Genomic DNA, 115343 nt, shown 5'->3' on the forward strand with positions numbered 1-115343 from the left:
TTGTGGATTGTTTCAAAAGCTATTAAACGTCCCAACGAGTGTGCCAAATCTTTTCCACTCTGACCTGCCCCCTCCATAGTTTCTCCGCGACGATGCGGAGTCCGCAACGGGGTGAATGCGGTTCAGGCGACGTGTTCGTCGTCAAACACATATCGCGGGTCGAAATGGATGTGGTGTTTGTCGAGAAAAGCCAAGTACTCGTCCTGGAACGTTTGCTGGCGATGGTGTTCTTCCTGGTTCTCGATGTAGCGTTTCACCGTGTCGGACATGGACTCACTAACTGAGAACGCCCCATACCCACGCTGCCACTCAAATTTGGCAGGGACCATTTGGTGGGAGTTGATCCATTTGGAAGAATTCCCTTTCAAAAGCTTGACCGTATCTGCGATTGCCTTGGAAGGATGAATTTTCAACAACAAATGAATGTGATCTTCGATTCCTCCAGCACGCAGCAAAGTCGCTCGGTGTTCCGACGCGATCCCGCCAATGTACGAATGCAGGTCCGTTCGCCAGACCGGACTCAAAAGCTTGAAGCGTTGCTTGGTGCTGAAAACAACGTGGATGAGCAATCCGTGATGCGTTGATGGCATGAGGGAGTCGTCCTGAAAAGCGGAGGAACGTCGACCTCCATCGTATCAGTCGCTCAGGATGGCGTGGTCGAGGCATCGCCAATAACCGCGGAGCGGTGACAGATCGTTCCGAACTCGTCGCCAGCTGTCGTCGCTCCGCGACTGTTCGCTCGAGACGTCGCCCAACCAACCGCGGAGCGGTGACATTCGATAGCGTCGGGTTTCAACCCGACGTTCCGGACGCCCCACCCCATCCCAAAGCCGCGGAGCGGCGACATTTGGCAGGCACGGGTTTCACCCCGAGGGTTTGGCTCATAGCATCACTTGGCGTCTTCCCCCTCCACATCGATTTTTCTCATGAAACCTGACGACAATCTGTGCCTGTGCTTCCACGTCTCGCGACGAAAAGTCGAGCAGTTCATTCGGGTGGAACAGCCACGACGTGCCAGTGAACTGTCGCAGTGCTTTGGGGCTGGCACAGGATGCGGTTGGTGTCGTCCGTTTCTCCAACGTTTGTTCGATTCCAGCCAACCGGATTCCGAATCGTTGCCGGAACCCGAACGATACCAAAGCGACCGCCAGGACTACCGTCAGCAACAATCCGGCGAACGCTGAACGATCACAATTGCACCGCCGGTAAGCAGATCGGCAGGAATGATCGGGCATCACCATGTGAGCCGTTTGGGCGTTCGCCCCGGTCGGACGTGGAAACAACCACGCTTGCCGCGATATTTCAAATGCCGAAAGACTTCTGCCGACCTGCTTAGAACCCGAACAACCGTCAAAGGCATCCAGTCGCCGCAAAGAACTTTCGTGGCTGGCGGGACCAGATCCGTTCGGCAGAGGGTGGCGTTCTAGCTTTCAATGCCAGTTTGTTTTTCGCAATCTTTCATTGATCGCAGGTCTTTCCGTTGAGTCAGCCAACGCCCGTTTCAGGTTCTGCAACCGACACCATTGAGCGGATGGAATCGGAGGTCCGTGGCTACAGTCGCCTCTTCCCTCATGTCTTTCAAAGTGCGAGCGGTTCCACTCTGACCACTGCGAACGGTCAGCAACTGATCGATTTTTTCTGCGGTGCAGGATCGCTGAATTACGGACACAATCCTGCCGCGGCCAAACAAGCGTTGCTGGAGTACATCTCCCAAGACGGGATCCAGCACTCGTTGGATATGATGACCGAAGCCAAAACACGGTTCCTGGAGACGTTCGAACGAACGATCCTGCAACCGCGATCGATGAACTACAAAATTCAGTTCACCGGGCCTACCGGAACCAACGCCGTCGAAGCGGCTCTCAAGCTGGCCAAGCAACATCGCAAGCGATCGCACATCGTCACGTTCACCAACGCTTACCACGGGCACTCCCTGGGTTCGCTTGCCGTGACCGGCAATCAGTACTACCACAGCGAGCACTACGGATCGCACAACAACGTCAGCTTCCTTCCGTACGATGGGTACCTCGACGACTTCGACACGACCATCCTGCTTGAAAAGATGCTGTCGGATACCAGCAGCGGCATGCCACTGCCAGCAGCAATCGTTCTGGAGACCATCCAAGGGGAAGGCGGCATTCACGTGGCCAGTGACGCCTGGCTGCAACGGGTTCAATCGCTGTGCCGCCAACACGATGTGCTGTTGATCGTGGATGACATCCAAGTGGGCAATGGTCGATCAGGCGACTTCTTCAGCTTTGAAAAAGCGGGCCTGAACCCCGACATGGTTTGTCTGTCCAAATCCATCGGCGGCGGATTGCCATTGTCGCTGCTGTTGATTCGACCTGAGTGCGATGTCTGGCAACCGGGCCAGCACACCGGCACGTTCCGAGGAAACAACCTCGCCTTTGTAGCCGCCAACGCAGTGCTGAACCATTGGAACGACGCTTCGTTCGTGAACGGAATTTGGGACCGTAGCAAAACACTGCGTGAATCCCTCTCGTCGATCGTGCAGGAACACTCCCATGAAAACTGGGAGCTTCGAGGCCGTGGCATGATCTGGGGACTCGATGTGCGTGACGGCAGACGGGCTCGCAAAGTCATCGACCGTGCGTTCCAAAATGGATTGATGCTCGAATCATCCGGCAGCGACGACGAAGTCTTGAAATTCATGCCGGCCTTGAACATCCCCGATCACCAACTCCATCAAGGCCTGCAGCTGTTTCGTGAAAGCCTGAACGCGGTGATGTGCAAGTCAAAAAATTCGACATCGCTCAACGTTCCCTGGCCACAGAACCTCACGACCTCGCCCGTTTCTTCGATGGTGATCTCGTGATCTCAAATTCAGCGACTCCTTCACCAGAGCCCACCCAGACGCTCCCCGCTTTCATTGATCTCTTTTGGCGACAATGCGAAGCCACACCGGATCGGGTCGCGGTGATCCATGAAGAGACATCGTGGACTTATCGAGATCTGCTTGATCAATCGTGTTACATCGCTCAGGCACTGGTGCGAGAAGGGGTGCTTCCTGGTGACCGCGTGGGCATGTGCCTGGACCGCACTCCGATCGCGATTGCCTCCATGCTGGGAATTCACTTGGCCGGCGCGGCGTTCGTGCCTCTGGATCCCGATTATCCCGCGGATCGATTGCGTTACATGCTCGAAGACGCCCGGATCAACATCTTGATCGGGCACGGCCAATACCGAGGGCTGTTCGAAAACCCAAAGCACACCGACCACGAATCCACTGACTTCGCTTCCAATCTCAACTGGATCGAAGCATCTGATTTGATTCAGGACCAATCCGCGACGTTCTCCGTGGCACGTGAAAACCATCCCGCACTGCAGGGCGATCAGCTTGCCTACGTGATGTACACCTCCGGGTCGACCGGAAACCCCAAAGGGGTGCTGATCAATCACACCGCCCTGACGACATACTGCCAAGCGGACCGGGACGTCTACCGATTGCATCCCGACGACCGGACGTTGCAATTTTCAACGCTGACCTTTGACATCGCCATCGAAGAGATCTTCCCACCGTTGTTGTGCGGAAGTTGTGTGGTCATCCGTCCGTTGGAACACGCCGATTCGATCAATGAACTGTCTCATTTGATCGAGACCCAAGGCATCACCGCCGTCCACCTGGCAACAGCCTACTGGCATCAGTGGGTGGACCTGATGTTGGCCACCGGATCGCGAGTGCCATCGAGCCTCCGCCTGATGGTTGTGACAGGAGAAAAGGTGAGCGTGGACCACTTCCATCGCTGGCAAACCATTTGCGACCACGACGTGCTGTGGTGCAACGCGTATGGCCCGACCGAAGCCACCGTCACTGCAACCGTTTTCTTCCCAGCAGCAAACTTCTCGGACGACAACATGCCAATCGGCAAACCGTTGCCCGGTTACTCCGCTCTGATCCTGGATGCTGATTTGAATGAAGTCCCGGTTGGCGAAACCGGACAATTGTTTCTCGGCGGAACGGCCCTCGCGGACGGTTACCTGAATCAACCCGAATTGACCGCGGCCGCTTTCATCGACCGCGAGAATGCTGATGGCGAAGTGCAGCGTTGGTACCGAACGGGAGACATTTCGCGTTGGCTGGAGGATGGCAACATCGATTTCGGCGGTCGAGTCGACCACCAAATCAAACTGGGATCGTACCGCATCGAACCGGGGGAAATCGAAGCTGCACTGACGTCGATCGCGGATGTTCGCGAAGCGATGGTGGCAGCAGAAACAGTGGACGGCCAAACCACACTGCTCGCGCACATCGGGCTCGGTCCGAACACGCTCTCCAGTGAGTGCACCGGCTCAACGTCCAAGCAGAATCTGTCGGCAACCGCTTCCCGACTCGCCCAGCAACTTCGCGAAAAACTGCCGCCTTACATGGTGCCGACTCGGTATGTGTTTGCGGAAGTCTTTCCCAAAACGATCAACGGCAAGATCGATCGAACCGAATTACCGAACAGCGATCACGCGGTGGTGGCTCGCGACGAGCATGTCGTTGAACCTCAAACCGAATTGCAACAACAGCTTTGCGACATCTGGAGTTCCGTGCTCCAGATCCCTCAACTTGGCATCGCGGACGACTTCTTCTTGCTCGGCGGCAGTTCATTGTTGGTCACACAGGTGGTGGCTCGGCTAAAAGACCAACTGGGCCTGGAACTTCCCGTTCGCGATTTCTTTGCGAACCCAACCATTGAACTGATGTCGCGTCACATCGAAGCGATGCTGGGCAAACAACAGGTTCTCTCGTCCGAGACCACGGCGGTCGTTCAATCCCAGCGGGAACGTCTGCCGGAAATGGAGGCGTTCTTTTTGCCCAGCGGTTCTCACGATCTGTTTGCCGTTCACTACGCTCCGCCCAAGCAACAGGCTCGCAAAAACCGAGGGTTGGTTCTGTGCCACGCGTATGGCCATGAATACGCGCGCAGCTACCGCAACCTGCAACAACTCGCCGTGCACTTGGCGCAACAAGGATTGGATGTCCTGCGATTCGATTACGCCGGAACCGGCAACTCGCATGGCAACGCGTTGGAAGCCACGCCGCATGTGATGATGAAAAACATTCGGGACGCTTCGCGTTGGATGCGTCAGCGACACGACGTCAATTCGATTTCGTTGATCGGGATTCGCTTGGGAGCGACGCTGGCCGCCTGCTCAGGAACGACCAACGTGGAGCAATTGTTGCTATGGGATCCGGTCACCAGCGGAGACGAGTTTCTTCAACACCTCGATCGTTTGCACTCGATGACGCTGTCCAATGGCACCCGGTTTTCGAAACCACGTCCCCCCAGTTCGATCGACCAGGCCTACGGCGCGCGGCTCAACCACGTCGTCCGTCAACAGCTGAGTCAACTGAAGTGGAATCCAAATGACTTGCCAAGCGATTCAGCGACAACGTTGCTGTGCAGTCGGGATTACCAAGCGAACCAACCGATCGATCTGCCACCCGACTCGGATGTCACGATCGTTGAGTTGGACGACGAAATCGGCTGGGACCGCCCTGAATGGACCGAGTCCGCGTTCTCGTCCCCCGGAGCCATCCAGCAGATCACGCGACTCTTGCAAAACAAATCGAACATCCACCATGCCATCGAGGTGAAGTCATGAGCCATCCCACCATGCCCAGCGTCCCGTTCGCTGCCTCAGCTGTGACTGCCCCGATTGTGACACCGCATGAGGTTGTCAAAAAAGACAAAACAGTTGATCGACCCACGAGTGAACAAGCCGTGGTGTTTGGAAGCCATCAACATTTAGTCGGTGTGTTTCACCCCACCTCTCGGCCCGTCGCCCAGAAGACCGCGGCGATTTTCATCACCCCCGGAATGCTGCACAGCGCCGGCCCCTTTCGTTTGCACGTCGACCTCGCCAGCACACTGGGCAGTCGCGGCGTCGCTTCCTTGCGGTTTGATCTCTCAGGGATCGGTGAAAGCTTGCCCGTTGGCGCAGCCGGGCGTTCGCTCGATCGAGCAAGTGCTGAGATCAGCCAAGCGATCGATTGGTTGCAAGAGCAGCACAGCATCCAGCAAGTGATCCTGTTTGGATTGTGCTCCGGGGCCGATGACTCCCTTCATGCCGCACAGCAAGACCCACGGGTGTGCGGCATCGTGGCGATGGATGCCTGCGGGTACCCGACCGCTCGTTTTCGCTGGAACCGTGTGTTCCAGCACTACCTTCCACGCTTGGCATCGATCCACGCCTGGGAACGTTTGACTCGGCGAGTGCTCAACAAAACTCGGTTGACCAGATGGCTGCTTCGAGTTTTCCCCAAGTCCACGGCACCGGAATACTCGACCATGCCAATGGGCACGGATTTGCGTGAGTATCCCTCTCGTGAAATTGCCAAGCAAGAGTTCCAGCGACTGGTGGATCAGGGTTGTCGTTTACACCTGATCTACACCGGCGGCGTTTCGGACACCTACAACTACGCGGAGCAATTCTTTGACATGCTGCGCGGCGTCCGCTGGAAAAACCTTGCCACCGTGGATCACTTCCCTCAGATGGACCATGTCGCGATTCTTTGCGAAGACCGCCAGAAGATCGTCGATCGAGTGGCCGAGCGAATTGTCGATTTCGCCCGTCCCAACTGACTGGTGAGAAGATGGGCAATCTGATCCCCTTGCTTTTTAAGTCGTCATGACGAACGATGAACGAGGCGGAAGCGATCCAGCTTCCGAAATCGTTGGTCAAGGAATGGTTGGATGTCTCGCTTTTTGTTTGGAATGTTGACCGGTGCCGTGCTGATGTACGGTTCGATGCATTACCACTTGGTTCGTGGTGCAGAAGGATTCTTCTTGGTCCCGAAGATCAGCAACAACCTGCAAGACGTCTACGTCGACATCCGTGATTACACCTTGGATGATTGGAAAGAGCACAAACCATTGGCCGCCGCGATCATGAAGAGCAATCAGTCGGAGTTGCTGTCTGATTCGACGCTGACGGGATTTCGCGAAAACGTTCACACGTTGGTCGACGGCCTGTTTTCCAAGCAATGAGCCGGAAAGAAGTGATGCAACCGTCACGACCGATGCATTGAATTCGCTTGTTTCATTCCGGCCATCCACGACAACGCGACTCTGATCCAGAACGCTTGAGCCCGACGGCTCGCTGAGTCGATGATTTCCAGCAGCGCTCAATTCAGAGCGTAGGCTTCACGCGTGATGGGAATGATCGCAATGGACATGAATCGTAATCGGTACTTCATGATCGGAGTCCTGCTGATTTTGCTGGGCGTCCAATTTCGAATGGTTGACTCGTTTGTTCTCAACGAGACCACAACGCGATCGATGGCAAAGATGTCAAAGAAGTCCAATGTGGTCGCCCAAGACTCATTCAGCAATTTCCTGATGCAGGTGCACCCCAAACCGACCAAACGCGTGCACCCGCCACGCTGGCTGGGACTGGCGATGATCGCGGTGGGAACCGTGGTCAGCTTGCACGCGGTCGCCATGCCTCGCGAGTGAGTGTTCTTGGCCGAACCAACCACTTGCGGTTCCTGTTTCCCTGACGTTTGCCTCGAACCACTCGCGAAACGACGGATTCATGCATCCCAATCAGCTCAGGCGGCGCCGCCAGTTCTCACGCGTGATGCTCTTGGCAGCGTGTTCACTTTGCGTGGGTGACACATCCCTGTCAGCAGCCGATCCCAAAGGTGCTGGGGCCAGAACCTTTGGACATCAGGGGATCCCTTCCATGGCCAGTGGGACAGGCAACGCGGCCGTTCGAATGCCGTCCGCGGGTTTGATCCTTCGTGAAGGGACCCGTGTCGGGCCGGTCACAGGCAGGTTCGTGATCAGCGGCCACCGCTGGCGTTTTCTTCCCGAGCACCCCGAAACGGCTCACCAAAACAACCCGAACTCGCTGGGCCAGCATGGTTTGGCCCGCAAACCGACGCAGGAAGAGGACACGCTTCTGAGCCAGAAACAGCCCATCGGCCGAGGAATTGGAACGTTCGATTCCTCCAACCTGGAAGACCCTGACCTCCCAATCACCCCGGCAGCGATCACGGTTCCGATGACTCTGGTCACCGAAAACCTAATGCTCGACCGAATTTCGCGAGCGATCGAAGAGGACTCCAATGACGATCGCTGGACCATCACCGGCTACGTCACCGAATTCCGGGAAGAAAACCGTCTGGTGATTGAAACTTCGGTTCGGGCCCCCATGGTCCCCAATTCCCGACCGGTTCTCGGTCGACGCTGAATTCATCTGGCGACACGCGCCGGATTGCGTCAAAATCAGGCAAATTCACCAGTCACCTGCGGTGAAAATTCGTGCTCGGCAGGAAGCCCCCATCAGCCCAACCAACGTCATGCATCCGGGATGGAAACCGTGAAATCGCGACTGCATTTGATGCGTCAACGTGCTCTCGACGCAATTGCTTACGCGATGGTGCGATCGATCGTTGCGCTGATTCAAATCATGCCGCTCGACATGGGGGATCGGTTTTGCCGTGTCATCGCAACAATTCTCAGTGGCCCGCTGCCGGTTCGAAAACGCGTCATTCAGTCAACGCTGTCACAGATTTTCCCGGACTTGCCCGAACCCCAACAAAAAGAACTCACTTTCGCGATGTGGCATCACTTGATGCTGATGGTTTGCGAAGTGGCATGGGCACAGCGACGACTGCATCGCTGCAATTGGTACCGACACGTTCGCTTCCGCGGCAGCCAAACCATGTTGCGATCAATGCTGAGCGATCGATCCTCCGTTTACGTGACCGGCCACTTCGGCAACTTTGAAGTTGGCGGTTACACGATGGGTTTGATGGGCGTTCGGACATTGGCCATCGCTCGCCGATTGGACAATCGCTTCCTGCACGATTGGGTCGAGAACTTTCGCAGTGCCAAGGGCCAAGACGTGGTCGACAAAATCGGTTGTGCCCCGATTGTTGAAAAGCACCTCCAAGAAGGCGGCATGCTGTCCTTGTTGGCTGATCAGCACGCAGGAGAAAAAGGACTCTGGACCGATTTCTGTGGCGTGCCAGCCTCCTGCCACAAAGCCTTGGCCTTGTTCTCACTCACCGCCAACGCGCCGATGATGAGCGTCTACACACGCCGCATCGATGGGAAACCCATGCAGTTTGAGTCGGGGCTGCTGGGCGTCGTGGATCCTGCCACCGACTCCGAAAACGGTCAATCGGTCGGGCAGATGACCGAATGGTACAACCGGCAACTGGAGTCGATGATCGACATCGCTCCCGAGCAATACTGGTGGCTGCATCGCCGCTGGAGAACCCCGCCGGAAAAAGTGGCCCGTCGATTGGAAAAGAAACGCGAAAAAGCGTTGCTGGCATCTGCCGCCCCCACCAAGGCATCGACCTCGCAAGCCGCGTGATCGACCTCGGACGCAGAAAGGGTCAAGGACGCAGGCAAAGCATCAAGCACACCAGAGTGCCGCCACTTGGTTCTCGAAGGCGCTCACTCCGCCGGTGCCAGGAATTCCGTCGTGAAGCAATCCTCGGCTTTGACAGAGTCCGACTCGACCAGTTTCAACTCCACCATTTGGTTGACCAACGTCTGCCAGCGATCTGCACGCATCGTTCCCACTTCGTCGCGGTTTCCGGACGGCATCGCCAGCGGGATCATCTGCTCGGCGCCGAAACGCAAGGCTTCCTCCGTCATGCCATGTTGATTCGCTTGAAGAATTGCCGCATTGGCTTGCTCGGGAGTTTCAAGAAAGGTTTTCCAACCCGCAACGGTGCCCGCCACCATCTCACGAACGACTTCGGGTGATTCACGAATCATGTCGCCGGTCGTCACCAAGACGCTCGAGTACGGGTTCCACCCCAGTTCGCTGATCATCAAGGTGCGGACCTCCAACCCTTGCTGCTCGGCGATCAAGGGTTCCGCCACACTGTAAGCCTGCACCGCGATTTTTGGATCGGTCACCATCGCCGCGATGCTGTTGTGGTAGGGGACCTGACGAACATCGTTGAGATAGCCGCCTTGTTCGAGGAATGCCAGAAACGCTCGGCCGGCCTGGCGTTGGAGTGTCATCCCAGACAAATCGTCCAAGCTTTCGACGCCACTGTCGGCACGCACCAGGATGCATCGGGGGTGGTCTTGAACAGCCGCCATGACAGCGACCACGTCGGCTCCTTGAGCCCGAAACAAAACCACATCGTCTGCGTTGGTGATCGCGAATTGGCTGCGTCCCATCGCGAGTTCCGATGCCACGGGCGTGGCACGTCCGCCAGACTGAATCTCGACATTCAATCCCAACGACTCGTACGTGCCATCCACAGCCGATTGGTAAACCCCGCCGTGCTCCACTTCGGGATACCAATTCAATTGAACTGAAACATGGGTTGCCGATTCATCCGCGGCGTCGCCCGACGTGATTTCGGTTCGCTGCGAACACCCTCCGGCAAAGATCGACAACAGGCATCCGGCAGTCAACCAACCGAAGACACCGACGTTGTGCTGTCTTCTCGCCATGAACATTCCAGTGCGATCAGACTTCGCCCTCCCGTTGGAAGGATCACCCGAAGCGAGGGGAGAGGCGGGCTCGAGTTCAGCTCCCATCCGCCCCGGCCTGACACGAACCGCGGCTTGCTGAGAAGACGCAATCAAAACAGCACGGCCACCTCGGACGCTGGCAACATGGATTGGCGATCGCATCGGTGAACTCATTTCACAAGGAGGTATCGTTTCAGGAACAGTCGGCTCAGTAGATTCACTCCGCCAAAAAGAATCAAACCCAGCAGCGTCGAGACCGCCAATGCAGCCATCAAAGCATCCGTCATTGTACGAGCTTGCCAGCCCGTCATCACGGCACCCAGCCCTTCGTAGTCCGCACCGTTGCTGACGAAAAACTCCGCGACGATGGCACCAATCACCGCCAACCCGCTGCTCACACGGGCACCGAGCACCAGAAACGGAATCGCGGTGGGCAACTGCACACGGCACAGCTTCTGCCAACGTGTGGCCCCGTACATTCGAAGTAAGTCGTCATGTTCCGGGCGAACCGAAGTCAGCCCGGTGGTCACGTTGTTGACGATCGGAAACAGGCAAATGATCACGGTCGCGATGACGGCCGTCCGAAATTCATATCCTGACCAGATCACCAACAAGGGCGCGATCGCGACGATGGGCACCGTTTGCAGAAACACCACATAAGGAAACAACGCCCGCCGCAGCAATCGTGACTGGCTGAACAACACCGACACGCCGCTCCCCACGATCACGGCAACGACCAAACTGACGGTCGCCGTCCACAACGTCGTCCCACCGGACTTCAACAACACGACCCGGTGCTGCCACCCGGCTTCGGCGACTTGCCAAGGAGTGGGAAGGAGAAGCTTTGGCAAATCGAACGCCACCACGATGAGATGCCAGACCGCGATGCCCATCGCGGCGACCGCGATCACCGCGAAAATGGTCCAGGCCATCTCCCGACCACTCTCGCGTGTCGGCTGCGAAGGCCGCGAAGATGGATGGCTCATGCCCGTGATCCTTCCGACTTGGACGACGCAGCATCCTCCAGCGTGTCGCTGACCTCGCCAAAGAATTCGGCGAACGCATTGGTGCGTCTCAAATCCGCCTGCGGTTCCGACGTCGTCAACGGGTTGTCCAGTTCGCGGATGATGCGTCCCTGATGCATCACGCAGATCCGTTCGCTGAGCTGGATCGCTTCGGCAATGTTGTGGGTCACCAAGACGCTGGTGAATCGATGGTGCCGCCACAATTGCAACAACAACTGGCCGAGTTGATTTCGCAGCAAGTCATCCAGTGCCGCAAAGGGTTCATCAAGCAACAGGAATTCAGGTTGTGTCACCAGTGCCCGAGCGATCGACGCTCGCATCTTCATTCCGCCCGACAATTGGTGTGGGTAACGTGCCGCCGCATCCGCCAACTGCACCTCTTCGATGGCGGCGACAGCACGGCCTTGCATCGCTTGGGCGGACGGTCGATCACGTCGTCTTCCCAGCGTGAGAGGCAGCGTCACGTTTTGGAGCACATTGGCCCAGGGCAACAAGGCGGGTTGCTGGAACACGAACGAAGTGGCGACCGTTCGTCGATCATCGCCACGCTCGTTGCTCCGCTGGATCCCCTGATTGCTTCGCTGGGCACCCTGATTGCTTCGCTGGGCACCCTGATTGCTCCGCTGGCACTCACCATCGGTCAGGGATTGCAATCCGGCGATGACCCGAAGCAGGGTGGTCTTGCCGCATCCACTGGGTCCCACGAGGGCCAGCCTTTCTCCCTGGCGGACCGACAGATTGATGTGATCGAGGGCGCACACGCCGCCGGGATAGGTTACCGTGGCATCGCGGCAAACGACTGCGGTGCCAGCATCGAGCTTGTCGGTTAGGGCTTTCATGTCCAACAGAGTTTAATCATTTGACAATGGACTCTGACAGGACATCTGCGATCATCACTGTCATGGCATTGCCCGAGACGGCATGACCGACGACTCATCCCACCAGGACAACCGTTCCGAGACGACGAGACTGGCGAAGGCATTGGAAATTCGATGAAGACATTGGAAGTGCATTGTTTGGGCACGGCAGGTTACCACCCCAACGAATCTCGCCACACGTCGTGCTACTTTCTGCCGCAAAGCGGCGTGCTGCTGGATGCAGGAACGGGAATCTTTCGGTTGCCGGAATTGATCCAAACCGATCACCTGGACATTCTGCTCAGCCACGCTCACCTGGATCATGTCGTGGGACTGACGTTCCTCTTGGACATTCTGTATCAACGTCCGGTGAAAGAGGTCCGCGTGTGGGGGCAAGCCGAGAAGCTGGCCGCCATTCAAGAACACCTGTTCCACGAGTCGCTTTTCCCGGTGGCTCTTCCAGTGTCCTGGAATTCGATTGACGAGCAATCGGAGTGGGACCTGCATGGCACGAAGATGTCGTGGCGACTGCAAGAGCACCCGGGTGGATCAGTGGCCTTCCGGTTGGAGGCGGCACGCCCCGACTCCACCCCCTCGGATCCGCCGGCCGTCTTGGTCTACGCGACCGACACTCTCGGCGCGGAAGACCCTGAAACGCTGCAGTGGATGTCGGGGGCCGATCTGCTGATGCACGAATGCAACTTCGACGATCAAAATCAGAAGTGGGCCGAGAAGACCGGGCACTGCTACCTTCAAAAAGCATTGCAAATCGCGGTTCAAACACAGCCACAACGTTTGCTGCTCACGCACATCAATCCAATCGCTGAGCTGCAACTGGACGCTGAAGTTCCGTCATTGCAGTGCCCGATCGAAATTGCGACGGACGGATTGCGCGTCGCGTTTTAAAGTGGGCTGTGCCTCCCAGTTCACTGGGATGGAGCGTCGCACGGGATGGAGAGCCCCACGGGGTCCTCCAATTCGCTGCGTTGCAAACGCCATGATCAGGTCGCGTTCGTTTCCCGACGGGCCTCTTCCACCCGGTACATCTCACGCCATGGCAATTGGATGCCACCGTCAATCGTCAAGGTGCTGCCGGTGATGTACTCACTTTTGGGGTCGCACAAGAAAACCGCACCGCGACCGATTTCGCGAATTTGGCCCAGGCGTCCCCAGGGCAACTTGGCCCCTTCGGCACGGAGTGTTTCTTCTTGGAAGAACTTCCGTTCCCCGGGGGTGTCAATCCACCCGGGGTGAATGATGTTCACGCGAATTCGCTGGGAGGCGAGTTCCACCGCGGCCGTGCGAGCCATTTGATCGTTCGCCGCTTTGGCCATGTTGTAGGCCATCGCACCAGGCATGGGCATGTGAGCGTGCGGGCTGCTGATCACGACAATGTTGCCACCGTTGCCAGCGTCGACCAATTTCTGAGCCCCGGCGCGAACGAGATAAAACGCCCCCCACATGCTGACATCAATGGTGCGTCGAAATTCGCTCAGGTCGGATTCCAACATCAGGTGCCGGTCACTGTAAGCGGCGTTGCTGACGATGATGTCGAGCCCCCCCATCCGATCGCTCGCCGTGTCGACCAAGGTTTGAGCCTGGTCCGAATCGGAGATGTCCGCTCCGAGTGCAAACGCGGACACGCCAAGAGCCTCACACTCTTGGACGACGCCTTCGGCTTCCTCGGGGTTCGAATGATAATTTATCGTAACCGAAGCGCCGGCCTGAGCCATTTCCAACGCGATTCCGCGCCCAATCCCACGCGAAGCTCCCGAGATCAACGCCCGTTTCCCCTGCAGGGATCGCGTGGGGGCAGTGGAAGGGATCGAATCGGATGATTCAGCGGACATTCATGGAACTCCAGGGGCAGGGCAGTCGGCGGAAATGTTTCTCAACAACAATACTGAGAGAAAACGCTGCGGCAGTATAGCCAATCCAGGACTTTCCGTTGGCTGCTGGATCCCGGTCCACGGCAAAGTTTTTTGATCCGCTTGACGGCGCACACCCCCAATCGTCAATCTGCACTGATCTCATCGCTCCTCGCGATTCGCGGATCGCTGAGACGGCCACCGATACTGCACGGACGGTTTTGGTTGTTGAATGTGGCCTCTTCGGCCAGCCATTTGTGATCCTTCCCCACCAACGATGGCCCATGACAAACGATCCTAGCCGCAACCAGCCCTCGACGGAATCGTCGGGTTCAAAACTGCTTCCCACCGACCCTTTGGTGGTCATTGGTTGGCGTGAGTGGGTCGGTTTGCCAGAGTTGAAGGTCCGTCACGTCAAAGCAAAGATCGACACCGGGGCGCGGTCCAGTTCGCTGCACGCTTTCGATGTTGACACGTATTTTGACGATGACGTTGAACGCGTTCGGTTCTCCATTCATCCTTTCCAGCGACGCGATGACCTTCACATCGAAGCCGATGTGCCCATCTTGGAACGACGCCACATTCGCAGCAGCAATGGCAATGTCAGCGAGCGGATCGTGATCCGAACCCCGCTGGAAATTCTGCGGCGTCGCGTGATGGTCGATTTGACACTCGCGAATCGTGACTCGATGGGATTCCGTATGCTGGTCGGTCGCGAAGCCATTCGCAATCGATTCCTGGTCGACTCCGCCGCTTCTTTTTTAGCTGGGCGTCGAAAACGCAAACGCTCCGGTGGAATCGAACCACCAACCAAGTGATCTCATCGAACCGACTCATCTCATCCGGTCGAACACCCAACTTTGCCCTCCGCCTCAGGCTCCAGCCTGATCCGTTGCCACGACGCTTCAGACCACCCCACCCGACTCCCAGCTCTCTGAGAGAAAACCCTTGAAACTTGCCATCCTGTCCTGCTCACCCCGTTGCTACAGCACCCGACGCTTGGTGGAAGCAGCTGAACAACGCGGCATCAAAGCCAAAGTTCTCAACACGCTGAAGTTTGCGATCGACTTGGCGGAGGGTGAACCCGATCTTTACTACCGCAGCAAACAGCTCAGCGACTACGACGGCGTGCTGCCCCGAATCGGCTCATCGATCACGTACTTCGGCACCGCCGTGGTCCGCCAGTTCGAACAGATGGACGTGTTCTGTGCGAACTCCTCCGCTGGGATCAGCAATTCACGCGACAAACTTCGCAGCATGCAAATCCTTTCTCGGCATCAGATTGGAATCCCTCAAACCACGTTCGTTCGCGACCGCAAGGACATCCTCCCGGCGATTGAACGCGTTGGCGGATCGCCGGTGATCATCAAGCTGCTGGAAGGCACTCAAGGTGTCGGCGTGATCTTGGCAGAAAACGTCAAGGTCGCCGAAGCCATCATTGAGACGCTGCAGAGCACCAAGCAAAACGTGCTGGTCCAACAGTTCGTTGCCGAAAGCCGCGGCAAAGACATTCGGGCGTTTGTGATCGGCGATCGAGTCGTGGCCGCGATGCGCCGCGTCGCCGTAGGAAACGAATTCCGCAGCAACGTTCACCGGGGCGGTCAAACCGAAGCGGTGGTGTTGGACGAAACGTATGCGGAGACCGCTGTTCGCGCCGCCCAAATCATGGGATTGCGAGTGGCTGGTGTGGACATGCTGGAAGGTGCCAATGGCCCGCAAGTGATGGAGGTCAACTCGTCACCCGGCCTGGAGGGCATCGAGTCCTCCACCAAACTGGACATCGCCGGGGCGATCATCGATTACATGTCCGCCCAAGTGGACTTCCCCGAAGTGGATGTTCGTCAACGACTGACGGTCAGCCGAGGCTACGGTGTGACGGAACTCCATGTTCGCGATGGATCGGACTACGTCGGGAAGACCATCGACGAATCCGGTTTGCCGGAACTGGACATCAATGTGTTGACGCTTTACCGCGGCACAACTGTGATCCCCAACCCGCGTCTGAAACGCACGCTCGAACCCCACGACCGACTGCTGTGCTTCGGAAAACTGGAAGCGATGCGAGGCATGGTTCCCGAGAAAGTCCGCAAGCAACGCCGCCCCAAAATCAAACGCCTTCCCGATTCCGCCGCGACCATTCAGGCCGAATCTTCTCGCGACGATTGATCCTCGACGGCACCGCCCATCAAAAGCTCCAGACGCAACTGAAGTGGTTCGTCGGAGGTGCGATAGGCAAGCTCAATCGGGATGTAGCCGAGCGGGACACCGGCCACGGAATCCGTTGCCAACTTGACGGCATCTTTGTGCGTGCAGAGCAAGCGTTGAGGCGATGGATCCTTGGTTTTGAGCTTGGTGACCCACGCTCGCAGTTTTTCACGAGTGGCTCGTTCGTACGAATCATGGTCGGGCAGTCGCAAGTGATCCACGACAATCGCACCGCAGTCACGCACCGTTTGCTCGAACGCGTTGGGGTTCCCGATCGCTGACACCAACGCGACGGGTTGGTCGTTCAAGACCTCAATCGCCTCCCACTGACCAACCGAGTTCTGAATCGTCGACGGCCGGTGCTCGGTTTCTAAGATGGGACAATCCGGGGCGTACTGAGCGATGGTGGAGCGAATCGCGAGCACGTCTTCCGGATCGACTTGGTCCACGCGGGTGATCAAAATCCAATCCGCGCGAGCGACGCTGTCCAACGGTTCTCGCAGAGTTCCACGCGGCAGCACGTGCCCATAGCCGAACGGACACGTCGCGTCCACGACGACAATGTCGAGATCTCGTTGTAATCGCCGATGCTGGAACCCATCATCCATCACCAAGACTTCCGCCGCCAATTCCTCCACTGCGATACGAGCCGCTTCGACTCGGTCACGGTGCTGAACGTGCGGCACATCGGGCAAGCGTTCTTGCAATTCCATGGCCTCGTCGTTCATCCCGCCGTCGGTGGCGCCGTAGCCACGACTGATGATCGCCACGCGAAAATCCATGGCTCGCAAACGTCGGCAAAGGTCCGCGACGACGGGCGTCTTGCCCGTTCCACCGGTCGTCAAATTGCCCACGCTGAAGACGGGAACCCCGGCGTGGAAGGTCTCCTGTTTGCCGTTGTCGAATTGCCGACGGCGATGCCGTGCTGCCACGTTGTAAAAACCACTGGCACACCACAACGCTCCGCGAGCCAGGGCTGAAATCGGATTTCGAGATTGGCCACTGAGCAGTGGTCGATAGTCCCAACTCATGGTTTCATCTGTCCCTCATCCTCGGCCGATTGATCGGTCACATGTCTCAGCTCTTTGCCACCCGAATTTCGCCGACCACCGGTCAAGTCATCCGTCAACGGGGACTCCGACTGACTCAGTGTTTCATCGGTGCTTTGTGGGTCAATCTTTCGGCAGGCCTCCGTCAAAACTTCGGCGATATCATCCAGCCAATCTTCCCAGGTTTCAACGGTGGTCCCCTTGGGTGGCACGTTCGCCATTTCATCGCACAACAAAATCATCCGCAAACAGTGGCGAAATAGAATCCCCTCTTCCTTCTGAAGCTTTCTGGCGGTGACGTACTTGTTGAAATCTCCACCAAACTCCAGCAGTTCACCCACAATCCAAACCGGACGAACGCGCACATCGTCGACTTTCGGGAACTCATCGCGAAACAGTCGCAATAGTTTTTCACCGATGGTGAGTGGCCACACGCGAGGCTCTTCGAACATCACACGGCCAAAACCACGATCTTTCACCTCTTCCTCTTCTTCCTCCTGACCGCCACCAAGTTCTTCCGCCGACGCCAAACCTCGCTGCAGCAACAAGGCATCCAACCGGGTTTGAGCCAACTGGCCTGGCGGCACCATGTCGTACGAAGGCATGCGTGCAAATTTGGCAACCGAACCGGGCACCTCCAACATGCTTTCCATCGCCGCGATGCGTTCTTGATCATCGGCATCCGCCAACTGATCCGCCATGAAGACGCCGAACAACGGATTGACACTTTTGAGCTGCACCAATCGTTCGAGCCTGACAGTTGGCTTGGCCGTTTCGGGGCGGTACTCCTCCAGTTCATAGCCGCGTTTAGCAAGCGCTTCCGCGTCGTCGAGCGGCGTGTCTTCTTCGGGGGATGGCTCTGGTGAAGCCTTCGGTTCCGCCGCCCGCATCTCATCCAGCAACCCACCGAACAACCCGCCCGTTGCGGCCGGTTTCGATTCCGCAGCTTCCGCTTTGGGCTGCCCAGGCTTGGTTCCCTTGGGCGTCGGCTTGCGTTCGGGAGCGATCCGAGGCAGCGGTTCCAGTTCCACGTAACCGCCCGACCACAGGGTGATCAGCATCCGATTGAGATCCTTTTGGGCCACTTCCACTTGGGCGGGCGTCATCAACCGACGTCCCACCAATTCGCGGATCGGTTGGACGCTCGGATCCTTGGACAACAGATACGCGAGCAACCGCCACGGGACCTTGCCGCGACTGGATAGATCCGCCGATTTGGCAACCTGCAATTGTTCGAATTGCGTTTGAGTCCAATACGATTCCCCCGCTCGCCGCTTGGGCATCTTCTTCTTCAGTTGTTTTTTCGCCCGCATCAACCCGGGGTCTTTGGTGTCCTCCGGAATGGAATCGTACTTCTCACGCCAGCGATTGATTTTGACATCGTCCTCGTGGGCCAATGCAAAAACGTAGCCTCGATCATCGAACTGGGGACGTCCTGCGCGGCCAAAGATCTGCTGAGCTGAAGCAATGTCGACCAGCTTCTTTTTGTCACGGGGCCCCTTCAACAAACAAGGCAACACCACGCTCCGAGCTGGCAGATTGATTCCTGCAGCGAGTGTTTCGGTGCACACACAGATGCTGAGCAGTTTCTTCTGGAACAACTCTTCAACAATCCGGCGGTAACGTGGCAAGATACCCGCGTGGTGGACACCGACGCCTCGCATCAAAATCTGCTTCAACTTCGGCCCCACGCCGTTGGTGAAGTCGGCGGCATTGAGAATGTCCGCCAACTCCTTTTGGTGGGCTTTGTCGATCAACGATTTCCCCTTGAGCATTTCGGCATTGGTCCAGCACATCGATCGACTGAAGCAAAACAGCAACGCGGGAGTCCGGCGTTCTTCGACGCTTCCTGCGGCGATTTTTTCACAAAACTCATTCAACAAATCATCTTCGACCCACTCGTATTGCAGCGGCACTTTTCGTTCGGTGCCCTGCACCAATTGCAGGTTCCGACCGTGGGCGTTGCGGAGCCAACTGGTGAACGCCATGGAGTTCCCCACCGTCGCACTGAGCAACAGCGTGCGAACAGGTTTGGGCAGCAACCCCAGCGTCAGTTCCCAAACCACCCCGCGTTCGTAGTCGTTGAACGAGTGAAATTCATCCATCACCACACAGGTGACGTCGTCGAATACAAACGCATCGGGGTTGAGCAAGCGGTTGAGCAGGATCTCGGCGACCACCACCAGCACGGGCGCATCGGCGTTGACGCTGCGGTTGCCGGTCACCAAGCCCACTTGATCCGCCGAGAATCCCCAGCGCACCGCCGACTCTCGCAGTTCGTCGAGTTTCTGGTCGGTCAGCGCAATCAGCGGCGTGGTGTAGTACATCCGTTTGCCGGTCCGCAGCGCCTCGTAAACCGCGGCTTCGGCTATCAACGTTTTCCCGGTGCCGGTCGGGGCACAAACCAACACACCGTGCTGAGCCGCTGGCCCACCTTCGGTCGCTTGAGTGTTGCCGGTGAAGTACGCCAGCAACGCCTCCTCTTGAACCGGATAGGGCTCGTAGGGGAGCAGTTCAAAGTACTCCTCTGCCAGCGTGTCACGATCGAGATCCGGGTCGACCGTGGCAGAGCGGGGGGGAAGTGATTCGGGCGTGGAAGGCGAGTTAGCATTCATGCCGCCGTTGTATCATATGAATGACAAATGGGGGCTGGCCTGGGGCGACACATTCCATCCGCGGCCGGCATTCTGCTTGACGATGGGCCTCCGTTTCTTTGGCGGATTCTCCCGTCCGAAGCTTGGCACCGACTCCTCACCGTCAACCAAGTTCGATGACCGAAGCGGCGCCAAAATCGCCGGTGCCAAGGACGCCCAATTCCAGCAGCAGACCTTCGCAATCACAAAAGAAACACATCTCCCAAAGTAGCGGCAGGACGCAACCGCACTCCCATCGTTCGCCTCTCGCTCCTTCGCTACGAGTTGCAACCGGCACCATCCCTACGAGCAAGCGAGCCTGGCCATTCCTCCATTGATTGGCAAACCGCGAGTTCGATCTGGTCAAAAACGAAGCTAGGCTCCCCCTGAGTCATTCAATTAAAAGGGGGCAACTTTAATGAAGACCAATGGGGCAATTGCGCGAGAACGTTCACAATGGCGAGTTCTCGCACTGACCTTCGCCATCGCACTTCCAGTCACCGGGGTGCAGTCGGCCTGGGGTGTCAATCCGACATCACACGACAACGAACACCATGACGTTCAAACCCTGAAGTTCGGCATGTCGACTGCTTTGAGCGGACCGGCGGGGGAACTGGGCATCCACATGCGGCATGGAATCCTTGCCGCGTTTGCTGAAGCGACGACACAAAAGGTCTTCCCTGGCAAACGACTGGATCTGATCGCGTTGGATGATGGGTATGAACCGGCTCGCACCGCGTTGAACATGCACCAACTGACGGAAGTGCATCAGGTGTTGACTGTGATTGGCAATGTTGGAACTCCCACAGCGATCACAGCGATTCCAATTGCCCAGAAGACGCAAACCCCATTCTTTGGTGCTTTCACCGGAGCCAGTCTGCTCCGAAGAGAGCCCCTCCCCAACTGCGTCATCAACTACCGCGCCAGCTACGCAGAAGAGACGGCAGCCATCGTGGATGCATTGGTGGCGAAAGGGATCCGACCAGAAGAGATTGGCTTTTTCACCCAGAACGACAGCTTCGGAGACGACGGTTTTTTTGGAGGACTGGCCGCGATCAGGCGGCATCAAACCATCAAAATATCGAGCGTTCCGCATGGCCGCTATCGCCGAAACACATCGCAGGTCGAAGATGGACTGGCGGACCTGTTGATGCATCATCCGACGCCCAAAGCGGTCATCATGGTCGGCAGCTATGAACCCTGCTCGAAATTGATTCGCCTGGCGAGGCAGAATGATTTCAACCCGCAATTCCTTGCGATTTCGTTTGTTGGTTCCGATGCACTGCAACAATCGCTGGGCGAAATGGCCGACGGGATTGTTGCCACGCAGGTCGTGCCTCATTTCAATCGCGACCTGCCGTTGGTCTGCGAATACCGCGACGCGATGCAGACATACGATTCAGAGATTCCTCTGTCGTTTGTTTCGCTGGAGGGATACACGGTCGGTCGGATCCTGATCAAGGCGGTGGCATCCATTCGCGTCGAAATCAGCCGTCCCGCCATCCTGGAAGCGTTTGAACAACTGGGGCAATTTGACATCGGGCTGGGCAGCCCCCTGACGCTGGGACCAAACGATCATCAAGCCAGCAACCGGGTGTGGCCCGTCATGCTCAAGGCCGATGGAAGCGAATCGCTGTCATGGGAGGAGTTGCCCAGTGAGTGACCCCACCCCAACCATCGACGACGCGTCCAACCAGAAATCCAGAAACGCACATGCCGCGCAACGCCGAGTGCGTTGGCTGAGTGCCACTGGCGTCTGCAGCGGGATGCTGTTTTTCTTCATCGCGACTGCGCTCTTGGATTGGCATCGAGACAGCCGCATGCACGCCAACGCAATCGTCAAGCAGGTCGACGATGCACAATCCGGCATGGACCGCGTGACGGTGATCCGGAATCAAGAATGGACGGGACTGTTGTCCGGATCACCCTCGTCCCTCGAGGATCCAGTGAGCGACTCCCAGAACAACTGGCAACAAGAACTGGTTCCGGTTCAAAGCACCTTCGACTCTTTGAATGCCACGCTCAACCTTCAGGGCAATCAGAAACTGGGCATTGCCACCGAACCGTTGAAGAAATGGAACGATCAAGCTGCACACTGGAGTCACCGGCACTCGGAACTGAACGCAGCGGCAGAAACGCAGTTCACAGAACTCGACATTGCACTTGATCAACTGCAGCAAGACGCTGATGAACAGCGTGGCATTCATCGCCTCAAAATCGCAGTGGGCCTGCGAAGTCATTTCTCGAAGCGTCCCAAACCGATCGATGAAATCCTGAAAGACTGCTCGCGTTCGGCCCTGCTCAATCAACGCAGCGGAGACCTCAAGGAACTGCGTCTGTATCTCAACCAGTTGATCGCGAGTTTCCATGTCGACCACTTGGCGGACCTCAGCCAGAATCAAATCCGTCCGGTGCTGCTGCGACTGAAAACATCAAGTGAAGAGCTTGGAAAGTCGCAGGAGGTGCAGCAGGTCAACGACGCCATCTTCGGTCCCACGGACGACGACGGCAACCAAACCAATTTTGACCGCCCCCACGGGCTGGATCCCCGACCTGAAATCCCTCCTGGGATCCTGTCGCTCCAATTCGCCCTCGCGGAAAGTCAATCGGAGCGTCAGCGACTTGCTGAATCAGCGGCGGAGCATGCCCGCTTACTCGATGACCAACGCAACAAGCTTGCGATGGCAGGCGACCAAGTGAAGAGCCAGTGCATCGAAAAATTTGCCAACACGCTTCAAACGATCTGGCTTGCGAACCTCGCATCCGGATGCATCCTCGGAATGCTGTTCCTCTTCCTCACTCACAAAGTTTCTCAAGACATTGCGATGCAAGTCGATGCCATCGATCAGACGGCTACCGATCTGGCGAACGAACAATTGTTCCTGGAATCGGTCCTGTCCAATTTGCCGATTCCTCTGTACTGGAAAGACGAGACCGGACGCTACCAAGGTTGCAGTCGATCGTTCGCGGAATGGACGGGATTTTGCTCCGAAGAGGACATCGTTGGACACACGGATGCGGACCTGCCCTGGGACGACGCCACTCAAGAACACAAAATCGATCTTGAACGGTCGATCATGCGATACGGGATTCCAATCAAGAACCAAGAGATCCTGCAAACGCGAGCAGACGGAAAGCCGTACGTCGTGCTCGCCAGCAAGACGCCGCTGTACAACAACCAAAACGCCAGCGTGGGCCTTGTTGGCACCTACATCGACATCACTGAGCGCAAGACGGCAGAGGAGCGTCTGAATGGGTTGGCGAAAATCCAATCCGAGTGTCCCAGCGAAATCTACGTGTTCAACATGCAGACGTTTGAACTGCTGGAACTCAATCATGCCGCCTGCCAAAACCTGTTGGTGGACGAAGAGGAATACCGCGGCAAATCGATTTCAAGCTATTTGAAGGAATCAACGACCGAGAATCTGGTGGAACTCTTGCGTCCCATCGTCGACGGTGAAGCGGTCGAAGTGGAATACGAGCTGACACATTTGCGAACCGACGGGACCTGCTATCCCGTTCACGTTCGAACGCTCACGATCGAGCATGGATCGGCGCAAGCCTTCGTCGCCTGTGCAACAGACATGACGCTTTACAAAAAGCTGGAGAGCAAACTGCTGCAAGCGCAGAAACTGGAATCGATCGGGCAACTGGCAGCGGGCATCGCTCACGAAATCAACACGCCCATGCAGTGCATCTGCGGGAACATTGATTTTCTGCAAAACTACTCGGATCGCTTGCTCCAAATTGTGGATACGTTCCAAGGACTGCTGGAGAAGAGCCCGGAGTGCTGGGAGCATCGAATTGCTACGATTGCAGAACTACTGAAGAAGAATCGATTCGACTTCATTCGGTCTCAATTCCCAATGGCGATCGAAGAGACTTCGACAGCTGCCAACCGAGTGGTTGAAATCGTCCGGGCCATGCGTGTCATGTCGCATCCGGGATCTCACTCGAAGAGCCCCACGGATATCAATGCTCTGATTCGAGACGCCAGCATTCTGAGCCGAAACCGCTGGAAGTGCGCTGCCACAGTCGACCTCGTGCTTGACACCGAATTGCCAACGATCGATGCCCGCCCCGCTGAACTCAGCCAGGTGTTCCTCAATCTGATCATCAACGCCGCGGATGCGATCGGCGACACTCCGCAAAGTGGTTCAAGCGAGCTCGGTCAGATTCGAGTCGTCACAAAATACGATGACGACAACATCTACATCGAACTCAGTGACAATGGCCCGGGGATGTCGGATGAAATCAAGGCGAAGGCCTTTGAGCCCTTTTTCACGACCAAAGAAGTCGGCAAAGGCACGGGCCAAGGATTGTCGATTGCCTACGACGTGATCACCAAGCTGCATGGCGGAACGGTGGACCTCCAAAGCGACATGGGCGAGGGAACGTTGTTCACGTTGTGCCTGCCACGTCAGACTGACGAAGACGCCCCGACTTCCACGGGCATCGCGGTCGCCCCGACGACCATGCCAAACATCTCGACCCCAGCCGTCATCACGTGAATGCGTGAGCTTCGGAGGATGCATGTCGTCACGGAGGGGGAACCGGCGCTGCTGCAGTTCGCCTGGGACTATCGCCCGAACAGTTTATCGATTCGAAGCTTTTCGAAACCTTTGTTCAGGCTGTCTTCCAGCTGTTGTTGGCCGCGGCCAAGTTGTTCCTGCAAGAAGTTGGCCCCGGCCTCTTGAGCGGCACGTGTTCCCATGTCCGCCACAATCCGCTGAATCCCGGACGAATCCAACCGGGGACGATCCAAGGTTCCGTTGACTGGGATCGTGATCGTCTGCCCTGAAAGCACGCTCAGGTCGCTTCCAATCCACGAGGCGTCCAGCGGAATTTGAGCCATCAAATCCAGCTGCCCGTCCATCGTCACACGCCCACTGGTGGTGACCTTGGCCCGATCGATTTCCAACAGCAGCGCGCGGTGATCCACGACCCCGCCGGCCACATTGAATTCGATGGTCTGCGCTGGCATGGTGATCAGCGTTCGATTGCTGCGAGGCGGATTGGAACTGGATCCAATCGCCGCGAGTGATTGCAGTTGGCGAGCCCCAGCGATGACCTGATCGGCCAAGGGGCCGGCATTCATCCGAACTTGATCGACTTCCAATCGCCCGCGAATCGTCGATTGATTGGGGTTGTCGATGGAGACCGTGCCTTGCTCGAGCGTTGCACTGAAGGTGCCATCCACGCGCGCTGCATCGGCTGCAATCGGTGCGATGTATTTCAACCACTGACCGGTGATTTCTGGCGTCAGCTGGACGTTTTTCGCAATGGGGCCCGGCTTGAGTTCAATCCAAATCGCGGGCCGGTAGTGCACGTCGCCCGCCAACAAGAGCTTGCCATTTGCAACCGCCGCGTTGCTGCCCGTTTGATAAGTTGCCGGATCATTTGGGTCGTAATCCAGCGGCGCGACCTGAGGGCCGTATTGCTGAGTCACGTAACGACTGGCTCCCAACACCGGAATCGTACTGGGAGCAATCGAGACAACCGACTCCGTCATTTGAAACGGCACCTCAGCAGGCCCGAACCACATGCCCGCCGCATCGACGCTCTCCCAGCCCAAGCTGCCATCGACATTGAACGAGAACTGATCCTGGGGACCTTGCACGTACTGCAATTTGAGAGGTGTGGGGTGAACTCCCTCGGCGATGATGGGTGTTCCTGTCAACTCGGTGATCCGGCGAGCCACCTCGTCCATTTTGAAATTTGCGGGACCTTCGAGTCGAACCGATTGCTGCTCGCCTTTCCAATCGACAGTGCCCGACAGCGTGGTCGCGAACCAGTCGCCCGCAATCTGCATCCCTTTGGCCTGCAATGACGATTCGTTCAGATTCCATTCGGCTCGGCCATCGACACGAAGATTGGGTTCCGACCAGACGACTCGCTTGGTGCTGTTGAAGTTGACCGACGTCGGTGGAACCGTTTCGACCAATTCGAACTTTTGTCCGGTCAAATGCGAATCCAAGAACAACACGGCGGGATCGCCGGTCGCCACGACGCTGCCTTCCATTTTCCCTCGCAGCAACCACTCGCTGGACGCGGCGTTGTTGGCGGCTGCGTCGCTGGACGCTGTGTTTCGATAGGCGACTTGCTGAACAGATCGTGCTTGAGAGTTCGACTGCGACAACCGTGGGTCTTGCGGACGATTGGCGAGCCGTTCTCGCATGCTGGTCTGCAGCCTTTCCAGTTCCGCTTGCCAAGCGATTTCGATGTCAGTCATGCCGCCGATCCATTCTCCCTGGATCGCCGCAGAGGCCGCATCACCAGCGACTGTCAACGAGCGAATGATAACGTCCTGCTGCGGGTAGCTGGCTTTGCCATCAAAGTGCAGCTTGACCAGCTGTTGCTCCCAGATCTGATCTGACATCGGGACTTCGAGCTGAGTGATCTGGGCGTCCATGGATTCCAACAAGGCCGCGCCGGACTGACTCAGTCCCCCACGGGCATTGAAGCGAAAACCGCCCTGCAGAGATTCGTATCCGGCGGGCATCCACGGGGCCAATGTCTGCGCGATCGCATTGAGCTGCCCCTGGCCGCTCATTCGCAAAGGAATCAAACGGTCGACATCCAGAGCGGAAATCGCCTGAACCAACTCGACATCGGCTTCCAGTCCGTTGCCCAGGACATTCAGTTTTCCACTGATCAACTCCGCCAACCGCCCACCGCCACTCGCTTGCCAGCGGCCGGTGATGTCCAACTGCGACTGCAAAGACGAAGGTTGAAAACTCTGTCCAGGCGTCAACTCGATCGCCAATCCGGTCATGCGTCCATCACCACGCAGACGCCATGTCCCGTCGTTTTGAGCGTTCCACTGCAGCCCGCCTTGAACGTTCCCTTCCAAACGGCGGTCATCCAGATCGATCAAAGGGCGAAGGATGCGGGCGAGCTTGCCAAAATTGATATCCACATTGGCAGAACCGCTGCGCAAATCACCTTGACCATTGACAACCGCAAAGGGGCTGTCGAGTTCAAATTGTTCGGCGAAGAGCCGTTGGGTGTCACTGGCTACGACGGCGAGCACGTCAATGGGTGCCACACGAATCTCACCACCTTGGGATTGGGCTTGGATGATCCCGCTGCGAATCATCAAGCGGCGGCGACGTGCATTTCCACCGCCAATCGCGGATGCACCTCCACCCGCGATGGGTTCGATCCGTGCTTCGACGATTCCGTCGACCAACGTGACCCCATTTCGCAGCGGCAGCAACTCAGGAAGTGCCCGTCGCAAACGCGGTAAATCGACCTGCACGGTCACGGTCGCATCGACTTGATTCAGCCAAGCCAACGGATTCGTCGTGTTGCCAGCCAGGGAGACGGAATCGGGGAACGATCCATTCATTTGCACACTGGCGAAATCGGTCTTCGCGTTGATTTGTCGGGCGCTGACCCGTCCTCCGCGAATCTGCAAATCACCGTCGAAGGTGGCCAACTCGTTGTCCCACAGTTTTCGTCCCGTTTTTGAATCGCTCGCAACCAAATTACGAACATTCAATTGACGCAGAGAAACATTGGGCTCGCCGGTTCCTGTCAGGGTCAATTGTGTTTGCCCTGACAAATCACCGGTGATCGCCGTCGGCAGTTCACTGCCGGGGAAACGACGCTGGGCCAAGGCCAGAACCGACAGAGGCAGCGAATCAGCATCGATCTCGACCGACAACTGCTCCGCTGCAGTGGATTCAGCGGTCGCATCCATTGCCAGCTTGACGTGGCCGGCCACCGATCCATCGCCCCCTCCAGGCTGGCTCAAGACACCATCAAAGGTGACGTCCAGCCAGGAAGCGTCGAGAATCGCTTCGGCATGGGACTGACTCAGCGTCCACGTTTGGTTGGTCTCGGCATCAGTCGCCAGAACTGCCACGTCCTGCAGTTTGACGATGCCTTGCGGAACAAAGGCGGAAGGTTCGTTGGAGGGAGCAAGAAGCGTCGCCAAATCATCTTCGAGCGACGTCGTTCCATTCTCCACCGTGCATGAAAGTTGCACGCCACGAACGAGGACTTCACCGAATTGTCCCGCCTGAGGCTCACCCGACCAAAGGTCGCTCAATGAGATCGAGGTCTGCAATTCATCGACGATGATTTCGGACTGGCCGAATCGCCCCACGACGTGCAGCCCTTGAATTTGCAGTGGGGTCAGCCAGCCAATTTGCAGGGAGTCGGCACTTGCATCCAGGTCATACTTTTCCAGCGTTCGAACCAAAAAGGAACGCCCCATCGGTGAATGACTGACGAGGCTGGGAAGAGCCCCGACACCAAGAATGACAAAGGCAAGCAAGACCAGCACGAGCGTTCGTTTGCGCTGCAGTCGACCTTGTCGACGACTGCGAGTGCGAACTTCTTGCGAACGCTCCATGACGCCTAATTTGGCATCGAGGTCGTAATCCCGGGCCGCTTTGCGTCGCATTGCCGTCGATCCAATCCGTGAAAAGTAGTGCTCGCAACCCCATCCATCGTGGTGCGGCAGGGCGGAGCATACTCCTTTTCGACGCATGACCCCAAGAGACGTTTTTGAACCCCTGGTCAGACGTCTGCGATGGCGGAAGACAAGTCGTCCGACACGAGAATTCCATTGGCCCACCGATTCTGTCGGCGCATAAAAAAAGCTCCCGGAAAGTACGAGGTCCTAGGGGGGCGGAGGACAACGCGCTTCTGTTCCGGGAGCCGGTGGTCGGTTTGTTCGATCGAGTGAGCACATCCTTGTGATCACCAACCGAACGTCCGTCATCTCAAAATCCTAACAAGGGTTTCCAGGTCAATCCGTGACCATCAAAACATCTTGAAAATCTCGCAGCCAGCCTTTCAATTGAAATCAAAAGACGACCTGTGCGAGATGCGATTTCGAAACTTCGCACGTCGCAATCGGACCGGGTTGGAGGTCCGTTTGCGACGATGGGGGCAACTTAGCGGGGGCCGCTTTCGTGGGTCAAGCCGAGTTCGCAAAAAGTCTTTCAGGTTCTGGAAGCTCATGTCACTCCTGTCCATTTTGGTCCCCGAAATCGTTTAGAATCGGCCTGAAAACTTTCTCGATATTCTTTTCATCCCCGCCAAAGCCCCTTCCTTCCATGCAGTTCACTCCACGTCGTAAAACCAAGACAACGTCTTCGACTTCGACCAGCGCCCCCTCCACGACTGCGCTGCCCTCAACAGAATCGTCACCTCGCGTTTTGAATTCGTTGCTCAGCCCATCCCTCGCCAACGCTGCCTCCCCAAGAGCATCGCATGGTCAATTGCTAGCAAATCGGTTTCGCCGTCTGACTTGGCTCGCACCCATCATCGTGTTGTTGGTTTGCGTCGGCTGCCAGCCTCCGGCCAACGAGCAAGCGGACTCAGCCGACAAACCGCTCCACTTCGCAGTCATTCCCAAGGGCACCACCCATATTTTCTGGCAATCGGTCAAACTGGGGGCTGAACAAGCGGGTGACGAAATCGGTGCGAAGATCACCTTCCGAGGCCCCTCGAAAGAAAACGACCGGGATGAGCAGATCAATGTCGTCCAAGGATTTCTCAACGCTCGCGTCGATGGCATTTTGCTGGCTCCGCTGGATGCCGATGCCTTGATCCGACCGGTGAAGGAGGCCAGCCGCGCCGGTGTCCCCGTTGTGATCTTCGACAGCGGACTGAACACCGACCCGGGCGACTACGTTTCTTATGTGGCCACCGACAATTTCGAAGGCGGCAAATTGGCGGCCCAGGCGATGGCCAATGCATTGGGGGCAGACGGCGGCGATGTGATCTTGCTGCGTTACCAACAAGGCAGTGAAAGCACACACCAACGCGAAGAGGGATTCTTGGCTGCGATCGCAAAACATGAGAATATTCGCGTGATCAGCAGTGACCAGTACGCCGGAACGACGACAGAGACCGCCATCGACAAAGCCCAAGCGTTGCTGAATCGCTTCGGTGACACGGTGGATGGAATTTGCACCGTTTGCGAGCCGACAGCCGAGGGCGCACTGCGAGCACTTCGCGAACGCCAATTGGCAGGCAAAGTCAAATTGGTCACTTTTGACAGCAGTGATTCACTGCGAGAATCACTTTCAGCGGGCGAAACGCACGCGATTGTGCTGCAAGATCCCGTCGCCATGGGTTATCAAGCGGTCAAAACGATGGCAGCTCACCTCCGCGGCGAGACGACCGAAGCGTTCCTCGACACCGGTGTTTTTGTTGCTACAGCAGAGAATCAAGACGAGGAAACCATCGCTCGACTGCTCCGCCCCGCCGTCGCGGGCGAGTGAGACCGAGCGACGGATGACCGCGTGCGGGTCGGAACCCAATAAAATTGCCTTCCTGCCGCATCTGATCAGTGTTGCAAACGACAGGCAGCGGATAGACTTCCCGGAATGAACAGAATGAGAAATCAACACCAACCGCGTGCAGGACGCGGAACACGACCAGCCCGCTTCGAAGAACCGGTCGACACGATCGCTCTGCTTGAATCCGTTGGACCGGTGGAAACACCGCCGGAAATGGACTCCTTTGATGAGCTGGACTTGTCTCCGATCATGCGTGAATCGGTGAAAGCAGCTGGATTCACAGCTCCATCGCCCATCCAAGCCGCCTTGATCCCGCATGCCCTCAATGGCAGGGACGTGATTGGTCAGGCTCGCACAGGCACCGGTAAAACCGCGGCCTTCAGCATTCCAATCCTTGAGCAACTCGATTCGCTGGAAGATTGTCGCGACCCGCAAGCAATTGTGATTGTCCCGACTCGCGAATTGGCCGATCAAGTCGCCGCCGAGGCCGAAAGGCTTGCCCGCGGGGTTCCGACCGAAATTGCCGTGCTCTCCGGCGGAAAAAACATGAACCGCCAGCTTCGGCAGCTGGAAAATGGCACGCAGCTCGTCGTCGGGACTCCCGGTCGAGTGCACGATCACCTGCAACGAGGCACTCTGCGCACTGACAAAGTCTGGTGCGTGGTCCTGGATGAAGCCGACCGGATGCTGGACATCGGTTTCCGGCCTCAAATCGAGCGGATCATGCGGAAGTGCCCCCGAAATCGGCAGACCTTGCTGCTTTCGGCCACCCTTCCACCGGTCGTTCGACGACTGGCCGAAAGCTACATGCAAGAACCAATCGTGATCGATTGCTGCCGCGACGAAATGTCGGTCGACACAATCGAACAGCGATACTTCACCATCGCCCAAGACGACAAAGTCCGATTGCTGGAATCGTTGCTGAAACGCGAAAACCCTGAACAGGCGATCATCTTCTGCCGCACCAAGCGGGGCACTGACCGCCTGCACCGGAAGCTTTCGCAGGAATACGGAGGCGCTTGCGGAGCCATTCACGGCGATTTGCAACAACGGGAACGCGATCGCGTGCTTCAAAAACTTCGCGATGGAAATCTGAAGTTCCTGGTGGCGACGGATGTCGTCGGCCGCGGGATTGACATCAGCACGATCTCACACATCGTCAATTTCGATGTCCCGCAAGATTGCGACGACTATGTTCACCGCGTTGGCCGCACAGGCCGCATGGGCCGAGATGGCGTTGCGTACACCTTCGTGGTGCCAGGTGAAGGTGACATTCTGACCAGCATCGAGCAACGGATCAACAAATTGCTGATCCGAGATCAAATGGATGGCTTTGAATCGCCTGCTGAGAAAGCGGCCGCAGTTGCGGCAGCAGCGCCCGAACCAGAGAAAGAGTTGCGGCGCACCCTCAATCCTATGACACGAAAACGCCCTCGCCGGCGCTGATTCTTCCGAGGGAACTTTTTCGCAAGTCCAACGTCCAACCTGACGCAAGAATGTGTCGATTGTGACGGATGTGAGCCGCGAGACTTCTAACCCAACGTTCCCGCCCCCTCTTGTGGGTGAACCGCTCGGGTCGATTTCGCCATCAAAACCGGTGCAATTGGCGCATTTGTCCGACGAGTGAACGCTGCGGTAAGTAGCGATGCCGCAAAAATTTGCGACGTTATTTACCCCAACTATACTCGGCGGACTGATCGCGCGAGCTGCGCCTGAATTGCCAGACATTGCTGTCTGAGCGATTCCAAGCAACGCCGCGAGATCAACCTTGTCATCCACGACTGATCTCTGATTGTCCGCAATTCCGCGGCCAATTGGAGCTCCGAGATTCACATCAAGTTCGGCGGATTGGGTTGGAAATTGGCTGTTTCGGAAGCCAACCAAGACTCAATCTCTGGTCTGCCTAGAAGGTTCGGTCTATGACCTCGCGTCAGCGAAACACAGTGTCTCCGTCCACGGAAAATGCTTCCTCCCACGATCGTGCGCCAGCGGTGCCAGCTCGTCGTCGGTCCAAAACGTCCAAGCGTGGCGGCGAAAGTCGCCAACAGCGTCGACGTCATTTGGTCGAAACGCTCGAAGCTCGCCAATTGCTGGCCGGGCCGCAACTCATTGGGGTGCAACCCAACGAGGGCGACCTGATCGACGATGGCGCGGTCCGTCAAACGGCACCTCGAGTGTTGACGTTCCGTTTCGACGAAACGCAACAGATCGACCCGACAACCTTGGGCGGCATCGAAATCAGTCGCGCCGGCGGCGACGGCGACTTCAACGAGAAGGTCGTGGTCGAACCCGGCTCGATTTCCTTGGGCGATCCCAATGAAAACGAGATCGTCGTTCGCTTTGCCGAAAACCTGCCGGACGATGACTACCAAATCAAACTGTTTGGTTATGACAATCCAGACGAAGACATCGTCGGCATTCGCAACCTGAACGGGGAACTGTTTGTTCCTGACGAAGCAGGCGAACGCGTTCAGACGATCAACTTCGATCTCGACCTGGGTGCCTTGATCGAATCGGTCGTGCCTCAACCAGTCGTTCGCAACGCGGATGGCAGCCTGACGCAGAACCGCAATGAGATCGTCGTCTACTTCAACGAAGATCCCTTGTTCGTCGAGAACGACGCCAACGGAAACCCGACCACGCGATCGGCTGAGAACCCGCGTTTCTATCAGTTGCTGCTGACCCAAGACACAGTCCGCACCACCGATGATGTGGTTTACCAACCCACGAAAGTGGTTTACGACACCGAGACCTTCACCGCGCGACTGTTCTTCGACACCGATGACATCAACGACTTGGCGTTTGAACAAGCCGTTCTCACCGCACAGGATTCATCGCAACTGGCACAACTCGAGGCCGCATTGGTCGCCGGCACACCTTCGGTGGCCGAAGCCCAAGCGAACCTGGACGCTTTCAAAGAGAGCTTTGCCGTTCCTGTCGGCGGTGGCACGTTCCGCTTGCGAATCGGGACAGCCATCAGCAGTTCCGCGGAACTGCAACTGCAACCCGCCCAAGTCATTCCTCGTCCGTTCACCAGCGTCGGCCTGGACAACAGCGGCAGTGAGTTCTTGATTCGCTCGTTGCTGCTCGGCGAAGATCAACCCGAACGCGCGGTGACTTTCGTCGACTCAGCCGCCGGTGGATTGGCAATCAGTTTGGACGCCAACGGTCGCGTCGTGGTCGACTTTGGTGGATCCACACCAACTGTCAACGACTTGCGAGTTGCCGTCGCCAGCACCCCCTCAGTCGCTGGCTTGATCGAAGTCGATCCCAACAGCTTCGGTTCGCTCGCATTGCCATTGAGCTTGACCAACAAAAGCGACTTCAACCTGGTTGGCTTGGGCGGCACTCTGACCACCGCTTACAACCTCGGCGAACTCGGTTCCACCGGTGAGCTGACGAGCGTCTTGATTCAAGAATCCATTTCGCCAATGCCGTTTGACTTGGATCTTCCCGGCGGGAACGACGATCCAGGTCACCGCGAAGTCGACACGGCTTTCCAAGGTCACCTCAATCCGTTGTTTGGTGCCGACTCGGTCGATGGCATCACCGAGATTGCTTACAACTTTGAATCCCAGGTTGCCTCCACGGGCGGCACGACCTTCAGCAACCAGATCACGGATCGTCAAAAGGAACGCATTCGGGAAGTGCTCGACCTCTGGTCAGCCAAGATCGGGGTGCAGTTCCGCGAAACCGTTTCCGAAGGCATCACCTTTGCCGTGGGCGACAACGCTCGCTTGGCGACCTCGGTCAACTTCAGTGTGATCAACGCGAATGTTCGCGTGGATGAAACCTTCGCTGACCCAGCGATTGTGTTCAGCAACCAAGTCACCTTTGGCACCGCGTATGCCGAAGATTTCACCCGCAAAGCGGCTGCTGGCGTGGGTCTGTTGCTGGGCTTGGAATTCGCACCTGAATTGCCACCGGAAACGTTGCTCAGCGGATCGTTTGAATTCCTCAACGACACGATCAACCCAACCACAGAAGCGGATCTGAACGACCTGGAACCTGTCTTCCCAGGCAATGCCGACGTGTTGCATGGCCAGTACCTGTATCAACCCGACAGTGTTGATATCGACATGTACCGGTTCGAGGTCAACCTGAACGATGCCGATCGCTTGGGCACGTTGACTGTTGAAACGTTCGCCGAACGCTTGGCTCAGTCCAGCCTGCTCGACACAACGTTGACCTTGTTCCAAGAAGTCCCCGCATCAGCGATTTCGGACTTCGACATCGGCCCGACACTCAACGTTGAATTCGTGGCTGTCGCCGCAGGTGCCGAAGGCAACCAAACTCGAATCGAGTTCGTACAAAGCGACCGTGCCGCCAACGACGATGCAGTGCGAGTGCTGCGTCAAACCGGTGACGACGGACAATTGCTCGACAACGTGATTTTATTGGACGTGCCACGACGCAGCAGCGTCGGTGCCGTGCCAGTCTCATCGTTGATTGATGCGATCAACAACGATCCGTTTGCATCTTCCTTGGTCGAAGCACGCTTGGTCGAAGGCGATGCATCCACCGACATTTCGCGTCCAAATGAAGTGCTCGATTTCTCGCCGATCAGCCTCAGTGGCGGCGGCCTGGAACAACTCAGCCGGAACGACGACTACTTCAGCGAAGATTCCTACCTGACCGCGTCGCTGGGTGCGGGCACTTATTACATCGGAGTCGCAGCCAGCGGCAACGATGAGTACAACCCGTTGATTCCAGACAGTGGCTTCGGTGGCCTGACTCAGGGCGATTACGAGCTGTTGGTGAAATTTGACCCCAACGTCGATGAAGTCAACGTGCTTCGTGACATGGACCTCGATGGCACCAACGCGGGCGATCGCGTCGGAGTCCCCGGCACGCCACTTGATGGCGATGGCGATGGCACTCCGGGCGGTTTGTATCAATTCTGGTTCCAAACTCGTCCTGAAGAACGCATCCTCGAATTCGAGCTGAGCGGCAACTCGATCACGCCGAACCAAACGATTGAAATCGTCAGCGGAACCGGCGTACGCCGAGTCTACGAATTCGTGCCGATCGGTCAGAACGCAACCGTTCCTGGCAGCGTCACGGTTCAGTACAACGCGACCGTTGGGGCAGGGTCACCAGCAGCCGGTTTGGCAAATGAATTGGCGACCAGCATCAATTTGCTGACCAGCATCACCGGCGTCTCGGCCGAATTGATTGGCTCGGGTGAGTTGGTTCAATTGACCGGCGAACGCTCCGTCGACACCTCGACCGACTTCCGTGGCATGACAATCCATGGACGCACGATCTTCGTCGACAAAATGGGCGCCGCCCAAGCCGACGGCAGCATCGATTCGCCCATCAACAACATTGCCAGCGACGATGTGCTCAGTGCATTCTCGGTGGCGCGCTCGGGTGACCAAGTTCGAATCGTCGGCAACGGCGGCATCGACGGGGACATCGAAACCGAAGCTGACAACTTCAGCTACCAGTTCGGTGTCACCGAAACCGGTGGCCAGGTACTGGAAGACGGACGCAACATGGAAGTTCCGCAAGGGGTGACCGCGGTCATCGACGCGGGGGCTGCGTTGAAGTTCCGAAGTGCTCGGATTGGCGTCGGCAGCAGCAGCCTGCAAGTCGACCGCAGCGGATCGCTGTTGCAAGTCCTTGGTACACCACGGTTGGTAGAATTGTCGACCGACAATGACGTCAACGATCCAGCCTTTGATCCGATCACGACTCTGTTGACGGACCCATCGGACGCGACCGCGGCCTACGAGAACGGCAGCGTCATTTTGACCAGCATGCGAGACCGTGGCGTTGATGCTTCGGCGGCTGGAATCTCACCGGCCGCTGGCCCTGGTAATTGGGGTGGGATTGTTTTCCGCTCGGACTTCGACTCGGTCCAAGGCCGCAGCTCGCTGGAAGACGAAGGCATCTTCATGGACCGCGTCAGCCACGCGGAGATCCGTTACGGTGGCGGCAGCAATCTGCTGATTGATTCGGTTCAACAGTTGGTCAACCCGATCACGATGATCGGTCGTCGCCCAACCGTTTCGTTCAATGAAATCACCTTGAGTGCTGACGCAGCCATCAGCGCCTCGCCGGACACCTTCGAAGAGACCACTTTCCAAGGTCCTCAGTATCAAGTGGCCGGGCGTTTCATCGCGGATTACGACCGCGTGGGACCAGACATCTACTCGAACCAACTGCTCGACAACAGCATCAATGGTTTGTTCATTCGTGTCCAAACCACAACCAGCGCCCCACCTCGTGAACTGACTGTTGCTGGTCGTTTCGACGACATCGACGTGGTTCACTACTTGGCAGAAAACCTCTCGATCGTTGGCACCCCTGGCGGCAGCATCGATGACGGGATCCGTCCCGACCTGACCAGTTCAGCGGGCAACGTGCAACTGGGTGGCGATCTCGAACAAAGCACCTACAACTACAAGATGACGTTCGTCGACGTCTACGGATTTGAATCCGAAGCAAGCGACCCGAGCGGCGACTTCAGCGTGCCTTCGACGCTCAGCGGTTCGTCGATAGAGCTGCGGAACTTGCCAGCAATTGGCGGGGTCAGCAACTTCGTTTCTCGTCGTTTGTATCGCAGCATCCCAGGCACGACCGACTACGTCTTTGTCGCTCAACTGGATGCAACCAGCCAAACGTTTGTCGACAACGGCAGCCAGACCGCTGACAACAGCACGCTGCTGGACCCAGATTTGGACGGCGTCCGTGGTCGCTTGGACGCATCGCTGACGATTGATCCCGGCATGATCATCAAGCTGAACGGTGCCCGCATCGAAATGGGACATGGCACTCAGTTGCTCGCCGAAGGCACAGCTCAACGCCCGATCATCTTCACCAGCTTGCTCGACGACCGCTTTGGTGCCGGTGGCACCTTTGACACCAGCAATGATGCAGCGACGGGCACCATCTTCGATCCTGCTCGAGGCGATTGGTCCGGCATATACGCGGGTCCCAACTCGAACATCAGTCTGGATTCGGCGACCATCGCCTATGCCGGTGGAGTGAGTCTGATTCCGGGTGGTGAAAGCCGCGGCTTCGTTCCTTTGCAGTTGCAACAGGCAAACGCTCGCATCGTGAATTCGCGATTTGAATTCAACGACGATGGGCAAGACGGTGCTGGCGATGTCGGTCGTTTCGGACTGCCTGGCGTGACGCCTTCGACCATTCATGTTCGTGGCAGCCAGCCGATCATTGTTGGCAATGACTTTGTCGACAACCGTGGCAGCATCATCGACATTGACAGCAATTCGATGACCGCAGAGCGAATCGTTGACCTCGGCCGTCAAACCGGTTCGGTCGACAACTTCTCCGAACTGGATGACAACTACGGCCCGTTGATCCGGCTGAACCGCTACGAAATCGTGGCCAACAGCGCTGCTTCAGAGCGGCAACTCAGCGGTCTTGAAATTCGCGGTGGCGAACTCACCACCGAGAGCATCTGGGATGACACCGACATCGTTCACATGCTGTTTGACAGCATTGAAGTCGGCAACCTGCACTCAACCGGCGGACTGCGATTGTTCAGCCGGGCCGAAGAAAGCTTGGTCGTCAAGTTGTCGGGTGGCGGAACCGCGTTCAGCTCCACCAGCGGCACGGGCCTGACCGCCACCGGCACCGTCGGTGACATCGACGATCGCATCGGTGGCACGGTCCAAGTCATCGGCATGCCCGGATCACCGGTTGTCCTGACCAGTTTGGCGGACGACACCGTCGGTGCTGGTTTGATGCCCGACGGCACCTCCTTCTTGGACACCAATGGGGATTCCTTCGCGAGCCGTCCCGAATCGAATGATTGGCGAAGTATTCTGTTCGAAGAGAACGCGAACTACACGAACATCGAATTCATTCTGGAACAAGAGCTGCAATCCGAAGTCAGTCCCGGCTTGAATGGCTCGGTCGTGACCGCACAAGCACTCGGCACGTTGGCTCCCAACGAATTGTTCAGTGACGACGTCAATCGTCTGGGATTCGAAGTCGAAGGCTTCCTTTCGCAGGCCAACGACATCGACACCTATGCCTTCACCGGAGAAGCCGGCACGCAGATCTGGGTCGATCTGGATCACACTTCGTTCACCTTGGACACCGTCGTTGAGATCCTGGATCCAGACGGACAGGTCATCGCCCGCAGCGACAACTCGTACGACGAAGTCAATGGCGATGCAGAAGTCGCCATCTTGGACCCCAGTGCAGAAGGCTTGGCCGGTTCGTTGCAAGCGAACAGCAACTTCGACGGCTTCATGGATTACGACACCGTCAATCCACGCGATGCCGGTCTGCGAATCACGCTTCCAGGTCCGATCGGCAATTCAACGAATTACTTCATCCGAGTCCGCAGTGCAGCGGTCAATCCGGACGATACCGCTGGCGGCTTGACTCGCGGTGGCTATCGTTTCCAAGTTCGCTTGCGTGAAGAGCAAGAGTTCAGTGGCAGCATGGTTCGTTACGCGGACATTCGCTATGCCAACAACGGCATCCACGTGCGGGGTGCGATGGCGAACTCACCGCTTCTCGGTGAAGCTCAAGAGAACGAGCAAGCCGGCAACACGTCCAGCAACGACGTCGCAGTTTCGGACCTGGATTCCCCCGGCCAACGCGCTCAGTACCTCGGCAACACGCTGGAAAGCCGCAACGGCGTGTTGAGCGTCGGTGGTTCGTTGGACACCGTGGCCGACATCGATCACTATCAAATCGATGTGCTGGGATCCCAGGGCGCGGTCAGCCGTGACACCCTGATCTTTGACATTGATTACGCGGACGGCTTCAACCGTCCCGACACCATGTTGTCGATCTTCTACGATCCCGATGGCGAAACGGGTGACGCCCAACCTCGATTGGTTGCGATCGGCAACGACAGCAACATTTTGGAAGACCAATCGATCGTAGGTGACTCGGCAATCGATTTGTTGCAGCGAGGAAGCATCGATACGGGCGACGCCTACATCGGTCCACTCGCCATGCCAGGTGGAGACGGAACGTACTATGTCGCCGTCACCGGCGAAGGCACCACTCCCGATGTGCTGTCCGACCCTTTGGTCCGATTGGAACCCATCGATTCGATCCTGCGAATCGTGGACGACCAAATCGCGAACAACATTCAAACGACCGCTGACGCGCCGATTGAACCGTTCTTCATCGACACCAGCGTGTTGCCATTTGGTTGGTCGACGACGCTTGATCGTGCAACCGACGTCGGTCACAACGCCAAGCAAACCTTCAACGGTTCGCGGAACGTGAATTTGTTCCCCGACAGCGTCCAGTTTGAGTCCGAATCAAACAACTCGTTGCTGTCCGCTGACGACCTGGAAGCCAACCTCGGTTGGAGTTTGAACGACGACCCGAATATCGGCAACTCGTTCGGCACCAACACCTCGCAACAACTTCCTCACACCAAGGTGTTGGGAACGACCATCAATGAAGTCGTCGACGTCTACCAATTCGTCGTGCCAGTGGATGGTTCGCGAGTCATCCTGGATATTGACAACGGTGTCATTCCGTTTGCTTATGACACGAACCCTGGCTTCGGTGGCATCGACATCGATCCAGACATCGAAGATTTCCAAAGCGACAGTATCGACCTGAAGTTGCAGTTGCTCGATGCGTTTGGCGTTGTGATTTCGACGAGTTCCTTTTCGTCCACCAATGCTGGTGCGGAAGGCAGCATCGGCGATGCACTGAGCATCTTCACCGACGACCCCTACATCGAAACGTTCTTGCAGGCCGGCGTGTACTACATTGCCGTTTCACCGGAACCCACCGCGTACGACCCCGCCACGCAGATATTCTCTCTGGATGTCGCTGACCGTCCGCAACAAGGCACCTATGAACTGAACGTTTCGGTCGAAGACCATGTGGTCGACGGTGGTGACCCCAACAACGAATCGCTGTACTTCGATCGCTCGGAAATCCGCGGCGATCTCGACAGCGTGGCATTTGACCTATCGGGTTACAGCGATGCCGATCAACCGCATCTGTACTTCGATTACTTGCTCAGCGACATTGGCAACGACGAAGTGCGTGTGGTCGCTCGCAGCGATCAACAAGGCGAGACCGTATTGGCTGGCAACGCCGCTGGGACTGCAGGCACCACCGCGACCTTGTTGCAGCAGGACACCTTGGACAACTGGTACCAAGCCCGCTTGGACTTGGGGCAATTTGCTGGCGACACCAACGTCATCATTCGCTTCGAATACGACACCGACCTTGCCGCCGGCACCGGTCCCGTTTTCGGTGCAGAAGGACTGTACCTGGACAACTTCATCGTCGGCTTTGCTGAACGCGGTGAGATGGTGGTGGGTGCTGCTTCGGGACGCACCGGATTCATCGGTCAATCGGAAACCGTCCTCGGCGAGTACCAACTCGAGATCCGTCCGGGACAGGAATACACCACGACGACATCGGCAACGACCCAGACTCCGACGGCCACGTTCGACACCAACGAACGCCTCGCCCAAACGATGACGATTGTTGCTCCTCACCCCTCGCAACTGAACGACGGCGACACATTCTCCATGTCGGACAACGTCCGCAGTGTGACATTCGAGTTCAACAGCACCGGGTCTGTGGTCGCTGGCAATATCCCGATCAACATCATCGGAGCGCTCACTCAAATCGAGGTCGCCGAACGGATGCGCACCGCGTTCAATCTGCCCGCCGTGCAAGCCTTGGTGCCAATCCAGGCCACCGATTCATCGGGCGACACGGTTGGTGGAAACAGCGACATTCGCATCGCCTTGTCCGCGGCCGTGGTGGGCGACTTCTACAAAGTCGACAGCGTGGACGATGTGCCGGACGCAGCCGATCCGCTGGTTCCTGCTGGAACATCCTTCCGCTTGCCAGCGATTTACACCGAATACCTCGGTGACCAAAACGTTCAACGTCGACAAGACCAAGTGCTCATCGACTCGAACAAAATCAGCGATGTTCACGCGATTGGTATTTGGAGTGAACCAGGCGAACGGGGTGTTGACCCACAGGACATCAAAACGCGTTCGCAATTCGCTCTGGACCTTGGAAACTTCTTTGGCTTCAACAACGATGACTTCTTCGCTGGCGAAGAAAACCCGTACCTGCAACAACCACCGATTGGCAACACCACGCCCGGTGCAGTCCGTAATCTGCCAACACTGAACAACTCGGTGGTCGGTGGTTTGGCACCGTCGGTGAGCATCGTCAACAACACCATCGACAGCGCGGGCTACTCGGCGATCAAAGTCGACGGTGAAACCCAACCTTGGCAAATTGATTCGTTCTTCAGCGGCGACTTCCTCGGTGACATCGGCTTCGGTGACTTCATTGGCGATGGCCTCACCATGACCCTCGACGCTGCTGGCACGCGAGTCACGTTTGAATTTGAAGACATCGGTGGCGGCCCTGTGGCGGGTGGCGGCAGTGGTGTGATTGGTGGTGATGGTTATGTCGACGGTCATGTGCCGATCTACATTCGCCACACGGGCACAACGCTCTACAACCCACCCACGGTCCCTCAGGCTGCACGTCGTGGTTACGCTTCCACGCGTCATGAAGTGATGATGGCGATCTATCAGGCTGTCCAGGGCAGCATCTTGATGACCAATGACATGGTTCAATTGGTCCATCCAACGATCGGTCCGTCGATCATGTTCGGTGATGAGCTGGAAGAGAACCGCTACCTCAGCGACATGTCCTTCCCAACCGCCACGGTCTTCCTGGAAGGCGTGTCAGGGGTTTACTTCGACTCCTCCTTCTCGAAGGGCGGCAACCCGTTCATTGCCACTCCGGCAGCAGTGGCCGAAGCCCCACAACCTTTCTCGCGAATCGTGAACAACACGATTTATGGTCAAGACGGAACGGAATCGCAGTTCTCGCAAGCGGCGATCACCACCGGCGTTGATGGCGACGACCTCCTCAGCGGTGCTCGTGACACGAAGATTGGTCAATCGCACAATGGCGCGTACATCACCAATGGAACGATTGGCAATGGCGACACTCTGACCACCGCCCAGCAAGACGTCGACTTCTACGAAGTGGAATTGCTCGCCGGCGATCGTCTGAGCATCGACATTGACACGCTTGCCGCGGACATCGACATTCCCGAAGGACCTGATTTGGTCCTCCGATTGTTCGATTCCAACGGCGTGGTGGTTGCGACCAACGATTCCGGTGCAGCTCCGACTCACCTGGAAACGGCGACCGATCCGACTTTGGAAGACACCTACGTCGACCCGGGTGACGATCCAGTTGACACTGCCGACGACACTCAGCCCAACCTGCGTGCGGTTGATCCATTCTTGGATTTCACAGCCACGGTCAAAGGGACCTACTACGTCGGCGTATCCCTGCAGGGGAACGACGCGTACGATCCAAATGCTTTGTCAGGACGTGCCAAGAGCACCGACACGACCGGCGATTACACGATCGCAATCGAAGCTTACGCGGCTCGTGACTTCGTCCTCAGCATCGACGATCAAAACTTGGGACGTAACACTGGCAACCTGGGAACAACCGGTGCTGACCTGATTGGCACGTCGGTCGTGATCACTCAGATCCCCGATCGCCAAGACGGCTTTGTGGCTGCCAACACCACCAACTCGATGCGGTTCCTGTTCACCGATGGCGTCGGTGGCATCCGCACGACGGACAATGGCGAGACCGTCGTCAACGTTCCGTTGCAAGCTGACGAAGGCTTCCGCACTCCGGAGATCATGGTGGCGTTGCAAAACGCCATCAACGGAGCGGGAGTTGCGGACAACGCCACGTTGACCAGTCCTCCACTGCCCAACAATGAATTTGAGAACGGCCCCGACGACGATGACATCGGTTCTGTATCGGGACCCATCCAACGCGTCAGTGCCACCGCGCTCGGCGGACTCGCCGGCAGTGCAGCCGGGCTGGATCGATTCAACTTCTCAATCCCAATGCCTTATGGACCTGGGAGCGATTACCAGTACGGATTCGGTCACGACCGAACCAGCGAAGTGAACAGTCTCGGGTTTGCTGGAACGACGACCTCGGGTCTCGGCACGACCGAACTTTATCTGCTGATCAAAAACGCAGCCAAAATCGAGATCATTCCGCCTGAAGGTGGCACCACTCCTCTGCGAATGGACCCACAAGCCGGCGTCGAGCTCGATCAGTTGCTCCCCGAAACGGGCGTGATGTTGACCGGCGGCAGCAGCGCCACCTTGATCAACAACGTCTTAGCCAACTTGAATCAAAGTGTTGTCGTCGAAGAGACGCAACTCCGCGGTTTCAGTCACCCAACCGATCCGGATCTACATATCAAGCCAGCGGAAGTGGTTGTCACCAGCAACCTGTTCCAACATGACCAACCCGCGACCACGTTGTTCCGTCAGAACATCAACGGTATCAACAATGGCACCGGACTGACGACGGATGGTCCCACTGGGCCAAGCAACGTCAATGGGGGCACGGATGACTTCAACATCACCCTGGGCAACAACGACGTGTTGTTTGTCAATGCGGATGGTGACAACTTCATCCCCGCCTTGTTCTCACTCGCAATTGACAGCGGTGCCAGCTCGGTGGTCGAACGCGACGCGTTTGGTGGTGTCAAAGAAAGCGTGGGACTGGGAACCAGTAACATCCTGGCCCCAACCCGTGACGGAAACGGTGTGCTGCGAGCCGACAATGATTTGGCCGCTCCTCCATCCGGTGTCGGCGGAAGCTTGTTCATTGACCGCGGTGCCAACGAGCTCGCTGACTTCAACGGCCCCGTTGCCACCCTGCAGAACCCGCTCGACAACGATGCGGAAGGCCGGGACAGCGATGGCTCGGAAAGCTTCCTGCAACTGACCGGCGGAAATCAGCAGAAATTCACGATCCAACTGCGTGACACCGGTGACTCATCCAACCCATTCTCTGGCATTGGAATCGATGACGACACCGTCGTCGTGGCTTCAATCAGTGGACTGCGTCCTGAGGGTGCCAATGTCACCGTCTTCGAAAATGAGAAGATGCTGACCGAAGGCATCGATTACACCTTCGATTACGACGAGACCAGCAACCTGATCACCCTGACTCCGCTGGCCGGTGTCTGGCGTGAAGAAAACGCTTACAGCATCTCGCTGAACAACCGTGACCGCAGCGTCATTGTGGCTCCCGATCCAAGCGAAGTGCGTGATGGTGAGCAAGTCAGCATCACGGACTCCGATGGCGGAACCGTCGTCTTTGAATTCGAATCCGGTTACCAACTGTTCTTGCCAGAAACTCTGACCCTGGTCGTTCCTGAAGTCGGGATCGACGCGGGTGGACTGAGCGATGGCGACTCGTTCCGAATCAGCGATGGCGAAAACGACACCTTGGTGTTTGAGTTCGATCGTGACGGAACCGTGTTGGGCGACGCGACGCCGATCATCTTGCCCGATTCCCAAGTCGACACTCCCGAGGGCCGCCTTGAGATTCGTGAACAGATCGCTCGCGACATCGAAACGGCGATCAACACGGCTCTTGCAGCCAACCCGAACTTCGAAGTCGAAGTGGTGGTGGATAGCGACCGTGTCATCCTCGGTGCTCCTTCGGGATACACCGTCGACACCTCGGCCGGTGGCATGGAACAGGACGCTCGCACGTTGGCGTTGCAAACCCCGCGTGCCGGCACCGCGTTCGGTGGAGTTCAAGTGGGCGACACGTTCATTGTCAGCAATGGCAACGTGACTCGCACCTTCGAATTCACCGAAGACGGCACGGTGAGTGATCCATCCTTCGTCCCCGTGGTGATCACGGTGGCTCCAAACGATTTGACATCCTTGGAATTGGCTCAGGTCATCGCGGACACACTGTCCAGCTCGGCACTGGGATTGGTTCCAACCGTGACCGATGACATTGTCTACTTGAACTTGCCTTCGTCGGGCTTTGTCAACATCAGTGCCGGTCAGTTGACGGCCATCGGCCTCAGCCGACCAGTCAGCGATGGCGATATCATCCGCGTGACAGAAAGCCCCGCGACGGTATCCACCTCGATTGAACTGGGAACGGCCTATCCCGCGGGCCTCGCCGTGGCTGACTTCGGTGCCCTGCTCGACAACAGCGTCTTTGTTCTGCAAACCAGTGAAGGCGAACGCGTTCGAGTCCAAATCGATGCTTCCGAAAATGATTTGATCCCGACGCCGGGCAGCTTTGTCTTGGATGTCACGGAAACGGTCACCGATGACGTTGGAAACGAGACCCTCGTCATGGTTTCGCGTGAAGAGTTTGCTCGCCGCTTGGCAGGCTTGCTCCGCAACGCCGAGTTGACCGCTGACCCAGTGGCTCAAGACCAATACGTGTTCTTGAACTTGCCAACGGGTGTGACGGCGACATTCCAATCCGACTACGGCGGATTGGCGTTGAACGAAACGTCCGAGTTCGAAGTCCGACGCACGTTGGAATTCGACTTGGTGACGCAAGACGAGAACGGTCTGGACACGTCGGACGGTGTCGAGCCCGATCACTTCCGCATGCCATTCCGCTTGACCGACACAGCCAGCGATTTGGCCGATGCCGTTCGCGATGCCCTGAACAACTCCGCCGATCTGATCAACGGATTGGCTACCGGCTCGCGAGTGGTTGCTCCTGGTCAGGTTCAAGTCGAATCCAGCGAGACGGTCAACATCAACGGACAGGACGTCATTCCTCAACCAGCCATCATCACGGTGACTTCGGGAAGTTCGCTGGAAGTTCGTGGCGAACCCGGTGTGACGGAAAGCAGCACGGTTCAGGTCTTTGGTCCGTTGTTGCTGACGATGCCAACCTTGGGCGGCTTCAGCATCACCAACGGCAGCGTGTTGATTCTGCGAGACGATGCAGACAACGATGTGATCCTGCAATTTGTGTTGCCAACCGGATTGAACAATGTCACACGTGTCCCCGGTTCGATCTTGGTGCCTTACGACTCCAATCAAAACGGGGCGACACTCGCAACCAACCTGGCCGCGGTCATCAACGCGTCGCCTGCTGACATGACCGCCACGGTCAACGCGAACAACCAAATTTCACTGGGCCGCATTGATCGCGACCGGGTCGACAACAACGGTTTGCCAGGCTTGCTCATTCCGGGCACACCAGGCATCTCGGTGGACCGCGGGATCGTGGCCGACGGTGAAGTGCTGCGACTGCGTCAAGGCGACGTGGACATTTCGTTCGAGTTCGAACTCAGCGATGGCGGTGGCGGAGTCCGTGCCGGCAACATCCCTGTCACGTTCAATTCCAGCAGCTCGATCGGTGAGATCGCTCAAAGCTTGGCGGCGACCATCACCAACAACAGCGGTGGTCTTCGATTCGCAGTGGATCCTGCCACCGGTCAAGAGTTGACGCCGGTTGCCGATGTCGAAGCTGGCACAGTCCGCTTGAACGACTTGCCCGGAACGCAAGTTGACATTTCCGGTGCGACCACGTTGAACGTCGTCGGTGTTCCTGGTGGAGCGATCGCGATTCCGATCTCGCCAGACAACAACTCGGAAGATGTCAAACGAAGCATTTTGCAAGCCTTGCAAAGTGTGAACCAAGTTGGCCAACCCGCCACAACGACTTTGGAAGCCGAGAACCGCGGCGGTTCGACCTTGTTCGTTGAAAACGCGACGATCATTGATGGCCCGGTCAGCAATTACTACTTGCCTGCCATCAAGGATTTGGCTGGCAACCCGCTGGCACCGAACCGCGAAGATCGCTCGACTCAGTTCACGATTTTGATGCCGGGTATCGCATTGGACTTTGGCGATGCACCCGATCCGGTCGCAGGTGTTCCAGGCCGCTACCCAACGACGCTGGCCGAAGACGGGCCTCGTCACGTGATTGGTGGCGACGACAATCCTGTCCTGGGCAGTCGTGTGGATGCAGAAACGGACGCCTTGGCGGTCCGCACTGCGGACGGTGACGATCTGACCATCGACGTTTCGCCACTGACAGCCGCCGGCGATCCTCTGCCGTCGACATTGTTCTCGAACACCATTGTGGACGGCGAAGTTCACATCGCCGTGAACCCGTTGGACTTCTCTTCGCTGGATCTGTTTGATGGTGAAACCATCACGCTGACGTTGGGCGGAATCCAAGCGACATTGGAATTTGACATCGACGGTCGCTTCGACGAAGACAACTACTCGATCTCGATCGACGCCCTCGACGACAACGGCAACATCAGCAACTCGCTGATCAAGGAAGAGGACATCGCCAATGCGATTATTCGAGCCATCGATGAAAGCCCTCTTCGTCCAGCAGAACGCTCGGTCTTCCAAGAGAACGGAATTTATGTCGTCAACTTCACCGGCAACGATGAAGACGGCGTCAACTTCTCCAGCACGACCAACCCGGGCGGGATCATCAACCCAGGTGTGATCACGCCGATTGAGGTCACCGCTTCGCCTGGCAGCGTGCTGCAGGCCTGGATCGACTTCAACGCCGATGGCGACTGGGATGACGCGGGCGAATATGTGTTGCAAGACATCCAGTTCGAAAGCAACCCCGAGACTCCCGGTCAGATCACGCGGCAATTTGTGATTCAGTTCCCTGACACGTCCCCGGCACCGACCAGCGGAGTGAGCGCGACCTACGCTCGGTTCCGAGTCTCGACCGAGGGCGGTTTGTCGCCCAATGGCTTGGCTCTGTCCGGCGAAGTCGAAGATTATTTGGTGACGTTGCTGCCAGGATTGCCGCCAACCGTTGACGATGTCGCCGCCAACCGCAACTACAGCGTTGCAGAAGGTGCGACGTTGCAAGCGATTGACGCAACCGGAACGCTGACGCCGACCATTGCCAACGACAACGGCCTGCTCAGTGCCGTGACCGATCCCGATGGACAAGACGTTGCCATCTTCGCCGATGATGTCGGTTCCAAGACGATCTACGACGTCAACGACGCCACGCGTGTCGCTGGTGTGGTGAACATCGCTGCCGACGGCACCTTCACCTTCGACGCCGACGCGGACTTCTCTGGAAACGCGACCTTTGTGGTGCGTGCGACGGACGTCTCGCCAGGCAACCCTGGTGGACAACTCGTCAGCTCGCGTGCAATCACCGCGACCATCACGGTCACTCCAGTCAACGATGCACCGTCCTTGCAATCAGGCGTTCAGCCAAGCGATGTGTTGACGACGGAAACCATCCTCGAAGACAACGTGGTCAGCCAAGAAGATCAAACCTCGCTGGGACCAGTCGTCTTCTCAGCGACTGATCTGATCGATCCTTACTTCATCGCAGGACCGGGTTCCGAACCGCGTGAGCAAGAACTGTTCTTCCAGTTCGCTGGCACGGGTTCGACCGCGTTCCAAACGACGCAGGGCGGATCGCTGGCGATCACCGACAGTGGCCGAACGATCCTCTACACACCGCCGCAAGACTACAACGGTTCAACTCCCGACACGTTCATCTATCGGGTCGCGGACCGCGAAGCTCCCGGCGAGGGCGCCATCGTCAGTGCAACCGCCGCCACAGTGGGTCGTGTCAACATCGTGATCAACGCGATCAACGACAATCCTCGTTTGGTGGATGATTCGTACAGCACCGACGAAGACACGCCGCTGAACATCGATGTCGATGGTCCCAATGGAATCTTGAACAACGACACCGCGGGTCCGATTGACGAGCAAAACGATGGTCAACAGATCTCCCTTGTTCCCAACCAGTTCCAACGTGTGGTCAACGGCCAAGTCATCAACAACCGCTTCACCGAAGCCGGTGGCACGGTTCGCTTGGACGGCAACCAACTGGTCTACACGCCGCGTTCGCAGTTCAGCGGCACGGATCGCTTCACCTACCAAGTCCAAGACTCGGAAGGTGGCGTCTCAACCGCGACGGTGACAATCGATGTTGGCAGCGTCAACAACCAACCTGAATTCATTGGCGTCAATGGAGTTCCGGGCGAAACAACGATTCGTTTCGACGAACGCAAACAACCAGGCGAAGAAGTCACCTTTGACTTGAATGCTTGGTTCCGCGATCCAGACAACGAAGCGATGACCTATCAAGTCACCGCATCGGGTGGCACGTCCGTGATCAACCCGACGATCGACGGCAACGAACTGACCATTGATTTCGTCCCGTTCCAAAACGGCGACAGCATCCCTGTCCTGATCACCGCTCGCGATCCTTCGGGTTTGACGACGGATCAAACGATCTTGGTCACGGTCACCGGTTCGCCGGATGCACCGATTGTGCAGGGCAGCCTGAATCCGTTGCAGATCATCGAAGACAACGTCTCGGTCGAAGACCTGACCCAAGTCTTCTTTGATCCCGATGGTGACACGTTGACCTACACCGTCACTCGCCTGGGAACGATCGTGAACCCAACGGCCGCCCAAATCGCGGCTCATCCGTTGGTCCAGTCGATTGAGTTCTTTGGCAACTCGATGCGAATCACGCCGAAACCGAACCAGTTCGGCCAGGTGACGATTGAGCTTTCCGCTCGTGATTCACAATTCCAAGCGACCCACCAATTTGAGCTTCAGGTGTTGTCGGCAGAAGACGCACCCACCGGTGTGGAAGACGCCTACTCGGTACCACTGGGTGGACGTTTGGAGATCAACGACCCTGCGTTTGGGCTGTTGCGAAATGACTTCGATCCTGATTTGAACTCGACCTTGAGCATCGCATCGGGTTCGGTCACGCAACCGACTTACGGAACGGTTTCACTCAGCGGCAACGATGATGGGACGTTCATCTACACGTTCAATCCGGAGTCCAGCTCGCTGAACCCGTTGCCAACCGGCGACAGCTTCACCTACCGCGTGCAAGACAACACGGGTCGACTGAGCCCGCCAGTGACGGTCACGATCACCTTTGGACAATCGGCGTATCAAAACCCATCGGATCGCTTCGATGTGACCGCGGATGGTTTTGTCACGGCCATTGACGCGTTGCGAGTCATCAACTTGCTCAACCGTGATGAACTTCGTGATCCGAACGATCCAAATGCGGATTTGACGATCGACCGCATCCCGACTTCACCGCCGGACTATTACGACGTCAACGGTGACGGCCGTGTCTCGGCGTTGGATGCACTGCAGGTGATCAACGAGCTCAACGCTCGCTCGGTCGACGGCAGCAATCCAGAGGGTGAGTCGCTGCTTGGCGACAACACGACCTTTGTCTCCGGATCGTTGGATTCGACTGAGATGGGCCGTTTCGCCTCGACGCAAGCGTTGGCATCGCAGTCGGCCACCAATGCCACGGCGGCCAACGCGGTGCCGGTTTCCTCGGCCATCACCAGCGACCGAACCCCGGCCGGTGAGCTGACGGTTTCGGCTGAAACCTCGTTGGACAACCTGCTCTCGGTTGGTTTCGACATCGAGTCGGCCCAACTGCAACGCACCGAATTGTTGGCCAATGCACTGGCGGACGACTTAGAATCGTCTCAATCCGAATCCGGCATCGGTTTGGATGGGGCAATTGACTCCGCTTTGATTGATCTTTTCTCCGAAGAAATTGATCACAATTAAAATTTGCTGACCTGGGGGGTCCCAAACGGGGCCCCTCAAACAGCTCCCCCCCTTATTCTCTCCCGTTTTTGATTCATCTCTGCAAGGCTTCGGTCAACCATGACCCAACGACGAAATCTTCGCCGACGCGGCAGTTCTTCGACGCAACCTCGCCGTTTGCACCACCAAACACTCGAGCGGCGTGAATTGCTCGCAGCGGAAATTATCAGCGGGCCTCGTTTGGTCAGCGTGGCCGCGAACACGGGTTCACAGTTCGATCTGAACGACAACAACGTCCTGTCAGTGGCCCCTTCCGAATTGACGTTCCGTTTCGATGGCGGATCGGAAGTCGATGGCAGCACGCTGGACGGGATTCGCTTCGTTGCTGCGGGCGGGGACGGCACGTTTGACAGCGAAGACTTCAACTCCCCAATCCAACCGGGATTCCTGGGTTTCGAAGGCGATCAAACGAACGGCCGAGTGGTGGTGGCTCGATTCGCGGAGACGCTCGCGGATGATCGCTATCGCATTGTGATCTCGGGTTACGACGACACCACGACCGGCGTTGTCGCGTTGCGGAACGCATCCGGACAGGCGGTCACCCCCGCCCAACCGGATGATCCCCAACGTCCTGCGGTGAACATCGACTTTGAAATCGAAGTTGGCCCCAAAGTCGTCGCCGTTGTCCCGCAACCGATCACGCTCAATGGCACCTCGCGAGTTCAGGCTCGTGACCAAGTGCACGTGTACTTCAACGACGATCCGTTGTCCAACCTCAATGCGGGTGTGGTTCGATCAACCGATGCGGTGCTGCTGCCGGTGGTCAACCCTGACTTCTACAAACTGATCTTCACGAATGACACCGTCGAGAACACCGATGACCCGGTCTATGCACCGACGTTGGTGGAATACGACCCGGCGCTCAATCGTGCCACGCTGACCTTCGACTCCGACCTCTCGGAATTGCCTGATGTGGTGATCGGCGGCGACACCCTGCTCGGCCCCCAATCCAACAGCGGCAGCGGAACATTCCGCTTGCGAATCGGACGCGGCGATGCGATTCCAGCTTCTCCTTCGGACGTCACCGCCCTGGAACTGCCCGACACGTTCAGCAATGCGCAAGCACTGGGCACCAACTTCGGTGGCGGATCACAAAGCGTTCTCGTCGATGGCGGACTGATTCAATCGACCACCGATGTGATTCCGAACTGGCCCGGTGCGTTTGATGCCGCTGGCCTGCGTGAATACCGCCGTGAGTCTCAACTGACCCAGCAAATCGATACCACCACCGGTATCAACATTTACCCCTACAACTTTGCCGAACTCTACGGCACAGGTACCCAAGGGCAAAAGCTTTCCAACGCGATCACGGAAGCACAAAAGCAACGCGTGCGTGAAGTGCTGGATCTGTATTCGAAACGGATGGGCGTTCAATTCGTTGAAACGGAAGACAGCGGGTTGCAGTTCGTCACCGGTGATTTGCAAGCGGTTGTCTTGACAGCAGACACCGGTGCCGGCGAAGGCACGCTTTTCAGCCTGTACCGCGTCAACGAAAAAGACCCGTCTCGCGGGATCTTGGTCATGGATGCCGGCGAGCCATGGTTCGATGGGTACGGTTTGTCGCCAGACAATCGTCCCAGCTGGTTTGTGGAAGCCCTGCGCGGCGTCGGCAACGTCATCGGAATCGGAGACTTGTTCGAACAACCCGATGGTGTCGCGGCAGGTGGATCGAGCCCCGATGAACCCAATTCGGAATTCTTCACCGACTTCGCTGGCAACGCCTACCCCAACTTGCCGACGGAACCCGAATTCCTCAGCCAAAGCGATGTCACGCTCGGCCAAGCGTTGCATCGCCCGGAAAGCGACGACGTTGACTTTTACTCGTTCAGCGTTGCGGAAACGGGCCGCATCACCGCCGAAACGTTTGCACAGCGTCTGGAAGACAGCAGCCTGCTGGACACACTCGTCCAACTCTATCGAGTTGTTCCTGCCTCCGGTTCCAACCCGATCACGTACGAATTGGTCGCATCGAATGACGACTTCTTCAGCAACGACTCGCTGGTATCGGTCGATGTCAGCGCCGGCGATTACGTCCTTGGCGTCAGCAGCACGGGCAACGATGCCTACAACGGCGAAGTCGAAGGCAGCGCACTGGGCGGACGCACCGAAGGCACCTACCAGTTGCGGGTCACGTTCAAACCTGACAGCAACAACACCATCACCGACACCGCCGGTTCACGACTGGACGGCGATGCCGATGGCGTCGAAGGTGGTGAATTCAACTTTTGGTTCCGAACGGCTCGCGAAATTTCCGCCGCCGACGAACCTCGCGTGCTGTATGTGGTCAAAGACGCCGATGGTGACGACACCAACGACGGTAGCTTTGCCACGCCTCTGAAGACAATCAGTCGTGCCTTCGAATTGTCTGAGCCCGGTGACATCGTTCGCTTGCTCCCAAGTGCCGGTGCCGACAATCTGATCTCCACCGTCGAGGACAACCCGGCTTACGAAATCGGTCGTGGCGGCACGGGTGACCGGGCCTTGGCAGACGGCGATGTCTTTGAAGTCCCCAAGGGCGTCACCGTCATGGTCGACGCGGGTGCGATCCTGAAATTGCGGACTGCAAAGATCAGTGTCGGTAGCGAATCGGTTGACGAAGATCGCTCCCTGGCAGCCCTTCAAGTGTTGGGGACACCGGTCTTGGTTGACTCCAACGGAGTCGCTACGAACGGCGGTGAAGTCTTCTTCACCAGCTTTGACGATCCCACCATCGGCATCGACAACAACCCGTTGCCAACCGTTCCATCGACGGGGCACTGGGCGGGTGTTGAATTCCGCAACGACTTCGACTTTGCCGAAGGCCGCCCGGTTTGGGAAACCGAGGGCATCTTCTTGGACTACGTCTCCCACGCCAACATGCAATATGGTGGCGGCAAGATCGACACCAACGCGCCCGTCGTGACGCCTCTGCAAATGCACGAGAGTCGGCCGACGTTGATCTACAACACGATCATGAACAGCGCCGATGCCGCCATCAGCGCTGACCCCGATAGTTTCCGCGAAACCAACTTCCACTCGCCGCGCTATCAGTCGGTCGCTTCGTTCACCAGCGACTACGGTCGCGTCGGTCCCGAAATCGCCGGCAACACGCTCGTCAACAACACCATCAATGCGTTGTTCGTTCGCGTGGACACCCCCGCAGCAGGTCAACTGCAACCGATGACGGTCAGCGGTCGCTTCGACGACCATGACATCGTCCACGCCATCAGCGAAGTCTTGACCATCCAAGGCAACCCCGGCGGTCCATTGCTGCTGGAAGATCGTCCGGATGTGCTCAGCGTCACCGCTCAAACATCGACCGCTGGCGGTTCGCTGGCGGATGGCCTGTATGACTACGTGATGACCTATGTCACCACCGACGGAAATGAGTCGCTGGCGAGCCTGCCGACTCGTTCGGTTTCCTCGACCACAGGCGCCGTGCGTCTGAGCAATTTGCCGTCGGCCCCAGGTGAGTTTGCCGGTCGTAATCTCTATCGCCGTGATCTGTCCGCTCCTGTTGGTGTCATCCGCTATGAACTAGTGACCCAACTGGATCGTCGCGCCACGTTTTATCTTGATGACGGAACGACGCGAGGCGGAATTCTCACCAGTGAACAAAGCCCTGACCTCAGCGGCATCTCCACCAGCACCGTTCCAGGATTGGTCGGGACCAGCGAACTGGTCGAGAACCAGGCCTACGACTACCGCATGACTTATGTGGACCCATATGGTGGTGAATCCCGTGCCAGCGACGCAAGCACGATGCAGGTCGTCGCTCGCAACGATGGGATCTTCCTCAACAACTTGCCGCCGACCGCCGAAGGTTTCGTGGGCCGCAACCTGTATCGCTCGACACCCATCACAGGTGAATACGTGCTGGTCGCACGCTTGATGCTGGATGAGACCAGCTTCATGGACAACGGTCTGACAACATTCCGTGCAGACTTGCTGCTCGGAGAAACCCTTGGCAATGATGTGGATGGCGGCACCAAGTTGCTGCCTCGATACGATGCTCGATTGACAATCGATCCGGGCATCATCGTGAAATCCGAATCGGCTCGAATCGAAGCCACCTTTGGCGCTGACTTCTACGCCGAAGGGGACGACGGCAACAAAGTCATCTTCACCTCGCGATCGGACGACACCTACGGTGCCGGCGGAACGTTTGACAGCAACAACAATGGTGCCAGCACCGGCACGCCTGGTGATTGGGGCGGATTGATTTTCCGTCAAGACACCACCGCCAGCCTTGATTTCGCGGAAGTTCGTTTTGGTGGTGGCACCAGCCCTATCGAAGGTGGATTCACAGAATTCAATGCTTTGGAAATCCTGCAAGCCGACGTCCGCGTTGCCAACTCGACGTTCACTCGCAATGCCGATGGATTTGCCAGCACCAGCACACGCGAAGGCCGCGGCTTCAACGACGAATCCGTCATCTTTGTTCGGGGCAGCCAGCCTGTCATTTTGAACAACGTGATTGCGAACAACGAAGGCGCCGCGATCAGCATCAACCCCGATGCACTCAACTTCGATGACGTGTTGGACACGGGCCGCTCGACCGGCCCAAGCAGCATCATCGGGACCGATCTGGACAACCAAGGCCCGTTGATCGCGGGCAACATGTTGGATCTCAACACGCTCAATGGATTGCGTGTCCGGAGTGAAATCATCACCACCGACAGCGTGTGGGACGACACCGACATCGTTCACATCGTCGAAGGTTCCGTGGTCTCGATGACCAACCACTTCTACGGTGCGTTGCGACTCAAGAGCGATGTGGGCCAAAGCCTCGTCGTTAAATTTGGTCCGGACGGGACGCTGGTTGGCAGCGGGCGTCCGCTCGATATCACGGATCGCATCGGCGGCACACTGCAAGTCATCGGAACGCCAGGCAACCCAGTTGTCTTGACCAGTCTCAACGATGAGACGGTTGGCGCTGGCTTCACACCCGACGGTCGTGCGTTGCTGCAAACCGCCGCCAACGCCACCGATCCAGCCGCAGGAGATTGGCAAGGCCTGCAACTGGAAGCCTACGTCAACGACCGCAACGTCGCCTACGTGCTCGAGAACGAGCGTGCGTTGGCATCGGACATCACGATCAATGCCACCCCGGATGACGCGCAGGTCATTGGCGACCTCGCGGAACACGAGTACGCGGGAGACGAAAACGAACGCCTCGGCTTCAACATCCGCGGAACCTTGGCCACCCCTCAGGACCAAGACGTCTATCGGTTCACGGCAACCGGTGGCACCGAACTGTTCATCGACATCGATGAAACCTCCTTCGGCCTGGACACCGTTGTCGAACTGATCAACGTCAACGAAGACGTGGTTGCCAGCAGCAACAACAGCTTCTCAGAACTCACCGACGCATCGGTCTCCACGACCGATCAATCGAAACTGTATGCCAATCCCAATCTGCCCAATGGTGTTTCGGTCGACGACGTCCGCCCCCTCTATCAATTGGGAGTCGGCTCGGTTGAATCCCCCAACGCGTTGGACGCCGGATTCCGAGTCGTGCTGCCGGGCGATACCCAGCGTGACAACACGTACTACGTTCGTGTTCGCACCCTGAACCAAAAAACAGATGGCCAGTACCAGCTGTCTTTGCGTTTGCGTGAAACTGATGAAACAGCGGGTTCAACGGTCCAGTTGGCCGACATTCGCTACGCCACGGACGCCATTGCCGTCTCCGGCGCTCCGCTGCACTCACCATTGGTTGGTGACGTGGGTGAAGAGGTTCGCTACATCGACCCAACGCCAGCGAATCGCAACAGCGGCGATGAACAAACGCTCGAAACCGAGAACAATCGTCTCGGATTCACCACAGGAAACGCTCAAACGGTCGGCAACCTGTTGACCTCCGACCGCGGGTCGTTGGTCATCACAGGTGAAATCGGAAACATCGATTCGACCAACTTGGATGTTCGCATCGAAGACGTCGACGTCTACCGAGTGGACTTGTTCACACAACAAGTTTCCCCGGACGTTTTCGACAGCGAAAACCGATTTGTCACCACGACATTTGACATTGACTACGCCGATGCATTGGGCCGAGTCAACTCTTCCATCTCAGTCTACAACGCAGCGGGTCAATTGATCCTGCACAGCCGTGACTCCAACATCGCCGACGACCAAGGCCGTCCGCTCGAGGGAGTTGACATGGCCAACTTGGACGGCGGATCAGCCGGCGTCTTGGATGCCTACATCGGACCTGTCGAACTGCCCGAAGGAACGTACTACGTCGCCGTCTCCGGTGAAGTGGCCGTTCCGGAGGCCTTGGATCAATTCTTCAATCCCGATTCGGCCAACCCGTTGACCCGTTTGATGCCGATCAATTCGGTGCGTCGGATTGCCGAGGACACACTTGGTGGAAGCAGCACCGTCATCGACTCGGACGAGTTCCGCGAGTTTGAAACGCGGTACCTTGAGTACGCCGCCGAAGCTCCCATCGTCGAACCCATTTTTGACGATGTCTCCATCGTTCCCTATTCGTTTGACGACATTCGCTTGTTTGTTTCGCTGGACGGAGCGATTTCAGGCAACAACAACAGCGTCCTGGTCAGCGTGAATCCATTCACGGGACAAGTCGATCGACTGATCGGTCAATCTGGCCAACCAACGGGTGACATCGCGATCCGTCGCGACGGCGAGTTGTTTTCCTACAGTCTGGGTCCGCAAAGTGGAGCTGAGAACAATGGAAACGTTGGCAACTTCCTCAACATCAGCCCATTCGACGCCGCTGCCAGCAGCGCCGGCGACGACGGAATCTCTTTCCAACGTGACAACCTAGCTGGTACCGATTTGGAAGCGGACGACGGCGCCCAACTGGACATTCACGCCATGGCATTCCAGCCTGGCCCGTCCGGCACCAGCATCAACACGTCCGCGGTCAGTGACAACGAACGATTCTTCTTGGTTGGGGAACGTGACAACACCGGTCGCAGGGGCGAAATCCCGGATGAACTGACCCGCAACATTTTGTATCAGGCGGTCGCATCAAACGGTCAGATCACTTCCCTGGGTAGCACCAACGCGAACACCCACCGTGGCTTCGACGGTACGATTCCCTACCAATCGTTCTACGGCACAACATCACCCGATGTTGAGCACGGTGTGATCGACACCGGGTTCATTTATGACACCGGTGCCGACGGAGGTGACATCACTGGTTTGGCGTACACGCCATCTGGCCTCGGGATTGAAACTTTCCTGGCAACAACGGACCTCGGTGGGATCCACGGATTTGATCCCAACAACACCATTGCGGCCCCACAAGACAATCCCGAACTGGAAGCCTACAACCGCATCATTCCGACGACTTACTATGGTCGTGTGGTTGCTGACGCGAATCACTTCACGGCTCCCTTTGACTTCACCACTGGCCAACGCCACCCCGTCTTCGAGAGCATGTCGTTCGGCCCGCAAACAGTGGAAGACGGCCGACTGCAACAAATCATTTTCGCTGCCACAGAAGACGGCTGGCTCTACGCGTTGCAACTGGACGGACAAACGATCAAACCGGCGAATGTGTTCTACAACGGTCGCTCGGCGATTGAGATGCAATTCGACAGTGGATTGTCGGTTGGCGACGGCGCGCGAACTGTCAACGGGATTGCGTTCAGTAATTTGCAGATCAACCCGTGGCATACCACCAACGATCGCAACCTGGATGATGGTCAAGGCATCTACCCTGACGAAGACCAAACGCGGATTCGCACCGTCGGTGGAAGCTCGCTGTACTACGGTTTCGAAGTCACCGGCAATGCGGCCGACAACACCATCGCTCGTGCAGACGGCGATGCTCTCGGGCAAATTGCACCCGGTGGCAGTCAAGGCTCGGTTGTCTCCCGTCCATTCGATCTGAGCGAGATCAACCCCGCTGACAAACCAACGCTGTACTTCAGTTACTTCATCGATGTCGAAGCGACCGACGACTACACCCCGACTCGTTCGCAAAACGACTCCTTCCGTGTCTTTGGTGCAGGGGACGATGGCGAATGGAAGTTGTTGGCCACCAACAACAACTACCGCGAACTGGCATTCAGCGACGAGTACGACTATTTCAACGAAACGGGCATCCTTGTCCAGGAAATCTTCGACGACGGGAACGACTGGCGTCAGGCTCGAATCGATGTCTCGCCTCTCGCAGGCAACGAAAACGTTCAAATTCGTTTCGATTTCTCGACATCGGGATCCATGCGAACGCATTTCGGGTCCATCAATGTTTCCGGAACAGCGGGCAAGAATCTGGTCGACAACGAAGTCATTTCGTTCCAAGACGACCTCTTCAATACCGTTCTGTTCCAAACGATTTTGGGACGCGACGTCGTGTTCCCAACCGGAGCCGATCTCGAAAATGGCGATCAACTGACCATCACCGGTCCGAACGGTCCGACCGACATCACCTTTGTCACCGTGCCGTCGACGACACCGAAGCCACTCAACGAAGTTGTCTTCAACGTTGGCATGACCGCCAATGAAGTTGCTCAGACGGTCGTCGCCTCCATCGACAAGTCGCTTGCCCCATACTTCGAAGGCAACGGTCGCGTTAGCTTCCGCGCCGCAAGCGATGTTCTCGTTGACGCCAACATCGCTGCTGGCCAGTCCAATCCAACTCAAGTCGAGCAGTCCGCTCAGCGAATGCTGATTCCTACCGCGTTGACATTTGAGGTTGGTGAACAGATTGAAGTCGTGGGTCCTGACGGGGTAGTGACAACGCTCACGTACACCAACGTTGACAATTCGATTCCGCCGGACAGTTTCTTCCCCGGCGAGATTTATGTCGATTCATTCGACAGCAAACGTGCTATTGCTCAGAAGATTGTGCAGCAATTGCCGAACAACACGCAGGCTTATGTGGACGGATCAGGTGACGTCGTCCTCCTGAATCCTGACACGAGTGCGAGTTTCATTCCCGCGCCGACGGGGATCACCATCACGGAGGAGGTTGCCAACGAAAACCGGATCGAGATCACGATTCCAAACGGTGCTTCGATTGCCAACAACGAAGACATCACCTTCGTGGACACCGACGGTTCCGACTACGTCGTTCGCTTCTCGGACAGTGCCCTCCCGGATGTGGCGGGAGACCAAATCATCCCGTTCTCGGATGACAATGCTGGCACGGCAGGGTCCACATTGGCCGACCGAGTCCTCCGAGATCTCCCGACGCGTTTCTCCGCCATTGTCAATGGAAACGTCTTGTCAGTCGCGGCCAACAGTGTGGTCTCGAGCAACGCAACCACGTCCTTCGCATTCAATCCCGTCACCAGCACCGATGACATTTGGGACTTCGACATTCCATCGGGTGACTTGGTTCACCACGGTGAACGAATCACGCTGTTCCGAAACTTCCAGTCCACGACAATCACCTTGGTCCGGGAAGGACTGAGCGTCCCCAACGCTGGTGACATCAGTGTCTACTTCAACAGCACGACCACAGCCGAAGAAATCGGCAGCGACATCGTGTTGGCACTCAATGAGTTCGACGACAGCTTCCAGGCCTACCTCGATCAAGACGGAGACGGATTCCGCTTGGCCGGCAATGTCCTTGGAGCGACGATCAGTTCCACGACGACGGTGACGACACTTGCCGAGTCGCAGATCAACACCTACGCCGTTCCAATCACGCTTCCAAAGGGCAGCGAGATTGTTCCTGGCGAATCGTTCTCCGTGTTCCGCAAAGACGACCCGAGCGGATCGCTTCCGGAGACCTACACGTTTGTCACGACACCACCGGCAAATGCGTTTGAAATCTTCTACGATGTCAATGACACCGCCGATGTCTTGGCGGAACGTGTGGCTGAATCGATCAGCGGCGAGTTGCAGGGTGTGGTGATCAACAACCGTGAAGTTCATCTTCTCAATGCGGTGTCCGTCGAGTTGTCCAATAGCGATTCTTTGGTGGTCTCGTTCGAATCCATTGTGAATCCTGATGTCAATTTCTTCGCTGACACTCGACCGACACCGATCCAGGTGACGTTGACTCAAACGGGCAATGAAGTCACGGAGCAAATGCGGAATGCATTTGCAGAGGGCTTCGGTCGCCTTGCATCGGCAGCGACGGGATACAATCAAATTGCGTCGGCTGACCAATACCCAATCTACGGTGGCGACACGCTTCGCTTGTACAACGCCACCGCCTTGGACATTGGGTCTTATGGACTGTCGCAATCCGACTTCTTTGGCACTTCGATGCCTGGGGATGAGTTCGGCGTCGGGGCATCGTCAAGCTACGCAACCAACCAAATCAGCACCGCGGGTGCGGGTGACAATGAAGTCGAGGGTGTCTACATCGATGACATCATCATTGGCTTGGCCGAACGGGGTGAAATGGTCATCAACGCTCCGGTCAACAACACGAACTACGTGTTCGACCCATCGGTCTTGCCGGACTCACACCCGCAAGCCGTCCAGCCGGAACGGCAGAACGAAACGTTGGTGGGTCCCTATTCGTTGGAAATCCGCACCGCCGACGAATATGGCGTGCCCCAAGACTACAACCCAATCAACCTGGTACTCAACGAGGAAATCAGTGCCGGTCGCTCATTCGACTCCAACGATCGTTTGGCCGACGGAGCTGTCACTCTGATCGCGCCCGCTGGATCGACGTTGATCGATGTCGGCACCAGCTTGGACTCGACCGTCACCGCCAGCGACACGTTTGTGTTGGATGATGGCACCCGTCAGCTGACCTTTGAATTCGATAGCATCCTTGATAGCAACGGTGTCGAAACCGGAAACGTTCGCGTGCCGTTCGACCCGAGTGGCACCGATCCCGCCGACGTGGCGAGAGCGATTCGCAATGCAATCAACTCACCCCAAGTCCAAAATGTTCTCGCGATCACCGCGGCGACATCCGACAGTGCGGAACAGGGTGCCTCCAACTCGACACGAGTCGAGTTGTTCGGCCAGGCCATCACGGTCAACCCCAGCGGTGGTCGATTCATCAAGATGGATTTGGTCGCCGAAGAAACGGCTGCTGGCAATGCAACCAGCCAACGGATCGCGATCGTCGATCACGACGAAGACACCGTCGAGTACATCAACTTCCTGGATCAACTTGCTCAGTCTTCCGTTTCCGGCTTTGTCAATGGTGATGTCGACACCTTCGTTGGTGTCGGAAAAATCGGCGATGCCGTCAACTTGGGTGTCTCCCCATTCAATGTGGTCGACGATTTGATTGTCTTGGGGTCCAATCCGCTGAACGACCTTGACTCGGTTCGAATTTATCTTTCGGCGGGTCAATCGGTTGACATCGATGTGGATTCGCTTGGATTCACGAAGGCCGGCGACGCTCTCGAATTGCCGGTGATCTCGGTTTTGAAAGCGGGCGATAACTTTGACTTCAACGCGAATATCCTTGGCTTGTCCGGCTTCACCCCAACGATGGCCCCTGGTGAAACGGTTGGCGGAGCATTCTTGAACTTCACCGCAACGACGAATGGTTTCTATGACGTCGTCGTCAGCAACAGCGCTTACTTCGGGCTTGGTCCAATCAGCGGAACGGATCAGCAGTTTGGTGAATACCAACTGACCATTCGTCCGAACGCGGAATCCTCGGCACGGGTTCCTGATCGCGACGTTTTGATGGTCGACTATCAGTTCGGCATCACCGACGTGAACCGAACCGATGACCAAGGCCAGATCATCATCAGCAGCAACTTCATCTCCGACTCGGCCAACTACGGCATCTCGGCGACGCTGGGTGATCGCGGTCAAGGCAATACCACATCCGGCACAACGCAAGACACGCTTCCAGGTTCTGCTCGTTTGCTCCGCAACGAAAACCAAACCGGATTGATTCCGGGTGCGGTCATCATCAACAACGTCGTGTCCAACTCGGGCACCGGCGGCATTTTGTTCGGTGGTGGAACGTTCGATGATGGCGAAAGCCCCGCGCCGAACCTGTTCGGCCGCATCGTCAACAACACGGTCGTCAACACCGGCAGCGGAGATGGCATCACGGTCGATGGCCGTGCCAATCCAACCCTGCTCAACAATGTCATCTCTGGATTCAACGTTGGCATCCAAGTTGACACGGCAACCTCCGGAAACACCGTCGTTGGCGGCAATGCCTTCCACGAAAACGGCACCGACTCGACGCTGCCCATCGCCAGCTCATCGATCATCATTCCGGACGGGACCGCGTTGTTCCAAGACCCTTCGCGGTCGCTGTACATCCCGGTTGAGAACAGCCCGATCATTGACAGTTCGTTCGCTTCGTTGCCCGACCGCAACAGCTTCTTCAACACGGTCAAGAATCCAGTTGGCATTTCGGCCTCGCCAATCATCGCCCCCGCGTTTGACGCCTACGGTCAACCACGTGTCGATGGGCAATCCAGTGGTTCCGGCGGTGCAGGTGCCAATGTCTTCATCGACCGCGGTGCACTGGACCGTGCCGATGATGGGCGTCCCGTCGCCTTGCTGATCAATCCCTTCGACGCGGATGGCGTCGAAGCAGCGGCTCAAAACGTTACCTCGGGCGATACCGACCCCGGCAGTTCCTTCGTTCGTCTGACGAACACGGAGCAAACCGTTGAGTTCTTTGAAATTCAACTGGTCGATCCTTCGGGCACCGGCCCCGACCCTGACACCATCACGGTTGATTCGGTCCTGCTGACGGAGAACGGCCGTCGCCTGTTACCCGATCGCGACTTCACGTTCGGCTACAGCGCCAACAGCCGCACGATTCGCTTGACGCCTCTGGCGGGTCTGTGGCGTCAAGACGCGGTCTACGAAATCACGCTGAACAACCAGTCGCGAATTGCGTTTGACACGGTCAGTGGCGATCAAATTTCCGATGGTGATCAAGTCACCGTGTTGGATTCGGCCGGTCGACCAACCGTCTTCGAATTTGAAAGTGGCATTTCGGTCACCGTCCCACAAACATCCACGCTTCGAATCTTGGATGTCACCAGCGGATTCCTTGATCGCGATGTGTTCACGATCACCGCTCCGGACGGAACCAGTCAATCGTTTGAGATCAACCTCACTGGATCAACTGCCGCGGGCAACGTGGCAGTCAACCTGGCCGGTGTCGGAAACATTGCCGACATCCGCGATCAGATCCTCGCCGCCATCAACTCCGTCCACGCCGGTTCCGGTCAAACTTACGCTCAGCGTTTGGACCTGGCTCCCGTCGCGATCGGATTCGATTCGATCCAGCTCGGCACCCTTTCCGGTCACACCGTGACCTTGGGAAGTGGTGGATCCACCGTCGCAGGAATGGAACTCAACGGCACCACCGATGGTGTTGAGTCCGGTCAAAGCTTCCTGTACACGGCCAACGGAACCACCGTTGAATTCGTCTTCGACGACAGCAATTCGTTTGTTGAAACGGACACCATGCGGCAGGTTTCGATCTCACGCACCAGCACCCCAGATCAGGTTGCACAAGCAATTGTCGCAGCGGTTGGCGGCGTTTCTCTTGGACTGGATTCAGCTCAAGCCACCGGCGACGGAAGCGTGCTGCTGGGTGGATTGGCATCGGATGTCTTGGACATCACCAGCTCGCAACTTTCGCGTTCGGGCATGCCGGGCGTGACCGATTCATTGTCACTGACGGTTCCCGCAGGACAAACCGGAACCGACGTCGATGGCACGACGTTCACCTTGGACGTCGGCGGTGTTGCCACCACCTTCCGATTCACGACCGATGCCTCGCTGACCAGTCCTGATCGTTTGATTCTGGTTGGCGGTGGCGACGATGCTTCCACCTTGGCAGCGAAGACATCCGTTGTCATCAGTGCGGTCTACCCGGATGAATTGGCTCCTGTGGCCACAGCGAACTCGATCAAGCTGAACGAAGCCTCTTCGATCGTTCCTGCCGGTGAAGTTCGCACGGTCACCACGATCAGCCTTGAAACCAGCGGACTGGTCCAAAGCGGAATCAGCGGCGGTGCTGTCCCGGTTGAGTTCCTGCCTTCGGCAACATTCAGCGAAGCATCGGTTGCGGCCACGCTTCAACGAACGATCCTCAACGCCAACCTAGGGCTCGAAATCTTCGCTCCTGGTGGTGGCACGTTGTTGATCGACGGTGCCAATGCGGTCTCCGCTCAATTCACCCGCAATGGCGTCGTCGACGTCACCGGCCTGAGCATCCCTGCCGTCTCGGATTTGGCAGGCAATCCCGTCCGTGAGACGCGAGTCAATGACGAAACGCGATTCACCATCATCATGCCCGAAGTCCGCTTCGACTTTGGTGATGCTCCTGCCAGCTACGCCACGTTGCTGGAAAGCCCACTGAACAGCTCAATCCCCGGCAACGGTGCTCGTCACGCTGTCATCAGTGACGGCACTTCCGTTCGATTGGGCAACAGCATCGACACCGAAGTGGACGGCACGCCTTCCAACTCGGCAACCAACGATGTCGTCGGCGACGATGTCACGATTCCGATCTCGGCCAGCAGTGCAGCCGTGTCGGTTTCTCTGACGCCCGACACCGACATCATCGACATCGAAATCATTGCGATGCCGACCGTTCGTGAAACGATCACCTTGGTGATTGGTTCGCAATCGTTCACGTTTGAATTCCTCGACGCCGCAACCAACCCATCGCCGGGCAACATCCCGGTTCTGTTCAACGTGGGCAACACGCTCCGAGAAATCGAAATCGCGTTGCTGACGGCCATCCGTCCGCAACTGGACTTCACCGGTGGCGGCGTGGATGCATTGACTCATCCGACCAACGCGTCGGGCATTCGAGTGCGTGCCATCGACGATGAGGATGGGGTCTCGATCGTTCGCTTCGATGACGGACTGAACTTCTTCCGCGTCTTCGGCGAACCCGGGGCCGGGGGACAAGTCCTCACATCGTTGAACGCGGATCAGGTCCTCGGCTTCTTGAACCCCTTCGATGAAGCGGGCACGGACATCGCAGTGGACGTGGTGGGCGGTGGTTTGCTGAATGGCTGGATCGACTTCGACCGCAGCGGCACCTTTGACGACGACGAGCAGGTGTTGTCGAATGTTCCAGTGACCACTGGCACGAACATCGTCAACGTCACCACGCCATTGAATGTTGGCAGCTTGCCGTTTGACACCTGGGCTCGTTTCCGCGTCAACGACGCTGGCAACATCGGGCCTGATGGAGTGGCGATCGGCGGCGAAGTGGAAGATTACCTCGTCTCGGTCCTGCCAATTCCATTGCCAGAACCAGAACCACGTTCCTACACCGCGTTCGAAGACGCAACGCTCGATGTGGACGCGTCTCAGGGTTTGATCAGTGCGGCCAACCGCGCCGGTCAACTGTTGCCAGTGCGGTACTTCGTCGTGGATGAACCCACCAACGGAACGCTCGAAATCGACACCGATGCAGGTGACGATCTGAATGGCAGCTTCCGTTACGTTCCTGCCCCCGATTTCTACGGGATCGACACCTTCACCTATCGATTGTCGACCCAGCAAAACCTGGGCAACATCGACTGCGACGTTGATGCCGGCGACCCGCCCGTTTGCGGCACCGTGACCGTCAATGTGGTTCCGGAGAACGATGCTCCGGGTGCCACCGACCAATCGTTTGTGATGGTCGAAGCGACCGCCACGAACGGTGGTGCACCGTTGACGATCACCGCTGCGGAACTGATCGCAGGATCCACTCCGGACGCAGATGCCCAGTTCAACTTGGGATCCAGCACCGATGTCCAGGACGAGCCCAACCAAGCCGTCTTCGTGCATTCGATCACGGCCGGTGGGACCACGATCAATAAAGACAATCGTTTTGCAGAAGCCAGCACGCCCGAAGGTGGCAAACTGACCGCGACGTTCAATCCAACGAACGAGTGGATCACGGAGATCACCTACACGCCGGCGGTTGATTTCAACAGTGACAACGGAACCACCGTTGGCGGTCTGTCCGTCGACGCGTTCACCTTCACGTTGATCGACAACGGCATCTCCGAATTGCCTTCCGATTTGGAAGCCAACCTGAACGCTTCGCTCAGCCAAGCGGAACGTGACGTGCTTGGAATCGGCAACGGCGTCCGTGATCAGTTCGATGCGATCGGACCGATCTCGGCCCCTGCGACCGCACGGATCCGGGTCACGCCTCAGAACGATGCTCCTGTTTTGGCCTCCGATTACGTGGGCCTGACCGATGCCAATGGCAACGCGAACACGGACTACACCGGTTTCTTCACTGGTGCCGTTCCAACGCCAACGGAAGACACGGTGTTGGTCTTCCCAACGGCTTACCTGACCCGCAACGACATGGCTGGCCCAACCGGTGCCGCCGATGAAAACGCGGGCACGAACAGCAACGACGCCCCTGTGGTTGTCACTGCCGTTGCCTTGGCCGACCCAACCCAAGGCACGCTGACACTGGATCCGAACACGAACGAAATCTCGTTCTTGCCGGCTGCAAACGTGTACGGCGAAGTGGAATTCACTTACACCGCCATCGACAACGGCATCAACGAAGACACCTCCGTCGGCAACGTCAGCGACGACACCGATCGCGGCAATCGCAATCCTGCAGGGATTTCGATCACGCAGTCGGCGACGATCTTTGTCGAACCGGTCAACGACGCCCCGGTCGCTTACGATCGCTATGCCAACACAGTCGAAGACACACCACTGACCATCAGCGACGTGATGTTGCTCGACGGAGTGAACGTGACTCCTTCCGCGATCGTGGCCACGACATCGGCCGTCACCATGGTCGACGCGGATCAACTGCGTGACGGCGAGACACTGATTGTCACCGCCGGCAACGGACGCCGTGTGGTGGTGGAATTCAACACCACTGGCATCGCTTCAGTCGGCTCCAATCGAGTGGTTCAGTTCGCTGACGGTGAAACCGCGGATGTCCTGGCGACACGTCTTGAATTGACACTTCGTTCGCTTGGATTTGGCGGAACCGTCACGGATGCGACTGTCAACTTCGACGCCTCTGGTCAACTCGCTTTGGTCACCGGGCAGAACGCTGTGGTGGTCGATTCCGCTGCGGGCCGAATCACGGTTCCCGAAGGTGGCTTGATCTCCGACGGTGAGATTGTGACCGTCACGGACAACGCCGGCACACCGACTCGATTCGCGTTCACCAAAACCGGTTCGATTCTGGTCTCCGGTGCGATCCCTGTTTCGATCAGCGATTCCAGCACCGCCGAAGAAGCCGCCACCGCTTTGGCTGACGCGATGTTGCTGGCCGGCTTCGGTGCCGTCGAAACCGCTGGCACACAACAAGAATTCCGCGTCCGAATGGACAGCGTCGCATCGCTCAGCGTCAATCGTGCGGGAGCCGGCCTGGTTCCGGATGGATCTGACGTGATCGTTCCCGCGGGAACCGGCATTCAAGCCGGTGACGCCCTGATCGTCGAACTCCTCGATGGGACATTGGTTGTTGCTGAGTTCCAAACGGGCACAACCTTGATCGACCCCAATGCGGTCCTCGTTCAGTACTCGATGACTGACACACCTGCAGAAGTCTCTGCCGCATTGGAGGCTGCCTTGGTCAGCCAAAGTGTGAACGCTCAGTCGGTCACCTTGACCTCATGGCAGATCGACACCGTCGACATTGTCTCGGTGGATCCAACTGGAACCGCGATCACGTTCAACGGAACGGACATCGTGCTGCCAGTCATTGGTGATCTGGTCAGCGGCCAAACATTCTCGTTGACCGACGAAAATGGTGTGGTGCGTCGCATTGAACTCAACACCACGGGAACGCTTTCATCGGGCAACGATGCGGTCGTCCAATACGATGCAGCGGGATCCATCGACGATGTTGCAACCTCGCTGGCGGATGCCCTTCGAACTTTGGACATCGGTGCGACAGCCAATGGCAACAGCGTCACGTTGCTGACGTCCAATACGATCACTCGATCGTTGTCGCCAACCAGCGTCACCCTTAGCGGCACCAACATCCTGGTACCCGCCGGTGACCGATTGATTGACGGCGAACGATTCACGATCACCGACAACGCTGGAACCATCCACGTCGTCGAGTTCAATCTGTCCGGCCAACCAACCGCTGGTGCTGATGTCATCGTGCCGTTCACCGTCGCCGATTCTTCCGACATTGTTGCAACAACTCTGCAAGAACAATTGCGTGCCGCAGGCATCGGTGCCTTGGCCGACTCATCCGCACTGGGTGTTCCCGCGGGCCAATCACTTGTTTCGCTGCAACTTGTTTCCGCGATCCGCATGGGCGAACTGACGGATGCCAGCGGAATGTTTGACAACCGACTCGGTGCTCCGTTCAACGAGAACGAACAGAGCCTTCGAATCGTGTCCTTCTCGACACCAGGCGGAAACGCCATCGAGATCAACTCGGTCCCCGCGGGGGCAGCGACCGCGACCATCGACAGCGATGCGGGCGGAACGTACACGTTCACCGTCGACAGCGTTCAAGTCGCGGGCCAAGCTCGTCGTTACTTCAGCGGTGTGACGTTCACTCCGGCTGAAAACTACAACAGTGAACTGCCATTCGCGGCTCGTGAATTGTTGCTGTACACGGTGGAAGACGATGCCTTCACCCGCATCACGTCTCCTGCCCAAACGCGACAAGACATCAATGCGATCCGTCGCTCGGTGAATGCGGGCACGATCACGATCACCGTCGATGCAGTCAACGACGCTCCCGTCTTCAACAATGACCTGAGCACGGTCGATGTTTTGGAACGAGACGATCTGTCGACGACCACGGTGCCGGACTTCCTGACCGAAATCTTCTCGGCAACTTCGACCGCATCGGACGAGTTGCTCTCGCAGATCGTCACCGGATTCGAGGTCCGCCTGATCGCTGACCCCAATGGCGTGCTGTCCAGTCTCCCGGTTGTCAACTACGTCGGCGGTGACACAGAAGCCTCGCTGACCGTTGCACCGAACCCTGACAAAGTTGGCCAGGCGACATATGAGTTGTATCCCGTCGAAAGCGGAATCGCTCCTTCTCAAATCCCGGCGACCACGTTCACTGTCAATGTTCGTCCGGTCAACGATGCACCACGCATTCGTCCCGGGCTGACCGGCGACGCGGTGCCAAACGATCCGGATGAGGCCTACTCAATCACCGGAATCACCGACACCGATGGCGACGGCTTCGACGATCAAGCTGTGATTCAGTACACCTTGCGTGAAGACAACACCCAACCAACCGGCAGCAGCGATCCAGCCAACGCCGTCACGACGGGTAACTACTTCATCCCCCTCAGCCGTGCGATCCCAGAAGCCTTGGTCCAAGTCGGCTCGTATCAGCGAATTGGTCTGCTGGACATCTACACCGTCGGTGCAGACAACGAAGATCAATCGCTCAGCGTTGGCTTCCCAACCGGCGGTCCTCAACAACTGGAATTGTTCGACTTCCCCGACCGCACGGTCTTGGGTGGAACACTGACACCGAAATTTGAAGGCAACCTGCTGATCGGCTTGGAGTACACGCCTCCCGTGGACTTCAACAACGCAATCGATCCGAGCACGCCGTTTGACTCGTTCGAATTCGAAGTCCGTGACGACTTCCCAGGTGACGGCGAAACCTATTCCAGCGACACTGGAACACTGGTCCAAGACCGTCGTCGTTCGACATCGATCGTGCAGTTGAACCTGAACCCGGTCAACGACCGACCTCAGTTCGTCGCCAATGACTTGTCGTACGAAGTGGCAGAAGATGGGGGTCCCCAACGGATCAACAACTTCGCCGTCGGCATCGCTGCCGGTCCGCCATTGAGTGCGTTTGACGAAGTTGATTTCATCAACGGGCAAGACGTTCGGTTCACCGTGAAAACGCTGTCCTTCCTGGACAATGAGTTGCAAGACTTCTTTATCCAAGGACCTCAGATCAGCGACACCGGCGTCCTGACCTTCCAACCTCAAGAGAACGTCTACGGCACCTTCGAATTTGAAGTGGTGCTGACCGAAATCCTGCCAGGTTCAAACCAAGAGGAAAACAGCACGCGAGGTGACTTGCGATCCTCCTTGCCGGTCACGCTGACCATTGACGTTCAACCGGTCAACGACCGTCCGTTCATCAAACCGGAATTCAGCGCCCCTGGCACGAACCCACTCGACTTCTCGTTGTCAGAAGACGGCACATTCGATGTGTTGGTCAACGGCGACGGCACCTCACCTGGATTGCTGGACGTCTTCGCCGTTGGACCAGCCAACGAGTCGGCCAACACCACACCAGGTGGCAACCAATCGCTGTCCTTGACCACTCCGATTCCAGTGACCACCGCCGAAGGCGGCACGCTGCAAAGCGTGACCGAAAACGGTGTCATCACTCGATTCATCTACACTCCTCGAGCCAACTTCGTCGGAACGGATAGCTTCATCTACACCGTCACCGACGACGGAGTCACCGTCCCCGTTGGTAACAACGGCCAACCGATTGACGAACCTCGCATCGCATCGGGAACGGTCACGTTCGAAGTCTTCGCCGTCAACGATGCACCTCAATTCAGTGGTGCCGGCGATGTGACCAGCAACGAAGACCAAAATGATGGTGGCGGTCGCGGAAGTGTTGTGATCGAAAACTGGGCCACCAACGTTCAAGCCGGACCTCCCGGAGCGAACGATGAAATTGGCACCGGCACGGATGGTCAGCCACTCCGATTCGAGATCGTTCAAACGTCGAACAACCCCGAGTTGTTTGACACGCCACCTTCGGCATCGATTGACGCCGCGGGCAACGCAACCCTGTCGTACGTGACGGCGGAAGACCTCAATGGTTCCGCCACCTTCACGGTGCAATTGTTCGACGAAGGCCCCAACGATGCCGGCAACGGTGACATCAATGCCTCGACGATTCGAACGTTCACCATCACGGTGGATCCAGTCAACGATGCTCCAACGTTCACTGCCGGACCAACCGTTCGCGTGCAAGAAGACCGTGGCCCCTACACCACGCAGTGGGCAACCAACATCTCGCCCGGCCCGATCGACGAGTCCAACCAATCGGTTTCGTTCGAAGTCTCAACCGTCAACTCGGCCGACTCGGCTCTGTTCACTCAGAATGGACAACCTGCGATTTCACCAGACGGCATCCTGACCTTCACACCGGCTCTCAACGCCAACGGTGCGGTTGACTTGCAGGTCGTCGCCCGCGACAGCGAAGGCCTGGCAGGAACCCCGGTCACACTGCGAGTGAACATTCAACCTGTCAACGATTTCCCCACACCAGCACCGGACAACTTCACGACCGATGAAGACACGATCCGTGTGATCAGTGCGGCTGAACTGTTGGCGAACGATATTGATGTCGACTTGAATGACATCGATCCGGATGAATTGCAAATCGTGATGAGTTCACCACAGCTTTCACTGCGGGGTGCTCTGGTGACCTTCGACCCGGTTACGCAAACGATCACCTACGACCCGACTGTTTCGACCGAATTGCAAGCACTCAAACCAAGTTCGGCACCCCTGAACGATTCGTTCAGCTACGCCGTGGCTGACCGAGCAGGTGCCAACGCAACGCCGATCCGAACCAGCAACTCGGTGTTGGTCAGCGTCAGTGTCACCGGTGTCAACGACGGTCCTGTGACGGAACCCGATGTCCCAACGTTACAAAGCCCCGGCAGCACTGTGATCCGGGTCTTGGACAACGACGTCGATGTCGATGGCGTGATTGACCCAAGCTCGTTGACCGTGACCAAGCAGCCCGCGTTCGGTAGCGTTTCCATTGACCCCGTCGAAGGAACGATCACTTACACGCCGTTCACGAACTTCCCCGGCAACGACGAGTTCCGCTACATCGTCGCGGACGATGACGGGGCTTTCAGCACGGAAGAAACGGTCACGATCAGCCCGAATGCGGCTCCGGTGGGACGTGATTCGGTTCGCTCCGGTTTCCTCAACGAAGCCATCACGATCGACATCAGCAACAACTTCACCGATGCGGATGGACTCGATTTCAGCTCGATTCAAATCGAACGCCAACCTTTGGCGGGCGAAGTCCAGAACGTCGGCGACGGAACGCTGCGGTACATTCCTGCCGTCGGCTACACCGGTCGCGATTCGTTCGATTACTCGATCGCTGACTCGGAAGGTCGTCGCAGTGGATTGGCCACGGTGTCACTGCAAGTGGTCATCAGTCGCCTGCAGAATCCCGATCTCAACACCGACGTCAACGACGACGGTGAGGTCTCGGCCTTGGATGCTCTGTTGATCATCAACCACCTCAATCGCTTCTCCTCCTTCGCATCGGACTACACGCCGACGGTCGATGAAGACTTGGTCGTGACCCAGGGTGACAACGGCCGACCAAGTGCTTCGCAACCTGGACGCTACTACGACGTCAGCGGTGACCTTCGCATCAGCTCGCTCGATGCGTTGCAGGTCATCAATGAGCTGAACCGGCGGGATGCAAGTGGGAACGACAGCGAACCGCTGGGTGAATCGATCACGGCATCGACCAACCAGGAAACCACCGGAAATGGTGTCGCCGCGGCGGTTTCCCGCTCCGATGTGGGGGCCAATGCCTCGTCCTCCACCGCGGCCGGTGAACCGCTGATCGAAGTCTTGTCCGAAAGTGACAAGTTCGTCGGGCAAGGTTCCGTGAACTTGGGCGACGATGTTCTCGACCGCCTCGCCTCGGCCACCACCGAAGCGGAAGAGGGCTCCTCGGACAGCGATGATCGCAGCAAATCGCTGCAATCCGCGGTCGACGCCGCGATGGCAAAACTGTTGTAAGACAGTGTCCCGAAGACCTCGGCAAACTCGTTGACGTTGACCTCAACGAGCCAATGCCAGACAATCAGAACGACCGGCTGAGATTGGGATTTCCCTGATCTCAGCCGGTTTTCGTATCACGATTCTCATGATCGCCACCTGAATCCATAGGTTCCCATGTCGACCGCTTCCACGACCGACACCCAACCCGACGCCCCCCAGTCCGACGATCTTGCGGCGCAGTGCGTTGACATTGCCCGTCGCGCCAAAGCGGCCTCCCGCTTGCTTGGGACTCTGGACACCAACATCAAGGATCAATGGCTGCTCGAGTCCGCGGACGCACTGGTGGACGCGACCGACGCAATCATCGCAGCCAACCAGTTGGATCTCGGAAACGCCTCCAAGTACGGGCTGACCGACGCGGGCATCGATCGTTTGCGGTTGGACGCGGAACGAATCGCCGGGATCGCCACCGGCCTGCGCGAAATCGCCGCCCTGAACGACCCGATTGGCGAAGTCCTGGAGGGCTTTGCACGGCCAGGCGGAATGAGAATCGAAAAACGTCGCGTTCCCTTGGGCGTCGTGTTCTTCATCTATGAAAGTCGCCCCAACGTGACCGCCGATGCCGCAGGTATCTGTGTCAAAAGCGGCAATGCGGTGATTCTTCGCGGGGGCAAAGAAGCCGCGCACAGCAGCCGTGCGATCATGGACGTGCTGCACGATGTGGGCCGCCGAGTCGGGATTCCGGAGGATGCCGTCCAGTTGGTTGGAACCACCGACCGAGCCGCTGTGGGGCATTTTCTTCAGCAAGCCGATTTCATCGATGTCACGATCCCTCGTGGCGGCGAAAATTTGATTCGTCGTGTGGCCGCCGAAGCCACCATGCCGGTCATCAAGCACTACGACGGAAATTGCCACGTCTACGTCGATGAATCCGCGGACGTCGAGATGGCGGTCGACATCATTGAAAACGCCAAGTGTCAACGGATGGGCGTCTGCAACGCCTGCGAATCACTCCTGATTCATCAATCGATTGCCGCCCAAGCACTCCCAGCCATCGCGAAACGCTTGGCCGGGCGTGGAATCGAAATGCGCGTCGACGAACGTGCAGCCCCCCACGTTCCCGGCGGAATTCCCGCGACCGAAGCTGATTTCGGTGCCGAATTCTTGGGCCCACAAATCAGCATCGCCGTCGTCAATTCGGTCGACGAAGCCGCGGAACACATCAACCACTACGGCTCGGGCCACACCGACGCGATTGTCACCAATGAACTGGCGGCGGCCGAGCGATTCACCGCCCTGGTGGACAGTTCTGCCGTGATGGTCAACGCCAGCACTCGCTTCAATGACGGCGGAATGTTCGGCTTGGGTGCAGAAATCGGGATTTCTACCGATAAGTTTCACGCCAGGGGCCCATGCGGGTTGCGGGAACTGACCAGCTACAAGTACATCGTACGTGGGAACGGTCACATAAGAGGCTGAGGACACGATGTCCAACGAATCACTGAGTCAAAATCAAGTCGAGAATCTTCTGAAGGCCATGGAAACGGCCAATTTGGACGAGGAAGGGGCCGGCGCACCCACCGAAAAGAAGGACTCAGCTGATCCGTCGGCTCCATCCCAGGCAAGCGACAACACCAGTGTTGGTTCTTCCGCTCCCGGCGTCGGTGCCGCCCATCCAGCCGACTCCAAGCCCTACTCACCTGGTGTGCCGACCGGCTCACGAGTGACGGCGTACGACTTCAAACGCCCCGAACGCGTCGGCAAAGACCAGATGCGGGCGATGCATTCGCTCCACGAGTCGATTGCTCGTAATTTTGGAGCCTCCATCTCCGGTCTGCTTCGGACCATGATTGAGGTCAAGCTGCTCAGCGTCGACCAGCTGACCTACAGCGAATTTGTCTTCAGTCTCGACAATCCAAGCTGCTTCAACGTGATCAAGCCACTGCCGCTGGAAGGTCACTGGGTCCTCGACATTGCGCCGGGACTTGCCTACTCCATCATCGACCGGATGCTCGGTGGCGACCCCGTTCCGGGGGAAACGATCCGTCGACCGCTGACCGAAATCGAAACTCGGTTGATGTGCCGTGTCGTCGATTTGTTCTTGGAACAAATTGTCCCCGCCTGGCAAAATGTGATTCACCTCGAACCCTCGATCCACACCACCGAAAGCAACCCGCAACTCGCCCAAATCGTGCCTCCCAACGAAGTCGCCATCTTGGTTGGATTCGAAGTGTTGCTTGGTAAAAACCGAGGGATGATGAACCTCTGCATTCCTTTCAATTCGATCGAAAAGTACAACGCCAAACTGTCGCGGAACGGCTGGGTGGGCTACGGAAAAACCAACCCAACCCCCCAATCCCGCCGAAAAATTGCCGACAGCATCGATGCGGCTCCGGTGGATGTGGTGGTCACTCTGGCGAGGTCCAAAATTCGCACCAGCGACCTCTTGGATCTGTCCGTGGGCGACATCATCACAACCGAACAGGCCGCCAACTCCGCGTTGGAACTGTCCGTCCAAGACGTTCCCAAATTTTCTGCCATCGCGGGTGCCTACAAAGGCAAGAAGGCGGCCCAGATCCAAGCCACGATCGAACCCAAATCTCGGGAAGCCGACGAAATTGATCCAGAACAGGAACTGGATGACGACTCGCCAACGACTTCCGAAGCTGAAAACGCGGAAGCGGACATGGAGGAGACTTTGGACGTGGCACCAAGCAAACCCGCAGTGCCACCCAAACCCAAGCCCGTCAGCAAACCGGTGTCACGCACGAAGTGACGCAAACGCGAAGCCAAGATCCCGAGCAGCGCTGCCCGAGCACCAAAGCACGGACAACGAACTCCTGCTCAATCCCTCCGATGTCAGTTGCGGCCGGAGGGAGAGACGATCGGCGGAGACGCCAGACCGCTCTTGGTCGCGGCGGACTCCGCACGCCGAAGCGCGGCTTCCACACGATCAAGCAGCTCGTCGGAACACTCATGGTTCTGAGCCGTATCGCTGATGCAAGCCGTGAACTCAGCACCGCAATGCTGACAGGCAACGGTACATCCAAGTAACGATGCGCGAATGTCAATTCGTCGGCCGCAGGTCGGGCAAGATTGGTTGAATCGAATGGACATGGTTAACCTTTCTACTGCCAGCCACTCGGCTGGTTAAATCCGTTTGATAGGGGGAATAGTAACCACAACTCCGCTGCAACGCAAACTCATTTCACGCAAGCTTCACACGACTGCTCAAGCTGCAACCATCCTAGCGCTGCCCGCTCGATAGGACAAGGATCGAAATGGACCAACTTTTCGAGAAGAACGATCGTCCAATCCGCCCCGGCCAGTGAACACATGCCCACTCACCCCGCGTGAAAGTAGCGGTTTCCCCTGCTTCGCCTCTGACAAGACGGTTATCCTGTAGAGACGTCACACCGACGATCGAAGAATGGATTTTTACGCCCAAGCCGGTTCCTATGACACGCTCGATCCGCAATCTGATCTCCTCCGCCGCAATCTTTGCGATTCTTGCCGCTGTGTTTCCAAAAACGGAGGGTTTCAGCCAGGACACCTCCGCCGGGACCGATTCCGGCCCCCTGATCCAGCTCGAAACCCTCGACAGCGACTCGTACTCAGGACACCTGAACAACCTGACGGGTTCCACCCTTTCGGTGACTTTGTCTGACGGCCAATCCAAGCAGTGGGAGTTGACCGAGATTTCAGAGATCCAGTGGGAGGGCTCGGCACGAACCAGCCCGCCCACCCGCGTCTTGCTTCGTGGCGGATCCGAGATCGCCTCCGCCGCCACCTCCATGAAAGAGGAAGACCTGCTGATTCGCTCAGTCGGGCAGCCATCGTTCAACGTTTCCATTCGAGCGGTGCAGTCCGTTCGATTCCGAGCCCCTTCCGCCGCGACCGATGCCAACTGGCTCGCGCTGGTCGAAGAACCCCAGCGACGCGACCGCTTGGTCATTCGCCGCGACGGCGACGCACTGGACGCCATTGAAGGCACGATCCTGGAGATCACACGCGACTCCGTGTCGTTTGACCTCAGCGGCAATATCGTTGACGCCCCTCTGGGCAAATTGGAAGGCGTGATCTTCTCCACCAACAGCGATCGGGAATCAGAGAAACCACTTCGAATCCGCGACCAGTGGGGATCACATTGGATGGCCGAACAAGCCACTTGGAACGCCACGGGTCGGTCGTTGCAGTTGGACCTGGGTGACGGGATCACACATTCGATTCCCGTCGATCAATTGCTCGACATTCGATTGTCAGGGGGAATCCTTTACCTCTGCGACGCAGAAGTTGCCCAACAAAGCCAGCTTGAACCACTGAGTGCAATCGTCGGAGAAGACCTGGCATCCACTTGGTTCGCGACAGAAACCCACTCGAAGAATCTGACGACGGTCCTGTCATCGGATCATGTCGTTCGCGTTCCAGAGGGCTATCAAAAATTGGTTGCCGCCGTCCGAATCGCATCGGATGTCGACCAGTTCGCCCCTTTGAAAGTGTCGGTCCTGTTAGACGACCGGACTGTTTGGTCGCTGGACGTCCAAGACCGCAAACCACACGGCCTGATCTTGCCCCTGGAAGATGCTCGACGACTCACACTCCGCATCACCCAACCTGACACGGACTCATCCACGTCGCCGCCAACCATTGCTGATGCACTGGGACATCGCGTCGAGTGGCTGGGTGCCCGCTTGTTAAAATAAAAGCAGGCAGCTGCCACGATGCTTTTCGCACTGACGTTTTCACACTGAGAAATACGATTCGCCATGCCATCTCGATGTCTCGGTTCCGCCTGCGTGCGAATCGGTTGTTTGACCCTTGCTTTGTTCGCCTCCACCGCTCGTGCGGAAGAGTCGTCTCTTCTGCCCGATGAGCAACAGTGGATCGAAGAGTTCGAAACCGCTCGGATTGCAGGCATCGCGAAAGCGACTCCCTCCACCGTCATGGTGTTTGTTCCGGGAGGCGGTGGTGGCGGAAGCGGTGTGCTGATCACTCCCGATGGCTACGCGTTGACAAACTTTCACGTCAGCAGTCCAGCGGGCACGTACATGCGTTGCGGCCTCAGTGACGGCAACGTCTACGACGCCGTGGTCGTTGGCATCGATCCCGTTGGCGACTTGGCCCTGATTCAATTGCTCGGCCGCGATGACTTTTCGACCGCCGACTTTGTCCCCAGCCGTTCCGTCCAAGTGGGCGATTGGTGCTTTGCAATTGGCAATCCCTTCTTGCTGGCGACCAACCTTCAACCCACTGTCACCGCCGGAATCATCAGCGGCGTGCGACGCTATCAATATCCCTCCGGCACACTGCTGGAATACGGCAACTGTTTTCAAACCGATGCCTCCATCAACCCCGGCAACTCCGGCGGTCCGTTGTACGACAACCAAGGTGACCTGATTGGAATCATCGGGCGAGCCTCGTTTGAAAAACGCGGCCGCGTCAACGTCGGTGTTGGCTATGCGATCTCAGGCGACCAAGCTCAAAACTTCCTCGGATGCCTGCACAGCGGCCGCATCGTTGACCATGCCACGCTGGGTGCCACCGTGGGAACGGACGAGGACGGGAGCGTTCGCGTCACCAACATCCTCAGTTCCAGCGATGCCTATCGTCGCGGACTGAGGTACGGGGACGAGATCCTGGAAATCGATGGGCAGGTCATCCAAACCGCCAACGATGTTCAAAACATCTTGGCAACGTTCCCGGCGTCGTGGCGAATCCCGATCACCTATCGGCAGGACGGCGCCAGCGTTGAAACGTTGGTCCGATTGGCCAGCGTTCACCGTGGATCGGAATTGCTGGAGAAGATGAAGTCGGCACTGCCGCCACCGCCCCCCGCCCCTCCTAAACCTCCAACGCCCCCAGAACCCGGCGATGAGTCACCCGAAGCCCCCGCTGACAACGCGTCGCCGGAGGCTCCTCCAACGCCCCAACCCGACCAGTCAAAAGAAACGCTCAAGGACGCGGCAGGAGAACCCATTCCTGAAGTCGCTGCCAAACGAATCGAGATGCGGGAAGGCTATGCCAATTACTTCTACAACGAACTGCAGCAGACGAAATTCATCGAACGCCTTCGCGGACAGTTTGCCGAGGCATCCGCGGAAGAACCCGTGTGGCAGATCCGTGGCAAAACCGTTCCAGTCGCTGACGATCAACCACCAAGCGACTTTCAACTGACAATCGGTGACGGACAATTCCAATTGAAAATTGGCGACGATGTTCAGCAGTTGTCTCGCGGTGATGAACTTCTTCGAGTGGTGGATGAACAACGTGACGCAGGCATTTTGGCTTGCCTCAGCGCACTCCAACGCATGCTGCGTCTTGGCCCCCAACAGTTCGGTGAAACCTATTACTGGGGAACCATGCCGCTGGCGGGACAACGACCGCTTCGCGACACCGTGATTGGTATTCATTCCGATCTGGAAACGCGTTTCTTGCATCACCCCGAATCCGAACGCTTGGAAGTGATCGAATCCATCGCTGGCACGGACACCGATCCCGCTGAACTTTGGTTCGGAACCGATGACGACGGGCTGCCTACCACCATGCAACTTCGCTACGGGTTGATGACCGTGCTGGACTTGCAAATCGAAGACTGGTCCGTCGAGCAAGCCACCAAGCCTCAGGCTGCTCCAATCAATGGAGATCCATCATGAGCTGTGTTCCAAAATCCACACGACACCTGACTCGATCACGAAACGTCCAGCACCGTTCAAGCTGGACGCTGATCCTCTTCGGGTGCATCATCTGGTCATTCACCACTTGCTTCGGCCTCACCAACGCGTTCGCGCAGCCTTCGATGGCGAGGCCCTCCGATCAAGTCCAACCCAAGATGGTCAAGATCTACGGAGCCGGTGGGCTGTCTGGATTGGAAGCCTATCAAAGCGGTTTCCTCGTTTCGCCAGCAGGCCACATCGCAACAGCATGGAGCTATGTGCTGGACGTGGATCCGGTCGTGATTCTTCACGACGGCCGAAGATTCGAATCCAAAATCGTGGGCTTCGAACCGGCGCTCGAATTGGCGGTGCTGAAGATCGAAGCCGATGACCTGCCGTTCTTTCCAATCCCTGAATCCAACCAAGTCTCCTGGGGCGATCCTGTGCTCGCCGTCAGCAATTTATTTGGGATCGCGACCGGCAATGAACCCGCCAGCGTGATGCAGGGCCGCGTCGCCGCGAAAACCAAACTGGATGCCCGCCGTGGGACCTTCCAAACCCCTTATCGCGGTGAGGTCCTGTTGCTCGATTTGGTTGCCAACAACCCGGGCGCAGCCGGCGGAGCCCTGATCAATCCCGAGGGCGAATTCTTGGGAATGCTTGGCAAGGAACTTCGTGATCGCAAGACCGGTGTCTGGTTGAACTACGCCATTCCCGCCAACGTCCTTCGCCAGCCCATCGGTGACATCCTGGCTGGGCGAAAGACAACCCTGCCAGATGACTCCGATCCCGTGCTGCCCCGCGAAAAATCGCATTCGCCGCGGAGCCTCGGCATCGGCTTGATTCCAGACGTGCTTGAAAACACCCCCGCCTACATCGACTTCGTTGACAAAGAATCCGCTGCCGCTCGTGTCGACCTCCGCCCCGACGACCTGATCGTGCTGGTCAACGGTCGCCGAGTATCCCACCAACGTGCGTTTCGCGATCTGTTGAGACGGATCGATCGACGCGACCAAGTCGCGTTGGTGGTTCAACGAGACAACGAAATCCTTGACTTGGTATTGCGCCCATGATTCGCGAGCTTCCCTTGGCAACCCCGCTTCAACCAACCCTTCTTCCTCGTTCGTTTGGAACGGCCCGATCGCTCATGCTGTTCGCGTTTTCGTTCTGCCTTGCAGGCGTCTGCCATGCGCAGGCTCCCTCGTCGGCACGTTATCAAAACGTCTTGGCCAAAGCCGTCCGCGGGGTCGCTCTCGACGCCTTGCCTGCCGTCGTGACCATCGAAGTCATTGGCGTCATGCAAGCCGACGGAGAAGTCCGACAAGATGCACCGACGTCGGGTGTGGTGATCGACGAAATGGGCCACGTCCTGACCTCTTCCTGGGTGACCGGTGGCGACTCCGCCAGCATCATCGTCAACACACCGAGCGGAAAACGATACCCCGCGACAGTGGTCGCCCAAGACGAACACCGCGATCTGGTGCTGTTGAAAGTCACCTCCAGCGACGAAACCTGGCAACCGATTGAATTCCCATCCACCGATCAAACCATCGACAAAGTCGGGGAAACAATGGTCGCAGTGGCTCGCTATGGCGAAGCCAACACGCCAATGGTCAGCACGGGCATCCTCTCCGCAGTCGGTCGTCTCGACGGCACTGCGATCCAGACCGATGCCCGCATTTCACCCGCATTCTACGGCGGCCCCTTGATCGATCTGAAAGGCCGCTTTCGTGGGATCGTGATCCCAGCGGTGGGCGAGGGCGGCGCCGAAGACTCAACCGCCTGGTACGACTCCGGCATCGCATTCGCCGTCCCCAGCTCAATCATCGCCGAGAAACTGGAACAACTGCGTCGTGGAGACAACATCCAACAGGGCTTGCTGGGCTTCGTCGTTGCAGGCAGCGATCCCTATGCAGAAGGAACCGAACTGAGTGTCGTTCGCAAACGTTCGCCCGCCGACAAAGCCGGCCTGAAGGTTGGCGACCAAGTCCAAACAATCGGCGGCCAAAAGGTCACCCGGCGGCAGGAGATCAAACTTGCCCTGGGCCAATTCGATGCCGGTGATGACGTTGAAATCACCTACGAACGAGATGGCAAATCACTTTCAACCATCGCGACCATGGTCGCCACCATCCCACCACTTCAGCCCCAATTCATCGGCCTGATTGCCACCGATGAAGTCACCGAAGAATCGAACGAAGAGGATGCAGCAGACGAGTCCTCGACGGAGTCCGTCATTGTTCAAGTCGTTTGGAATCAGTCGCCCGCCGATGGCGTTCTGAAACCGAACGACCGGCTGATGCAACTCGATGGTTCCCCCATTTTGAACACCAATGCCCTGCGTCAGCGTCTCTGGGCATCCGAACCCGAAACCGCAATCGAACTGATCATTGAACGCGAAGGTGAAACTCAAACGGTCTCGATCGATCCCCTGACGTTGGATGGCCCACTCGATCGGATTGCATCGCTCAAAGCGTCGGACGATTCAGCCGCGGACGATTGGAATGTCGAAACGCTGCAGTTGCCGGACATCACCAACACCGCAGCGATCTGGTTCCCTCAACCGGAAGCCAGCGCCGAAACGGCTTCGGACGAAGCACGGTCGACGCCGCTGGCGCTGGCAATTGTTTTGGCTCCCCCCAAGGACCGCGATCCAGCCACCATTCTCGATCCGTGGAAAGACCTCGCTCGCCAGCATCGCGTCGCGGTGTGCGTGATCTGCAGCGATGCCGACGACCAATGGCGTCCCAATGAGATCGACGCGATCACCAAGTTGACCGCAGCCTCGCTGAAGCAATCCGGTGCGTCACCGTCCGCAGTTTCCCTGATCGGTGGCGGCGCGTTCACGATGGGCGAGAAAGCCAATCCCGCCGATTCCATGGCACTGGGTGCCTCACTCTCGACGGAAAATGTGTTTTCAGGGGTGGCCATCTCGAACGAGACCGAACCGCCCGCGATCCGACTTCGAAAGGACGGACCGCCACGATTGCTTCGGGTCCTGATCCCCAGTCCGCCAAACTCCGAGATGCCGTTCTGGGCCGCCACGCTTCGACGTATCGGGTGCCCCTTGCAAACCACACTCACGCTCAACCGTGATCTGTGCCTGCAATGGACCCGATCGCTGCTTGCGATGTGATCGACGAAAAAGATGAGTGACGACCAGATTGCGCGCTAATTGGTCCGGACGCTGGGCTCTGGTTGAATATTCCCCGAAAACAGAGAAAACACCAAACGATCCGCCAGTTTGCAACTGCTGAAACAGCCCCATGAACTTCACTCAAACAATCGTTCGTCGGCTCCAATCCACTCGGCAATTTGCCTTGATTGCCGCCGTTTCACTGGCTCCGTTGTGGGGCGTCCATTCTTGGTCGGGAACTTCCGCGAGCACAACCATGGCCCAGAACATCAACGTTCCCTTGCCGACCCTTGGCGGGGCTCAACTGTGGACGGATCATGACTACAGAAACGGTTACCGGATCCAGCAGAATGCGGTGACCAAACACTGGCGGCTTCTGGATCCCAATAACATTCGCCGGGCTTGGGGCAGTCGAGCCGATGTCGACGAAGCCCTCCACAAACTGCAGCCTGAAATCGCATCGCCCGGCGAGCGACCGGTGGTGGTTCTGTTGCACGGCTTGATGCGAACGGACAAATGCATGAAGCCCCTGGAAACCAAACTGCACGCCGAAGGGTTCGATCAAACGATCCGGTTTGGCTACGCCAGCACCCGCGGCTCACTGGCCGAATCAGCCGCCGCACTGCGGGAAGTCCTCGAGCACCAATCGCCCGATGCCCAGTTCGCTTTCGTCGGCCACAGCATGGGCAACATCATCACCCGACATCTGATCGGTGACCTGCAGGCCGACGGCGACCCCGGCAACTTGCTGCCGAGAATGCGGTCCATGGTCATGCTTGGACCGCCCAATCAAGGGGCCGCAATTGCCCGCCGCCTCGCTCCCACCGGCGTGTTTGGACTGGTCGCTGGCCCCGGTGCGATGGAACTTGGCACTCGTTGGTCCGAGGTGGAATCCAAACTCGCAACGCCATCGTTTCCCTTTGCGATCGTGGCAGGAAAGGTCGCAACGCCGATCGCAAATCCATTGGTGGACGGCGAAGGTGACTTTGTCGTCAGCCTTGACGAAGCTCAGCTCGAAGGAGCCCAAACGGTGCACCAAGTGCCTGTGCTGCACTCCTTCCTGATGGAAGAACCAACCGTGCAAGACTGGACAATCGAGTTCCTTCAAAACAACTGATCATCGGCCTGCAACGGATCGCTTCAGACGCGTTTCTCGCCCCAGAGTTTCAGCAACTCAACGAGATGATTGGCGGAACGGACCATCTCATCGAGACTTGCGAATTCAAGCACGCTGTGGATGTTGTGCTGGCCGCTGGACAGGTTCGGCGTCGGCAAACCTTTCTCCGTCAGTTGGCTGCCGTCGGTGCCGCCACGCACGATCGCCGTCTGACATGACAGGCCTAAGTTTTCAAACGCTTGCTCGGCCAACGTGATCGACTCGGGCAGTTTGGCCAACCCATCGGCGAGGTTTCGATATTGCCGTCGCACATCACACTGCAGCTCGATCCCCGGCCACGCCGCGGCAGCCTGCTCGGCCAGCCCACGAACCTTGTCGGCGTAAACGGTCAACTGCTCGCTATCAAAGGATCGCAGGATCAATTCCACACGAGTTTGACCGACACCACCAACGATGTCGTGCAAGTGAATGAAACCGTCCCGGCCATCCGTGGTCTCGGGCGTTTCCGATTCGCGGGGCAGGGAAGCCGCAAAATCAGACGCCGCCCGCAGCGAATTCACCATCCGATCTTTCGCGATCGCAGGGTGAATGTTGTGGCCCCGAAAAATCAGCGTCATCGCATCGGCTGAAAACGTTTCCACGTCAATGATGCCTTGGCCACCACCATCGACCGTGTAAGCCACGGTGGCATCCAACTGCTGCAGATCCAGTTTGTCTGTGCCGCGCCCAATTTCTTCGTCGCACGTCATCACGACGCGAACCGGTCCGTGTGGCAAATGTGGGTTTTCCACCAACGTCTCAGCCAGCTCCATGATGATCGCGACCCCGGCTTTGTCGTCGCCACCCAGCAACGTCGATCCATCGGTCGTGATCAACGTGTGACCGACCATTTTTTCTAAGTCGGGACAACCAGCGACTGTGATTGCATTCCCACTGGACAGCGGAATGTCACCGCCTGAGTAGGAAGAGACCACCTGAGGATTGACTGACTCACTGGGGGCCTCCGGCGAAGTGTCCATGTGCGCCACCAACGCCACGGTGGGTGCCTGACCATCCATGGTGGCCGGAACGGTTGCGGTCACAACCGCATGCTCGTCCAAGACCACGTCGGTCAATCCCATCTGTGTCAATTCATCGGCCAACATCGTCGCCAATTCTCGCTGGCTTTCAGTGCTGGGGTAGGCCTGTGACTGCGGATCAGCGGCGGTGTCGAGTCGAACGTAGCGAAGAAAACGTTGCAGCAATCGGTCTTGGTTGATCATCGGACGCGAAGTCCCTCAATTCGAAACACGGCCATGTGAGAGGCCCCGTCGGGGCCCTTGCCGCCGGGGTAGCGATACTTTTCAGTGTCCAGCACAAACGTGCCTTCCACCATGACAGGGCGAGGAACGAAGTCGGTTGTTCGGCCGGGCTGCATCTCAATCATCACGCAGTCAAACAACGCTGCCCCCGGCCCGAAACAGCACTCCAGGTTGTCACGCACCAACACAAATTGGTCGATGTCGGTTTCTTTGTACAACGTGCTTGGCAACATGTAGCCCCGCAACCGCACCTTGCGACCATTCAGAAACTTGAGCTCCTTGGTCAGTTGCTTCTCGTCGAAGACCTGGCCCTTCTCGATATCAAATGTCAAATCGTCAAACGAAATATCGCCTTTGGCCAAGTCCGCAAGGCTGCTCTTGCGAACCTCCACTTTCTCACGCCCGGCAGCATCCCCCCGCATCGCAGCGCGGCGCTGTTCGATGATCGATCGAGCTGTCGCGGAGCGTTCCTTCTGGGTCGTGGAATCATCCGCGGCAGAAACAGCCGAAAGAGAGGTTCCGATGGCGAGGCATCCAACCACCACCATCGACCCAATTCGTGAATTCAGTTTCATCTGACAAGCATCCATCGTTGGTGGAAGAAAATCGCTGTGCCGGTCGCCTGCAACGCCGCGCCCCATCGTACCAACCTGTACCGCAGATCCCACAACAGCAAATCACGATCGCGTGCCCGTCCGATTCGCACCGGCTATTTGTACTGGTCGACACGCATTTTGTAGAACATCGCGTTTTCAAAGTCGTCTTTGCTCTGTGGAACACGATTGACTTTGAAGGTTCCCGCCAACTTGCGTTTGGTCAGGCCCGCTCGAACCGCTTCGCCGGGCGGCAAGGTCACCTCAATCATGTCACTGCTGCGGGGATCCCCGCCAAAGCAACAGGTTCCGAGATCGGGCACCAACACAAATTGGCGGAGCATCCCACTGCCACTGCTGGGGTGGATGTACCCCTTCAGGAAGATGGCTTCCCCGTCGATCGACAATGCATCTGGCGTGGGTTGGTCTGGCCCATTGGGCTCCCCCTGCAATTTGTAAAATGCGACGCGTTCGTAGCCTTCGGGAACCTCGGTCAAATACGTGTAGGTGTGGAAACCAAAGCCGCCCAAAAACAGCAGCGCACAACCGGCCACCCCTAATTTCGCGACCCCCGCGCCACTGTATTCCTCCGGAAAACGGCTGATCGCCCGCAGCGCGATCACACCCGCCAAAACTCCCGGCACCGTCAGGACCAGCATTGGCGAGAACGTCGGCATCAACCCGGGCAAGGACAGCATCAAGAAAACCAACGACGCAATGGCGCCGCGGTTGATGGCTTTGTAGGGAAACTCAGCAGCGTCTGCGGCCCCTGAAAAATGGACTTCAGCGGACATAACTGGAAACCAACCAATCGTAAGAAGACAAAATCAAAGCGAAACGGTCACCGACCGTCACGGTCAAAAGAAGGGTGACACCCGGTTGCTACGACGGAAAATGCCAGTGGGTTCAGGCCGGAAGTCACCCCGAGGCTTCCTGCCCCCCCACCCGCTCATCCGAAAGCCTTTCTCAACATCGCCAAGCTCTTCGGGATCGCGGTTTCGTGTGCTTCGCTGCCTTCGAATTCCAAACTGACGTAGCCGCGATAGTCGACCGATCGGAGGATTTCGGCCACACGGTTGTAATCGATGTCCAGCGTGTACCAAGTCCCTCCACCCAAGTAGGTTTTGGCCTGCACAAACACCGCCTCAGGTGCCAACTGCTTGTACTGTTGGTACTGATCTTCGAGAAAATTGCCGGTGTCCAGCGTCGCCCGCAACCAGGGCGAGTCCACCTCACCAATGACACGCAAGACTCCCGCTGCGGTGCGTCCCAACCCCCAGTGGTTTTCCAGCCCCATCACCACCCCGCACTTCTCGGCAACCGGCAAACACTTTTCAAACCCTTCTCGGACCCACCCAAATCCCTCTTCGTCTGTATGGCCTTCCAGCGTGGGCTCGATGCCCTTGTTGGCCATCAGCTCATCGAAACTGCCTGACGTTCCCCAGCGTCCCGTGTTCACGCGAATCGTCGGGATGCCCATCGCATACGCCAGCTCGATGCAGTGAATTGTGTGATCGATGTTCTTTTGACGCTCCGCTGGATCCGGCGAAACGAATGATTGGTGAGTCGACATCCCGCACAAACTCAAACCACGTCGGAACGCTCGCTGTTTAATTCGCTGAAGCGTGCCGTTGGACTCGTCGGTCATCTGGACATGCAGAACCTCCACGGCATCAAACCCCGCGTCCGCAGCCAAATCCACGCACTCTTCGATCGACAGCTTGCTGTCGTCGCGATAACGCCAATAGGAATAGGTCGAAACCGCGATCGGATTCGGATTTCGCGAACGACCTGCACCCTGCTGATCCTTTTCGTCCGCCGCCAACGCCCCCCCACCCGCACACGCCGACGCTCCCACAGCGCCAGCCACGCCCGCCATCCAAGCGCGACGCGACCCCAGCATCGGGGAAGCCGTCTCGGTACGGCCGGATCGTCTCGGATTTGTTTCAACGCTCATAGCAGATTCCTGGGTGCTTCGATCAATGAGAACGTGATGGCCCGCCAAACCGTTTCCAACATGGAGCCCGCCATTGTAGCGACCGATGATGCAGGCAGCAGCGAGGCCCGCCGTGACGGCCAGTTGATTCAATCCTAACCCGAAGGGTGAGTTTTGAAGTTGCGCTTTTGCAGTCGGTTTTGTTGGCCAACGGCCATCATCATCGAAGCCAGGGGCATCGCCTGGACTGAAGGAAATCTTGGCAGGGTGGCAAGTGTGCGAACCGAATGCAACTCATTGAAAAAGTTAAATTGACAATTGAAAAATGCAAATTGATGCGATTTCACCCACACATTCCGGCATTTTACAATTGTCAATTTAGACCTTCACTTTTTCAATAACGACCAACGCCGTATCAATGGCATTCGTCAGAAACCGCCCAAACCGCCTGGTTGATTTCATCTTTATCAGCCCAGGCGTTGCCCCTGGTTCTCTTGAAAACGACCGTGCTCACAAGTTCGAATTCACCCTCCTGAACGAAGTTGGGGAGGGTCGGAAGACGAGCGTTCAGCGAGAATTCCGGGGAGGGGTCACGCGCCGCTTCCCATGCTCGCTCGCGCCCCGTGAAACGCGGTTGCGAGGGGGGGACTGGTTTCTTGCCGATGCAATCGGGGCAGAAAAGTTGCATCCGCTATCGAAGCGATCCAAGGCAAGCGTCCAAACCATGTTGCAACCCCGATGTGAGATAGCAACCTATCCCCGGCGTTTGACCTCTTCAGCGGCCTCCACTTGTTGACGCGGAAGCTCCTTTGCGGCCCGCAATTTTGTGCGGCAGTCACGACAGCGAACGGCAGTCTGATGCAATGATCCTTTGGCAACCTCGTAGAACCATTTTGACCGATCCTGCACTACGAGACCAGGTTGCCACATCCTTTGCATCGAAGTTCAGCCCGCCCACGCCAGACACGGAAAGTCCCGCATCGGGAACAGCGAAGATCAGGAACCAATTGCGCCGTGCAATGCCCACAACACTGGACGTAGCGACTGCCCTTTGCGTTCTTCGCAAGTCGGCCGAGGCAAAGCGGACAAGCTCCCGAACGTTTTCGAGCGGCATGTTTCGTTGGGCGGGTCGCAGGCAACGCGACTACCGCCGCGACGCTGGCAGACGCTTCGCGTCGAAGTTTGCGAGCAGAGAGGCGTTTTTGGAAACCAGTGGGTTTCTTGGCATGTTCAAGCTTTTTGTGCTTGTTCGTAATGAGGTTCGCCATCGAGAAGACCTGCGTCGGCCATTGGTAATCTCCTACGCTCGCGCCCCAAACGACACGAGCGAGGCCAGAATTCCCAAAGATCGTACCAAGGTCAACCCGCACTGCCAAACTCTAGCGGTGCGACGAAGACAAAGGAGGTCAGCAGCAATTTGGGGCAGAACCATGTGAGCCATTGGGGCGTTCGCCTGGACAGCGATACGCTCGGTGTTGACGGCGTCTTTGGGACGCCTGCTTCCATTCCGAATTCAGCCCTTCTTCATCCCGGTAGGGATGTCAGATGGTAGCCGGGAGTTGCTGCGCAGCAGCGTCCCTCCGGAAAACGAGCCCCCGAAAAACTCACCATCCCGCCGTGGCCAATGGCCACGGCGGGATGGTGAGTGGCGACGCGGGCTTTACCTGTCCGTCAGCGGCACGATCGCACACCAAGGTCCCCCACGCAAAAACCATGTTGTCCTCCGAAGAACTACGAGGAAGGATCGCCCCAGCAATTGGAGAGGCGATACGCGATCCAACACCAGATACCAAGGATCGTTGCGGGTATTGTCCATGGCCAGCGGTGGCGTCCCGGTGGAGTTGATGCCCATTGTCGATTGCCCGCCAACAAATCAAACAGCACGACGTTGCCGTCATAGTCGCCAGTGGCGAGGTATTTGTCGTCCGATGAAACAGCAACCGACATGACACCAGACGTTGAGAGTGTTCGTGTTATCGTGCCATCGGTGACGTCGCAAAGACGCACGGTTTCTCCGTCGGAAATCGCCAGCATGTTTGATATTCGAGATGCCGCGCAAACGTATCCGCCGGTTTCGTTGATCGTATTCAGAAGTGAACCGGTTAGATCATAGCGTTTGGTCGATGAGTCGAAGCAGATGACGACGGAGTCATCAGGCATTACGGCGATTGAACGCACCAAAGATTCAGAGTCGATCGGTAGCATAGCCGTTTGCGTACCAGTTGCCAAATCCCAAACTTGGCCGCCAGCGTCACCCACCGTGATAAGTAGCGTGTCGTTGGAATTGAAAGACATCCACGAAGCACCAAGGAACGGTGAATCACCAATCTGTTTTTGCATCGCAGGCTTCAGTGTGGAAGTATCCACAACGGTGAGGTGGTACGCCCCACTGGCAGCGACAAAGCGACCGGATTTGGAAACCGTGAGGTTTGCGGCAGGTTGGGCAAGTGGAATCGTTGTAGGTGTTGTTTGAGCAACCCCGTAAGTAAGGTCACCACCACCAAAGCCAGAGAATGCGATTCGATCATCTTTCGGGTTGCAAACAACGGAAGTCCTTCCAACCCACCAGTGCCTAAACGCGGGACCGGAGTTTCCCGGCTTGAAATCCTGATGGACCGTACCACGACCGGCACCAGTCGACGTGTCCACCCAGCTAACAGTTCGAGCGAGGTTGGATTTGTAGCGTTTCATCGGTGTGCGTGCATCGCGAGCCGTGAGTTTCGTTACAAGAATCTGCGAGTCGTCCGACGAGAACGAAAGCGTTTCGATCGTCGAATAACGTGTGCCACAACCTTCGGTTTGAGTGAAGACCAGAAAGATCGCGAAGAGTGCCGTACCCATCAGAAGTTGCGTTAGAGAAAAACGCGGCATGTGGACTTTTCTTTAGACCTCGGCGTACAACGAAAGGTTTTTACGTCACCGCCATAAACGAAGCGGTTGAGCTCGAATCACAAAAAGCGAATGATACGCCAGCGCCGTTTGTATCGCAAAGGCAGGTGCTCGCGAATCGACCTGCGCAAAAACCTTGTTAGGCAACCGTCAAAGCGTCCTACCCAGTCCGCGCACCGTTCGGATTAGTGTCCAATTAGCGAAAATTAGTGTTCGGCGCAGCCAAGTTTTTTGGGAACACTAAAAAGCACTAATCGCATACTAATGAAAACCTCTGGCAGCAGAAAACCTCATTGTCGGTAGGACACCCAACGGAAGGTTTTTACGACACCGGTCCCGGCGGAACTGAAAGATATCGAATCGCATGAAATTGCACCAACAGATCGCCGCTTGAACAAAGAGCGAGCGTGTGCCGCTGTCTCCATCTGGGAGAAACGTGACCGAAACGAACGACGTTCATGGCCGGAAGATTCTCTTACAGCGAGCGGCCTAGCTTAAAAACCATGTTACACGACCGTTGAGTCGCCAGAAGACGTGCCATCCGAGAACGGATGCAAGCTGTCAGTCGGGGGATCCACGCAACATGGAAGTGTCATGAATCAGAGTAATCCTACCGCGGCCCACGACGCGAGTGCCCTCTGCGATAGCGAACTCAGAGCCAATGGACAATCGGCCAGACTGTAATTCGGGGCGATAGAACAACAATGCAACCATCCCAGTTTCGCCGCCATCAAGTTGGTCACTATCAAGCAGTGTGATGGAGCAGTCGTTGTCAAGGGCTATCGAAGCGAAACTGCGGACGATAGCCGGAGAAGAACGGGGATTTACGCCCGCCATCCGATTCCGGCAGGACAAACAGTCCAGCCTCTGCGTGGATGTCCATTAGATGAGGTCGTGTAACGGAAAGCTTTTACGACACCGCTTCTCTCCGAAGCCAAAAAGCGTCGCAACACCAAACAGTTTACCAAAAAGAAACCACGTTGCCAAAGAAGCGGTGTCCACGGCGTGGCAAACCGGCACGCGACAACGGAGCGTCATGCGTTTCAAGCAAAGCAATGCTCCAGCGACGAAGCCGTGGCCTTGCGTAAACACCATGTTGTGCGGCGGCGTTACGTCAAGGGTCTCCAGCGGATTCCGCTTCAAGTTGGGCGAGGCAACGGTCGGACAGGCGTTCAGCGGCAAGCAGGCGTTTGACGATCCTGCCAGTGTGACGATCGGGACACAACCCGGGCCAGTTCGGCGAATCGGTCAGAACCTGTTGCCAAAGTGGCACCGTTGCGGCGGAATCGTCACCGAGCGTGATGCATCGGCGAATGCGGATGAGGGAACGATAAAGGTAGTCGTGCCCAACAGTTTCCCAGTCTGGAGAGTCATCGGGCGGGAATTCGTCCGACCACCAGAAACCGCCAGAGAGATGTTCGTACGAGTACGTGGCATTCGGGTCAACGACCATCGAGTTGAGGATCGCGATTGCATCATCAGAGAATGTGGTTACCTGTTCTGTCATTCTCGTACGCACAACGGAAGGTTTTTACGACACCGCCCAAAACGAAGCGGTTGAGTTTGCATCACGAACAGCTAATAATACGCCAACGCAGCTCGAACTACAAACGAAGGTGAGCCGAAGGCCTAGCGCAAAACCCATGCTGCACGCCGCGGGGAGTCGATCAATCGATATTCCACGAAGCGTTCTGAGCTATCAGGTCAACAAGCAATTTCCGGGCGCTGTCGTCTATTTCGATATCAGTAGCGTCTTCACGAATCCGCAGTGTGCCAACGAGCCATCGAGATGGAATGTCACCGAAGGGTTCGGGGTTCATATGGCAAGGAACGCAGTAGGCGACGACACGCCCTTCTGTGCCGTCATCATGGGCGGCGAGATATTCGGTAGCCAATCGAATGGCCGCAGCCGACGCGTCACCGCTGGACATCTGACGAACGCGTGATGAGTGATCGACCATTAGCAGTCTGCGGCGTACAACGGAAGGTTTTTACGACACCGCCCTAAACGAAGCGAACGATGCCTGAACTACGAGAAATTGTACCAGTGCCAGCCCGCGTGGCCAAAGATGGAAGGTGTGCCGAAGGCCTAGCGTAAAACCCATGTTGTGGGACGCGGTGCGGCGGGGTGAGCGTAACCATCAAAAAAGATGTGACCGAAAACCACGTTTCTCAATGTCGTATCGTGATACGCACACGACCGAGTCATTCCCATCGGCGCTTACGATGACACTAACATCCGCAGCGGGGCGAGGGTCGGAATCTGGGGCGATTGTGCCAATCGAGCCAGCGTATTCTCCACGTTTGATCACAACTTGATTTCCGGGTCGCAACGTGAAGAGACGATTGAGAATCAAGAATGGAATAGTCAGCAGTACCAGCCAGACAACAGCAGGGAAACAACACGCGACTACGAACCGTCCGACACCCGAAATCCAACTAGAATCAGGAGGCAAGTCTCGAAGAGAAGCAATTCCCGGCGTAAGAATCGAAAACGCAATCCCTGCGAAGAATGCGACATAGAGAAGCGGGGATGGGTGGCGGAAAGCCAAGGCTAGCGTCCCACAACGGAAGGTTTTTACGACACCGTCGTTACCGGAGCGGTTGAGCTTGAATAACAAAAAGCTAATGATACGCCAGCGCCGTTTGTATCGCAAACGAAGGTGCTCGCGAATCGCCCTGCGCAAAAACCATGTTAGGCGACCGTCAAAGCGTCCTACCCAGTCCGCACACCGTTCGGATTAGTGTCCGATTAGCGAAGATTAGTGTTCGGCGCAGCCAAGTTTTTTGGGAACACTAAAAAGCACTAATCGCACACTAATGAAAACCTCTGGCAGCAGAAAACCTCATTGTCGGTAGGACGCACAACGGAAGGATTTTACGACACCGCCCTAAACGAAGCGGGGGAGCTTGAATCGCGAACAGCTAATGATACGCCAACCCCGCTTGAAGTGCAAAGGAAGGTGTGCCGAAGGCCTAGCGTAAAAACCATGTTAGGCGACCGGTCATTCACCACCGAGGTAGACATCGAACCAAAGCTCAAGTCCGAGCGATCCAAGCACCGTCATTTGGTGCGGCCAGATGGATGGACCGCCGTGAAAGCTCGCGGCACGCCAAAAGCACGAAATGTCAGCGCGGCCACCGGCGCGACGAATCGAGTCAAATCCACCAGTGCGGTCACCGACCTGATTGATGATCCAGTCGATGTGCCTGCGAACGTCGCGGGAATCAAGCACGCCCTCGGACGACAGGAACCAGCCAGATGGAACGTCGCGGACGCCTTCGGGGCGGGGCTGCGCTGGTTGCGATTTGGTCGGCGAGACGCCGAGCAGCGACGTGATTTCGTCGGGCGACAGCAAATCCGGGTAGATACGGAGTGTGGCAAACGTGCGCTCGCACGTCGGGTAGTCGTCGTTGTATTCAGTTATCGGTAGGTCGCCTAACGGAAGGTTTTTACGACACCGCCCTGAACGAAGCGAGTGATATCTGAATTAGTGGAATTGTACCAAGGCCAAGGCCCGTTGCCAAAGAGCCAAGGTGTGCCGAAGGCCTATCGTAAAAACCATGTTGCACGGCCGTTACGCTGCGAACCACGGCGACGCCCACCGATAGACGGCGATCCCGAATACGATGAGTCCAGCGATGAAGACTTGGAAAGACAGGAAATCAAAGAAGAAGTAAAAGCCGCTGCGAAACCATTTGCGTCCAATGACCGTCCAAGCAGTGAACACGACAACGACGGAAACTACAGCAACGACGTTGTAGCGAGCACCGATGAACGCGACAGGTACGGTGATTGAGCAGAGCGCAAATGCCACGAGAAAGGTGGTGAACCAGTAGATCTGTTTCGCTTCGGTGTCAGTCACATTCGGTTAGTCCGCACAACGGAAGGTTTTTACGACACCGCCCTAAACGAAGCGTTGGAGCTTGAATCACGAGAAGCTAATGATACGCCAGCCCCGCTTGAAGTGCAAAGGAAGGTGTGCCCGAAGGGCCTAGCGTAAAAACCATGTTGTCGGTCATTCACTGCTGCTGAAATCGCGTTCGTCAAAGATACGGGCGTTATGAAACACCGCGAGAATATCGACTCTGCGGTCGGCCACGCGATATATGATGCGGTAGTTGCCTTGGAGTACCTCGCGCAGATCCTCGCGGCCAGTCTCCGGAACGACCTCGCCGGAAAACGGGAATTGTCGCAATCGCCCAACGGATAGCCGCAGTTTTCGTACGTAGGCAGACGCCGTAGCTGGCGCGTCACGGGCAATGTGAGCACGAACAGCACGGAGGTCTTCGCGAGACTGCCGGGTCCAGTAAATTTTACTGGGCATCTTCGGCCTCAAGTTCGTCCATGAACTCGTCGTGTTCCATTACGTCGCCAGCATCGGCTTGGGCGATACCAAGTTCGATCTTGCGGAGGAGGTAAAGGCGGTCGATGACATCGTCAAGCGAGACATCGTCATCGAGGGTCTGAATTAGCGAAATAGCCTTTTCTTTGGTTGTCATAGAAAGTCCTTTGATTTATGACCGACAACGGAAGGTTTTTACGACACCGCTTCTCTCCAAAGCCAACAAGCGTCGCAACACAAAACAGTTTACCAAATCGAATCGACGCTGCCAAAGACGCGGTGTCCACGGCGTGACAAACCAACAGGTGACAACGGAGCGAGCGGACTTGGCAAACCGAACAATGCTCCAACGACGAAGCCGTGGACCTGCGCACACACCATGTTATGCGGCACTGGGCCGGGTGCCGACCCATGAATAGCCGTTGCTGAGAACGAGCGACGTGTGAGACACGGTGGGGACTACGATGCAGCCCTCGTCCTCGTAGAGAAAATTGATCCAGTTACGCGTAAACGCGTCCCAACTGGATTCGACCGCATGTTCGCGCATCCAGAATATTGTGATCGTTTCGGCAGGGCTAATATCCAGCGTTCGGAGTGCATCGCAGAAAGCATCGGCGGCGTCGTTGTTCCAGTCATCCATCCAAGTGAAGAAGATGGATGCGTCGCGCACGAGTTGGACGGGCCATTCGGTTTGATCGAGGAGCATGAAGTGGCGATCACTCGCGCTGACGAGGTGGTCCCAGCGAGTTGTTGCGTCAGATTTGCCAAGGACGTTGATTTCGCGCTGGTCAGCATCAGCGATCGGTGGATCGTTGTGGAAGCAGCCGGGAATCTCGGTGAACGCCATGGGAATTGCACTGTGCGTGCCGCATAACGGAAGGTTCTTACGACACCGCCCTAAAAGAAGCGGTGGGGCTTGAATCGCGATTGATTGTACCAATGCCAGCGCCCGTTGCCAAACAAGCGAAGGTGTTCCGAAGGCCTAGCGTAAAACCCATGTTGTCAGACCTCGACGCGCTGGGTCAGCAGTTGTAACCCGGTATGCGAATCCGGAAAATGTCGCAGAACGATGTAATTAGTAGGCCGTATCTCCCCGAATCGCCAACGGATGTCGTTTGTGGATCAGCGAATGAAGGAACGGCATTGAATCCAGAAGATTTACAGCGTAGATCACCGAGTTGAGCCTTGAATCGCCAGTTGTAGCCATCATCCACGATTGTGCCACAATCTTCGGAACGGTACTTGTCACGCCACGACCAAACGTCGAGCAAGTTGAGTGCGTCAGCGAATTGGGCCAGCTGCTCAGGAGTGGTCGATATGCACGGAAGGTGCGTGTTGCGAAAGGAGTCAAAGTGCCGAAGTTCGTCCACGCCCGAGTAGCGGAGTTGGGTTTCGTCACGAATCCAGTTCAGCTGGCCAACGAAGCAGCGATCTTCGTGGAGATGGAATGTAAGTGTGGATGCATCCATCCTGAGGTCTGACAACGGAAGGTTTTTACGACACCGCCCTGAACGAAGCGAACGATGTCTGAACTACGGGAAATTGTACCAATGCCAGCGCCCGTTGCCAAACAAACGAAGGTGTGCCGAAGGCCTAGCGTAAAAACCATGTTGTGTGACCCGGTGAAGCAAGATCAGAGCAAGCCATCGCGAGTTTGTTTAACAACAACCGCCCACCAGTTCTCTGGGTCGGCGAAACACTCTGGGTCAATTGCGAAAATAGCGTCAGAAAATACCGCCGACGCCGCACCATCGTCATCGTCGCGAACGGTGTCAGCATACGCACGGTGGGCGTCAATGCAGGATTGCAGTTGCCGCATGGATGAATTAACGAATCGGGTCGGAAGCTGTCCAGTCGGGTCTCGCGAGATTATACGGTCGCCATCCAATTCTAGGCGTCCGCCGCCATCGCCGCCGATCACGGATACGCCATCAACGAGTCGAGCGTCGTGGAACGTGAGAAGCAACGGTTCGTAATCGTCGGGAGTCAATACGCTAGGGTCACACAACGGTTTTCTGTACGACAGTGTGTCGTACATGCTTGGAAAGGGGGGAGAACGGGTGTTGATTTTAGCTGAAGGGGGCTCGGTCTGCAGCACTTGGGCGACCGGACGAGGGTGCGGGGACGCAGTGTTGCGTTCGCTGCTTCCGAGGCACGAGTGTGAAAAGCGGTGTTTTTCACACTGAAATCAGGTGGCAATCACACCTTCCCCTCTCGCAGACAAGACGAACGTCCTGCGGGGGAGAATTCAACTCGCAGTTGCGAATGAACTAGGTTTTGGTCGCCTGAGAAGGTTCCGAGTCTCTGATTCGCAGGATTCGCTTGGCAACCTCTCGCTGCACCTGCGAGAAGAACTCGGGCGACTCCAATCGCTCTCGTTGTGCCGCGGGGAGACAACGCAGCGTCGGCTCCCAGATGTCTTGCAGTGGGATTTGCAAGGAAACCCAATCCTGGCGCGGCATCGTCGCTCGCATTCCCGGCAGGGGAAGCAATTGACCATCCTTCCAAATGTCCAACTTCACCGCGTAAGCGCCGTTTGAATCGGGGTTCGGATCCACCTCGAGCTGCATCCGGCCCACGGAGGGCCGACGCTTCGGTTGCCGTCCGGAAGAACCCGACGACGAACCAGGTTCGTCCCCCAATCGATCCAGTGGGCTGGCGACCGCAGTCGCTTTCATTCGTGCGACCTTGGTGTACAGCGAGGTGGTTTCCAAATTGGTGTGCCCGAGCAGCTTTTGAATGAACCGAATGTCGGTGCCGGATTCGATCAGATGCGTGGCAAAGCGGTGGCGGAAACTATGTGGTGTGACCGCCTTGCCAATTCCCGACAGAATCCGAGCCTGCTTGACCGCACGTTGGATCGTCCGCGGAGAAAGATGCCGGCCGACACGCCTGTCTTCGGACGGAAACAGGTAGCCAACTCCTTTGGTGTGCCGCCACAACTGCCTCATCAGCGGCAACAGATCGTCGGCCAACATGACGTAGCGATCCTTTTTGCCTTTGCCAAGTTGAACTCGAATTTGCTGGCGATCGAAATCAAAATCCGACCACTGCAAACGGGCGACCTCAGCGACTCGCAAACCGGTTGCATACAACACGGTGAGAAGCAGTTTGTCACGCAACGTGCGAGCGGCCTCCATCATTCGCTGGACCTCTTTCTTGGACATCACGACAGGCAGTCGCTTTGACTTTCGCGGGGACACCAGTCCGACCGTGCACCGCAACAAACAGAATTTATCCAGGCCGGTTCGCAGTGCCGACAACGTGACGCTGACCTCCGACGCCGATGCGCCGCCATTGACCAGCAGTTCCAAGTACTCCCGAATGTCCTCTTGGTCGATCTGGTCCAGCGGTCCCCGGTACCAGCGAAGGAAGCAGACCCAAGCGGAACGATAGTTTTTGATGGTGCTAACGGCGTAAAAGCGGATCCGCAACTCACGGACCAGGCATTTAACAACCAACGGTTTGGGCGGCTGAGTCGAGAGGTCGACGACGGCATGCTCGGCTTTGAATTCCGTCTCCACAGCGTGTCGTGGGGCGTCGCGACCGCGAGCGTTTCGCCAAGGCTGGCCGTTGCTGTAGAGACGCGGTGCATCGGGTGCGACGGAACGAGACATGGGTTACTCCCGTGAAAATGATGGAAACGCATGCCGTGAGGTTCACCGAGTCGAGCGTGGTGCACAACGCGAACTTCTCGCAATTCGTTGTTTTTTCGGAACCACGAATGCGTCATCAACCGCCATCAGCCCATTCTGTCGCAGTATCGACAACAGAATGCTGATTGGATTCGGCGGCCCCCACGCCGCCACTCTCCCTCCCGCCGTGGCCATTGGCCACGGCGGGAGGGAGAGTTTTATGGGAGCTCGTTTTCCGGGGGTACGCTGCTACGCAGCAACCACCGGCTACCATCTGAAAACCCTACGGGGATGAAGAAAGGTTGAAGCCGGAAGAAAAATTGCATTCGCGACCAGAACGTCAATAGCAAACATTTCGCAGCCCACGCCAATGCCCAAACGGCTCACAGGATCGAGCTCAATCATTCCTGCGTCCTTGCTGAAAAGCGGATCCGCAACTCGCGGACGAGACATGGGCTGCTCCAGCAAGCAGGGCGAAGACACGTTGCTCAAACGTTCAGCGAGTCGAGCGAGGTACACAATGCGAATTCGTCTCGATCCGGCCCTCTTTTCGGAACAACGAATGGCCGAACAGCTTACCACCCCCCGGTTTTCTGCTGAATGGAAAACAGGAGACCGACGACGCGTCAGCAAACTCTCAGCAGCCGACGTATCGCCAGCGACCGGCAAACGAATCCAAAACGGCACGCCAAAGACCAGCAAGCCGGGACAGGCAGCACTCTCAAAGGAACGTTGTATTTGACAGGGGAGATCGAACTCACCGATCAATCAAGGTTTGCCTGTGATGCCAACTCCCGGTTTTGGAATTTCCTGACGCAAGCGTTGTCGTCGTGCTTTGGGAATGATCGCTATGCGATCGGGATCGGTTGTGACTTGGGAGCGTCCAATCGGCTCCGCACACCCGCTTCAAAATCCAGATGCACTTTGCCGAACTGAGCCAACATCTTTTCGCGAATGTTTTCAGGGCTGTCGGCCATCGAATTGGAGATCGCAGTGCAAAGTCGCTCGCGAGCTCCCTCGTCCAACACCTTGTTCCAAAACATCTGGGGCTGACCGTAGTAGTCCTTGTCATCACACGCGAACTCGTCATAGCGATCGCCATCGCCGTGCACCGGCATCGGAGGCTCCACAGACCGGCCAGATTCTTTCGGTCCGTTCATTTTATTGGGCTCGTAGTCGACCGTGCCCCCGCCGTTTCCGTCCACTCGCATCGCACCGTCACGGTTGTAAGTCGCATACGGGCAACGCGGTTGATTGACTGGGATTTGGTGATAGTTCACACCCAATCGATACCGGTGTGCATCGGGATAGGAAAGCACTCGATTCTGCAACATGCGATCCGGTGAAATCCCAATTCCCTCGACCAAGTTGCCTGGTTCAAACGCGGCTTGCTCGACATCCTGAAAGTAGTTCGATGGATTGCGATTGAGTTCGAACACACCGACTTCGATCAATGGATAGTCATCGTGCGGCCACACCTTGGTCAGATCGAACGGATGCCACTTGTAGTCCGCCGCATCCGACTCAGGCATGACCTGGATGTGCATCCGCCATCGAGGGAATTCTCCTCGCTCGATCGCGTCAAACAAATCTCGAGTGGAATAGTCTGGCGCTTCGCCCGCCATTTTGATCGCCTCATCGGCACTGAAATTCTCCGAACCTTGTTCCGTCTTCATGTGAAACTTCACCCAGTGTCGGACTCCATCCTGGTTGTACATGCTGAACGTGTGACTGCCGTAACCGTTCATGAAGCGAGCGCTTTTGGGCGTTCCTCGATCACTGTAAAGAAACATGACCTGATGCAATGCTTCGGGAACCTCACCCCAGAAATCCCAACGACGCCAATGAGGCTGCAGGTGGTTTTGAGGCTCTCGCTTCTGCGTCCGAATGAAGTCGCTGAACTTCAACGGATCACGAATGAAGAAGATCGGCGTGTTGTTGCCGACCAAATCCCAGACACCTTGGTCGGTATAGAACTTCAACGAAAAACCGCGTGGATCACGAGCTGTGTCGGCCGATCCACTCTCGCCGCCGACGGTTGAAAAACGAGCGAACGTTTCCGTCTTCTTACCGACTTCCGAGAACAAATCCGCCATGCAGTACTGGGAGATGTCGTTCGTGACCGTGAATGTCCCGAAGGCGCCGTAACCCTTTGCATGAACCACTCGCTCAGGAATCCGCTCCCGGTTGAAGTGCGCCATCTTTTCGACCAGGTGAACGTCCTGCATCAAGACCGGCCCCCGCGGTCCGGCGGTTTGCGAGTGCTGATTGTCATCGACCACACGGCCGAACTGTTGGGTTTGAAACGGGCACTTGGATTCTTCAGACATAGATCCACTTTGCTAGCAGAGAAACAGAAACGGGTTTGAATTGTAGGAATCGAAAATCGGTGCCGGAGGCGTGATGCACGTCACTCCGGCTGTGCTGTCTTTCCAACGGCTCCGTTCAACATCGCGTTCACCGAAGACGTGGCTTCCAACTTCTGCATCACCATCACGGCGGCAATCAAAATCGGAACCGCTAGGAACACACCCAGCATCCCCCACATCCATCCCCAAATCACGATCGATAGAAATACAAGCACAGACGACAGATTCATTGATTTCCCTAACAACGTCGGAGTGATGAATTGTCCCTCCAACGTTGTCAGCGTCGCGTAGATTCCGGCAACGACGAATGCGAACGATGCATGCTCAAAGCTGACCAGGGCGACGAAGAACACCATCGCGATTCCAATCATCGCTCCCACGATGGGAATGAAGTTCAAGAACATCGCTGCCACGCCCCACAACAGCGGAGATGGCATTCCCAGCAACCACATCGCGAACCCCACGCAAACGCCAAGACAAGCGTTGATGCAGGTGACCCAGCCGAGATAGCTGCTCAGCGCATCTTGAACCCCTTCCAGCACCTCGATGAAGCGTCGCTTGGATGAAAACGACGGCAGAGCAGTGACGACCGTCACGATCAATGAGTCGCCGGCGGCCATCAGGAAGAACAACAACGCGGCGGCAATCGAAACGAACGATACCGCATTGCCGGTGCCGGCAATCAACGGCGACGTCGTGGTCCACGCCGGTTGCTTGATCTCGACAGGAACCGGCTTTTCCTCGGACGTGATGTTTTCTTTGTCGGCGGTGTCGGAAATGTCTTCCGTGGCTTGGTTGACGGTTTCAAGTTGGTCAAAGATAAATCCCAGTTTCTCTTTGACCTCCGGCATCGATCCCGGGACCTGCTGCAACATGTCCTGCGCGGGACCAGACAACACGTACCCGATCGTTCCAAAGACGGTCGCAATGGCGAACATGATCCCGGTGGCAGCAACCCCCGAGGGAATTCCAATCCGCCCCATCGCTCGAACCACCGGTCTTAGAGTCAGGTAGGCGAACCCAGCGACCAAGATTGGCATGAAGAGGTTTCGACCGATGTACAACGTGTACAAGGTCAGAAACCCAGCGCACACCCAAACCCCCATGGAAGTCCACCACAACTGCGCCGACATTTTCTCAGCGGCCACCAGTTCACACGATTTTTCGCGCCGTCGTTCCGGACGAACTCCCGTCATCATGGTGTGGAACGGATGGATGTGTGACATCAAATCGCACCTCGAAACGGAGGGACTGCGACGTCACTCAAAAAGCCCGTTCGGATGTGCGACAGAATCAGCATGGCAACATCCAACGGTAGAGCAGGGGAGACAAACGCTCGCTCGAATCGAGAGGCGTCATACAAACGTTGACGCCGGTCGCAACCGCCAGGTCCAACGCCGCCATGACCCTTCGCAAACCCCGTGCCGATCCTGAGGACTCAAATTCAGATCAATCAACGCTGCGCATCATCACAGCCGAATGTGCAACCTTTCGAAGCATCTGCTCGTCAGGCTGCAAGCCTGTTCCGCCCACTGAACGACGGCCGACCAGGGAGTTCATTCATCGATCACGTCAAGACAAACGGACGGCACCGGGTGAGAGTCCACGATCAAATTCTTTGCCAGTGGGAACTGGTGGGAACGGCTCTCAAGAAAGTGCATGAAGTAGCCGGCGGTGTTTGGGAACGCGACCAAGTCACCACGCTGGATTCCGTTTGGGAAATTCAGTTTTCGAAGGGAGACGAATTCCGATTCTGTGCAATACGCACCGACGAGATATCCCGACATCGCTGGTGCTCTTTGCCGATCCTTTGAGGGTTGCCATTTGGGCACCAAGATCGGATCCACCAGAAAATCGTCGCTGGATGTACGGCACTGTGTCCGATTCATGGACAACCCAATCAACCAATCGCCCTCCGCGTTTTGCTTGCGAAATTCAACGCGTGCAATCGTCATCCCGCACCCGTCCAGGATGCTGCGTCCGGGTTCACAACGAAGCTGCACGTTGAGCTTCACCAATCGCTCGGCGATCTTTTTCCCGTCGATCAACGTGTCCAACACTCCAACCAGCCAATCGCCGCGGACAGGGCGTTGAAAGAAGGGATACATCTTGGGTTCTCCCACCACGCGCCCTCGTTCGACGGAAAGCCCCAGGCCGTGGCCTCGATAGGTCAGCGAAGCTCGCTCGCCAAGCAACGCACGACGATGTTCCTCCCAAAACGCGGCCCATTGACGAGGTTCGTCGAGGTAGCTCATTGGAAAACCGCCCCCCATGTCGATGAAGCTCACCGGTTCCCCAATGGCTCGCAGTCGTTCCACCCACTTCATGGCTTCCGCGAGCGCTGACACTCGCTGTTCAGCGAGATAGCCGTCCAAGTGAAAGTGAATTCCTTCCACTCTCACCGGCAACGAGGTGAGACGCTGCGGGAGATCGCGATCTCGGTCCACATCGAAACCGAATCGAGTCGGCAGTTTCGCACCATCATGCCAAAACCCTCCCAAACGCAAAGCGATTCGTGCCAAGCACCCGACCTCGTTCGCTCGATTGACCACGACTTGCAACTCATCGTCGTTGTCCACCGCAATGCAGATCTGATGTTCCAAGCACAAATCGATCAGCGAATCACTCTTGATCGCGGCGGTGCTGATCAGGTCTTTGGCGGGGACGCCCCGTCGCAGGCACTGGCGAAGCTCATTCTCACTCGCAGTGTCGACGCCAAAATTCGACTCGATCGCTTCGTCCACCAAACCCAAGCACTTGTTTGCTTTGCGAGCAAAGAACACCCGGAAATCGAGCTCACGCTCGCGAGCCACCGCGTTGAGTTCCTCCACGTTGCGACGCATCGTTCGAGGACGCAACAGATTCAATGGCGACCCGTAGGTTTCAACCCAATCGAACAAGTGTTCCGAACTCAAACAACGCTTCATCCATGGTTCAATGCGGGCATCCAACGGCAACGCTCCCCGGCAGCCCACTCGCAACGAACGGGTTGCCACTGCTTCATGTTCCATCGAAAATCCTTCCCTCTCTTGGCCGACCGAAGAACGCTCGAAGATCACATCCAATGCCTTATCCATGCAACTCCACCGCGACTGTGTCGGCCCAATTTTGAATTTGTGAATGCAACGTTCGCGAAAGGGTGTCATTGCCGACGATCCAACCCTCGGTGGCACGTCCGAACACCGCGAGTCCCTTGCGCCGGCCAAGGACATGACCGGACTCACTCACACGAATCGCCTGCGTCAGCGAATCCACCTCGACGTCACCACGCAAGATGAGCTGTGAAAGTGGGCCTGTTTCGTCGGCCTGACTCGGTGAGGCAATCACGGCGTTGACGACAACAGCCCCATCAGGTGCCACCGATTGATCACTCAGTTTTACCAAACCTTCCCGCATCAGACGCAACAGCTTCGCGACACTTTCAGCCGGCGGCCCAAACGCAATCCGCTCCATCTCCTTCGCGACCTGTTGGAACGCTTTGTACTGCTTGTCCGCCAGCCCCCCAAAACTCACTGACTTCACGATTTGCGGGTACAGGCGACGCCATGCATCCCCCAAGGCGAACGGTATGTCGATTGTGCGAGATCCCGTCGCGACACCGTACGACTGCAACATCGCGCGCCGAGCCGCTGCTTCGTCCATCTTGTATCGAGACCAACCGCGGAACCACTCTTCCACATCTCGCGGAGTCACCGAGATCCCTGAATGCACCATCGATCCCGCGGCTGCTTCGCAGAGGATTCGCCAAATGTCATGGTGAAATTTCAGCTTGCCATGTTGGCTCTCACACTCACGCAATCTCGCTCGATAGGGATCCCAAAACACCTCCGTGATTGGCTCCACCTTCGCTGTGGGTTTGGCCAACATCGGGCGTCCCGATCGGCAATGTACCGCGATTTGATGCGGCTCCATCCCGCTGCGAACATAGTTTGGTAGCGTGTCATTGGGTTCAAAGCGCCCGTCACGCCCTTCCGTCAACATCATGATGGCGTCGATCGCGGTCAGACCGAATCCACGCAGCCAAACGTCGCAGTCAGCCGGCACACGCTCTATCGAGAGTTGGGTTTCGACCGGGAAGACAAACGTCTCTCGATCCGACGAAGGCACTGTTCCAGAACCACGCAATCCCTCGTGACCGGTCGTCAACACCACACGATCGAAAGAACTTTCGTCTTCGCCGTCCCACAGCAACCATCCACTGCCTGATGTCGAATCCGTCACGCTCCGAATCGATTTCACCCGGCGACGGACAACCGTCAACTTGGTCCACCGACGCAATCTTCTGCAGACCGATTCAAAACACTCGTGCAAGTATTCTCCAACAACGGCCCGAGGTACAAATTGATCCGACGCGGCATACTCAGGGTAGTTGCGGTCCAGCCAACCGATCAGCGAGCCCGATCTCGGAGTTGGCTGATTGGAATCGACTTTCCAAAAATCAATGTGCTGGGACGCAAAGTTCATTCGCAGCATCCGTGGCTGTTTCGGATTGTAGATGCACCCCGCACCGGGAAACGTGGACGGTTCGAAAACGGTGATTTCTATCCTTGCCAATTCGTCCGACGACAATTTCCGAAACAATGCGTCGAGGCATTGCAACCCGCGAGGGCCACAACCCACGATTGCTAAGCGAACTGGAGCATTCGACTGATTGGCACTCGCTACCGAATCGTCCGCAACGCTTCCGCCTGAAATCGCAACATTCATGCGCCCACCCCTTCCGAAAACTCAAATGAGGAAGAATCGACCAATTGATTGAGCTCCTCGCCGGAGCAGTCCAGCGACTGAGCCACCCACTGATCGTTGAAAACAGTCTCCAGATAACGCGTGCCGGAGTCATGCAACACTGCGACACAGCGTTTACCGGCGAATTGTTCTTGCATCTTTCCGACGCTCATCAGAACGCCACCGGCTGACCCGCCGATCACCATCGCTTCTCGCTGAGCCGCCCGGCGGCAACCGATGACACATTCCAGATCGGTCACCCGAACGAGATGATCAAATCGTTGGCCTGCCGCCAGCCTGGGTTCTTTTCCGGCACCCAATCCGGGAATTTTGCGAGGTCCCGACGCCCCGCCAAACAAAACACTGCCCATAGAATCGACCGCGACGACCTGCACGTCGCGTCCGCGAGCCTTCAGGAAATCCCGGCAACCTTGCGCGGTCCCCGTGCTGCTCGTGGCCACGAACAACACATCCAGTTCACCACCGAGCGTCTCATCAATTTCGCGAATGGTGCCTTCAAAGTGCGATCGCGGGTTGTCAGTGTTCGCGTATTGATTGGGCCAAAAACTGTTGGGTGTCGTTTCAATCAGCTCGCAGACTCTCGCGATCCGTGCTGCCAGAAAGTCGCCATGGAGTGGTTCAGTGACCAACTCAATCGTGCCACCGAGTGCCTCGATGATCGAAAGGTTCTGCTTCTGTGCGCGAGGATCCACGACGCAGCGAAACTTCAATCCGTGATACCGACACGCTTGCGCCAGACCAATGCCCATGTTGCCCGACGTCGATTCCACGATGGTGGTTCCTGGCCCGATCTCACCGCGGTGCAACGCTTCGGACAGCATCTTGGCGGCCGGACGATCCTTGGCACTTCCGCCCGGATTGGCGGCCTCCCATTTCACGATCAACTCGATATCGGGTCGGTCCAAGAATCGGTCGAGTCGGATCAGTGGTGTGCCACCGATCGCATCGAGGACACCGCTGCAAACTCGCGAGGCTGATTGGTTCATGCTTGGTAGGCTCAAGAGCAAAATTTTGGATTGCTGCTCCTGAAGCAATCACTGTGCCAATGCCTCCAACTCGACCGCGAGAATTCACAACCGCGAGACGCCTGCCCACCTCGTTCGCCCAGCTCGTTCCATGCGAAAACGAGAACTTCTATCAAACGAGCGGACCAGCACCATCTGGCCAACCAATTCAGTCCATGCGGATGGCATCGCCATGCCATAGAACGCGAAGGTCATCTCTCGACCACTCCTCGAGCCCGACCGACGGGTCGCCCACGAGCATGCGTTGCCCGTCGCTGGTCAGCCCCAGTGCAACAACACTGTGCCCCATCCCCGGAATCCATCCCCATTGGTCAGCGTACCGTCGATCATCGACTCCATACGGCAACTTCACCGCCATCAAGACTGGCCAATCGTTCCGGTCCCACATCTCGTCCAGCGTCTCATTCAGGACGGTTACCGACCGACTGTGTTGGTCAGCGACCAATTTGATTCCACGATACAACCCAAGGGTTGGCGTGCCACTGGAATCAGTCAAACAAAGCGGGATCAAGTCCGATTCAGACACGTTGATTCCCTCAGCACGAAGCAGCGTCGCTGCTGCAGCGGGACTGCATGTCGCCCAAGAAGTCTGCATCGCCACGCCGTTTTTCCATTGATCTCCGCCCTCGGGTGCCGGACGAATTGCGATGGAAAGCAACGGCCAAAGAATGGCTGCTCCCGAAACCATCCCCAACAAAGCGGACAAGATCACGCGGCGCCACGCGGGGGTTTGGGGGAGACGCAAAGCCCAACCCGCAGCGAGTGCAGCGAAGATCGAAGCGAAGTTTGTGTAGACAATCGCAGCAGAATTGGGCACATACTTGGCCCAGAAAAGCTGGCCAGACGCGTAAAAGAGGAAGTAGATCATCGCCAGAACTGCGAGCGACAAACACAACATCACCCGCTGACCTTTGTCCGAATAGGCGACCGAGAACACAAACCAACCTGCCGCAATCGACAACCCGGCCATCACCAACATCGCATTCATCAAATCAGTCGCTATCAACTGGCTATCCTTCTGTAGAATTCATTGAAATTGTGATCTGGGTCGGCAAGGCGGAATGCGATCCTGAAACACGCCACCCGAGCATTGCGGCATCAACGCAATTCTCACGCCGCAACGAACAGCCTTACACATCGAGCCGCCTGCCATCGACCGCTAAGCAGGTCGGCAGGAGTCTTTCGGCATTTGGACTGTTTCGGTAAGCGTTGTTGCTCCCACGCACAACCGGGGCGAAAACTTATCTCGTCTGGAGCTAAGCAGGTCGGCTGGAATGATCGGGCACAACCATGTGAGCCGTTTGGGCGTTAGCCCCGGTTGCGCGTGAAAACCGTGGCTAACGCCAACGGCTCACATACTCGATGACACCTGCGTACCTGCTTAACCGTGAAGAACGCGTTGTTGCGGCACGCAATCTGCGTCCATTGTCCCTCGCAATTGAAATTCGCACCCAATCAATGAGGACAATCACATGAGTGAACAAACACTGAACGAAAAGCGGATCGCCTTTCTCGCAACGGACGGTTTCGAGCAAGTCGAATTGACCAAGCCCTGGGAAGCGATCAAATCCGCCGGCGCAGACGTCGTTTTGGTGTCGCCAAAGGATGGAAAAATCCAAGGCATGAACCACGACGAAAAGGCCGATCAGTTTTCGGTCGACCAGAACGTGGCCAACGTCTCAGCGGAGGACTTCGATGGATTGGTCCTGCCTGGCGGTGTCGCGAATCCCGACACCCTCCGGACCTGCGAAAACTCCGTTAGCTTCATCCGTGACTTCTTCAAGCAACACAAACCCGTCGCGGCCATTTGCCACGGACCGTGGACGCTGATCGAGGCGGACGTTGTTCGGGGGCGTCGAGTCACGTCTTGGCCAAGTCTAAAAACTGACCTCAAAAACGCGGGTGCAGAATGGGTGGACCAAGAATGCGTGTGCGATGAAGGGCTGGTGACCAGTCGCAACCCCGATGACCTGCCAGCCTTCTGCGACAAGGCGATCGAAGAATTCGCCGAAGGCAAGCACGCCGCTCAAACGGTCTGATGCCTGAACCCGAGTTCCAGGTCCGCTCGCGTGAGCCGACCTGGAACCTTTGTCCAACACCTCCCCCACTATCTGGAAACCACCATGGCGTATGCACAACCACTGTCGATCAACGAAGCTCCCGACGCAGCCAAACCAATCCTCGAGGCCATCGAAGAAAAGTTCGGCCAGTCAATGAACATCTTCAGCACGTTGGCACACCAGCCAGACGTTCTAGGTGGCATGACTCAGATCAACGATGGGCTGCAGAACGATTTGCCAGCCAAATATCGAGAGCTGGCGTACTACAAAGCGTCCCAGTTGAATTCGTGCGACTACTGTTCCCACTACCACCGCCAAGCAGCGAAGAAAGCGGGTTTGTCGGAACAACAACTGGACTCAATGAACGTCAGCGCAGGTGACCTGTTCGATGACAAGGAACAGGCGGTTCTGAAGTACGCCGAGCAATTGACGACTAAGGCAAACGTTGACGCATCGGTTGTGAAGGAACTCAAGTTGTTCCTCAACGAAAAACAACTGGTCACCCTGGCCGCTGCGGTGGCACTCGCCAACTTCACCAATCGTGTCAATCACGGATTGGACATCGAACTGCCATGAGCAGCAAACAATTTGATTTGGTGGTCCTGGGAACGGGGCCTTCCGGCGGCACAGTCGCCTCGAAAATCGCTCGGTCAGGCAAACGCGTTGCGTTGGTCGACTCGAGGACATTCGGGGGCGTCTGTGCACTGCGTGGATGCAATCCCAAGAAAGTTTATGTCAACGCGGGTCAATTGGTCGACCAAGTCCACCGTGGCAACGGTCGGCTTGTTTCAGACGCGTCGCTCCAAATTGACTGGAAGCAGCTTCACGCGTTCAAAACGGAGTTCACTCAACCCGTCGCCGACAAGAAGGAACAATCGTTCCAAGACGACGGGATCAAGACGTTTCATGGGGTCGCACGATTTGTCGCACCAGACACGATTGACGTCGTTGGCACGAAACTGACCGCCGAGCGATTTTTGATCGCCACCGGCGGCAGGCCGCGTGAATTATCGTTCGCTGGCGCAGAGAATGTCACCCGCAGTGATGAGTTTCTGGAACTGGAAACGTTGCCCGATCATGTGGTCTTCATTGGCGGCGGTTACATTTCGTTGGAGTTTGCTGGCGTCGTTGCCCGCGCCGGACGCCGGGTCACCGTCATCGAAAAGAACGCTCGAGTACTCGCGGGTTTCGACCCCGATCTTGTCGATCAACTCACTGGCTCTCTCCGTGACAACGGGGTTCAGTTCCAACTGAACGCGGAGATCTCCCGTGTCGAGAAATCGAAAGACGGTCGGCTGCAAATTCACTTTGCCAATCAGGAATCCCCTCTTCCATGTGGACTTGCGATTCATGGGGCGGGCCGCGTCCCGAACATTGACGAACTCTGCCTTTCTCAAGGCGAAATCGTACACGGCGAGAATGGGGTCACAGTCAATTCATTCATGCAAAACCCGACCAACCCACGCGTCTTCGCAACCGGCGACTGCGCCGACAATGGGATGCCGCGATTGACTCCTGTCGCAAATGAAGACGCGAGAATTGCGGCGAAGAACCTGTTCTCCGAAAAGCTGGATCGGGTTCCCGACTACGGGCATGTTCCCAAGGTCGCATTCACGATTCCAAGCATCGCGTCCGTTGGATTGTCAGAGGAGGAAGCCCGTCAAACCAATCACAACCTGGATGTCCTGAGCGACGACATCTCGTCCTGGGGAAGTGTCCGCAAGATTGGACCAACTGTCGCCGGTTACAAGCTTCTCATTGATTCGAAAACCGATGTGATTCTTGGCGCTCACTTGCTCGGCCCATCCGCGGAAGAAACGATCAACTTGTTTGCACTGGCGATGAAGTTCAATCTGACCGCAACCGACATGAAGTCGACCTTGTTCGCGTTCCCCACCTTCGCGTCCGATGTCCGCTCAATGCTTTGAGCCGTAACCGGGACCAACACTGGCCTTCGGAAAAAGCGGGTGCCAGACAATGCGGCCTTTTTTTGGTTCTGTCCCACGCCCCAACGGGGCAGCCGCAACCCAGGGCGTCGGAAATTGATTGAATGATTGAAGGATTTTTTCCGTGTTTCCTTGTTCCCAGGCTCTGCCTGGGAACACACTGTCTTGGAGGCTCCGCCTCCCGATTCTGTCTCAGCAGGCAGGGTATGTCGATTGATGAAGGACAGCATTTGGTAGTGGCCGAGGCAACAAGTCCCTTGCGTGGGAAAGGACTCGTCGCCTCGTCCACTACGGTTCAGGTCCTGGGCGAAGGAGCCTCGAAGAACGGCAGTAAGAAGATCGACGTCCCTTGCCCTGGGCTGTCATAGGGCTGCCCTGTTGGGGCGAAGTCGTGCAACGGAACTTGCGCAAACCATTGGCCCCCGCTCCACCAAACCTTTCACAGTCCAGAATGATGCCCAAACGGCTCACACGGTTCTGTTCGATCGTTCCTACCTGCTTGGAGCGACCCGAAATCACAGCCCACTGCCGTCAGCGGTCAGCACAACTTTGCCGCGTTCCACTCCGTTTTCCACATGCTTGTGTGCTTGGCTCAATTGAGAAAACGGATAGATCGCGTCGATGGTGATCTCCAGTTCGCCCCGTTCATGCAGCGTGATCAGCGTCCGTAAATCGTCCGCATTCGGCTTCGCCAACATCACTGTCCCCGACTTTGACAACGGCCAAGTCACCAAAGTCATCAACATGCCTTTCACGTCGGGCTCCGTCGACACATACCGCCCACCTTCCTTGAGCACCTGCTTGACATCCCAGTAATCCGATTTTCCCGCCGCGTCGAAGATCAAATCCCAGCGTTCGGATGAGTTGGCAAAATCCGTTGTTTCGTAGTTGTAAAAGTGGTCCGCCCCGAGTGACCGGCAAAAATCTTCGTTGTCCCCGCTTGCGACGGCATCCACATGGCAATCGTAGGATTTTGCAATTTGCACTGCAAACATCCCGACACCACCGCTCGCGCCATTGATCAAAACCTGCTTGCCTTTCGCAATGCCCCCGTGATCTCGGAGAGACTGGAGCGCAGTCGTGCCCGCAAGCGGAATGGCGGCGGCTTCATTGAAGCTCATCGAATCGGGAATCGCAGCGGTCACATCAATCGCTGCGACAGCGAAGTCAGCACAGGCTCCGCCGCGCATCGTATCCAGGAACGCAACCACTCGATCTCCAACCGCAAAGGGTCCGTCGCCGGCGCAATCCGCGATCACCCCCGCGACGTCGTAGCCGGGAACCCGAGGAAACCCACCCGGCAACAACCCTTTCATCTCGCCGCTCCGCAACCGGTAGTCAATTGGATTGACACTGGACGCTCGCACGTCAATCAGCACCTGCCCTGGCAAGCGTTCCGGGATTGGAACGACGCCGGGATGCAACACAGTCGCGTCGCCGTAATCCTCGTAGACCATCGCGTTCATGGTTTGGCGGTCATTCAACGTTGCTGCATCAGTCATGACGATTTCTCTCGAGTCTCGTTGGTTGTTTTTGATTTCTTGTTCCGCGAGCGTTCATTGTGCTCGCGAAACTGCCAGTTTCATCACTGCAACTGGTGTACCGGGCAGGTGAGAGAATCGCCGCAACTGAGAACAACACCTGCCACCCCAATCCTGCATTTCCCGGAACGTTGTTTGCATCTCGGTTGAAGGACAAATCGCACCTCCCCCCCTTCCACAAGAAAGCGTCTGGAACAAATCATGACCACCGCCACCCAACAACGCGTGCAGCTCGTCGATCCGCGAGAAGCGTACGCGAAACCTCCGTTCAACGACCAGCAACCAATGGAGATGCCAGGCAGCACGGAGAAGATGCACCCCTCTCCCAATCATGGCGAAGACAGCTACCAAGGCTCTGGCAAATTGCAGGGCCTGAACGCTCTGATCACTGGCGGCGACAGCGGCATCGGTCGTGCGATCGCGATTTGCTACGCTCGAGAGGGAGCCAACGTCGCGATCAACTATCTCTCAGAAGACGCCGATGCAAAGCAAACAGCAGAAGTCGCAAAGCAATCCGGCGTCGATGTCTCCGTGATTCGCGGCGATCTTCGCGAAGAATCCTTTTGCAACGAATTGGTGGAGAAGACTCGCGAAGAACACGGTGCGATTGACATTCTCGTCAACAACGCGGCCTACCAGGAAACCGCCAATGACGTCGACGAATTCTCAACGGAACTGTTCGACCGCATCTTCAAAACCAACGTTTATGCGCCCTTTTGGCTCTCGCGCGCCGTGATGAAACACTTGCCACCAGGGGGGAGCATCATCAACACGGTTTCGATTCAAGGCTACGACCCTTCGCCGTACCTGCTCCCGTATGCTTCCACGAAATCCGCCATGCTGGGAATGACCAAAGGACTGGCCAAACTGGCGATGGACCATGGGGTGCGGGTCAACGCGGTCGCACCAGGTCCCGTCTGGACGCCGCTGATTCCCGGCTCGATGCCAGAAGAAAAGTTCAAGGAATTTGGAGCCAACAGCCTCTTTGGACGTCCGGCTCAACCGATCGAGTTGGCACCGTTGTACGTCTGGTTGGCCAGTCCCGACGCGAGCTACGTTACCGGGGAAGTCTTCGGGTGCACTGGCGGTCGTACACCCGTCTGACACTGGCGGCATGTCGCCACTTGGCCGGACACTCTCAAACGTCTAAGCAGGTAGACAGGAGTGATCAGGCAGAACCATGTGAGCCATTCGGCGTTAGCCCCGGTTGTACGTGGGAACAGTGGCGTTTGCGATGACAGTTCAAATGCCAACAGACTCCTGCCAACCTGCTTAAACGCGAGGCCGGCTCACCCGATCGGCGAGCCGACCTTGCTTTCTACTTCGATGGATCGTGGCCCCAATTCTTGAGGCTGTAGCACCAGTCCGTTTCTGAAACATCCCCATCGGGTTCTTGCGCCGCGTGCCGCTTGATGTACCCACAAACCTTTTGCATGTGATCCAATTGCTCGTCTGAAAGCTCCGACTTGTTGGTGCGTTTGATTTCGATGATCTTGCGAGCGGATTGCCGACCGACAGACTCTTCGGCACCGTCTTTCGTTTGCCCGACTGATTTGGACTCGTCGGTCTCCAACCAATCCTCGATCTCTTTGGGCTGCATGTTGACGAGGTCGTAGAACTCTTCATAGATTTCTTCTTGCTTCTCAGACAAGCTGGTCGCCATGATCAGATCTTCCATTGCGGGATGTGTGTGGTGAACGAACACGTCTTCCTCGCTGCAACCGAAGGAATTCAGCGATAGCAGCCTATTGATTCAATACGTTTCGCAGATTTCGCGATCAGCCGATGGGCTTTCACCCACGGTCACGGGAGACAAACCGGACGCGATCGTGTTCCGGCTGACTAAAGCGACAGGCCAATAGGCCGATTCATTTCTCCGAACGTTTGTCGGACGTGGGCAAGGAAGCGTAGAAGGCTGCCAAATCGGAACGATCTCGCTCGGACAGCTCGTCTGCGATCGGATGCATCAAACGTGCCGTTTGTGTCCCACCACGTGCTCGCTTCTCAAACAGTTCCAACTGTCGCTGCAGATACCACTTCGACTGCCCCGACAAACTTGGATAATCATCACGTCGGTTCTCCAAATCCGGTCCGTGGCACTTCTGACAAGAAGGAATTTTTCGACCGCGATCACCACGCATCGCGAGCTCACGGCCGCGATCAATCGCAGCCTGATCCGGAATCGCTTCGTCAACTCTGGACCGCACATCGGCTGAATTCATCTCGTGATAGTGCTTGGACAAAGCTTCAATCTCTTGATCGGTCAGATCATGACACACCGGCATCATCACACCGCTGGTACGTTCGGAGGATCGGAACGCGATCAACGATTGACGAAGATACGCTTCTCCTTGCCCCGTCAGATGCGGAACCTGCTTGCCCGCTCGACTGCCCCCATCCACGCCATGACAATCAACGCAAGCTTGAAGGAGAGGCAGTTTCGCAAGTGCAGACAGATCGCTCTCTGATCGTTCCGCATGAAAGCTATCGCGATCCTCCTTCAATGCTTGTCGCAAATAGGCGACCACCGGCCAGATCTCGTCGCCTCGTGTTGGAACAGGCCAAGCGGGCATGCCAGCGAACTTGATTCCATGTTGGATGATGTAGTGCAGTTCCCTCGGTTCTTTCTCTAGCAGTGATCGGTCCAGTCTCGGCGGTGTCGG

Annotated in this window: 60 protein-coding genes and 1 pseudogene (1 of these 61 running past the window's edge); 28 read left to right on the top strand and 33 right to left on the bottom strand. The window is 57.0% G+C overall.

Features of this window, described 5'->3' with window-relative positions; translation table 11 throughout:
* Positions 1-122: 122 nt before the first annotated feature.
* Positions 123-269 carry a hypothetical protein gene (locus RISK_RS32955; protein WP_236696150.1) on the bottom strand — a complete coding sequence of 49 codons (147 nt, stop codon included), beginning with the start codon at positions 267-269 and terminating at the stop codon, positions 123-125.
* A gap of 24 nt (positions 270-293) precedes the next feature.
* Positions 294-590 (bottom strand): annotated as a pseudogene (gene tnpA / locus RISK_RS32960) (IS200/IS605 family transposase); the annotation flags it as partial.
* A 336-nt stretch (positions 591-926) separates the two neighbouring features.
* On the opposite strand from tnpA, the gene RISK_RS07145 reads away from it, so the two are divergent.
* The 8 genes from RISK_RS07145 (at position 927) to RISK_RS07180 (ending at position 9339) form a co-directional block, all read left to right on the top strand.
* Positions 927-1184, top strand: coding sequence for a (2Fe-2S)-binding protein (locus RISK_RS07145; protein ID WP_047813601.1), 258 nt, complete (start codon positions 927-929; stop codon positions 1182-1184).
* A 296-nt stretch (positions 1185-1480) separates the two neighbouring features.
* On the top strand, positions 1481-2836 hold the full coding sequence (gene ectB / locus RISK_RS07150) for a diaminobutyrate--2-oxoglutarate transaminase (RefSeq protein WP_236696110.1): 1356 nt from the start codon (positions 1481-1483) through the stop codon (positions 2834-2836).
* Positions 2833-5613, top strand: a complete 2781-nt coding sequence (locus RISK_RS07155; protein ID WP_236696111.1) for an amino acid adenylation domain-containing protein — start codon at positions 2833-2835, stop codon at positions 5611-5613. The genes ectB and RISK_RS07155 overlap by 4 nt, the downstream gene beginning before the upstream one ends.
* The gene (locus tag RISK_RS07160) at positions 5610-6593 is read left to right on the top strand and encodes an alpha/beta fold hydrolase (protein ID WP_047813602.1); all 984 of its coding nucleotides are present in this window, start codon (positions 5610-5612) and stop codon (positions 6591-6593) included. Before RISK_RS07155 ends, RISK_RS07160 begins: the two co-directional genes overlap by 4 nt.
* Before the next feature lie 111 nt (positions 6594-6704).
* Entirely contained in the window at positions 6705-6998 is a 294-nt protein-coding gene (locus tag RISK_RS07165) for a hypothetical protein (protein ID WP_047813603.1), read from the top strand.
* A 186-nt stretch (positions 6999-7184) separates the two neighbouring features.
* On the top strand, positions 7185-7466 hold the full coding sequence (locus tag RISK_RS07170; RefSeq protein WP_236696112.1) for a hypothetical protein: 282 nt from the start codon (positions 7185-7187) through the stop codon (positions 7464-7466).
* Between the two features lie 229 nt (positions 7467-7695).
* Complete coding sequence (locus tag RISK_RS07175; RefSeq protein WP_236696113.1) at positions 7696-8205, top strand: hypothetical protein; 510 nt, start codon at positions 7696-7698, stop codon at positions 8203-8205.
* A 120-nt stretch (positions 8206-8325) separates the two neighbouring features.
* On the top strand, positions 8326-9339 hold the full coding sequence (locus RISK_RS07180; protein ID WP_236696114.1) for a lysophospholipid acyltransferase family protein: 1014 nt from the start codon (positions 8326-8328) through the stop codon (positions 9337-9339).
* A gap of 83 nt (positions 9340-9422) precedes the next feature.
* On the opposite strand, the gene RISK_RS07185 is transcribed toward RISK_RS07180, so the two are convergent.
* The 3 genes from RISK_RS07185 to RISK_RS07195 form a co-directional block, all read right to left on the bottom strand.
* Positions 9423-10448 (bottom strand): ABC transporter substrate-binding protein, encoded by a 1026-nt coding sequence (locus RISK_RS07185; RefSeq protein WP_047813806.1) that lies wholly within the window; start codon positions 10446-10448, stop codon positions 9423-9425.
* 185 nt (positions 10449-10633) lie between these two features.
* Entirely contained in the window at positions 10634-11449 is an 816-nt protein-coding gene (locus RISK_RS07190) for an ABC transporter permease (RefSeq protein WP_047813605.1), read from the bottom strand.
* On the bottom strand, positions 11446-12327 hold the full coding sequence (locus tag RISK_RS07195) for an ABC transporter ATP-binding protein (protein WP_047813606.1): 882 nt from the start codon (positions 12325-12327) through the stop codon (positions 11446-11448). Before RISK_RS07195 ends, RISK_RS07190 begins: the two co-directional genes overlap by 4 nt.
* A 153-nt stretch (positions 12328-12480) precedes the next feature.
* On the opposite strand from RISK_RS07195, the gene RISK_RS07200 reads away from it, so the two are divergent.
* On the top strand, positions 12481-13251 hold the full coding sequence (locus RISK_RS07200) for an MBL fold metallo-hydrolase (RefSeq protein ID WP_047813607.1): 771 nt from the start codon (positions 12481-12483) through the stop codon (positions 13249-13251).
* 95 nt (positions 13252-13346) lie between these two features.
* Here RISK_RS07200 and RISK_RS07205 read toward each other — a convergent pair whose 3' ends face one another.
* A complete protein-coding gene (locus tag RISK_RS07205; RefSeq protein ID WP_047813608.1) occupies positions 13347-14195 on the bottom strand; it encodes an SDR family NAD(P)-dependent oxidoreductase in 849 nt (282 codons plus the stop codon).
* Positions 14196-14497: 302 nt separating this feature from the next.
* Here RISK_RS07205 and RISK_RS07210 point away from each other — a divergent pair, with 302 nt between their 5' ends.
* Both RISK_RS07210 and RISK_RS07215 read left to right on the top strand, forming a co-directional pair.
* Entirely contained in the window at positions 14498-15031 is a 534-nt protein-coding gene (locus RISK_RS07210) for an ATP-dependent zinc protease family protein (protein WP_047813807.1), read from the top strand.
* Between the two features lie 130 nt (positions 15032-15161).
* On the top strand, positions 15162-16379 hold the full coding sequence (locus RISK_RS07215) for a RimK family alpha-L-glutamate ligase (protein ID WP_047813609.1): 1218 nt from the start codon (positions 15162-15164) through the stop codon (positions 16377-16379).
* Here RISK_RS07215 and lpxK read toward each other — a convergent pair.
* Entirely contained in the window at positions 16352-17449 is a 1098-nt protein-coding gene (gene lpxK / locus RISK_RS07220) for a tetraacyldisaccharide 4'-kinase (RefSeq protein WP_047813610.1), read from the bottom strand. The genes RISK_RS07215 and lpxK overlap by 28 nt on opposite strands.
* The gene (locus RISK_RS07225; RefSeq protein ID WP_047813611.1) at positions 17446-20082 is read right to left on the bottom strand and encodes a DEAD/DEAH box helicase; all 2637 of its coding nucleotides are present in this window, start codon (positions 20080-20082) and stop codon (positions 17446-17448) included. Before RISK_RS07225 ends, lpxK begins: the two co-directional genes overlap by 4 nt.
* Positions 20083-20605: 523 nt before the next feature.
* On the opposite strand from RISK_RS07225, the gene RISK_RS07235 reads away from it, so the two are divergent.
* Positions 20606-21763: an ABC transporter substrate-binding protein gene (locus RISK_RS07235; RefSeq protein WP_390173926.1), complete on the top strand. Its 1158-nt coding sequence runs from the start codon at positions 20606-20608 to the stop codon at positions 21761-21763.
* Positions 21756-24611, top strand: a complete 2856-nt coding sequence (locus tag RISK_RS07240) for a PAS domain-containing sensor histidine kinase (protein ID WP_236696115.1) — start codon at positions 21756-21758, stop codon at positions 24609-24611. The genes RISK_RS07235 and RISK_RS07240 overlap by 8 nt, the downstream gene beginning before the upstream one ends.
* A gap of 68 nt (positions 24612-24679) precedes the next feature.
* Here RISK_RS07240 and RISK_RS07245 read toward each other — a convergent pair whose 3' ends face one another.
* A complete protein-coding gene (locus RISK_RS07245) occupies positions 24680-28513 on the bottom strand; it encodes a hypothetical protein (protein WP_173442633.1) in 3834 nt (1277 codons plus the stop codon).
* A gap of 769 nt (positions 28514-29282) precedes the next feature.
* Between RISK_RS07245 and RISK_RS07255 the strand changes: the two genes are divergently transcribed.
* The 11 genes from RISK_RS07255 (at position 29283) to RISK_RS07305 (ending at position 84293) form a co-directional block, all read left to right on the top strand.
* Entirely contained in the window at positions 29283-30344 is a 1062-nt protein-coding gene (locus tag RISK_RS07255) for an ABC transporter substrate-binding protein (protein WP_236696116.1), read from the top strand.
* 114 nt (positions 30345-30458) lie between these two features.
* Positions 30459-31808 carry a DEAD/DEAH box helicase gene (locus RISK_RS07260; RefSeq protein WP_047813616.1) on the top strand — a complete coding sequence of 450 codons (1350 nt, stop codon included), beginning with the start codon at positions 30459-30461 and terminating at the stop codon, positions 31806-31808.
* Positions 31809-32353: 545 nt separating this feature from the next.
* Positions 32354-50758, top strand: coding sequence for a tandem-95 repeat protein (locus RISK_RS07265; RefSeq protein WP_047813810.1), 18405 nt, complete (start codon positions 32354-32356; stop codon positions 50756-50758).
* A 99-nt stretch (positions 50759-50857) separates the two neighbouring features.
* Positions 50858-73405 (top strand): tandem-95 repeat protein, encoded by a 22548-nt coding sequence (locus tag RISK_RS07270; protein ID WP_047813617.1) that lies wholly within the window; start codon positions 50858-50860, stop codon positions 73403-73405.
* A gap of 156 nt (positions 73406-73561) precedes the next feature.
* Positions 73562-74866: a glutamate-5-semialdehyde dehydrogenase gene (locus RISK_RS07275; RefSeq protein ID WP_047813618.1), complete on the top strand. Its 1305-nt coding sequence runs from the start codon at positions 73562-73564 to the stop codon at positions 74864-74866.
* 7 nt (positions 74867-74873) lie between these two features.
* Complete coding sequence (gene fliM, locus RISK_RS07280; protein ID WP_047813619.1) at positions 74874-76163, top strand: flagellar motor switch protein FliM; 1290 nt, start codon at positions 74874-74876, stop codon at positions 76161-76163.
* Positions 76164-76845: 682 nt separating this feature from the next.
* Positions 76846-78090, top strand: coding sequence for a hypothetical protein (locus RISK_RS07285; protein ID WP_047813620.1), 1245 nt, complete (start codon positions 76846-76848; stop codon positions 78088-78090).
* A 63-nt stretch (positions 78091-78153) separates the two neighbouring features.
* Entirely contained in the window at positions 78154-80040 is a 1887-nt protein-coding gene (locus RISK_RS07290; RefSeq protein ID WP_047813621.1) for a S1C family serine protease, read from the top strand.
* The gene (locus RISK_RS07295) at positions 80037-81113 is read left to right on the top strand and encodes a S1C family serine protease (protein WP_047813622.1); all 1077 of its coding nucleotides are present in this window, start codon (positions 80037-80039) and stop codon (positions 81111-81113) included. Before RISK_RS07290 ends, RISK_RS07295 begins: the two co-directional genes overlap by 4 nt.
* A 74-nt stretch (positions 81114-81187) precedes the next feature.
* On the top strand, positions 81188-83176 hold the full coding sequence (locus RISK_RS07300) for a trypsin-like peptidase domain-containing protein (protein ID WP_236696119.1): 1989 nt from the start codon (positions 81188-81190) through the stop codon (positions 83174-83176).
* Positions 83177-83306: 130 nt separating this feature from the next.
* Positions 83307-84293: a lipase family protein gene (locus RISK_RS07305; RefSeq protein WP_047813624.1), complete on the top strand. Its 987-nt coding sequence runs from the start codon at positions 83307-83309 to the stop codon at positions 84291-84293.
* 23 nt (positions 84294-84316) lie between these two features.
* Here RISK_RS07305 and pepT read toward each other — a convergent pair whose 3' ends face one another.
* The 21 genes from pepT to RISK_RS07420 form a co-directional block, all read right to left on the bottom strand.
* Positions 84317-85555, bottom strand: coding sequence for a peptidase T (gene pepT / locus RISK_RS07310; RefSeq protein WP_047813625.1), 1239 nt, complete (start codon positions 85553-85555; stop codon positions 84317-84319).
* Positions 85552-86169: a DUF3299 domain-containing protein gene (locus RISK_RS07315; protein ID WP_236696120.1), complete on the bottom strand. Its 618-nt coding sequence runs from the start codon at positions 86167-86169 to the stop codon at positions 85552-85554. The genes pepT and RISK_RS07315 overlap by 4 nt, the downstream gene beginning before the upstream one ends.
* A 134-nt stretch (positions 86170-86303) precedes the next feature.
* The gene (locus RISK_RS07320; RefSeq protein ID WP_047813626.1) at positions 86304-86981 is read right to left on the bottom strand and encodes a DUF3299 domain-containing protein; all 678 of its coding nucleotides are present in this window, start codon (positions 86979-86981) and stop codon (positions 86304-86306) included.
* A 155-nt stretch (positions 86982-87136) separates the two neighbouring features.
* Positions 87137-88144 carry a sugar phosphate isomerase/epimerase family protein gene (locus RISK_RS07325; protein WP_047813812.1) on the bottom strand — a complete coding sequence of 336 codons (1008 nt, stop codon included), beginning with the start codon at positions 88142-88144 and terminating at the stop codon, positions 87137-87139.
* 1710 nt (positions 88145-89854) lie between these two features.
* Positions 89855-90964: a WD40 repeat domain-containing protein gene (locus RISK_RS30705; RefSeq protein ID WP_047813628.1), complete on the bottom strand. Its 1110-nt coding sequence runs from the start codon at positions 90962-90964 to the stop codon at positions 89855-89857.
* Between the two features lie 1162 nt (positions 90965-92126).
* The gene (locus RISK_RS32140; protein ID WP_047813630.1) at positions 92127-92519 is read right to left on the bottom strand and encodes a hypothetical protein; all 393 of its coding nucleotides are present in this window, start codon (positions 92517-92519) and stop codon (positions 92127-92129) included.
* Positions 92520-92679: 160 nt separating this feature from the next.
* On the bottom strand, positions 92680-92943 hold the full coding sequence (locus RISK_RS07350) for a hypothetical protein (protein ID WP_150122513.1): 264 nt from the start codon (positions 92941-92943) through the stop codon (positions 92680-92682).
* Between the two features lie 1074 nt (positions 92944-94017).
* A complete protein-coding gene (locus RISK_RS07355; protein ID WP_047813632.1) occupies positions 94018-94371 on the bottom strand; it encodes a DUF4279 domain-containing protein in 354 nt (117 codons plus the stop codon).
* Positions 94372-94590: 219 nt separating this feature from the next.
* Positions 94591-94878: a hypothetical protein gene (locus RISK_RS07360; protein ID WP_047813633.1), complete on the bottom strand. Its 288-nt coding sequence runs from the start codon at positions 94876-94878 to the stop codon at positions 94591-94593.
* 153 nt (positions 94879-95031) lie between these two features.
* Positions 95032-95340, bottom strand: coding sequence for a type II toxin-antitoxin system RelE/ParE family toxin (locus tag RISK_RS29255; protein WP_083434835.1), 309 nt, complete (start codon positions 95338-95340; stop codon positions 95032-95034).
* Entirely contained in the window at positions 95330-95515 is a 186-nt protein-coding gene (locus RISK_RS07365) for a hypothetical protein (protein WP_047813634.1), read from the bottom strand. Before RISK_RS07365 ends, RISK_RS29255 begins: the two co-directional genes overlap by 11 nt.
* A gap of 225 nt (positions 95516-95740) precedes the next feature.
* Entirely contained in the window at positions 95741-96205 is a 465-nt protein-coding gene (locus RISK_RS27955) for a DUF2947 family protein (protein WP_053061090.1), read from the bottom strand.
* 175 nt (positions 96206-96380) lie between these two features.
* On the bottom strand, positions 96381-96827 hold the full coding sequence (locus RISK_RS31405; protein ID WP_047813635.1) for a hypothetical protein: 447 nt from the start codon (positions 96825-96827) through the stop codon (positions 96381-96383).
* 164 nt (positions 96828-96991) lie between these two features.
* Positions 96992-97366, bottom strand: coding sequence for an SUKH-4 family immunity protein (locus RISK_RS07380; RefSeq protein ID WP_160311410.1), 375 nt, complete (start codon positions 97364-97366; stop codon positions 96992-96994).
* Positions 97367-97628: 262 nt separating this feature from the next.
* Positions 97629-98975 carry a tyrosine-type recombinase/integrase gene (locus RISK_RS07385; protein ID WP_201778936.1) on the bottom strand — a complete coding sequence of 449 codons (1347 nt, stop codon included), beginning with the start codon at positions 98973-98975 and terminating at the stop codon, positions 97629-97631.
* A gap of 866 nt (positions 98976-99841) precedes the next feature.
* Positions 99842-101323, bottom strand: coding sequence for a catalase (locus RISK_RS07395; protein WP_047813638.1), 1482 nt, complete (start codon positions 101321-101323; stop codon positions 99842-99844).
* An 80-nt stretch (positions 101324-101403) separates the two neighbouring features.
* Complete coding sequence (locus RISK_RS07400; protein ID WP_047813639.1) at positions 101404-102588, bottom strand: AI-2E family transporter; 1185 nt, start codon at positions 102586-102588, stop codon at positions 101404-101406.
* A 330-nt stretch (positions 102589-102918) separates the two neighbouring features.
* On the bottom strand, positions 102919-104289 hold the full coding sequence (locus RISK_RS07405; RefSeq protein ID WP_047813815.1) for a Y4yA family PLP-dependent enzyme: 1371 nt from the start codon (positions 104287-104289) through the stop codon (positions 102919-102921).
* A 142-nt stretch (positions 104290-104431) separates the two neighbouring features.
* Positions 104432-106069: an FAD/NAD(P)-binding protein gene (locus RISK_RS07410; RefSeq protein WP_047813640.1), complete on the bottom strand. Its 1638-nt coding sequence runs from the start codon at positions 106067-106069 to the stop codon at positions 104432-104434.
* Entirely contained in the window at positions 106066-107094 is a 1029-nt protein-coding gene (gene sbnA / locus RISK_RS07415; RefSeq protein ID WP_047813816.1) for a 2,3-diaminopropionate biosynthesis protein SbnA, read from the bottom strand. Before sbnA ends, RISK_RS07410 begins: the two co-directional genes overlap by 4 nt.
* A gap of 187 nt (positions 107095-107281) precedes the next feature.
* Positions 107282-108121 carry a C39 family peptidase gene (locus tag RISK_RS07420; RefSeq protein ID WP_047813641.1) on the bottom strand — a complete coding sequence of 280 codons (840 nt, stop codon included), beginning with the start codon at positions 108119-108121 and terminating at the stop codon, positions 107282-107284.
* Between the two features lie 484 nt (positions 108122-108605).
* On the opposite strand from RISK_RS07420, the gene RISK_RS07425 reads away from it, so the two are divergent.
* The 3 genes from RISK_RS07425 to RISK_RS07435 all read left to right on the top strand — a co-directional run bounded on the left by RISK_RS07425 (position 108606) and on the right by RISK_RS07435 (position 111121).
* Positions 108606-109172: a type 1 glutamine amidotransferase domain-containing protein gene (locus RISK_RS07425; protein ID WP_047813642.1), complete on the top strand. Its 567-nt coding sequence runs from the start codon at positions 108606-108608 to the stop codon at positions 109170-109172.
* 84 nt (positions 109173-109256) lie between these two features.
* The gene (locus tag RISK_RS07430; RefSeq protein WP_047813643.1) at positions 109257-109769 is read left to right on the top strand and encodes a carboxymuconolactone decarboxylase family protein; all 513 of its coding nucleotides are present in this window, start codon (positions 109257-109259) and stop codon (positions 109767-109769) included.
* Positions 109766-111121, top strand: a complete 1356-nt coding sequence (locus RISK_RS07435) for a dihydrolipoyl dehydrogenase family protein (RefSeq protein ID WP_047813644.1) — start codon at positions 109766-109768, stop codon at positions 111119-111121. Before RISK_RS07430 ends, RISK_RS07435 begins: the two co-directional genes overlap by 4 nt.
* 533 nt (positions 111122-111654) lie before the next feature.
* Here the strand turns inward: RISK_RS07435 and RISK_RS07440 are convergent.
* Complete coding sequence (locus RISK_RS07440) at positions 111655-112641, bottom strand: NAD(P)-dependent alcohol dehydrogenase (protein ID WP_047813645.1); 987 nt, start codon at positions 112639-112641, stop codon at positions 111655-111657.
* Between the two features lie 240 nt (positions 112642-112881).
* Here RISK_RS07440 and RISK_RS07445 point away from each other — a divergent pair, with 240 nt between their 5' ends.
* Positions 112882-113784, top strand: coding sequence for an SDR family oxidoreductase (locus tag RISK_RS07445; protein WP_047813646.1), 903 nt, complete (start codon positions 112882-112884; stop codon positions 113782-113784).
* A 214-nt stretch (positions 113785-113998) separates the two neighbouring features.
* Here RISK_RS07445 and RISK_RS07450 read toward each other — a convergent pair whose 3' ends face one another.
* On the bottom strand, positions 113999-114343 hold the full coding sequence (locus tag RISK_RS07450; RefSeq protein ID WP_236696121.1) for a DUF3140 domain-containing protein: 345 nt from the start codon (positions 114341-114343) through the stop codon (positions 113999-114001).
* Positions 114344-114548: 205 nt separating this feature from the next.
* Positions 114549-115343, bottom strand: partial view of a c-type cytochrome gene (locus tag RISK_RS07455; RefSeq protein WP_047813648.1) — the 3' portion only. 300 nt of this gene lie beyond the right edge of the window; 795 of the gene's 1095 nt are visible here — the last part of the coding sequence; the start codon falls outside the window, past its right edge; its stop codon occupies positions 114549-114551.

The organism is Rhodopirellula islandica, from assembly GCF_001027925.1.
GTDB classification, from domain to species: Bacteria; Planctomycetota; Planctomycetia; order Pirellulales; family Pirellulaceae; genus Rhodopirellula; species Rhodopirellula islandica.

Excerpts from the sequence above, each read along its gene's own strand:
- RISK_RS32955 (WP_236696150.1), bottom strand. The coding sequence starts at position 269 with ATGTCCGACACGGTGAAACGCTACATCGAGAACCAGGAAGAACACCAT.
- RISK_RS07145 (WP_047813601.1), top strand. The coding sequence starts at position 927 with ATGAAACCTGACGACAATCTGTGCCTGTGCTTCCACGTCTCGCGACGA.
- RISK_RS07160 (WP_047813602.1), top strand. The coding sequence starts at position 5,610 with ATGAGCCATCCCACCATGCCCAGCGTCCCGTTCGCTGCCTCAGCTGTG.
- RISK_RS07165 (WP_047813603.1), top strand. The coding sequence starts at position 6,705 with ATGTCTCGCTTTTTGTTTGGAATGTTGACCGGTGCCGTGCTGATGTAC.
- RISK_RS07170 (WP_236696112.1), top strand. The coding sequence starts at position 7,185 with ATGAATCGTAATCGGTACTTCATGATCGGAGTCCTGCTGATTTTGCTG.
- RISK_RS07175 (WP_236696113.1), top strand. The coding sequence starts at position 7,696 with ATGGCCAGTGGGACAGGCAACGCGGCCGTTCGAATGCCGTCCGCGGGT.
- RISK_RS07180 (WP_236696114.1), top strand. The coding sequence starts at position 8,326 with ATGGAAACCGTGAAATCGCGACTGCATTTGATGCGTCAACGTGCTCTC.
- RISK_RS07185 (WP_047813806.1), bottom strand. The coding sequence starts at position 10,448 with ATGTTCATGGCGAGAAGACAGCACAACGTCGGTGTCTTCGGTTGGTTG.
- RISK_RS07190 (WP_047813605.1), bottom strand. The coding sequence starts at position 11,449 with ATGAGCCATCCATCTTCGCGGCCTTCGCAGCCGACACGCGAGAGTGGT.
- RISK_RS07195 (WP_047813606.1), bottom strand. The coding sequence starts at position 12,327 with ATGAAAGCCCTAACCGACAAGCTCGATGCTGGCACCGCAGTCGTTTGC.
- RISK_RS07200 (WP_047813607.1), top strand. The coding sequence starts at position 12,481 with ATGAAGACATTGGAAGTGCATTGTTTGGGCACGGCAGGTTACCACCCC.
- RISK_RS07205 (WP_047813608.1), bottom strand. The coding sequence starts at position 14,195 with ATGTCCGCTGAATCATCCGATTCGATCCCTTCCACTGCCCCCACGCGA.
- RISK_RS07210 (WP_047813807.1), top strand. The coding sequence starts at position 14,498 with ATGACAAACGATCCTAGCCGCAACCAGCCCTCGACGGAATCGTCGGGT.
- lpxK (WP_047813610.1), bottom strand. The coding sequence starts at position 17,449 with ATGAGTTGGGACTATCGACCACTGCTCAGTGGCCAATCTCGAAATCCG.
- RISK_RS07225 (WP_047813611.1), bottom strand. The coding sequence starts at position 20,082 with ATGAATGCTAACTCGCCTTCCACGCCCGAATCACTTCCCCCCCGCTCT.
- RISK_RS07245 (WP_173442633.1), bottom strand. The coding sequence starts at position 28,513 with ATGCGACGCAAAGCGGCCCGGGATTACGACCTCGATGCCAAATTAGGC.
- RISK_RS07260 (WP_047813616.1), top strand. The coding sequence starts at position 30,459 with ATGAGAAATCAACACCAACCGCGTGCAGGACGCGGAACACGACCAGCC.
- RISK_RS07270 (WP_047813617.1), top strand. The coding sequence starts at position 50,858 with ATGACCCAACGACGAAATCTTCGCCGACGCGGCAGTTCTTCGACGCAA.
- RISK_RS07275 (WP_047813618.1), top strand. The coding sequence starts at position 73,562 with ATGTCGACCGCTTCCACGACCGACACCCAACCCGACGCCCCCCAGTCC.
- fliM (WP_047813619.1), top strand. The coding sequence starts at position 74,874 with ATGTCCAACGAATCACTGAGTCAAAATCAAGTCGAGAATCTTCTGAAG.
- RISK_RS07285 (WP_047813620.1), top strand. The coding sequence starts at position 76,846 with ATGACACGCTCGATCCGCAATCTGATCTCCTCCGCCGCAATCTTTGCG.
- RISK_RS07290 (WP_047813621.1), top strand. The coding sequence starts at position 78,154 with ATGCCATCTCGATGTCTCGGTTCCGCCTGCGTGCGAATCGGTTGTTTG.
- RISK_RS07295 (WP_047813622.1), top strand. The coding sequence starts at position 80,037 with ATGAGCTGTGTTCCAAAATCCACACGACACCTGACTCGATCACGAAAC.
- RISK_RS07300 (WP_236696119.1), top strand. The coding sequence starts at position 81,188 with ATGCTGTTCGCGTTTTCGTTCTGCCTTGCAGGCGTCTGCCATGCGCAG.
- RISK_RS07305 (WP_047813624.1), top strand. The coding sequence starts at position 83,307 with ATGAACTTCACTCAAACAATCGTTCGTCGGCTCCAATCCACTCGGCAA.
- pepT (WP_047813625.1), bottom strand. The coding sequence starts at position 85,555 with ATGATCAACCAAGACCGATTGCTGCAACGTTTTCTTCGCTACGTTCGA.
- RISK_RS07315 (WP_236696120.1), bottom strand. The coding sequence starts at position 86,169 with ATGAAACTGAATTCACGAATTGGGTCGATGGTGGTGGTTGGATGCCTC.
- RISK_RS07320 (WP_047813626.1), bottom strand. The coding sequence starts at position 86,981 with ATGTCCGCTGAAGTCCATTTTTCAGGGGCCGCAGACGCTGCTGAGTTT.
- RISK_RS07325 (WP_047813812.1), bottom strand. The coding sequence starts at position 88,144 with ATGAGCGTTGAAACAAATCCGAGACGATCCGGCCGTACCGAGACGGCT.
- RISK_RS30705 (WP_047813628.1), bottom strand. The coding sequence starts at position 90,964 with ATGGGTACGGCACTCTTCGCGATCTTTCTGGTCTTCACTCAAACCGAA.
- RISK_RS32140 (WP_047813630.1), bottom strand. The coding sequence starts at position 92,519 with ATGACAGAACAGGTAACCACATTCTCTGATGATGCAATCGCGATCCTC.
- RISK_RS07350 (WP_150122513.1), bottom strand. The coding sequence starts at position 92,943 with ATGTCCAGCGGTGACGCGTCGGCTGCGGCCATTCGATTGGCTACCGAA.
- RISK_RS29255 (WP_083434835.1), bottom strand. The coding sequence starts at position 95,340 with ATGCCCAGTAAAATTTACTGGACCCGGCAGTCTCGCGAAGACCTCCGT.
- RISK_RS07365 (WP_047813634.1), bottom strand. The coding sequence starts at position 95,515 with ATGACAACCAAAGAAAAGGCTATTTCGCTAATTCAGACCCTCGATGAC.
- RISK_RS27955 (WP_053061090.1), bottom strand. The coding sequence starts at position 96,205 with ATGGCGTTCACCGAGATTCCCGGCTGCTTCCACAACGATCCACCGATC.
- RISK_RS31405 (WP_047813635.1), bottom strand. The coding sequence starts at position 96,827 with ATGGATGCATCCACACTTACATTCCATCTCCACGAAGATCGCTGCTTC.
- RISK_RS07385 (WP_201778936.1), bottom strand. The coding sequence starts at position 98,975 with ATGTCTCGTTCCGTCGCACCCGATGCACCGCGTCTCTACAGCAACGGC.
- RISK_RS07395 (WP_047813638.1), bottom strand. The coding sequence starts at position 101,323 with ATGTCTGAAGAATCCAAGTGCCCGTTTCAAACCCAACAGTTCGGCCGT.
- RISK_RS07400 (WP_047813639.1), bottom strand. The coding sequence starts at position 102,588 with ATGTCACACATCCATCCGTTCCACACCATGATGACGGGAGTTCGTCCG.
- RISK_RS07405 (WP_047813815.1), bottom strand. The coding sequence starts at position 104,289 with ATGAAGCGTTGTTTGAGTTCGGAACACTTGTTCGATTGGGTTGAAACC.
- RISK_RS07410 (WP_047813640.1), bottom strand. The coding sequence starts at position 106,069 with ATGAATGTTGCGATTTCAGGCGGAAGCGTTGCGGACGATTCGGTAGCG.
- sbnA (WP_047813816.1), bottom strand. The coding sequence starts at position 107,094 with ATGAACCAATCAGCCTCGCGAGTTTGCAGCGGTGTCCTCGATGCGATC.
- RISK_RS07420 (WP_047813641.1), bottom strand. The coding sequence starts at position 108,121 with ATGAATGCGATGTTGGTGATGGCCGGGTTGTCGATTGCGGCAGGTTGG.
- RISK_RS07425 (WP_047813642.1), top strand. The coding sequence starts at position 108,606 with ATGAGTGAACAAACACTGAACGAAAAGCGGATCGCCTTTCTCGCAACG.
- RISK_RS07430 (WP_047813643.1), top strand. The coding sequence starts at position 109,257 with ATGGCGTATGCACAACCACTGTCGATCAACGAAGCTCCCGACGCAGCC.
- RISK_RS07435 (WP_047813644.1), top strand. The coding sequence starts at position 109,766 with ATGAGCAGCAAACAATTTGATTTGGTGGTCCTGGGAACGGGGCCTTCC.
- RISK_RS07440 (WP_047813645.1), bottom strand. The coding sequence starts at position 112,641 with ATGACTGATGCAGCAACGTTGAATGACCGCCAAACCATGAACGCGATG.
- RISK_RS07445 (WP_047813646.1), top strand. The coding sequence starts at position 112,882 with ATGACCACCGCCACCCAACAACGCGTGCAGCTCGTCGATCCGCGAGAA.
- RISK_RS07450 (WP_236696121.1), bottom strand. The coding sequence starts at position 114,343 with ATGGCGACCAGCTTGTCTGAGAAGCAAGAAGAAATCTATGAAGAGTTC.